This is a genomic window from Roseovarius azorensis, from assembly GCF_900109455.1.
GTDB classification, from domain to species: Bacteria; Pseudomonadota; Alphaproteobacteria; order Rhodobacterales; family Rhodobacteraceae; genus Roseovarius; species Roseovarius azorensis.
In genome coordinates, this window is the sequence record NZ_FOAG01000006.1 from 109,849 (window position 1) to 221,224 (window position 111,376).

At 64.2% G+C, this 111,376-nt stretch carries 109 protein-coding genes, 1 other RNA gene and 1 pseudogene (2 of these 111 running past the window's edge); 62 read left to right on the forward strand and 49 right to left on the reverse strand.

Annotation, left to right across the window (positions count from 1 at the left end; translation table 11 throughout):
• Nucleotides 1-963, forward strand: partial view of a transglycosylase domain-containing protein gene (locus BSG08_RS10635; RefSeq protein ID WP_175544759.1) — the final stretch only. It extends 1,173 nt beyond the left edge of the window; only the last 963 of its 2,136 coding nucleotides appear in the window; its start codon lies beyond the left edge, outside the window; its stop codon occupies nt 961-963.
• Nucleotides 964-1,017: 54 nt separating this feature from the next.
• Here the strand turns inward: BSG08_RS10635 and BSG08_RS10640 are convergent, their stop codons facing one another.
• Nucleotides 1,018-1,623, reverse strand: a complete 606-nt coding sequence (locus tag BSG08_RS10640) for an MlaC/ttg2D family ABC transporter substrate-binding protein (RefSeq protein WP_093036328.1) — start codon at nt 1,621-1,623, stop codon at nt 1,018-1,020.
• Entirely contained in the window at nt 1,613-2,413 is an 801-nt protein-coding gene (locus BSG08_RS10645; RefSeq protein WP_342742604.1) for an MlaA family lipoprotein, read from the reverse strand. The genes BSG08_RS10640 and BSG08_RS10645 overlap by 11 nt, the downstream gene beginning before the upstream one ends.
• A 366-nt stretch (nt 2,414-2,779) precedes the next feature.
• Here BSG08_RS10645 and BSG08_RS10655 point away from each other — a divergent pair, with 366 nt between their 5' ends.
• Genes BSG08_RS10655 through BSG08_RS10670 form a run of 4 tightly spaced genes read left to right on the forward strand, consistent with a single transcriptional unit; the run spans nt 2,780 to nt 5,533 of the window.
• Nucleotides 2,780-3,241: a RidA family protein gene (locus tag BSG08_RS10655; RefSeq protein WP_093036334.1), complete on the forward strand. Its 462-nt coding sequence runs from the start codon at nt 2,780-2,782 to the stop codon at nt 3,239-3,241.
• The gene (locus BSG08_RS10660; protein ID WP_093036337.1) at nt 3,238-4,005 is read left to right on the forward strand and encodes a glycerophosphodiester phosphodiesterase family protein; all 768 of its coding nucleotides are present in this window, start codon (nt 3,238-3,240) and stop codon (nt 4,003-4,005) included. Before BSG08_RS10655 ends, BSG08_RS10660 begins: the two co-directional genes overlap by 4 nt.
• 50 nt (nt 4,006-4,055) lie before the next feature.
• Nucleotides 4,056-5,240, forward strand: a complete 1,185-nt coding sequence (locus BSG08_RS10665) for a GNAT family N-acetyltransferase (RefSeq protein WP_093036340.1) — start codon at nt 4,056-4,058, stop codon at nt 5,238-5,240.
• On the forward strand, nt 5,237-5,533 hold the full coding sequence (locus BSG08_RS10670) for a 4a-hydroxytetrahydrobiopterin dehydratase (RefSeq protein WP_093036343.1): 297 nt from the start codon (nt 5,237-5,239) through the stop codon (nt 5,531-5,533). Before BSG08_RS10665 ends, BSG08_RS10670 begins: the two co-directional genes overlap by 4 nt.
• Before the next feature lie 104 nt (nt 5,534-5,637).
• On the opposite strand, the gene BSG08_RS10675 is transcribed toward BSG08_RS10670, so the two are convergent.
• Complete coding sequence (locus tag BSG08_RS10675) at nt 5,638-6,126, reverse strand: peroxiredoxin (RefSeq protein WP_093036346.1); 489 nt, start codon at nt 6,124-6,126, stop codon at nt 5,638-5,640.
• Nucleotides 6,127-6,210: 84 nt separating this feature from the next.
• Here BSG08_RS10675 and BSG08_RS10680 point away from each other — a divergent pair, with 84 nt between their 5' ends.
• Nucleotides 6,211-7,416, forward strand: a complete 1,206-nt coding sequence (locus tag BSG08_RS10680) for an NAD(P)/FAD-dependent oxidoreductase (protein WP_093036349.1) — start codon at nt 6,211-6,213, stop codon at nt 7,414-7,416.
• Nucleotides 7,413-7,970: a 16S rRNA (guanine(966)-N(2))-methyltransferase RsmD gene (gene rsmD, locus BSG08_RS10685; protein ID WP_093036352.1), complete on the forward strand. Its 558-nt coding sequence runs from the start codon at nt 7,413-7,415 to the stop codon at nt 7,968-7,970. Before BSG08_RS10680 ends, rsmD begins: the two co-directional genes overlap by 4 nt.
• Nucleotides 7,971-8,247: 277 nt before the next feature.
• On the opposite strand, the gene BSG08_RS10690 is transcribed toward rsmD, so the two are convergent.
• Nucleotides 8,248-9,501, reverse strand: coding sequence for an FAD-dependent monooxygenase (locus BSG08_RS10690; protein ID WP_093036354.1), 1,254 nt, complete (start codon nt 9,499-9,501; stop codon nt 8,248-8,250).
• A 52-nt stretch (nt 9,502-9,553) separates the two neighbouring features.
• Between BSG08_RS10690 and BSG08_RS10695 the strand changes: the two genes are divergently transcribed.
• From BSG08_RS10695 to BSG08_RS10710, 4 genes are all read left to right on the forward strand, one after another.
• Complete coding sequence (locus tag BSG08_RS10695; protein WP_093036357.1) at nt 9,554-10,882, forward strand: amidase; 1,329 nt, start codon at nt 9,554-9,556, stop codon at nt 10,880-10,882.
• A gap of 194 nt (nt 10,883-11,076) precedes the next feature.
• Nucleotides 11,077-12,255, forward strand: coding sequence for an aminotransferase class I/II-fold pyridoxal phosphate-dependent enzyme (locus BSG08_RS10700; RefSeq protein WP_093036360.1), 1,179 nt, complete (start codon nt 11,077-11,079; stop codon nt 12,253-12,255).
• Nucleotides 12,256-12,273: 18 nt separating this feature from the next.
• Nucleotides 12,274-15,156: a DNA translocase FtsK gene (locus BSG08_RS10705; protein ID WP_093036363.1), complete on the forward strand. Its 2,883-nt coding sequence runs from the start codon at nt 12,274-12,276 to the stop codon at nt 15,154-15,156.
• Between the two features lie 78 nt (nt 15,157-15,234).
• Nucleotides 15,235-15,840: a LolA family protein gene (locus BSG08_RS10710; protein WP_093036366.1), complete on the forward strand. Its 606-nt coding sequence runs from the start codon at nt 15,235-15,237 to the stop codon at nt 15,838-15,840.
• A 12-nt stretch (nt 15,841-15,852) separates the two neighbouring features.
• On the opposite strand, the gene BSG08_RS10715 is transcribed toward BSG08_RS10710, so the two are convergent.
• Nucleotides 15,853-16,455 (reverse strand): transglycosylase SLT domain-containing protein, encoded by a 603-nt coding sequence (locus BSG08_RS10715; RefSeq protein ID WP_093036369.1) that lies wholly within the window; start codon nt 16,453-16,455, stop codon nt 15,853-15,855.
• A 190-nt stretch (nt 16,456-16,645) separates the two neighbouring features.
• On the opposite strand from BSG08_RS10715, the gene hspQ reads away from it, so the two are divergent.
• On the forward strand, nt 16,646-16,972 hold the full coding sequence (gene hspQ, locus BSG08_RS10720; protein WP_093036372.1) for a heat shock protein HspQ: 327 nt from the start codon (nt 16,646-16,648) through the stop codon (nt 16,970-16,972).
• Nucleotides 16,973-17,041: 69 nt separating this feature from the next.
• On the opposite strand, the gene BSG08_RS10725 is transcribed toward hspQ, so the two are convergent.
• From BSG08_RS10725 to BSG08_RS10735, 3 genes are all read right to left on the reverse strand, one after another.
• Nucleotides 17,042-18,619 (reverse strand): gamma-glutamyltransferase family protein, encoded by a 1,578-nt coding sequence (locus BSG08_RS10725; protein WP_093036374.1) that lies wholly within the window; start codon nt 18,617-18,619, stop codon nt 17,042-17,044.
• Between the two features lie 211 nt (nt 18,620-18,830).
• Entirely contained in the window at nt 18,831-19,373 is a 543-nt protein-coding gene (locus BSG08_RS10730; RefSeq protein ID WP_245770665.1) for an ATP-binding protein, read from the reverse strand.
• The gene (locus BSG08_RS10735) at nt 19,345-19,683 is read right to left on the reverse strand and encodes an STAS domain-containing protein (protein ID WP_093036377.1); all 339 of its coding nucleotides are present in this window, start codon (nt 19,681-19,683) and stop codon (nt 19,345-19,347) included. The genes BSG08_RS10730 and BSG08_RS10735 overlap by 29 nt, the downstream gene beginning before the upstream one ends.
• 95 nt (nt 19,684-19,778) lie before the next feature.
• Between BSG08_RS10735 and BSG08_RS10740 the strand changes: the two genes are divergently transcribed.
• From BSG08_RS10740 to BSG08_RS10780, 9 genes are all read left to right on the forward strand, one after another.
• Complete coding sequence (locus BSG08_RS10740) at nt 19,779-20,951, forward strand: thiolase family protein (RefSeq protein ID WP_093036380.1); 1,173 nt, start codon at nt 19,779-19,781, stop codon at nt 20,949-20,951.
• 74 nt (nt 20,952-21,025) lie between these two features.
• Nucleotides 21,026-21,481 (forward strand): GAF domain-containing protein, encoded by a 456-nt coding sequence (locus BSG08_RS10745; protein ID WP_093036383.1) that lies wholly within the window; start codon nt 21,026-21,028, stop codon nt 21,479-21,481.
• A 151-nt stretch (nt 21,482-21,632) separates the two neighbouring features.
• A complete protein-coding gene (locus tag BSG08_RS10750; protein WP_093036387.1) occupies nt 21,633-22,205 on the forward strand; it encodes a helix-turn-helix domain-containing protein in 573 nt (190 codons plus the stop codon).
• A 98-nt stretch (nt 22,206-22,303) separates the two neighbouring features.
• Nucleotides 22,304-22,675, forward strand: coding sequence for a GFA family protein (locus tag BSG08_RS10755; protein WP_175544760.1), 372 nt, complete (start codon nt 22,304-22,306; stop codon nt 22,673-22,675).
• 11 nt (nt 22,676-22,686) lie between these two features.
• Nucleotides 22,687-25,137, forward strand: a complete 2,451-nt coding sequence (locus tag BSG08_RS10760) for a GcvT family protein (RefSeq protein WP_093036390.1) — start codon at nt 22,687-22,689, stop codon at nt 25,135-25,137.
• A gap of 2 nt (nt 25,138-25,139) precedes the next feature.
• A complete protein-coding gene (locus BSG08_RS10765) occupies nt 25,140-26,204 on the forward strand; it encodes a zinc-binding dehydrogenase (RefSeq protein WP_093036801.1) in 1,065 nt (354 codons plus the stop codon).
• Nucleotides 26,201-27,097, forward strand: coding sequence for a homocysteine S-methyltransferase family protein (locus BSG08_RS10770; RefSeq protein ID WP_093036393.1), 897 nt, complete (start codon nt 26,201-26,203; stop codon nt 27,095-27,097). The genes BSG08_RS10765 and BSG08_RS10770 overlap by 4 nt, the downstream gene beginning before the upstream one ends.
• An 87-nt stretch (nt 27,098-27,184) precedes the next feature.
• Nucleotides 27,185-29,632, forward strand: coding sequence for a GcvT family protein (locus BSG08_RS10775; protein ID WP_093036396.1), 2,448 nt, complete (start codon nt 27,185-27,187; stop codon nt 29,630-29,632).
• A 98-nt stretch (nt 29,633-29,730) separates the two neighbouring features.
• Nucleotides 29,731-30,375 (forward strand): RluA family pseudouridine synthase, encoded by a 645-nt coding sequence (locus BSG08_RS10780; RefSeq protein WP_093036398.1) that lies wholly within the window; start codon nt 29,731-29,733, stop codon nt 30,373-30,375.
• Here BSG08_RS10780 and BSG08_RS10785 read toward each other — a convergent pair.
• From BSG08_RS10785 to BSG08_RS10800, 4 genes are read right to left on the reverse strand one after another with little or no spacing between them, the layout of a single operon-like run.
• Nucleotides 30,372-31,418 (reverse strand): serine/threonine protein kinase, encoded by a 1,047-nt coding sequence (locus BSG08_RS10785; RefSeq protein WP_093036401.1) that lies wholly within the window; start codon nt 31,416-31,418, stop codon nt 30,372-30,374. The two genes, BSG08_RS10780 and BSG08_RS10785, sit on opposite strands and share 4 nt — an antisense overlap.
• Before the next feature lie 44 nt (nt 31,419-31,462).
• On the reverse strand, nt 31,463-32,317 hold the full coding sequence (locus BSG08_RS10790; RefSeq protein ID WP_245770666.1) for an alpha-1,2-fucosyltransferase: 855 nt from the start codon (nt 32,315-32,317) through the stop codon (nt 31,463-31,465).
• Complete coding sequence (locus BSG08_RS10795; RefSeq protein WP_093036403.1) at nt 32,314-33,069, reverse strand: glycosyltransferase family 25 protein; 756 nt, start codon at nt 33,067-33,069, stop codon at nt 32,314-32,316. The genes BSG08_RS10790 and BSG08_RS10795 overlap by 4 nt, the downstream gene beginning before the upstream one ends.
• 5 nt (nt 33,070-33,074) lie before the next feature.
• Nucleotides 33,075-34,517 (reverse strand): aldehyde dehydrogenase family protein, encoded by a 1,443-nt coding sequence (locus BSG08_RS10800; protein ID WP_093036806.1) that lies wholly within the window; start codon nt 34,515-34,517, stop codon nt 33,075-33,077.
• 133 nt (nt 34,518-34,650) lie between these two features.
• Between BSG08_RS10800 and BSG08_RS10805 the strand changes: the two genes are divergently transcribed.
• The gene (locus BSG08_RS10805) at nt 34,651-35,304 is read left to right on the forward strand and encodes a peroxiredoxin (protein WP_093036406.1); all 654 of its coding nucleotides are present in this window, start codon (nt 34,651-34,653) and stop codon (nt 35,302-35,304) included.
• 31 nt (nt 35,305-35,335) lie between these two features.
• On the opposite strand, the gene BSG08_RS10810 is transcribed toward BSG08_RS10805, so the two are convergent.
• Together BSG08_RS10810 and BSG08_RS10815 are read right to left on the reverse strand one after the other, a co-directional pair.
• Nucleotides 35,336-35,947: a methyltransferase gene (locus tag BSG08_RS10810; protein ID WP_093036409.1), complete on the reverse strand. Its 612-nt coding sequence runs from the start codon at nt 35,945-35,947 to the stop codon at nt 35,336-35,338.
• Nucleotides 35,944-36,600, reverse strand: a complete 657-nt coding sequence (locus BSG08_RS10815) for a class I SAM-dependent methyltransferase (RefSeq protein WP_093036412.1) — start codon at nt 36,598-36,600, stop codon at nt 35,944-35,946. The genes BSG08_RS10810 and BSG08_RS10815 overlap by 4 nt, the downstream gene beginning before the upstream one ends.
• A 166-nt stretch (nt 36,601-36,766) precedes the next feature.
• Here BSG08_RS10815 and BSG08_RS10820 point away from each other — a divergent pair, with 166 nt between their 5' ends.
• Nucleotides 36,767-37,801: a succinylglutamate desuccinylase/aspartoacylase family protein gene (locus BSG08_RS10820; RefSeq protein ID WP_093036415.1), complete on the forward strand. Its 1,035-nt coding sequence runs from the start codon at nt 36,767-36,769 to the stop codon at nt 37,799-37,801.
• Nucleotides 37,801-38,514 carry a sulfotransferase family protein gene (locus BSG08_RS10825; RefSeq protein ID WP_093036418.1) on the forward strand — a complete coding sequence of 238 codons (714 nt, stop codon included), beginning with the start codon at nt 37,801-37,803 and terminating at the stop codon, nt 38,512-38,514. Before BSG08_RS10820 ends, BSG08_RS10825 begins: the two co-directional genes overlap by 1 nt.
• On the opposite strand, the gene BSG08_RS10830 is transcribed toward BSG08_RS10825, so the two are convergent.
• From BSG08_RS10830 to BSG08_RS10845, 4 genes are all read right to left on the reverse strand, one after another.
• Nucleotides 38,515-39,198: a hypothetical protein gene (locus BSG08_RS10830; RefSeq protein ID WP_093036421.1), complete on the reverse strand. Its 684-nt coding sequence runs from the start codon at nt 39,196-39,198 to the stop codon at nt 38,515-38,517. It lies immediately after the preceding gene.
• A 111-nt stretch (nt 39,199-39,309) separates the two neighbouring features.
• Nucleotides 39,310-40,029, reverse strand: a complete 720-nt coding sequence (locus tag BSG08_RS10835; RefSeq protein WP_093036424.1) for a hypothetical protein — start codon at nt 40,027-40,029, stop codon at nt 39,310-39,312.
• Nucleotides 40,030-40,137: 108 nt separating this feature from the next.
• Nucleotides 40,138-40,797, reverse strand: a complete 660-nt coding sequence (locus BSG08_RS10840; RefSeq protein ID WP_093036427.1) for a hypothetical protein — start codon at nt 40,795-40,797, stop codon at nt 40,138-40,140.
• Between the two features lie 61 nt (nt 40,798-40,858).
• Nucleotides 40,859-41,692, reverse strand: coding sequence for an LOG family protein (locus tag BSG08_RS10845; protein WP_093036430.1), 834 nt, complete (start codon nt 41,690-41,692; stop codon nt 40,859-40,861).
• 80 nt (nt 41,693-41,772) lie between these two features.
• On the opposite strand from BSG08_RS10845, the gene BSG08_RS10850 reads away from it, so the two are divergent.
• The gene (locus BSG08_RS10850; RefSeq protein ID WP_093036809.1) at nt 41,773-42,687 is read left to right on the forward strand and encodes a serine/threonine dehydratase; all 915 of its coding nucleotides are present in this window, start codon (nt 41,773-41,775) and stop codon (nt 42,685-42,687) included.
• Here the strand turns inward: BSG08_RS10850 and BSG08_RS10855 are convergent.
• Together BSG08_RS10855 and dapE are read right to left on the reverse strand one after the other, a co-directional pair.
• Complete coding sequence (locus BSG08_RS10855; RefSeq protein ID WP_093036433.1) at nt 42,684-43,268, reverse strand: TIGR04282 family arsenosugar biosynthesis glycosyltransferase; 585 nt, start codon at nt 43,266-43,268, stop codon at nt 42,684-42,686. The genes BSG08_RS10850 and BSG08_RS10855 overlap by 4 nt on opposite strands.
• Nucleotides 43,268-44,419: a succinyl-diaminopimelate desuccinylase gene (gene dapE, locus BSG08_RS10860; RefSeq protein ID WP_093036436.1), complete on the reverse strand. Its 1,152-nt coding sequence runs from the start codon at nt 44,417-44,419 to the stop codon at nt 43,268-43,270. Before dapE ends, BSG08_RS10855 begins: the two co-directional genes overlap by 1 nt.
• Before the next feature lie 444 nt (nt 44,420-44,863).
• Between dapE and BSG08_RS10865 the strand changes: the two genes are divergently transcribed.
• Nucleotides 44,864-45,961, forward strand: a complete 1,098-nt coding sequence (locus BSG08_RS10865; RefSeq protein ID WP_093036439.1) for a Hint domain-containing protein — start codon at nt 44,864-44,866, stop codon at nt 45,959-45,961.
• Nucleotides 45,962-46,030: 69 nt separating this feature from the next.
• Here BSG08_RS10865 and BSG08_RS10870 read toward each other — a convergent pair whose 3' ends face one another.
• Nucleotides 46,031-47,677 (reverse strand): tetratricopeptide repeat protein, encoded by a 1,647-nt coding sequence (locus BSG08_RS10870; protein ID WP_093036442.1) that lies wholly within the window; start codon nt 47,675-47,677, stop codon nt 46,031-46,033.
• A gap of 150 nt (nt 47,678-47,827) precedes the next feature.
• A complete protein-coding gene (locus BSG08_RS10875; RefSeq protein ID WP_093036445.1) occupies nt 47,828-48,163 on the reverse strand; it encodes a hypothetical protein in 336 nt (111 codons plus the stop codon).
• 122 nt (nt 48,164-48,285) lie between these two features.
• On the opposite strand from BSG08_RS10875, the gene BSG08_RS10880 reads away from it, so the two are divergent.
• A complete protein-coding gene (locus tag BSG08_RS10880) occupies nt 48,286-48,678 on the forward strand; it encodes a rhodanese-like domain-containing protein (protein ID WP_093036448.1) in 393 nt (130 codons plus the stop codon).
• 90 nt (nt 48,679-48,768) lie between these two features.
• Here BSG08_RS10880 and dapD read toward each other — a convergent pair whose 3' ends face one another.
• On the reverse strand, nt 48,769-49,596 hold the full coding sequence (gene dapD, locus BSG08_RS10885; protein ID WP_093036451.1) for a 2,3,4,5-tetrahydropyridine-2,6-dicarboxylate N-succinyltransferase: 828 nt from the start codon (nt 49,594-49,596) through the stop codon (nt 48,769-48,771).
• A gap of 139 nt (nt 49,597-49,735) precedes the next feature.
• Here dapD and rnr point away from each other — a divergent pair, with 139 nt between their 5' ends.
• From rnr to BSG08_RS10915, 6 genes are all read left to right on the forward strand, one after another.
• Complete coding sequence (gene rnr / locus BSG08_RS10890; protein WP_093036454.1) at nt 49,736-51,991, forward strand: ribonuclease R; 2,256 nt, start codon at nt 49,736-49,738, stop codon at nt 51,989-51,991.
• Nucleotides 51,992-52,157: 166 nt separating this feature from the next.
• Complete coding sequence (locus BSG08_RS10895) at nt 52,158-53,498, forward strand: lytic murein transglycosylase (RefSeq protein WP_093036457.1); 1,341 nt, start codon at nt 52,158-52,160, stop codon at nt 53,496-53,498.
• A gap of 227 nt (nt 53,499-53,725) precedes the next feature.
• Complete coding sequence (locus BSG08_RS10900) at nt 53,726-54,691, forward strand: metal ABC transporter solute-binding protein, Zn/Mn family (protein WP_093036460.1); 966 nt, start codon at nt 53,726-53,728, stop codon at nt 54,689-54,691.
• A gap of 2 nt (nt 54,692-54,693) precedes the next feature.
• Nucleotides 54,694-55,482: a metal ABC transporter ATP-binding protein gene (locus BSG08_RS10905; protein WP_093036462.1), complete on the forward strand. Its 789-nt coding sequence runs from the start codon at nt 54,694-54,696 to the stop codon at nt 55,480-55,482.
• 2 nt (nt 55,483-55,484) lie between these two features.
• A complete protein-coding gene (locus tag BSG08_RS10910; protein WP_093036465.1) occupies nt 55,485-56,684 on the forward strand; it encodes a metal ABC transporter permease in 1,200 nt (399 codons plus the stop codon).
• Nucleotides 56,684-57,619 carry a metal ABC transporter permease gene (locus BSG08_RS10915; RefSeq protein ID WP_093036468.1) on the forward strand — a complete coding sequence of 312 codons (936 nt, stop codon included), beginning with the start codon at nt 56,684-56,686 and terminating at the stop codon, nt 57,617-57,619. The genes BSG08_RS10910 and BSG08_RS10915 overlap by 1 nt, the downstream gene beginning before the upstream one ends.
• A gap of 36 nt (nt 57,620-57,655) precedes the next feature.
• On the opposite strand, the gene BSG08_RS10920 is transcribed toward BSG08_RS10915, so the two are convergent.
• Nucleotides 57,656-58,075 (reverse strand): protein tyrosine phosphatase family protein, encoded by a 420-nt coding sequence (locus tag BSG08_RS10920; protein WP_093036471.1) that lies wholly within the window; start codon nt 58,073-58,075, stop codon nt 57,656-57,658.
• 284 nt (nt 58,076-58,359) lie between these two features.
• Here BSG08_RS10920 and BSG08_RS10930 point away from each other — a divergent pair, with 284 nt between their 5' ends.
• The 3 genes from BSG08_RS10930 to BSG08_RS10940 all read left to right on the forward strand — a co-directional run bounded on the left by BSG08_RS10930 (nt 58,360) and on the right by BSG08_RS10940 (nt 60,863).
• The gene (locus BSG08_RS10930; protein WP_093036477.1) at nt 58,360-58,794 is read left to right on the forward strand and encodes a universal stress protein; all 435 of its coding nucleotides are present in this window, start codon (nt 58,360-58,362) and stop codon (nt 58,792-58,794) included.
• Nucleotides 58,795-58,819: 25 nt separating this feature from the next.
• A complete protein-coding gene (locus BSG08_RS10935) occupies nt 58,820-60,364 on the forward strand; it encodes an alanine/glycine:cation symporter family protein (protein ID WP_093036480.1) in 1,545 nt (514 codons plus the stop codon).
• Nucleotides 60,365-60,575: 211 nt separating this feature from the next.
• Entirely contained in the window at nt 60,576-60,863 is a 288-nt protein-coding gene (locus BSG08_RS10940) for a sll1863 family stress response protein (protein ID WP_093036483.1), read from the forward strand.
• 38 nt (nt 60,864-60,901) lie between these two features.
• Here the strand turns inward: BSG08_RS10940 and BSG08_RS10945 are convergent, their stop codons facing one another.
• The 8 genes from BSG08_RS10945 to BSG08_RS10980 form a co-directional block, all read right to left on the reverse strand.
• Nucleotides 60,902-62,251, reverse strand: coding sequence for an aminotransferase class III-fold pyridoxal phosphate-dependent enzyme (locus BSG08_RS10945; RefSeq protein WP_093036486.1), 1,350 nt, complete (start codon nt 62,249-62,251; stop codon nt 60,902-60,904).
• A gap of 115 nt (nt 62,252-62,366) precedes the next feature.
• Nucleotides 62,367-63,680, reverse strand: coding sequence for a M16 family metallopeptidase (locus tag BSG08_RS10950; protein WP_093036489.1), 1,314 nt, complete (start codon nt 63,678-63,680; stop codon nt 62,367-62,369).
• A complete protein-coding gene (locus BSG08_RS10955) occupies nt 63,677-65,020 on the reverse strand; it encodes a M16 family metallopeptidase (protein ID WP_093036492.1) in 1,344 nt (447 codons plus the stop codon). The genes BSG08_RS10950 and BSG08_RS10955 overlap by 4 nt, the downstream gene beginning before the upstream one ends.
• Before the next feature lie 74 nt (nt 65,021-65,094).
• Nucleotides 65,095-65,622 carry a DUF3035 domain-containing protein gene (locus tag BSG08_RS10960; protein ID WP_093036495.1) on the reverse strand — a complete coding sequence of 176 codons (528 nt, stop codon included), beginning with the start codon at nt 65,620-65,622 and terminating at the stop codon, nt 65,095-65,097.
• Between the two features lie 51 nt (nt 65,623-65,673).
• Entirely contained in the window at nt 65,674-66,144 is a 471-nt protein-coding gene (gene lspA / locus BSG08_RS10965; protein WP_093036498.1) for a signal peptidase II, read from the reverse strand.
• A 7-nt stretch (nt 66,145-66,151) separates the two neighbouring features.
• Nucleotides 66,152-67,741, reverse strand: a complete 1,590-nt coding sequence (purH, locus tag BSG08_RS10970) for a bifunctional phosphoribosylaminoimidazolecarboxamide formyltransferase/IMP cyclohydrolase (RefSeq protein ID WP_093036501.1) — start codon at nt 67,739-67,741, stop codon at nt 66,152-66,154.
• 26 nt (nt 67,742-67,767) lie between these two features.
• Nucleotides 67,768-69,510, reverse strand: coding sequence for a heparinase II/III family protein (locus BSG08_RS10975; protein WP_093036504.1), 1,743 nt, complete (start codon nt 69,508-69,510; stop codon nt 67,768-67,770).
• Between the two features lie 238 nt (nt 69,511-69,748).
• Entirely contained in the window at nt 69,749-71,017 is a 1,269-nt protein-coding gene (locus BSG08_RS10980) for an RsmB/NOP family class I SAM-dependent RNA methyltransferase (protein ID WP_093036507.1), read from the reverse strand.
• Nucleotides 71,018-71,085: 68 nt separating this feature from the next.
• Here BSG08_RS10980 and BSG08_RS10985 point away from each other — a divergent pair, with 68 nt between their 5' ends.
• Nucleotides 71,086-71,277 (forward strand): DUF1674 domain-containing protein, encoded by a 192-nt coding sequence (locus tag BSG08_RS10985; protein WP_093036510.1) that lies wholly within the window; start codon nt 71,086-71,088, stop codon nt 71,275-71,277.
• Nucleotides 71,278-71,299: 22 nt separating this feature from the next.
• Here the strand turns inward: BSG08_RS10985 and BSG08_RS10990 are convergent, their stop codons facing one another.
• Both BSG08_RS10990 and dapB read right to left on the reverse strand, forming a co-directional pair.
• Nucleotides 71,300-71,653 (reverse strand): dihydrodipicolinate reductase, encoded by a 354-nt coding sequence (locus tag BSG08_RS10990; RefSeq protein WP_093036513.1) that lies wholly within the window; start codon nt 71,651-71,653, stop codon nt 71,300-71,302.
• A gap of 57 nt (nt 71,654-71,710) precedes the next feature.
• Nucleotides 71,711-72,529 (reverse strand): 4-hydroxy-tetrahydrodipicolinate reductase, encoded by an 819-nt coding sequence (dapB, locus tag BSG08_RS10995; RefSeq protein ID WP_093036516.1) that lies wholly within the window; start codon nt 72,527-72,529, stop codon nt 71,711-71,713.
• A 169-nt stretch (nt 72,530-72,698) separates the two neighbouring features.
• Here dapB and rbfA point away from each other — a divergent pair, with 169 nt between their 5' ends.
• From rbfA to BSG08_RS11015, 4 genes are read left to right on the forward strand one after another with little or no spacing between them, the layout of a single operon-like run.
• A complete protein-coding gene (gene rbfA, locus BSG08_RS11000) occupies nt 72,699-73,094 on the forward strand; it encodes a 30S ribosome-binding factor RbfA (RefSeq protein WP_093036519.1) in 396 nt (131 codons plus the stop codon).
• Nucleotides 73,081-73,839: a phosphodiester glycosidase family protein gene (locus BSG08_RS11005; RefSeq protein WP_093036522.1), complete on the forward strand. Its 759-nt coding sequence runs from the start codon at nt 73,081-73,083 to the stop codon at nt 73,837-73,839. The genes rbfA and BSG08_RS11005 overlap by 14 nt, the downstream gene beginning before the upstream one ends.
• Before the next feature lie 35 nt (nt 73,840-73,874).
• Nucleotides 73,875-74,780 (forward strand): tRNA pseudouridine(55) synthase TruB, encoded by a 906-nt coding sequence (gene truB / locus BSG08_RS11010; protein WP_093036525.1) that lies wholly within the window; start codon nt 73,875-73,877, stop codon nt 74,778-74,780.
• Entirely contained in the window at nt 74,777-75,343 is a 567-nt protein-coding gene (locus tag BSG08_RS11015; protein WP_093036528.1) for a DUF1643 domain-containing protein, read from the forward strand. The genes truB and BSG08_RS11015 overlap by 4 nt, the downstream gene beginning before the upstream one ends.
• 65 nt (nt 75,344-75,408) lie before the next feature.
• On the opposite strand, the gene BSG08_RS11020 is transcribed toward BSG08_RS11015, so the two are convergent.
• The 8 genes from BSG08_RS11020 to BSG08_RS11055 form a co-directional block, all read right to left on the reverse strand.
• A complete protein-coding gene (locus tag BSG08_RS11020) occupies nt 75,409-76,809 on the reverse strand; it encodes a Do family serine endopeptidase (RefSeq protein ID WP_093036812.1) in 1,401 nt (466 codons plus the stop codon).
• Between the two features lie 202 nt (nt 76,810-77,011).
• Nucleotides 77,012-77,209, reverse strand: coding sequence for a DUF2065 domain-containing protein (locus BSG08_RS11025; protein ID WP_175544761.1), 198 nt, complete (start codon nt 77,207-77,209; stop codon nt 77,012-77,014).
• The gene (gene hflC, locus BSG08_RS11030; protein ID WP_093036531.1) at nt 77,206-78,084 is read right to left on the reverse strand and encodes a protease modulator HflC; all 879 of its coding nucleotides are present in this window, start codon (nt 78,082-78,084) and stop codon (nt 77,206-77,208) included. The genes BSG08_RS11025 and hflC overlap by 4 nt, the downstream gene beginning before the upstream one ends.
• Before the next feature lie 4 nt (nt 78,085-78,088).
• On the reverse strand, nt 78,089-79,237 hold the full coding sequence (hflK, locus tag BSG08_RS11035; RefSeq protein WP_093036534.1) for an FtsH protease activity modulator HflK: 1,149 nt from the start codon (nt 79,235-79,237) through the stop codon (nt 78,089-78,091).
• A gap of 69 nt (nt 79,238-79,306) precedes the next feature.
• Nucleotides 79,307-80,662 carry a glutathione-disulfide reductase gene (gor, locus tag BSG08_RS11040; RefSeq protein WP_093036537.1) on the reverse strand — a complete coding sequence of 452 codons (1,356 nt, stop codon included), beginning with the start codon at nt 80,660-80,662 and terminating at the stop codon, nt 79,307-79,309.
• A 13-nt stretch (nt 80,663-80,675) separates the two neighbouring features.
• Nucleotides 80,676-81,464: a ribose-5-phosphate isomerase RpiA gene (rpiA, locus tag BSG08_RS11045; RefSeq protein ID WP_093036540.1), complete on the reverse strand. Its 789-nt coding sequence runs from the start codon at nt 81,462-81,464 to the stop codon at nt 80,676-80,678.
• Between the two features lie 253 nt (nt 81,465-81,717).
• Nucleotides 81,718-82,092: a DUF995 domain-containing protein gene (locus BSG08_RS11050; protein WP_093036543.1), complete on the reverse strand. Its 375-nt coding sequence runs from the start codon at nt 82,090-82,092 to the stop codon at nt 81,718-81,720.
• On the reverse strand, nt 82,092-82,379 hold the full coding sequence (locus tag BSG08_RS11055) for a hypothetical protein (protein ID WP_093036546.1): 288 nt from the start codon (nt 82,377-82,379) through the stop codon (nt 82,092-82,094). Before BSG08_RS11055 ends, BSG08_RS11050 begins: the two co-directional genes overlap by 1 nt.
• Before the next feature lie 247 nt (nt 82,380-82,626).
• Between BSG08_RS11055 and BSG08_RS11060 the strand changes: the two genes are divergently transcribed.
• Complete coding sequence (locus tag BSG08_RS11060; protein ID WP_093036549.1) at nt 82,627-83,448, forward strand: hypothetical protein; 822 nt, start codon at nt 82,627-82,629, stop codon at nt 83,446-83,448.
• Between the two features lie 55 nt (nt 83,449-83,503).
• Here the strand turns inward: BSG08_RS11060 and ffs are convergent.
• Together ffs and BSG08_RS19910 are read right to left on the reverse strand one after the other, a co-directional pair.
• An RNA gene (gene ffs, locus BSG08_RS11065) (signal recognition particle sRNA small type) lies at nt 83,504-83,600 on the reverse strand.
• Nucleotides 83,601-83,739: 139 nt separating this feature from the next.
• Nucleotides 83,740-85,503: pseudogene (locus tag BSG08_RS19910) on the reverse strand (bifunctional 2',3'-cyclic-nucleotide 2'-phosphodiesterase/3'-nucleotidase); the annotation flags it as partial.
• A 299-nt stretch (nt 85,504-85,802) separates the two neighbouring features.
• On the opposite strand from BSG08_RS19910, the gene nudC reads away from it, so the two are divergent.
• Nucleotides 85,803-86,774, forward strand: coding sequence for an NAD(+) diphosphatase (gene nudC, locus BSG08_RS11075; RefSeq protein WP_093036552.1), 972 nt, complete (start codon nt 85,803-85,805; stop codon nt 86,772-86,774).
• A gap of 51 nt (nt 86,775-86,825) precedes the next feature.
• The gene (locus BSG08_RS11080; protein ID WP_093036555.1) at nt 86,826-87,293 is read left to right on the forward strand and encodes an SRPBCC family protein; all 468 of its coding nucleotides are present in this window, start codon (nt 86,826-86,828) and stop codon (nt 87,291-87,293) included.
• Nucleotides 87,294-87,298: 5 nt separating this feature from the next.
• On the opposite strand, the gene BSG08_RS11085 is transcribed toward BSG08_RS11080, so the two are convergent.
• On the reverse strand, nt 87,299-87,949 hold the full coding sequence (locus BSG08_RS11085; RefSeq protein WP_093036558.1) for a GntR family transcriptional regulator: 651 nt from the start codon (nt 87,947-87,949) through the stop codon (nt 87,299-87,301).
• A gap of 228 nt (nt 87,950-88,177) precedes the next feature.
• Here BSG08_RS11085 and BSG08_RS11090 point away from each other — a divergent pair, with 228 nt between their 5' ends.
• The 3 genes from BSG08_RS11090 to BSG08_RS11100 all read left to right on the forward strand — a co-directional run bounded on the left by BSG08_RS11090 (nt 88,178) and on the right by BSG08_RS11100 (nt 91,607).
• Nucleotides 88,178-89,629 (forward strand): NCS1 family nucleobase:cation symporter-1, encoded by a 1,452-nt coding sequence (locus BSG08_RS11090; protein WP_093036561.1) that lies wholly within the window; start codon nt 88,178-88,180, stop codon nt 89,627-89,629.
• 579 nt (nt 89,630-90,208) lie between these two features.
• The gene (locus BSG08_RS11095) at nt 90,209-91,192 is read left to right on the forward strand and encodes an alpha/beta fold hydrolase (RefSeq protein ID WP_139274559.1); all 984 of its coding nucleotides are present in this window, start codon (nt 90,209-90,211) and stop codon (nt 91,190-91,192) included.
• A gap of 127 nt (nt 91,193-91,319) precedes the next feature.
• Nucleotides 91,320-91,607 carry a hypothetical protein gene (locus BSG08_RS11100; protein ID WP_093036567.1) on the forward strand — a complete coding sequence of 96 codons (288 nt, stop codon included), beginning with the start codon at nt 91,320-91,322 and terminating at the stop codon, nt 91,605-91,607.
• A gap of 139 nt (nt 91,608-91,746) precedes the next feature.
• Here BSG08_RS11100 and BSG08_RS11105 read toward each other — a convergent pair whose 3' ends face one another.
• Entirely contained in the window at nt 91,747-92,589 is an 843-nt protein-coding gene (locus BSG08_RS11105; RefSeq protein ID WP_093036570.1) for a prephenate dehydratase, read from the reverse strand.
• A gap of 119 nt (nt 92,590-92,708) precedes the next feature.
• On the opposite strand from BSG08_RS11105, the gene BSG08_RS11110 reads away from it, so the two are divergent.
• From BSG08_RS11110 to BSG08_RS11130, 5 genes are all read left to right on the forward strand, one after another.
• Entirely contained in the window at nt 92,709-93,761 is a 1,053-nt protein-coding gene (locus BSG08_RS11110; protein ID WP_093036573.1) for a c-type cytochrome, read from the forward strand.
• A gap of 222 nt (nt 93,762-93,983) precedes the next feature.
• Nucleotides 93,984-95,852: an extracellular solute-binding protein gene (locus BSG08_RS11115; protein WP_093036576.1), complete on the forward strand. Its 1,869-nt coding sequence runs from the start codon at nt 93,984-93,986 to the stop codon at nt 95,850-95,852.
• An 18-nt stretch (nt 95,853-95,870) separates the two neighbouring features.
• Entirely contained in the window at nt 95,871-96,965 is a 1,095-nt protein-coding gene (locus BSG08_RS11120) for a microcin C ABC transporter permease YejB (protein WP_093036579.1), read from the forward strand.
• A 7-nt stretch (nt 96,966-96,972) separates the two neighbouring features.
• Nucleotides 96,973-98,079, forward strand: coding sequence for an ABC transporter permease (locus BSG08_RS11125; protein ID WP_093036818.1), 1,107 nt, complete (start codon nt 96,973-96,975; stop codon nt 98,077-98,079).
• Nucleotides 98,076-99,671 (forward strand): ABC transporter ATP-binding protein, encoded by a 1,596-nt coding sequence (locus BSG08_RS11130; protein ID WP_093036582.1) that lies wholly within the window; start codon nt 98,076-98,078, stop codon nt 99,669-99,671. Before BSG08_RS11125 ends, BSG08_RS11130 begins: the two co-directional genes overlap by 4 nt.
• A 4-nt stretch (nt 99,672-99,675) precedes the next feature.
• On the opposite strand, the gene hemN is transcribed toward BSG08_RS11130, so the two are convergent.
• Nucleotides 99,676-101,031: an oxygen-independent coproporphyrinogen III oxidase gene (hemN, locus tag BSG08_RS11135; RefSeq protein ID WP_093036584.1), complete on the reverse strand. Its 1,356-nt coding sequence runs from the start codon at nt 101,029-101,031 to the stop codon at nt 99,676-99,678.
• Nucleotides 101,032-101,103: 72 nt separating this feature from the next.
• On the opposite strand from hemN, the gene fnrL reads away from it, so the two are divergent.
• The gene (gene fnrL / locus BSG08_RS11140) at nt 101,104-101,850 is read left to right on the forward strand and encodes a transcriptional regulator FnrL (protein WP_093036587.1); all 747 of its coding nucleotides are present in this window, start codon (nt 101,104-101,106) and stop codon (nt 101,848-101,850) included.
• A 134-nt stretch (nt 101,851-101,984) separates the two neighbouring features.
• Nucleotides 101,985-102,485, forward strand: coding sequence for a YbbN family protein (locus BSG08_RS11145; protein ID WP_093036590.1), 501 nt, complete (start codon nt 101,985-101,987; stop codon nt 102,483-102,485).
• A gap of 40 nt (nt 102,486-102,525) precedes the next feature.
• On the opposite strand, the gene BSG08_RS11150 is transcribed toward BSG08_RS11145, so the two are convergent.
• A complete protein-coding gene (locus tag BSG08_RS11150) occupies nt 102,526-103,365 on the reverse strand; it encodes a universal stress protein (protein WP_093036593.1) in 840 nt (279 codons plus the stop codon).
• 203 nt (nt 103,366-103,568) lie between these two features.
• Between BSG08_RS11150 and ccoN the strand changes: the two genes are divergently transcribed.
• The 4 genes from ccoN to ccoP are packed head-to-tail and all read left to right on the forward strand — an operon-like array spanning nt 103,569 to nt 106,988.
• The gene (ccoN, locus tag BSG08_RS11155) at nt 103,569-105,173 is read left to right on the forward strand and encodes a cytochrome-c oxidase, cbb3-type subunit I (RefSeq protein ID WP_093036596.1); all 1,605 of its coding nucleotides are present in this window, start codon (nt 103,569-103,571) and stop codon (nt 105,171-105,173) included.
• Nucleotides 105,174-105,186: 13 nt separating this feature from the next.
• Nucleotides 105,187-105,912 (forward strand): cytochrome-c oxidase, cbb3-type subunit II, encoded by a 726-nt coding sequence (gene ccoO, locus BSG08_RS11160; protein ID WP_093036599.1) that lies wholly within the window; start codon nt 105,187-105,189, stop codon nt 105,910-105,912.
• Between the two features lie 11 nt (nt 105,913-105,923).
• Nucleotides 105,924-106,118, forward strand: a complete 195-nt coding sequence (locus tag BSG08_RS11165) for a cbb3-type cytochrome c oxidase subunit 3 (RefSeq protein WP_093036602.1) — start codon at nt 105,924-105,926, stop codon at nt 106,116-106,118.
• Between the two features lie 3 nt (nt 106,119-106,121).
• Nucleotides 106,122-106,988, forward strand: coding sequence for a cytochrome-c oxidase, cbb3-type subunit III (ccoP, locus tag BSG08_RS11170; RefSeq protein WP_093036605.1), 867 nt, complete (start codon nt 106,122-106,124; stop codon nt 106,986-106,988).
• A 94-nt stretch (nt 106,989-107,082) separates the two neighbouring features.
• Here ccoP and BSG08_RS19475 read toward each other — a convergent pair whose 3' ends face one another.
• Nucleotides 107,083-107,250, reverse strand: coding sequence for a hypothetical protein (locus BSG08_RS19475; RefSeq protein WP_175544763.1), 168 nt, complete (start codon nt 107,248-107,250; stop codon nt 107,083-107,085).
• A 102-nt stretch (nt 107,251-107,352) separates the two neighbouring features.
• Here BSG08_RS19475 and BSG08_RS11175 point away from each other — a divergent pair, with 102 nt between their 5' ends.
• From BSG08_RS11175 to BSG08_RS11190, 4 genes are all read left to right on the forward strand, one after another.
• Nucleotides 107,353-108,231, forward strand: a complete 879-nt coding sequence (locus BSG08_RS11175) for a LysR family transcriptional regulator (RefSeq protein ID WP_093036607.1) — start codon at nt 107,353-107,355, stop codon at nt 108,229-108,231.
• Nucleotides 108,232-108,321: 90 nt separating this feature from the next.
• On the forward strand, nt 108,322-109,764 hold the full coding sequence (ccoG, locus tag BSG08_RS11180) for a cytochrome c oxidase accessory protein CcoG (RefSeq protein ID WP_175544764.1): 1,443 nt from the start codon (nt 108,322-108,324) through the stop codon (nt 109,762-109,764).
• The gene (locus BSG08_RS11185; RefSeq protein ID WP_175544765.1) at nt 109,764-110,219 is read left to right on the forward strand and encodes a FixH family protein; all 456 of its coding nucleotides are present in this window, start codon (nt 109,764-109,766) and stop codon (nt 110,217-110,219) included. The genes ccoG and BSG08_RS11185 overlap by 1 nt, the downstream gene beginning before the upstream one ends.
• A 3-nt stretch (nt 110,220-110,222) precedes the next feature.
• Nucleotides 110,223-111,376, forward strand: partial view of a heavy metal translocating P-type ATPase gene (locus BSG08_RS11190; protein WP_093036612.1) — the 5' portion only. Its footprint extends 1,030 nt past the window's final position; only the first 1,154 of its 2,184 coding nucleotides appear in the window; the start codon lies at nt 110,223-110,225; the stop codon falls past the right edge of the window.

Genomic DNA, 111,376 nt, shown 5'->3' on the forward strand with positions numbered 1-111,376 from the left:
GTCGTGATGTCGGCGGATGGGGCGGTGCGGGCCATGGTTGGCGGGCGCGATACGCGCGTCGTGGGGGCTTTCAACCGCGCCACTCAGGCCAGACGGCAGACCGGATCGGCGTTCAAGCCCTTTGTCTATGCCGCGGCGCTGGATCTTGGCCACAGCAGCGATTCGGTCGTGGTGGATGAACCCTATTGCCTGAACATCCCCGGATCGGGGCGCTGGTGCCCGGAAAACTACACCCGCGACTACAAGGGGCGCGTGACCCTGGCACAGGCGCTGGCGCAATCGCTGAATATTCCGGCGGTCAAGGTGTCCGAGACGGTGGGCCGCGACGTGGTGCGCAAGGTCGCCAGCGATTTTGGCATCGAGAGCGATCTGGCTGCCGGACCGGCGCTGGCGCTTGGTGCCTCGGAAAGCACGCTTCTGGAGATGACCGGCGCCTATGCCGGAATTCTCAATGGCGGCTCGTCGGTCACACCCTACGGGCTGGTCGAGTTGAAACTCATGGGTGAGGAAGAGCCGTTGATGGGCAGCGGTGGCGGCATTGGCGAGCGGGTGATCCAGGAGCGTTCGGCGCGCGAGCTGATCTACATGATGAGTCGGGTGCTGGAGAGCGGTACCGGTACGCGCGCCAGACTGCCCGGACGTGAGGCTGCGGGCAAGACCGGCACGACGCAGGCGGCGCGAGATGCGTGGTTCGTCGGCTTCAGCGCGGATTATGTGGCCGGGGTTTGGATGGGCTATGACGACAACACGCCGCTGACCGGAGTAACCGGCGGCGGATTGCCAGCGGAGATCTGGCAGGAAACGATGGTGCGCGTGCATGAGGGGCTGCCCGCCAATCCGCTGCCGATGCTGCGCCCCGCGCCGCGTCCTGAGCCGGTGCAACCCCTGCCGCGGCGCCGTGCGCCGGTGGCCAGCGGTAATCCGATCGAGAATATCCTGCGCGGTCTTTTCGGGATGAACTGAAACGGCGCCCGCAAAAGGGGAACCGTCGCAGAGCCGGGAGTGCGCCAGCAGAGGTCAGCCGGCGCGCTTGAGATCCTCGATCAGGGCGTTGATGTCGCCGTTGCGCCGGTCGAGCATCGCGCCGATCTCGGTGCGTTCGCTGAGCCGCAGGCTGATCCCTTCGATGATCATGTCAAAGAACAGATCCTTGCCCGAGCGGTCGGAGACCAGAAAGCTGACCTCGAACGGCGACTGGCCGCGCAGATAGGCGGTCGATTTCACCTCGTGCCAGGATTTGACCTGCCGCACGGTATTCACCTCGATCCGGCCTCCGACGAATTCATTGAACCGTTTGCCGTATTTGCGTGCGATGTAACCCCTGAATGCGTCGGTAAAGGCGCGCAACTGGGCCGCCGATATGCGGTTGGCATCGGCTCCGAGCGTCGAGCGGGCGATGATGCTGACATCGGCATAACGGCTGAAGATACGCTCGAAATCCGAGATCATGCCAGACAGCGGCTGGCCAGAGGCGATGACGCGGTTGATATCGCTCACGACCTCATCAATGAGCGTGCGGGCGCGCGCGTCGTTCATCGCCAGGGCCGGTGCGGTCAGAAGTGACAGCACAATGGTGGCGGCGCCGGTGGTGAGAAGGTGACGACGGGTCAGGTTACTCGGCATAGGGATCCTCCAGAACCTCTGATGGAGCGGGTGTATCATAGGGATCATCATAGACGCTGCCAGAGGTGCCGCCCAGCTTGAACCGGCGATTTTGCAGGTAGATCGAGCGTGACTGTGCGTAACTGTCTGCGCTCTCGTAGAGAATCTGGTCGATCGTGTCGGAGAATTTTTCGCGGTTCGACAGACCGGATGCGACGCCTGCTGCGGTGCCGATCAGGTTTTCGGGCGAATCAAGAATGTAGGTCAGCGGATTGGTGAAGAGATCCACCGCGAGGCCCCATGTGTCCCGTTCGGTCGAGGGGCCAAGCACCGGCAGTTCGACATAGGCGCCCTCGCGTGCCCCCCAGACATGCAGCGTTTCGCCGAAATCGGTATTGGTGGGTGCGGCCATGCCCATTTCGCTGGCCGGGTCGAAAGTGCCGCCGAGGCCTACGGTGCTGTTAACCACGAATCGCGCGGTGTCCTGAATGGCGCCACGCATGTTGAGTTGCAGCATGTTGTTGATGATATCACTGGGCAGCGAGAGGTTTTGCGAGACGCGCCCGATGACGGTTTCGATATCGTCGGGAATCGCAGCGCTGTAGCCTTTTGCCACAGGCCGGACAAAGGCCCGGTCGAGGCTGCGGTTGAACTGATGCACGTCGCGGTTCGACTGTTCGTAGGGATCGAATATGTCCTGCGTCGGCGCTGACGGGTCGGGCCGCGCACATGCCACAATCACTACCAGCCCCAGCAGAGCTGCGGCGCGTGGTGTATGGCGAAGAAGGGATGCGATTGCAGGCAGCAGCAAGATGAAATCCACTAAATGAAGTGTCCGGAGTGTTACATAATCGATCCGGCGTGCAAACCCAGCATGGCACGACAGGAGTTTATCTGCCTGTGGCAGAATGGCGACACGCTGTCCGTGGCTTTGAAACTCCCTAATCCGCAAGGGGTTTTCTGCAGGATATTGATCCGGGTTGCGCGCGGAAAGGCCGCGATGGTGGCGGTGCTCACGCAGAATTGCGCGCGCGCTACCGGGTGCGGGGTTTCGATTGGATGACAGACGGCTTCCGGCGAGGCGAGGCTGGGACGGAGCGATATGGATTTTCGATTTCCTTCGCTGGCGACAGAGGTTAGCGTCGGCGCGAAGATCCGGAAAACAGGAGATGCGGAAATGAGCCAGTTCGAGAAGAAGCTTGCTGAAATGGGTGTGACCCTGCCTGAGGCCCCTGCGCCTGCGGCTAATTACGTGCCTTATGTTCAGGCGGGCGACATACTCCATGTCTCGGGTCAGATCGCCAAGGACGAGAGTGGTCTGATCACCGGCAAACTGGGTCATGACATGGATGTGGCCGCCGGAGCCGAGGCGGCGAGGGCCTGTGCCATCGCGCTTCTGGCGCAGGTCAAGGCGGCCTGTGGCGGGGATCTGGACCGGCTGGTGCGGGTCGTCAAGCTGACGGGGTTCGTCAACTCGACGGCCGATTTCACCGAGCAGCCGCAGGTGATCAACGGGGCCTCTGATTTCATCGGCGAAGCATTGGGCGAGGCGGGCAGGCATGCGCGCGCTGCGGTCTCGGCTGTCTCCCTGCCGTTTGGTGTTGCGGTCGAGATCGACGGGGTGTTTCAGATCAGATGAGCGCATTGCCGGAAGAGTTCCGCCGGGTGCCGCTGGCGCACCGCGGGCTGCATGACGTGGCCCGGGGGCGACCCGAGAATTCGCGCGCAAGCATCCGCGCGGCGATCGCGGCAGGCTATGGCATCGAGATCGACCTGCAACTCAGCCGTGACGGGCGGGCGATGGTGTTTCACGATTACGATTTGAAGCGGCTGACGATGGAAAAGGGTCCGGTGCGACAGCGCGATGCGGCGGATTTGCGCCGGATCCCGCTCAGGGGTGGCGACGAGGGCATCCCCGAATTTGCGGAGATTCTCACGCTCGTGGCCGGACGGGTGCCGCTGCTGGTGGAACTCAAGGATCAGGAGGGACGGATGGGATCAGGCGACGGCGCGCTGGAGCGTGCCGCCGCCGAGTGCCTGGCAGGCTATGCCGGGCCGGTGGCGGTGATGTCGTTCAACCCGCATATGGTGATACATATGGCGGACCTCGCCCCGGATGTGCCGCGCGGGATCGTGACCTGTGGTTACACGGCGGCGGATTGGCCGCTCTTGCCGTCCGGCATCCGCGACAGGCTGCGCGACATTCCCGATTATGCCGCGAGCGGATCGGTTTTCGTCAGCCATGACATTGCCGATCTGGACCGACCGCGCCTGGCGGAGTTGCGTGCGCAGGGTGCGGCGCTACTGTGCTGGACCGTGCGTTCGGCCCGCGCCGAGGCAAAGGCGCGGCGGGTGGCGGATAACATCACGTTCGAGGGATATCTGCCCGCGATCCCGGCTTGATCCCTGTTGCGACCGGCACAGATAGAGCGCAGGCAGACAGGGCAGAACCGATGACGCAGAGCGCAATCACGATCAGCCTGCACGAGCGCCTGACGGAAATCGGGGCAGAGGCGTGGGATGCCTGCGCCTGTCCCGAGGCAGCGGGCGGCAGGCCAGAGGATCCGTTCACCACCTACCACTTTCTCAAGGCGCTGGAGGACAGCGGATCTGTCGGCGTCGGCAGCGGTTGGGTTCCGCGTTACATGACGGCGCAGGAGGGGACGCAGGTGATCGCCTGCGCGCCGCTCTATCTCAAGTCGCACAGTCAGGGTGAATACATCTTCGATCATAACTGGGCGCATGCCTATGAGCGGGCGGGCGGGCGATATTATCCAAAATTGCAGATCGCGGTGCCCTTCACGCCGGTGACCGGACGGCGGCTGCTGACGCGACCGGGGTATGAGGAAACGGGCCGTGCAGCGCTGGTGGCGGGCGCGGTCGAGGTGGCGGAACGCAGCGGGCTGTCGTCGCTGCACCTCACCTTCTGCTCCGAGGATGAGGCGCGGGCGGCGGCAGCGCTTGGTCTGATGGTGCGACGCACGCAGCAATACCACTGGGTCAATCGCGGCTACCGCGATTTCGAGGGGTTTCTAGCGGATCTGTCATCGCGCAAGCGCAAGGCGATCCGCAAGGAGCGTGCCCGCGCGCAGGGCTTTGGCGGCGAAATCGTGACACTCACCGGCGATCAGATTAGGCCAGAGCACTGGGATGCGATCTGGACCTTCTATCAGGATACCGGCGCACGAAAATGGGGCATGCCCTATCTCACGCGCGGCTTTTTCGTGTGCGCGCACGAAACGTTGCGTGACGACATCCTGCTGGTGCTGGCGATGCGCGACGGGCACCCGGTGGCGGGCGCGATGAACCTGATCGGCGCCTCGGCGCTTTATGGCCGTTACTGGGGATGTATCGAGGAACATCCCTGTCTGCATTTCGAGCTATGCTATTATAAAGCCATAGAGTTTGCGATTGACGAGGGGCTGAGGAGGGTCGAGGCCGGCGCACAGGGTGAACACAAGCTGGCGCGCGGCTATCTTCCGGTGGCCACGCAATCGCTGCACTGGCTACGCGATCCTGGCTTTGCCGAGGCGGTCGCGCATTACCTGGAGGCTGAACGCGCCGCCGTGGATCAGGATATCGAGATCCTCACCGGCTATGGCCCGTTCCGGAAAACCGAGATGGAGGATCACCAATGAGCGAACATCTGAGCGACACTGCCCGGAAAACCACGCTGACGCCTTTGCTGGAGAACGGCTGGAGCCTTGATGAGACGCGCGATGCGATCTGCAAGGAGTTCAGGTTCGGCGATTTCATCGAGGCCTTCGGGTTCATGACCCGCGCGGCGATCTGGGCCGAGAAATGGAACCACCATCCGGAATGGTTCAATGTCTACAACAAGGTTCAGGTCACGCTGACCACGCATGACGTGGGCGGGCTGAGCGCGCTTGACGTAAAGCTGGCCCGCAAGATGGATGGGCTGGCGGGCTGAGGTGCGGTTGGATCTCAGTGTTTGGGGTCGGATGAAATCCGGCATGTTGGCAACTGACCGCAAATGGCCCGGAGCGGTGTCGCCCGTTCCGGGCGCCGGCGTTCTCACATCGCCGCGAGCAGCGCTTCGCCTGCCGTGACTTCGCAGGTGCCGGGGCTTTGCTCGGCGTGAAGCAGTTTGACGGTGCCGTCCTCAACCAGCATGGCGTAGCGTTTGGAACGGCCATAGAGGCCTGCCGGGGGGGCGTCGAAATCCATGCCGATAGTTCTGGTGAAGGCGCTATGCGGGTCCGAAAGCATGGTCAACCCGGCCTCGGCGGCGCCGGTGGCGGCGGCCCATGACTTCATCACGAACGGATCATTGACGCTGATGCAGATGATTTCATCGACGCCTTTGGCGTCGAACTGCGCCTTGGTACGCACGAAACTGGGGACATGGGCGGAAGAACAGGTGGGCGTGTAGGCCCCGGGCACGGCAAAGATCACCACTTTGCGGCCTCTGGTGCGATCGGCGAGGGAAATTTCCTGCGGGCCGCTGTCGCCCAATTGCAGAAACGTTGCGTCAGGGAGTTTGTCGCCTGTTGAAATGGTCATGATCGTTCCTTGTCTGTCAAACGGATTCCGGATGAGTATATAGCGGATCATGTCTGAGTGACCACGGAAATTCGGGAGAGCAGGATGTCGGGAGTTGTGGTGATCGGGGCCGGGCAGGCCGGTGCCTCGCTGGTGGCGAAATTGCGAGCGGAGGGTTACGCAGGCAGCATAACGCTGATCGGCGCAGAGCCGGTGCTGCCCTATCAGCGCCCGCCGCTGTCAAAGAAATACCTGCTGGGAGAGATGGTGCTGGAGCGGCTCTATCTGCGGCCCGAGAGTTTTTATGCCGAAGCGGGCATTGATCTGCGGCTTGGGGTCCGGGTGACAGGTATCGACCGGGCGGTGCAGGAGGTGGTGATGGGCGAGGAGCGGCTGGGGTATCAGCATCTGGTGCTGACGACCGGATCGCTGCCGCGGCGGCTGCCTGCTGCGATTGGCGGCGATCTGGGTGGGGTGCATGTGGTGCGCACGCTGGCAGATGTGGATGCCATGGCGCCGGGATTTGTCGCGGGCGCGCGGGTCCTGATTGTGGGTGGCGGTTATATCGGGCTGGAGGCCGCGGCGGTGGCGGCCTCGCGCGGCATGCAGGTCACGCTGGTCGAGATGGCCGAGCGGATATTGCAGCGCGTGGCGGCGAAAGAGACCTCGGATTATTTCCGTGCGCTGCATGGGCAGCACGGAGTGGATATTCGCGAAGGTGTCGGGCTGGAGCGCTTGTTGGGTGCCGGGCGGGTGAGCGGCGCGCGGCTGACGGATGGCTCCGAGATCGATCTGGACATGGTGATCGTCGGTGTCGGCATCCTGCCGGATACGGCGCTGGCTGAGGCGGCGGGGCTGGAGACCCAGAACGGTATCGTGGTCGATGCGCAGGGCCGCACCAGCGATCCGGCGATCTGGGCTGCGGGTGATTGCGCGTCCTTTCCGCATGGCGATGGGCTGCTGCGGCTGGAGAGCGTGCCGAATGCAATCGACATGGCGGAATGTGTGGCGGGCAACATCATGGGCAAGGGGCAGGAATACGTGCCGCAGCCGTGGTTCTGGTCGGATCAGTATGATGTGAAGTTGCAGATCACCGGGCTGAGCACCGGCTATGACCGGATCGTGACGCGCGACGGTGGTGAGGCGGTGTCGTTCTGGTACTTCAGGGGCGATCAGTTGCTGGCCGTCGACGCGATGAACGATCCGCGCGCCTATATGGTGGGCAAGCGGTTGATTGATGCGGGCAAGAGTGCCGATCCTGCGATTGTTGCGGATGCCGGGGCCGATCTGAAGCCGCTTCTGAAGCCGTGAGGATCATTGGCGGCGCGCATCGTGGGCGGGCGTTGGCCAGCGTCGGCAAGGGGGATGCGGCGGCACATCTGCGCCCGACGAGCGATAGGGTGCGCGAGAGTCTCTTTAACGTGCTGGCCGGGGGTTACGGCGATCCTGTGACGGGCGCGCAAGTGCTGGATGTTTTTGCGGGCACCGGCGCGCTCGGGCTGGAGGCGCTGTCGCGTGGGGCGGCCTCGGTCAGTTTCATCGAGAACGGGCGCAAGGCACTGTCGCTTCTGCGGCAGAATATCGGGCTGTGCCGGGCTGAGGATCAGGTGCGGGTTTTCCCGGTGGATGCGCGCAAGCCGGGGAGGAATTCTGGTGCGCCGCATAGTCTGGTATTCCTCGATCCGCCCTATGGAAAGGGGTTGGGAGAGGAAGCGCTGGCGGCGACGTTGGTCGGGGGGTGGATTGCCGAGGAGGCGCTGATCGTGTGGGAGGAAAGTGCCGCGATCACCCCTCCTGAGGGTTTGCGGTTGATCGAGGAGCGGCGGTATGGCGATACGGTGATACGGTTTCTGGAGCGGGTGTAGGGGCGTGTGTTGAATGCGGTAATTGTTGCTTTGATTAGACGTTAGCCCCGAGCGATGAGCTGCGCGGAGCCCGTCCGCCGGGTGGGCGCAGCAACTTAGTCGGCTGGCACTTTATGCCTGCCAAACCCTTCCGGGTTATCAATGAGTTGAGCCGTTGCAAAAGCACCCGCCCGAGGGGGCGGACGAGCGCTGCGCGGCGGTGCCTGCGGCACCTTGATTCCGCGCATGGGTGCTCGGGGCGAACGTCTGATCAAGGCCAAATACCGCCCTCACACCCTCACCCTCTCATCAACTCCGGCAGATCCCCCGTCAGCCCCGCTGCCTCGCGGATGAAGCCCCGGCGCAAGGCGGGCATATGGCCGAGCGCCCCCATGCCGAGATCACGGGCGGCGCGCAGGAGGGGATTGTCGTTGGAGAAAAGCCGGTTGGTAAGGTCGGTGGCCATGGCGAGTGTCGCGGTGTCAAAACGGCGCCATTGCTGGTAGCGGGAGAGCACATCGGTGGCAGCGATGTCCTCGCCCCGGTGGCTGGCCTCGGTCACCACCTGCGCCAGTGCTGCCACGTCGCGCAGCCCGGCGTTGAGGCCCTGACCTGCAATCGGGTGCATACCATGGGCGGCGTCACCGATGAGGGCGAGGCGGTCGGCTATAAAACTGTTGGCGATGGTGAGATTCAGCGGGTAGGTATAGCGCTTGCCGCGCAGCTTAATCGCGCCCAGAAAATCGCCAAAGCGGGGGCGCAGCACCTCCATGAAGGCGTCGTCAGAAAGGGCGGAGAAACGGGCGGCGGTCTCGTCGGTCTCGGACCAGACGATGGAACTGACATTGCCCGGCAGGGGCAAGATGGCGAGCGGGCCGGGCGGCATGAAGAACTGATGCGCTATGCCGTGATGGGGCCGCTCGTGTTCGATTGCGGCGACAAGCGCGGTCTGGCGATAGCCCCAACCGGTGCGCCGGATGCCCGCGCGTGCCGCCGTACCCGAGGCGCGTCCGTCTGCGCCCACGAGAAGCCGCCCGCGCAACACCTTGCCCGAGGCAAGCGTGATCGTGACGCTCGTGATATCCGCCTCTTGCGCGGTGACCGTATCGCCTGAGACTTGCGTGATCTCTGGCGTCTCTTTCATCGCGTCGATCAGGGCGCGGCGCAGGAATCGATCCTCGAGCATGTGGCCCATCGGCCCTTCCTCGATCTCGGCATGGTCGAAATGCAGGAAGAAGGGCGATGGACCCTGGCCTGCACGCCCGTCCGAGACCTTGATTTCCAGCATCGGCTGGGCGTTCTCCGCCACCCGGTCCCAAATGCGCAGATTGCGCAGGAGCCGCACCGAGGCGAGGGCCAGCGCGTAGGCGCGACCGTCGAAGGCGGCGTTCCTGCGGGTGGGTTCGGGTAGCGCGTCGATCACCGTGCTGGTGAGACCTGCACGTGCCGCGGCAAGGGCGAGGGTGGGGCCGTTGAGGCCACCGCCAATGATCAGGATATCGCTGTCATGCTCCATGCTGTTCAATATGTCGGTGCGCGCGGGATTGTCCATGCGCCGCTCTGCCGCTAGCAATGATTTCTGACAAGTGAGAGGGAGCAGCGCGATGCGGGACTGGCTGAGGATGACGGCGGGCGATCTGGGTCGCGGGATCGGGCGTGGCGAAATCGACCCGGAAGCGCTGACCGAAACCTATCTGGCGGCGATCGACGCGCATCCGCTGCGCGCGCGCATCTATAGCGTGGTGACGCACGAGAGGGCACGGGCCGAGGCGGCGGCGGCGGGTGCGCGGGCGCGGGCGGGGCAGCGGCTGGGACCGCTCGACGGAGTGCCGATCAGCTGGAAAGACCTGTTCGACAGTGCGGGGGTCGCGACCGAGGCGGGATCGGCCCTGCTGAAAGGCCGGGTGCCGGAACACGACGCCGAGGTGCTGCGCAATGCAACCGCCGCCGGGCTGGTGTGTCTGGGCAAGACGCATATGAGCGAACTGGCGTTTTCCGGGCTGGGGCTGAACCCGGTGACGGCGACGCCGCCTTGTGTGAATGACGCAGATGCCGTGCCGGGGGGGTCATCCTCTGGTGCGGCGGCGAGCGTGGCCTTTGGTCTGGCTGCCTGCGGGATCGGGTCGGATACCGGCGGGTCGGTGCGCATTCCCTCGGCGTGGAACGATCTTGTGGGGTTGAAGACCACCGCCGGGCGGGTCTCTTTGCGGGGTGTGGTGCCGCTCTGCGCCAAATTCGACACGGTGGGGCCGCTGGCGCGCTCGGTCGAGGATGCGGCGCTGATGCTGGCAGCGCTGGAGGGAGGCAGAGGGATGGATCTGCGCGGCGCGACGATCCGGGGTTTGCGGTTTGCGGCGCTGCAAACCGTGGTGCTGGACGATATCCGACCCGAGCCGGGCGCGGCCTATGAGGCCGCGGTTGCGCGGTTGCGCGAGGCGGGCGCCGTCGTCGAGGAGATCAAGTCGGAGGAAGTGGCCGAGGCGATGCCGCTGTCGCCCGCGCTGTTCACCGGCGAGGCTTATGGTCTGTGGCGTGATGTGATCGAGGCTGCGCCGGACAAGATGTTCGCCCCCATTCTGGAACGGTTCCGCAGTGGGCGCGAGATCAGTGCAGCCGACTATGTCGCCGCCTGGCGCAGGCTGGAGGAATTGCGCGCGCATTGGGTTGCACGGGTTGCGGGCTATGATGCGGTGCTGATGCCCTCGGCCCCCAATCTGCCCCCGGATCTGGACCGGCTGATGAACGATGCCGACTATTACGTGACCGAGAACCTGCTGACCCTGCGCAACACGCGGGTGGGGAATCTGATGGGTCTCTGCGCGGTGACACTGCCAACGGGAATGCCCGGTTGCGGGATCATGCTCTGCGGTCTGCCGATGCAGGAAGAGCGGCTGCTGAGGGTGGCCGCGGCGGTGGAGTCGGCGCTGATCTGAGGGTGTCAGCGCGCGGGGCGGATGGCGGTTTTTGAGTATTTTCGGAACAGTGAAGGCGGGTGCGGGGCGTGGCGCTGCCAAAAATGCCACAATAGGCCTGTCAAGCCCTTGGTTTTGCTGGACCTGAAGGCAGCGCTTGGGTAGATTTGGCCCAAACGGGGCGAGCATGATCCCGAAAATTGAGGCAGTACCAGATGTTTCCCGAGCGGTTTGCGAACCTACCGGCCTATGCGTTTCCGCGCCTGCGGAGCCTGCTTGACGCCCATGCGCCGGGCGGCGAAGTGGTGCATATGACGATCGGCGAACCGCGCCACGAATTTCCACGCTGGATTGTCGATGTGATCGCGGAATATGCCGACGGGTTCGGGCAATATCCGGTCAACGAGGGCATGCCCTCCCTGCTGGAGGCGGCGGCGGATTGGGTCGGGCGGCGCTATGGTGTGACGCTTGATCCGGGCAACCGCGTGATGGCGCTGAACGGCACGCGCGAAGGGCTTTATAATGCGATGATGGCGCTTTGCCCCGAGAAGAAGCGGGGGCTGAGGCCGGTCGTTCTGCTGCCCAATCCGTTCTATCAGGTCTATATGGTTGCAGCCCTCAGCGTGGCGGCGGAGCCGGTGTTCCTTAACGCGACGCGGCAGACGGGGTATCTGCCTGATTTCGGAGCGGTCAGCGACGAGGTGCTGGACCGGGTGGCGGTGGTCTATCTCTGCTCGCCGTCCAATCCGCAGGGCGCAGTGGCGGACCGGGCCTATTGGGCCGATCTGATCGGGCTAGCGGAGCGCCACGATTTCCGCATCTTCGCCGATGAATGCTATGCCGAGATCTATCGCAACACGCCGCCGGTGGGTATCCTGCAGATGGCGCAGGAGATGGGCGCGGATCCCGAGCGGATCGTGGCGTTTCACAGCCTGTCGAAACGGTCGAACCTGCCGGGGCTGCGCAGCGGTTTTGTCGTGGCGGGACCAAAGAGCATTGCGGCCATGAAGCAGTTGCGCAATTACGCGGGCAGCCCCCTGCCGATGCCCTTGCAGCACGCGGCGGCGCGGCTCTGGGCCGACGAGGCGCATGTGATCGAGAACCGCCGCCTCTATGCCGGGAAATACGCGGTGGCGGATGAGATCATGGGCAATCTGCCGGGCTATCGCAGTCCTGAGGCGGGGTTCTTTCTGTGGCTGCCGGTCGAAGATGGTGAGGCGGCGGCGCTGCGGCTCTGGCAGGAGACCGGCGTGAGGGTGCTGCCCGGAGCCTATCTGGGGCAGGAGGCCGGGGGCGACAATCCCGGCAAGGGTTATATCCGGGTCGCCATGGTGGCCCCGAAGGACGAGATGGCGCGCGGGCTCATGCGCCTGCGCGACTGTCTTTACGGATGAGCGAGGACGAGGGACCAAATGGCATATCAGACGCGCGGACGTGATCCTTTGCTGGACAGCAGAATGGCCGAAGCCATCGAGAAACGCGGCAAGGAACTGCTGGGGCTGGCGCTCATAGTGCTGTCGGCCATGGCGGCGGCCATGGTGCTGTCGTACAGCCCGGACGATCCAAGCTGGATATCTGCCACGGATGCGCCGGTGCAGAACTGGATGGGCCGTATCGGATCTACGGTTGCCGCGCCGCTGTTCATGATCATCGGCTGGGGGTCATGGGGGCTTGCGATCGTGCCCGGCGTCTGGGGGGCGCGGTTCGCGTTGCACCGGGGCGAGGAGCGCGCGGTGGGGCGGCTCATCTTTGCGCCGATATGGCTGGCGGTTCTTGCGCTTTATGCCGCGTCGCTGACACCGGGAGCGGGCTGGGCGGCGACCCATAGTTTCGGGCTGGGCGGGTTGTTTGGCGATACGGTTCTGGGCACGCTGCTGGGGGTGCTGCCGGTCGGCGCGAGTCTTGGGCTCAAGCTCTTGTCGCCGGTTCTGGGTGTGGTGATGCTGGTGCTTGGCGTCTTTGTGCTGGGCTTTACCCGGTTGGAACTGCGCCGGATCGGGAGGTTTCTGCTGGTCGGGATGATCCTGACCTATGCCGCGACGCGGACGCTGCTGGGTATCGGCGCGGGGGGGGCTGCGCGGGCTGGTCAGGTGATGCAGGCGCGGCTGGCCGACCGGCGGGAGCGCCGGGCGGAGGCGGTCGAGATCAGGCGTGCAGAGCCGGTGTTGCGAGGCGCGCGGGTGCGCCGGTCTGTTGACGCGCCGCAGGTGGACGAGGATCGCACGCCCCCGATGCGGGAGAAGCCGGGCGGATTGCTGGCGCGAATGCCGATGTTGATTCGCAAACCCGACCGGATGCCCGAGCCGGAACTGGTTGAAACCGCCGCATATCAAGGCATGGCCGAGATCCCCGGCGATGACCGTATCCGGGCGAAGATTTCCAATGTGATCCGCGCGCGGCGGCTAAACCCTGACACGGAGGTCAGCGCCGTTGCGCCCCTGACCAAGGGGAGGGGGCGCGGGCCCGATCCGCTGATCCTGAAAGCCGCGCCGCGCCATGGTCTGCCGCCTGAGCCGCCGCTGACCGCGCGCCATGCGGCGGCGGCGTCTGCGCCGATGCGGAACGCGGTCATCGAGGCGGACGATGACGGATATGACCCCGATGCGGAAGACGACTACGATTTGGACTATGCGCCGCAGCCCTTGGCAGGTGCTGCGCGCATCCCTCTGGCCGAGCCGCGCAATCTGGTGCAGACCGGCCCCCGCAAACCCGCGCAACCCTCGGCGCGCGCGATGGCCGAGGTGCAGCCGACGCTGCAATTCGATGAGCCGTCGCAGCCGAAGTATGAATTGCCGCCGCTCAGCCTGTTGTCGGACCCGGCCCGGATCGAGCGGTATCATCTGAGCAATGACGCGCTGGAGGAGAATGCGCGTATGCTGGAGAGTGTTCTTGATGATTACGGTGTCAAGGGCGAGATCGTGAGCGTGCGCCCCGGACCCGTGGTCACGATGTACGAGTTGGAGCCCGCGCCGGGTCTGAAAGCGAGCCGGGTCATCGGTCTTGCCGACGATATCGCACGGTCAATGTCGGCGCTCAGTGCGCGGGTGTCGACGGTGCCGGGGCGGTCGGTGATCGGGATCGAATTGCCCAATGACAACCGCGAGATGGTTGGCTTTCGCGAGATCTTGTCGAGCCGCGCCTATGGCGACGGCAATCAGCGCCTGCCGCTGGCGCTTGGCAAGGATATCGCCGGGGATCCGGTGGTGGCCAATCTGGCCAAGATGCCGCATTTGCTGATTGCAGGGACGACCGGGTCGGGCAAGTCGGTGGCGATCAACACGATGATCCTGAGCCTGCTTTACAAGCTGACGCCCGAGGATTGCCGGATGATCATGATTGACCCCAAGATGCTCGAATTGAGCGTCTATGACGGTATTCCGCATCTGATGAGCCCGGTGGTGACCGATCCGAAGAAGGCCGTGGTCGCGCTCAAATGGGTGGTGGCCGAGATGGAGGACCGCTATCGCAAGATGTCCAAGATGGGCGTGCGGAATATCGACGGCTATAACGGGCGCGTCGAGGATGCGCTGTCGAAGGGCGAGATGTTCAGCCGCACGGTGCAGACGGGATTCGACGACGAGACCGGCGAGCCGGTGTTCGAGACAGAGGAATTCGCGCCCGAGAAGATGCCCTATATCGTGGTGATCGTCGATGAGATGGCGGATCTGATGATGGTGGCAGGCAAGGAGATCGAGGCCTGCATCCAGCGTCTGGCGCAGATGGCGCGGGCGTCCGGCATTCATCTCATCATGGCCACGCAGCGCCCGTCGGTGGATGTGATCACCGGCACGATCAAGGCCAATTTCCCGACTCGGATTTCGTTTCAGGTGACCTCGAAGATCGACAGCCGCACCATTCTGGGGGAAATGGGGGCCGAGCAGCTGTTGGGCATGGGTGACATGCTCTACATGGCGGGGGGTGGCAAGATCATCCGCTGTCATGGGCCTTTCGTCAGCGATGAAGAGGTCGAGGAGGTGGTCAATCACCTCAAGGCCTATGGGCCGCCCGAATATCTGGGCAGCGTGTTGCAGGGCCCCGACGAGGATAGGGCCGACAGCATCGACGCGGTGCTCGGTCTGGGCGGCGGTAATTCCGATGGCGAGGACGCTCTTTACGATCAGGCGGTCGCGATCGTGATCAAGGATCGCAAGTGCTCGACCTCCTATATCCAGCGCAAACTGGCCATCGGCTATAACAAGGCCGCGCGGCTTGTCGAGCAGATGGAGGACGAGGGTGTGGTCAGCGGCGCCAACCATGTCGGCAAGCGCGAGGTTCTGGTGCCCGAGCCGCAATAGGCGGCGAGGTGCCAGGGCGTGAAAATTTTTGCACCCCGCAGAGGTGAAATGCCCGGCGGGGCATCATACATAGGCATCATGAAACAGATGCGATTCCTGATGGTGCCCGCCCTATGGCTGGCGATGAGCCTGCCAGCGGCGGCGGAAAAGCTGTCACTGCGCGAGATTTCCACCTATCTCAACAGTCTGGGCACCGCGCGAGCGCAGTTTACCCAGATCAACGAGGATGGCACGATCAGCACCGGCCAAATCCTGATCCGGCGTCCCGGTCGGGTGCGGTTCGAGTATGATCCGCCCGAGGCAGCGCTGGTTGTGGCTGACGGGGCGACGCTGGGCATCATCGATCCGCGCTCGAATGATGGGCCGCAGGGCTATCCGCTGAACCGCACGCCGCTCAGTATAATTCTGGCGCGCAATGTGGATCTGACGCGGGCGCGGATGGTCACCGGCCATGTCAGCGACGGAACCAGCACCACGGTCCGGGCGCAGGATCCGGACAATCCCGACTATGGCAGCATTGACCTGGTGTTCACCGCTAATCCGGTCGAATTGCGGCAATGGGTGATCAATGACAGTGGTGGCAGTCGAACCACGGTGGTGCTGGGAGAATTGCAGACCGGAGTTCAGCTTGCGGATGAGAATTTCGTCATTCCCGGTCGGGACAGGATGCGGATCGACCGCTAGGGGCGCCGGTCTTCAGACCAAGCCGCGCCCCTGCCGACACTGACTCAGCTGTGCGTGATAGACCTGCGCGCGAATATCCGCGTCATTCGCGACGCGCAGCAGCCACGGCTTGCCATTGTGGCTGCCGCGAGCAAAGCCGGTGCGCCCCTCGTGATAAGCAAGATACTGGTTGCGCGCGTCGTTCAGCGGGATCGCAAGCCGCTCGCTGGATTTGGCCATATACCAGCCGATGAAATCCGCAGCGTCATGGATATCGGTGCGCCGCGCGCCACGGCGGCCGGTATCGGCGCGATACTCGTCCCATGTGCCATCGAGCGCCTGGCTATAGCCAAGGGCCGAGCTCTGCCGGCCCATCGGGATCACCCCGAGCGTGAAGCGGTAGGGGGTGCGTGCATCGCTGATGAATCGGCTTTCATGATAGATCGTCGCCATCTGCACATGTGCGGGTACGCCCCAGCGGCGTTCCGATGCGGCGAAGGCGCGCCCGTATTCGGGTCGTTCGCGCAGGATTTCGCAGGCGTTTTCAAGGTTGCGCGGTGCCGTGCCATAGCCGGAGCCGCCTCCGCAGGAGGCCAGCAACAACAACAGCATGAATGCGCGAAGAGTTCTGCTCATCTGCCTCTCGCTTTCTTTTTTTTGCACAAGTGTAATGGAAACCACCCGGAGGGGAAATCACGAATTTATCAGTGTCGCCCGGTTTTCGCTGTCGAGGTTGGGTTCACAGACTGTTTCCCGCATCATTGCTCCGAGGATTGGACAAACAGCCCTTGAAACGGTAAATATGTGTGGTAGGGGCTAGTGCGAAATGATCAAGACGCGTGCAAAATATTACCTGGGGCAAGTGGTCCGTCACAAGAAACATCCCTTTCGGGGGGTGATCTTTGACGTCGATCCGCAATTTTCCAATACCGAGGAATGGTATGCCTCGATCCCCGAGGATAGCCGTCCATCCCGGGAGCAGCCGTTCTATCACCTTCTGGCCGAGAACGAGCAGAGCTATTACGTGGCCTATGTCAGCGAGCAGAACCTTGTCGCCGATTATTCCGGAGAGCCGGTGGATCACCCGGATATCCCGGATCTCTTCGGGCCCTTCGAGGACGGGCACTATCCGCTGCATTTTCAGCTGAATTGAAGAACAGATGAATTTGCACCCACCCTGCGTGCGACCTGCCGCTGGGGTGGGTGTCAACCTGCCAACCCCTCAGTAACCCAAGGCGCAACCATCCTTGCGCGGATCGCTGCCGCCCTCCAGCACGCCGTCCTCGTGAATCAGGATCGCCTGCGCACCGCCGATGGCCTCGGGCGGGGTGATCACCTGATGCCCCAGATCGGCGAGACGCTGCGCCACCTCCGGCGCATAGCCGCGTTCCAGCTTGAGTCCGGCCGGATCGGCAAAGGCGCGTGGCGCGTCGACGGCCGATTGCGGATCCATCCCGAAATCGCGCAGGTTCGAGACCATTCGTGCATGGCCGGTCGATTGATACGAGCCACCCATTACGCCAAAGGGCATGGTCACCCGGTCTCGTTCGGTCAGCATGCCAGGGATGATCGTGTGCATGGGACGTTTGCCGCCCGCCAGCTCGTTGGGGTGTCCCTCTTCAAGGGTAAAGCCAGCGCCGCGGTTCTGCAGCAGCACGCCGAACTTCTCCGACGCGATGCCTGAGCCGAAACCGTGGAAGATCGAATAGATCAGCGAGACCGCCATGCGGTCGCGGTCCACCACGGTGATGTAGATCGTGTCGCGATGCACAGCTTCGGTCAGCGGTTTCGCGGCGGGCATGGCGCGTTTGGGGTCGATCAGCGCGGCAAGGCGCGCCGCCGTCTCGGGGGATAGCATGTAGTCGAGTTTGGTCGTGTGATCGGGATCGGCGATGAAGCGGTTGCGTGCATCATAGGCCAGTTTTGTGGCCTCGGCCTCGATATGGGTGCGTTCTGCGCCAAAGGGCTCCATGCCCGCGATGTCGAAATGCTTGAGGATATTCAGCAGCAGGATCGCCGTGGCCCCCTGACCGTTGGGCGGATGCTCGACCAGATTGGTACCCTTGTAGTCGCCGCTCACGGGCGTGGTGTAATCGCAGCGCTGGGCGGCGAAATCCTCTGCGCTGTGAGCGCCGCCCGTTGCGTTGAGCGCGGCCAGCATATCCTCGGCCACCTCCCCTTCGTAGAATGCCGCACGGCCGTCGCGGGCGATGCGGCGCAGCACCTCGGCCTGACCGGGGGCGCGAAAGATCTGCCCTGCTCTGGGCGGCGCGCCCGTGGGCATGAAATGGGCGATGCCATGGCCCTGAAGCGCCTTGCCCGCAGTCGGCCAGTCAAAGGCCACGCGGGGTGCGACCGGCACGCCCTCTTCGGCATAGCGGATCGCCGGGGCGAGCAGCGCGTCGAGGCCAAGTTTTCCGTGATCCGCGCTGAGTTGGCAAAAGGCGTCGATCGCACCGGGAATGGTTACCGCATGGGCGCTGTGCAATGGCACGGTGTCATGTCCCGCGACGCGCAGCGCGGCGGCCGAGGCGGCGGCGGGCGCGCGGCCCGAGCCGTTGAGCGCGTGGATGGTCTGGTCGCGGGGCCGGTTGAACAGCACAAAGCAATCGCCGCCGATCCCGGTCATCTGCGGCTCGCAGATACCCAGTAGAACGGCCCCGGCAATCGCCGCATCCATCGCATTGCCGCCGCGTTCGAGAATGTCGATGGCGGTTTTGGCGGCCAGCGGGTGCGAAGTGGCGCACATGCCATTGCTGGCAAAGGTGGCCGAACGACCGGGCAGGTGGAAATCACGCATGTCGGGTTCCTTGTGTCATCAATCGGGATGACACTAGGGGTTGCGTGGGGATTTGCCAATCGGGGGATGCGAGCAATCAAGAACCTCGGTGCCGCGCATTGGGTGGGGGCTAATTCACGCGACACCGAGGGAAGCCATATGCAGCTACGGGATCATGGATTGCACTGGTCTGCGGCGGCAGTTTGATCGGATTGCGGTGAGATTAGGGCGGTCACACGTCATGGTTGTTTTTCCGAGCATCAAACGTGAATTCGAGTGTCAGGATGTTTTCATCGCCGGTTCGCGCGTAGCAAAGCCCGTCGGTCAGGTGGCGAATCAGGAACCAGCCAAATCCGCCCTCTGGCAGGGTGTCGCGCGCCACATCGGGATCGGGCGGATCGTCATCGGGCAGCGCCATGTCTGGCAGTGGCGTGCCCCGGTCGCGCAGGGTGCAGCGCAGCCGGTCGCGAGTCAGGACCACTGCCAGCCGGATTTCACCCGGCCGATCCGGGGCGTAGGCATGTTCGACGATATTGTTCAGGGCTTCGGCCAGCGCCAGTTCGACAGTGCTCAGAAGATCCGGCGGCATTTTTCGCGCGGCAAGGCATGTGCGCAGGTTGGCCAGGGCCGCGCGCACCGCCATTTCCGTGGCGGCGAGGCTGAGGGTGAAATCCGGCGGTCGCATCCGTGATGTTACCGTGATCATTCCCGTGACATGGCGGGATTGCACCGCATGGCGTTGCCGGTCACCCGGTGGCGCGCGGTGCGAGGGCACGGATATCCTCGTGAATGACAAAAACCCTGTCCATTCGGGTCAGCCGGAACACCCTTGCCACGTCTGGCGTCAGTCCCGCCAGATCGAGATGCCGGTCGCCCCCCATCTGTGTCTTCGCGGCGACGATGGCCCCGAGGCCGCTGGAATCCACGAAGGTGACATTGCTCAGGTCCAGCACCACATGCGCCGGACCCTCTGCGGTGGCCGCGCGCATCGCATCCTTGAACCGGACGGCGGCGGCGGCGTCGATACGCGGCTGACTGACGGTGATTATGTGCATGTCATGATGCGTTGCAGAATGCAGGTCCATGGTCCCTCCGGCCGGATACGTAGTAATACAGGCAAGGCTAGACGTGATTCCTTACCATTCGGTATGCAGCAACAGGTTCTGGAGGAGGCAAGGCGATGAGAGAGGTGGTTATAGCCGGGGCGGCACGCACCCCGATGGGCGGCTTTCAGGGTGATTTCGACGGCGTTCCAGCGGCGGAACTGGGCGGGGCCGCGATTCGCGCGGCGCTGGCGGATGCGCGCGCGACCACGGTGGACGAGGTGCTGATGGGCTGTGTGCTGCCCGCAGGTCAGGGGCAGGCTCCGGCGCGGCAGGCCGGGTTCCTCGGCGGGCTGGGCGAGGAGGTGCCCGCCACCACGCTCAACAAGATGTGCGGGTCGGGTATGAAGGCGGCGATGATGGGCTATGACCAGATTGCGCTGGGCCATGCGGAGACGATGATTGCGGGCGGCATGGAATCGATGTCGAACGCGCCTTACCTTCTGCCCAAGATGCGCGGCGGCGCGCGGCTGGGGCATGCGCAGGTGGTCGATCACATGTTCCTCGACGGGCTGGAGGATGCCTATGACAAGGGCCGCCTGATGGGCACCTTTGCCGAGGACTGCGCCGAGAAGTTCCAGTTTACTCGGCAGGCGCAGGATGACTATGCGCTCGGCTCGCTTGAGGGCGCGCTCGAGGCGCAGCGGTCTGGCGCTTTCGAGGGCGAGATCACGCCGGTCACGATCCGTACCCGCAAGGGCGAGGTGACGGTCAGCACAGATGAACAGCCCGCCAAGGCGCGACCCGAGAAGATCCCGCAACTGAAACCCGCCTTTCGCGAGGGCGGCACGGTGACGGCGGCCAATTCATCTTCGATCAGCGATGGCGCGGCGGCGCTCGTGCTGGCCTCGCGTGCAGCAGCCGAGACGCAGGGCCTCAATGTCCGCGCCCGGATCATGGGGCATGCCAGCCACGCGCAGGCGCCTGGCTGGTTTACCACGGCCCCGGTTCCCGCCGCGCAAAAGCTGCTGACACGGCTGGGTTGGGACATCGGCGATGTCGATCTCTGGGAGGTGAACGAAGCCTTTGCCGTGGTGCCCATGGCCTTCATGCACGAGATGGGCCTGCCGCGCGACAAGGTGAACGTGAATGGTGGCGCTTGTGCGCTGGGTCATCCTATCGGGGCCTCGGGTGCGCGGATCATGGTCACGCTGTTGAACGCTCTGGAAAAGCGGGGTCTCAGACGCGGTGTCGCCGCCATTTGCATTGGCGGTGGCGAGGGGACGGCGATTGCGATAGAGCGGGTTTGATTTCATCTGGCTGAAAATACCTCGGGGGTGCGGGGGCTGGCCCCCGCTTTGCCGCCCGTCACGCAGGAGCGCCCATGCGGATTGATTACGACGCCATTTCCGGGACCATCGCCGCGCTGACGGCGGGTGAGACCGATACGGTCGCTCTCATGGCCACGGTGGTTTGCGAGTTGCACCATGCCGACGACCGGTTTGACTGGACCGGGTTTTACCGCGTAACCGGGCCGGAAATGCTCAAGATCGGCCCCTATCAAGGTGGGCACGGGTGTCTGACGATCCCGTTCGCGCGCGGCGTCTGCGGAGCGGCGGCGCGCACCGGCGAGGTACAGCTGGTTGACGATGTCGAGGCATTTCCGGGACATATCGCCTGCGCCGCATCCACCCGGTCCGAGATCGTTCTGCCGGTATGGAACGGGGCGGGCGCCTTGCTGGGGGTTCTGGATATCGACAGCGATCAACCCGCCGCCTTTACCGAAGAAGATGCCGCGAGGCTGGCGGTGATTCTCGCGCAGGTTTTCGGGCGGCTCTGAAACGCGCGGCGCAGCACCCGGTCGGGGCGGCGGGATTTGGGTATTTGAGCCAGGAAGAAGCTGTAGCTGCGCGTGAAATTAGAGTTGATTTTTTCACTGAATTGCTGGAACGTGAAATTCTGATAATTTTTTTCATGGAAGCCGAGTCGGAATGGAACAATCCCGGATCACATCCGCGCGGACGCTTGGGGCTGACCTGCGCGCCCTGCGCAAGGCGCGGGGGCTGACGCTTGCCGGACTTGCGGCACGGTTGGGCCGGTCGGTGGGCTGGCTCAGCCAGGTCGAGCGCGATCTGTCGGAGCCGTCGATCAGCGATCTGCGGCAGGTGGCCGAGGTTCTGGGCGTGCCGATGTCACTGCTCTTTGGCCATGCGAGCGCGCCGGCTGAGGAACAGGGCTATGTGGTGCGTGCCGGGGCGCGGCGACCGATGGGATCGGGCGAGGAAGGGTTGATCGAGGAACTTCTGTCGCCCGACCTGACCGATGATTTCGAGGTGATTCATTCCACGTTTCGCCCCCGCTCGAAGATGCAGCGCCCGGCGCAGCGTCCGACGCAGGAGGTGGGCTATATCCTGTCCGGGCGTCTTGATCTGACGATCGGGGGGCGGCGATTCACCGTGGGTCCGGGTGACAGTTTCCGCTTTCGCGGCGAACCCTATGCCTGGGCCAATCCCTATGACACCCCCTGCGTGGCGATCTGGGTGATCGCTCCGCCGGTCTATTGAGAGGGCGATTCCCGATATCTGGCCGAAGCGGGGGATGGCCGCCCCAGTCGTGATCCATGGTGCGGCATTGGCAGCGCCGAAAAACTGCGGAGGGAATCATGCACAAAGGTTCGTGTCTGTGTGGAGACGTGACATTCATCGTGAGCGCACCGCCTGAGGGGGCGAGCGTGTGCCATTGCGGGCAGTGCCGCAGGCAATCGGGGCACCTGTGGGCCTCGGCCTATGTATCGGAGGAGGCGATCGAGGTGCAGGGACCGGTTGCCTGGTATGAGGCGAGCGCGATGGCTAGGCGCGGCTTTTGTCCGCGTTGCGGTTCGTTCCTGTTTTGGAAGGCGCATGACGAGAACACGATGAGTTTCGCGCTGGGGGCACTGGATCTACCCACCGGACTGAAGCTCGAAAAGCATATCTTCGTCGCGGACAAGGGCGATTACTACGACATCGCGGACGGCGTGCCGCAGACGGATTGAGGGAGAAGGCAATGGCGGAGTTTCCAACCACGGCGCGGGTGGTGATCATCGGGGGCGGGGTCGTGGGTGCGTCCTGTCTCTATCATCTGGCCAAGGCGGGATGGTCCGATTGCGTGCTGCTGGAGAAGAACGAGTTGACAGCGGGGAGCACGTGGCATGCGGCAGGCAATGTGCCGACGTTTTCGACCTCATGGTCGGTGATGAACATGCAGCGCTATTCTACGGAACTCTACGCGCGGTTGGGGGGCGAGGTGGATTATCCGATGAATTATCATCAGACCGGGTCGATCCGCCTGGCGCATTCGCGCGAACGCATGCAGGAGTTCGGGCGCGCACGCGGGATGGGCAAGTATCAGGGGATGGATCTGGAGATCCTCGGGCTGGGCGACATTCGGGCACGCTATCCGTTCCTTGAGACGCATGATCTGGTGGGCGCGCTCTATGATCCGAACGACGGCGATATCGACCCAGCGCAGGTAACGCAGGCGCTGGCCAAGGGTGCGCGGGACATGGGGGCGACGATCCTGCGATTTACCCCTGCCACCGGCGTGCGGCGTGAGAATGGGGAATGGATCGTCGAGACCGAGAAGGGTGCAATTCGCTGTGAATACGTGGTCAATGCTGCCGGATATTATGCACAGCGCGTGGGTGAATGGTTCAAGCCCTATGGTGGTCGCACTGTGCCGATGATGGTAATGAGCCATCAATACCTTCTGTCCGAGGAAATCCCCGAGATAGAGGCGTGGACGCGCGAGGCGGGCCACAAGCTGCCGCTTCTGCGCGATGTGGACGTCTCCTATTACCTGCGGCAGGAGAAGCATGGCTTCAACCTCGGCCCCTACGAGCCGCGTTGTCGCGCCCATTGGGTCGACCCGAGCGACCCGATGCCCGACGATTTCAGCTTTCAACTCTGGCAGGAGGATATCGACCGCATCGAGGAGATCGTCACCGACGCCATGGAACGGGTGCCTCTGCTGGGCACTGCGGGGATCAGCAAGGTCATCAATGGCCCGATTCCCTATGCGCCGGACGGGATGCCGCTGCTTGGCCCGATGCCCGGCGTGCCGAATGCCTTCGAGGCCTGTGTGTTCACCTTCGGCATTGCGCAGGGCGGCGGCGCGGGCAAGGTGCTGGCGGAATGGGTGACGGAGGGGGCGACGGAATGGGACATGTGGGCCTGCGATCCGCGCCGCTATACAAATTACACCGATCACGAGTATTGCGTCGCCAAGGGGATGGAGGTCTATGGCCACGAATACGCCATGCATTTTCCCTGGCATAGCTGGCCTGCGGGGCGCAACAGGAAGCTGTCACCGCTGCATGACCGCATCAAGGCGCTGGGCGGGGTGATGGGTGCCTATAACGGCTGGGAGCGGGCCAACTGGTTCGCGCAGCCGGGTGACGACACCTCGGAAGAGGCCACCCAGACCTGGGACCGCGCGGGGCCGTGGGAGTCGCGCATCCGGGAGGAATGCGAGGCGGTGCGCGAGCATTGCGGCGTGCTCGACCTGCCTGGGTTCTCGCGATTCAAGGTGCAGGGGCCGGGGGCTGATGACTGGCTGCGCGGGCTGGCCACGGGGGCCTTGCCCAAGGTGGGTCGCGTGGGGCTGGTGTATTTCGCCGATGAGCGGGGCCGCATCGTCACCGAGATGTCGGTGACGCGCGAGGCAGAGGATCTCTTTGTGCTGGTCACCGCCGCAACAGCGCAATGGCACGACCGCGAGTGGCTGGAACGGCACATGCCCGAGGGGGCGGGTTTCACGCTGGACGACTGGACCGACAGGATGTCGACCCTGATCGTCACCGGCCCCGCGTCGCGCGATCTGCTCCGGCCGCTCACCGATGCCGACCTGAGCCTGCCCTGGCTCAGCTTTCAGGAGACGGCGGTGGCGGGACGGTGGGCCGCCTTGTTGCGGGTCTCCTTCGCGGGGGAACTCGGCTGGGAAATCCATGCGGAAAACGCCGATATCCCGGCCATTTACGAGGCCGTCCTCGACGCCGGGGCCAAGCCTTTCGGCATGTGGGCGCTCAACTCCCTGCGCATCGAGAAGGGCTATCGCGCGTGGAAGGGGGACCTCTCGACCGATTACTCGCTGCTCGAGGGCGGGCTGGAGCGGTTCGTGAAATTCGACAAGCCGCAGAATTTCCCCGGCAAGGCGGCGCTAATGGCCGAGAAGCAAAGGGGCGTGAAGAAGCGGTTTGTGACCCTCATCGTGGCGGCGGATGCGGCGGATGCGCCCTATATGTCGACGCTCTGGCACGAGGGACAGATCGTGGGCGAGACGACGAGTGGTGCCTGGGGCTACCGGGTGAATGCCTCGGTAGCGCTCGGGATGCTGCGTGCCGATCTGGCGGTTCCGGGCACGAAGCTGGAGGTGGAGATCTACGGCGAACGGTTCCCGGCCACGGTGCAGCCCGACGCGCCGCTCTGGGATCCGGCAAACGCGAGGCTGCGTGCGTGACCCTGCCCGCCACCATGCGCGGCGTCACCCTCACCCGCCACGGCGGGCCCGAGGCGCTGGCGTGGCGCGAGGATATCCCCGTGCCGCGCCCCGGGCCGGGCGAGGTGCTGCTGCGCGTGCGGGCGGCGGGTGTTAACAACACCGATATCAACACGCGCGAGGGCTGGTATGCGGCGGAGGTGACGGGGGCTACGGGCGAGACCGACGCGGGCGTCGAGGTCGGGGGCTGGTCCGGGGCGTTGCGCTTTCCGTTGATCCAGGGCGGCGATCTCTGCGGCGAGGTGGTGGCGCAGGGGCCGGGCGTCACCGCCCCGGCCCTCGGGGCGCGCGTCACCTGCCCCATCAACATCCCCCGCCCGACGGACGAGAACCCGGTGGCCTTCGTCGCCCTCGGCTCGGAGATCGACGGGGCGTTTGCCGAATATTGCCTGATGCGGGCGGACGACCTGCATGACATATCGGGCGCGCCGCTGTCGGACGTTGAGGTCGCCGCCATGCCCTGCGCCTTCGGCACCGCACTCGGGCTTTTGGACCGGGCCGGGGTAAAGGCGGGGCAGGAGGTGCTGATTACCGGGGCGTCGGGCAATGTCGGCCTCGCAGCGGTGCAGCTTGCCGCGCGGATGGGCGCGCGGGTGACGGGCATCGCCGCGCCCTCCAAGGCCGAGACCGTGCGCGAAGACGGCGCGACGGAGGTGATCGCCCGAGACGCCTCTTTGCCCGAGAACCGCTTTCACGCGGTGATCGACCTTGTTGGCGGCCCCGCCTTTGCATCGCTCATCGGCGCGTTGCGTCCCGGCGGGCATTATGCCGTGGCGGGCGCCATTGCAGGGCCTATGGTCACAGCCGATCTGCGGCGCATCTACCTGCGCGACATCACGCTGCACGGTTGCACTTTTCAGTCGCCAGAAGTCTTTGCCCGTCTGATGGAGATGCTCCGCGCCGGCCGCTTGCGCCCCCGTATCGCCGCCACCTACCCACTGCATGAGATCGCCCGGGCCCAAGCGGATTTCCAGACGAAGGTCCATGCCGGGAAACTGGTGCTTTTGCCGCCGGAGGTCGAAGAATGACCGAAATCACATTGCTCGATGGTTCCATCGGGCAGGAATTGGTGAAACGTTCGGGCGACAGGGCGACGCCGCTCTGGTCGACGCAGGTGATGATCGACCATCCCGAGATCGTGCGCGAGGTTCATGACGCCTATTTTGCAGTCGGCGCGACGGTGGCCTCGACCAATACCTATGCGGTGCTGCGCGACCGGCTGTTGCGGGTGGAATTGCAGCACGAGGTGGCGCGGCTCACCGATGTGGCGGTGCGCGCGGCGGTGGCGGCGCGCGATGCGCATGGGTCGGGTCGGGTGGCGGGCGCGATCGGGCCGCTGGTGCAGTCCTATCGCCCCGACCTCTGCCCGCCTGCCATCAAGGCGGCGGCGCTCTATGCCGAGAATGTGGCGCTGCTCAAGGACCGGGTGGATCTGATCCTGCTGGAAACCATGGCCTCGGTCGATCAGGCGCGCGGAGGGCTCATGGCGGCCAAGGCCAGCGGGTTGCCGGTCTGGCTGGGCGTGACGGTGATGGACGAGGACGGCACGCGGCTGCGCTCGGGCGAGGGGTTGGGCGATCTGGCTGGGCTGGTGGTCGAATTTGCGCCCGAGGCGGTGCTGATCAACTGCACGCGGCCTGAATCCGTGGCGGCGGGGCTGGAGATCGTCCGGCATTTCGGTCGTCCCTTCGGGGCCTATGCCAACGGCTTCAGTTGCATCAGCGCCGGGTTCCTGACCACGGCGCCCACGGTCGATGCGTTGGAGCAACGAACCGATTTGACTCCCGCCGCCTATGCGGAGTTTGTCATGGGCTGGGTGGATCAGGGGGCCAGCATTGTTGGCGGTTGTTGCGAGGTGGGGCCGGATCACATCGCGGAACTGGCGCGGCGGCTGTGTGCGGCGGGGCATGAGATTGTCTGAGGTCTTCATCTGGCCGGAAATACCTCGGGGGTGTGGGGGCAGCGCCCCCACCCTCGCCACTTTCATCATCGTTTCATGGGGTTATGAATGACCAATCTTCCAACTCGGGCCCGTGTGGTCATCATCGGCGGTGGCGTCGTGGGCTGTTCTGTCGCCTATCATCTGACCAAGCTGGGCTGGACCGATGTGGTCCTCTTGGAGCGCAAGCAGCTCACCTCGGGCACCACATGGCATGCGGCGGGGCTGATTGGACAGTTGCGCGCCAGTGCCAACATGACGCGGCTCGCACGCTATTCGGCGGAGCTTTACATGGGGCTGGAAGAGGAAACCGGGATTGCTACGGGAATGCGGCAGGTGGGATCGGTCTCGGTCGCACTGACGGGGGAGCGGCTGGAGGAACTCAATCGCAATGCCGCCATGGCCCGCGCCTTTGGCGTGCCGGTGGAGGAGATGAACACGGCAGAGATCAAGGAGCGGTATCCTCATATCAACCTTGAGGGCGTCACGGGCGGTGTCTGGCTGCCCACGGACGGGCAGGCGGATCCGGCGAATATTGCGCTGGCGCTGGCCAAAGGGGCGCGCAACCGGGGCGCACGGGTGCAGGAGCGGGTCAGGGTCACGGGCATCGCGCGGACGGGCCGTCGCGTGACAGGCGTGGACTGGCGGGCCGAGGATGGCGGTGCGGGCCACATCGCTTGCGAGATGATCGTCAACTGCGCGGGCATGTGGGGGCATGAGGTGGGGCGGATGGCAGGCACCAATGTGCCGCTGCATGCCTGTGAGCACTTCTATATCGTGTCCGAGCCGATTGCCGACCTCACGCAACTGCCCGTCCTGCGGGTGCCCGATGAATGCGCCTATTATAAGGAGGACGCGGGTAAGATCATGCTGGGCGCGTTCGAACCGGTTTCAAAACCCTGGGGGATGAACGGCATTCCCGAGAGTTTCGAATTCGATCAGCTGCCCGAGGATTTCGACCATTTCGAGCCGATCCTGGAGGCGGCGGTGAACCGCATGCCGATGCTGGCGGAGGCGGGGATTCATACGTTCTTCAACGGACCCGAGAGTTTCACGCCGGATGATGCCTATCATCTGGGGCTGTGTCCCGAGATGGACAATGTCTGGGTGGCGGCGGGGTTCAACTCGATCGGCATTCAGAGTGCCGGGGGGGCGGGCCATGCACTGTCGCTCTGGATGGATCAGGGTCAGAGGCCGTTTGATCTGGGCGATGTGGATGTGGCGCGGATGCAGCCCTTTCAGGGCAATAAGCATTATCTGTTCGAACGCTCCAAGGAGACATTGGGCCTGCTTTATGCCGATCACTACCCCTACCGACAGAAGGCCACGGCGCGCGGTGTGCGGCGAACGCCGTTTCATGCGCAATTGCTGGCCCAAGGTGCTGTCATGGGGGAACTGGCGGGTTGGGAGAGGGCGAACTGGTACGCCGAGGCCGGGCAGGAGCGGGAGTATCGCTATTCGTGGAAGCGGCAGAACTGGTTTGACAATGCCGCAGCGGAACATCGGGCCATTCGCGGCGAGGTGGGCCTCTATGACATGTCGAGTTTCGGCAAGCTGCGGGTCGAGGGGCGGGACGCCGAGGTGTTCCTGAACAATGTTTGTGGCGCGGAGATGTCGGTGCCCGTGGGGCGGATCGTCTATACGCAATTTCTGAATGAGCGCGGCGGAATTGAGGCGGATGTGACGGTGACGCGGCTTGCCGAGACCGCATATCTGGTTGTCACACCCGCGGCGACGCGCCTGGCGGATGAGATATGGCTGCGGCGGCATGTAGGGGATCTGAGCGTTGTCATCACCGATGTGACGGCGGGTGAGGGGATTCTGGCGATAATGGGACCGAACGCGCGCGATCTGATGCGGGCGGTGTCGCCCGGCGATTTCTCGAACGCGGCGCATCCCTTTGGCCATGCGCGGCAGATCGAGATCGGCATGGGGATCGCGCGAGCGCACCGGGTGTCCTATGTAGGTGAACTGGGCTGGGAGATCTATGTGAGTGCCGATATGTGCGGTCATGTGTTCGAGGTGCTGCATGAGGCGGGCGCGGATCATGGCATCCGGCTCTGCGGGATGCATGCCATGGACAGTTGCCGGATCGAAAAGGCATTCCGGCATTTCGGCCATGACATCACCTGCGAGGATCATGTGCTGGAGGCAGGTCTGGGGTTTGCCGTCGGGATGGGCAAGGCGGCGTTCATCGGGCGGGACGCGGTGATGCGCAAGAAGGATGAGGGCCTCGAGCGGCGGTTGGTGCAGTTTCGCCTGACCGACCCCGAGCCGATGCTCTATCACAACGAGCCGTTGCTCAGGGATGGCGAGATCGTGGGCTATCTGAGTTCAGGGGCTTACGGGCATCATCTGGGGGGCGCGATCGGGCTGGGCTATGTGCCATGCAAGGGCGAGAGTACCGAGCAGGTGTTGGCGTCTTCCTATGAGGTGGATGTGGCGGGGCGCCGGGTGAAGGCGGAGGCGTCGTTGCGCCCCATGTATGATCCCAAGTCGGAGCGCATGAAGGCGTGAGACGGAGTGGGGGGCCAGCCCCCCACGCCCCCCGAGGTATTTCGGGCCAGATCAAAGCGGGAGTGGTGTCTTTGCGGAGGCTCGTGTAAGGCGCGGGCATGTCCGATTACGACCCGCCCACCGATCCCCTTGAGGTGCTGCATGACGATCACGAGATCGTTGTGGTGAACAAGCCTGCCGGTCTGCTGAGCGTGCCGGGCAAGGGCGAGCATCTGACGGACTGTCTGATGGCGCGGGTCAGGGATGTGTTTCCCACGGCGCTTCTGGTGCATCGGCTGGACCGGGATACGTCGGGGGTGGTGATCTTTGCGCTGACGCCCCACGCGCAGCGGCATCTGGGGCTGCAGTTCGAAAAGCGGCAGGCGCGCAAGAGCTATGTGGCGCGGGTCTGGGGGCGGCTGGAACCGAAAGAGGGCGTGGTTGATCTCCCGCTCGTGGTGGACTGGCCCAACCGGCCCTTGCAGAAGGTCTGCCATGAGAGCGGGCGCGCGGCGCTGACCGAATGGCGGGTGATCAGGCAGGAGGCGAATGAGACGCGGGTTCGGTTGAGTCCCATGACGGGGCGCAGCCATCAGCTCCGGGTGCATATGCTGGCCCTGGGTCATCCGATTCTGGGCGATCCGCTCTATGCGTCGGGAGAGGCGCGCGCCCATCCGCGGCTGATGCTGCATTCCGAGGAGTTACGCCTGCGTCATCCCGACGGGGGTGCGGGGGTGAAGTTTCGTGCCGGGGTGCCGTTCTAGCGCCGCATCACCCGGTCAGTGAGGTTGAGGCGCGCGGCGAGGATCGGCTGCAATACCTCTGCGAGGTCGGGTTCGCGCCGCATCATCTCCTGCACTTCGCTGAGCCTGTTGGCCGCCACCAGGCTGAGCGCGTCCATGCGCAGGCTGCCATCGGGGTGACGGGGCAGGTGGGTGACCGGCTGGATCAGGTCCGGCGCGGGATCGGTGACGAGGCGGGCAAGCGCGCCCGCGTCGAGTGTCGTTTCGACAAAGGCATAGAGACCGACGCCACGGGCGGGCAGCGCATAGGTGCAGAGTGCGAGATCATGCACCTGCGGATGCGCCATGAGCGCTGCACGCAGGGCGGGGCCGTCCCGTTCCGCCCGGTCCTCGGTGCCCTCGCCATCGGACCAGTTCATGAGGCGGCGGGTGACGAAATTGTAGGCGCGCTTGCCGGTGGCCATCCACAGCCGCGCGGGCAGCGATTTCTGCGCCAGCAGGCGGAGTTCCGAGGCGGTCAGCAGATGCGGCGCATAGGCGCGCTTTTGCTTCAGCAGGTGGCGCAGATCCTCGCGCGCCATGAGCCGGAAGACGAGGCCGCGGCGGCGATGGGTGGAGGCGAGCTGAAAGTCGATCACCGCCGCGCGCCCCTCTGGCGTCATCAGCCAGTTCTGCGGCTTGGCGATGTCGTTATGGGTGACGCCCGCGCGGCGCATTTCACGCAGCAGGCGCTTGGCGTCCTTGTACCATGCGGGGTCGGCAGGTCTGGCCAGATGCAGCGGCGTGCCGCTGGTCCAGCTGCGCAGGAGGCCGGTGCGGTCGGCGCGGATGAGGATCGGGCAGCCCTCGATCCCCTGAACCGCGCGCAGCCCCCGGATTTCCTTGCGCGCCAGCCACCAGGCCAGCGGCCGGGCATAGCCGGGCACGCCATCGAGCCTGCGCAACACGACCGGGATATCGGGATAGCCTTCGAGATGCCCCGAGATCGTTTCGGAGAACACATCGCGCTTGTGTACGGTTTCGGGCACAAAGGCGGCGCGGGCAGGATCGGGGGTGTCGGTCATGGCGCGGGTGTAGAGGGTTTTGGGCGCGGGGGGAAGATCGGGCGTCAGAGGCGGTTCCAGCCCTCGGGGATCAGATCGGGATTCGAGAGTCTGGGCGTGCCGAACCAGTTTTTCGGCGCGATCACCCGCTTGTCAGGACCGGGATTGAGCCACGCCCCCCACCATGAAAAGGTGGAGTTGGCGATCACGTGATGCGCGCAGCGGGACATGAGGTGCAGATCGAACGGGCCGCGCGCCTCGTCGTTGATGTCCACCACGACCTGTTCCTGTCCGAGGGCGAGGTTATCGCGTGCCCAGTCGGGATCGTTTGAGAAGATGAAGCAGGTCAGCGGTTGGCCAAGGTCGTACGCCAGCGTGGCAATCGCCTGCTGGTAGTATTCGGGCGGGCAGGCGACATAGCTGCCCGATGCCAGATAATCGCCGCGCCGGACATGAACCGAAACCGGGCAGGCGGCGTCGGCGATGCGCGCGGCCATGTTGGCATTGGCCGGGTCGAGCGGTGTGGTGAAGGTGAGATCCCTGCGCAAGCGCTCGAGGATGGGGGCAAAATAGTGCTCGGATTGCCAGTAGCCGTGCAGATAAGTGTTTCTGGGCAGGTCGAAGAAAGCGGGATCGAAGCCGAGGAACCTCTCGCGCCGAAAGCGCGGGTTGCGGCCAAAAAGCCGCCAGAGGCCATAACGCAGCAGCCCGTCGGATTTGGCGGGGGGCAGGGGCGGCTCTTCGGTGAAGCGCGTGCATTTGAAATGGCCGAAACAGTTGGCCCTGCCGCCACCCACGTAGCGGGTATCGAGTTGCAGTGCCACGCCAAGATGATCGGCAAGCGCACGACCTGCGGCATATTGAAAGAGCTGATTGCCCGCCCCTCCGAAAAGCCGCGAGATGATCCGCGCCTGGGTCACGAAAAACCACTCCCGGGTTGCGCTGCACTGCGCTTTGAAAACTTCATTACGCGTCGTCGGTAGAAGCTGCGCGCAACTTCGCGAAACAGGCGTTGTCGGAGCGTCCTGGGGCGACCTTGAATGGTTGAACCCTCAAGCTGATCCGAGATGGTGCGAACGCCGGCGGGATAGATGACGCCCGGACGCAACCGGGTGTGCCAGTGACTTTGCACGAATGTATCGACGGGGCGATCGAAAACGTCGGACAGATGCAACAGATGCCGCGCGGCCTTCTGGCTTACAAGCTGGGTTGAGGCGCGCAGCGGCGTCACCACGGGTATGCTCAACATGCTCCCGGCGCGTGTGTCGATAAGGTTTCCCCTCTGGTGTGGCATCCGGTTCTGAAGCTGGATATAGCCGAGAGCGGCTATATGGGTCACGGCCAAGGACAAGGCGTGGCCAAAAATCTCGGTATCGAGCGCAACGTCGTCTTCGAGGATCAACCCGTAATCCAGATTGCGGCGCACGATCTCGGCCCAGATCTGGCGGTGGCTGAGAAAACAGCCGATCTCGCCAGCCCTGAGCGAAAAGGGGTAGGCAGGCGCGAAGAGGTCCGCGCCGACCGTCACGGCAAGGTCGGTAGAGGACATGGCGGCACCATCGACGGCCGACCATATCTCGCCTGCCAGCCCGCAGGCCGCGAGAAGGGCGTGCGCATTGTCGCGCCGTGCTGTGGCACGCGCAAGATGCAGGACAAAGGCGTGCCCGTCCATTGTCCTCAGGCGTCCGGTGTCCAGCCCGAGACGGCCTTGACCTCGAGAAAATCCTCGATGCCCCATTTGCCGCCCTCGCGGCCGTGGCCGGATTGTTTCATCCCGCCAAAGGGCGAGCCCGCAGAGCGCGATTTGCCGTTCATTTCCACCATGCCCGAACGCAGCGCGCGCGCAAGGCGGTTGGCGCGGGCCGGGTCGCCGGTCTGAACATAGTTGGTCAGGCCATATGGCGTGTCATTGGCGATGGCGATGCCCTCTTCTTCGGTGTCGAAGGGGATGATCGAGAGCACGGGGCCAAAGATTTCCTCGCGAGCGATAGTCATGTCGTTGTTCACGTCGGCAAAGACCGTGGGTTTGACAAAAAATCCCCGGTTGAGGCCATCGGGCCGCCCTGTGCCGCCAGCGACGAGACGCGCGCCCTCGTCGATGCCTTGACGGATGAGATCCTGAATCTTGTTGAATTGCGTCTCGTTGACAACAGGGCCGATATGGCGGCCTGACTCGGACGAGGGGCCGACCTTGATCGACCGCGCCACTTCGGCGGCCTCTTCGACGGCACGGTCATAGCGCCCGCGTTCTACCAGCATCCGGGTGGGGGCGTTGCAGGACTGACCGGTGTTGTTCATGCAATGCAGCACGCCGCGCTTGACCGCCTTTTCATCGGCATCGGCAAAGATGAGGTTCGCGCCCTTGCCGCCCAGTTCCAGGCTGACGCGCTTGAGCGTGTCGGCGGCGGATTTCGAGATCAGTCTGCCCGCCCGGCTGGAGCCGGTAAAGCTGATCATGTCCACATCGGGATGCGCGGTCAGTTGGCTGCCGACGCCCGCGCCATCGCCGTTGACGAGGTTGAATACGCCCTTGGGCAAACCCGCCGCGTCGACAATCTCGGCAAAGATAAGCGCGTTGAGCGGTGATTCCTCGGAGGGTTTGAGGATCATTGTGCAGCCCGCCACCAGCCCGGCGATCACCTTGAGCGTGACCTGATTCATCGGCCAGTTCCAGGGCGTTATCATGCCCACGACGCCAACGGCCTCGTGGATGATCCGGTCATTCGGGGCATGGTCGCCAAGGGGTTCATCGAAAGGGAAGTCACGCGCGGCCCGGATGAAATTCGAGATATGCCAGGTGCCTGCGCCGACCTGTTGTTCGCGCGACATGTCGATGGGGGCGCCCATCTCGAGGCTGATCGCCTGTGCCAGATCTTCGGTGCGGGTCTTGTAGACCTCTAGAATTTTCTCGGCAAAGGCGATACGCTCGGCAGGTGGCGTCGTCATCCATGCCGGGAATGCGGCGCGGGCGGCGGCGACGGCGGCGTCGGTATCGGCCTGTCCACCAAGCGAAATGATCGCGCAGGGTTCTTCGGTCGAGGGGTTTATAACGACGTGGTCGTTGGCCGTAGAGGGCTTGACCCAAGCGCCGTTGATGTAGAACTGACGTTTCCCGATCATGGTGTTGACCTCCTGCAATTTGGCGGCACTGTGTCAGGGGTGATGGCGACCTGCAAGGTTGGAAATCGAGAGATGATGGAAGATTTGATCAGATTACTGCCGGTGGATGAACAATGCGACAAAGGAGACTGACATGGGCCTGCGTATCAATGACATGGTTCCCGATCTGAAGGTCGAGACCGATATGGGGACATTTTCGCTGCATGACTGGATCGGGGACAGCTGGGCGATCCTGTTCTCGCATCCCAAGGATTTCACGCCCGTCTGCACCACTGAATTCGGGGCGGTGGCGCGGCTGGAGGGAGAGTGGGAGAAACGCGGCTGCAAGGTGATCGGCGTTTCGGTGGACGGAATCGAGGATCACAAGAAGTGGAAGGCCGATATCGAAAAGGTAGGCGGTGTGGCGCCTGAGTTTCCGATCATCGCCGATGATGGGCTGGCTGTCTCAAAGGCCTTTGACATGCTGCCCGCAGAGGCCTACCTGCCCGACGGGCGCACGCCCGCCGACAGCGCCACGGTGCGTTCGGTCTTTATCATCGGGCCGGACAAGCAGCTCAAGCTCAGCATGACCTATCCGATGACGGTGGGTCGCAATTTCGCCGAGGTTCTGCGCGCGCTCGATGCGTTGCAGACAACGGTGCGGCATGGCGTGGCGACGCCCGCGGACTGGACCGTGGGGCAGGATGTGATCATCCCCGCGACGGTCAACGATGCCGATGCGACTGCGAAATTCGGCAAGTTTGAGAAGGTGCTACCCTATCTGCGCAGGACTAGCCTGCCGGGGTAGGAAGGGGTTGGAGGCCGGGGTGAACCCCGGCCTACGGGATGTGCGTGGCACGTCGGAAAACCGCCATCTGGCTAGCCCCGCCGAAGGTGGGATGCGTGCCGCCTATGTCATGGCAACTGACGTCATAGCCATGGCGCACGGCAATGCCTGTGGCCCATCGGGCAAATCTGTCGCGTCCCCATTCAAAGTGATGTCCCGGATGGCGATAGCGGTGCGCGGGTACGCCCAGCACCGGGTTGAAATCGGCGTTGGGCGTGGTGATGATCGCGTGGGCGGGCAGCATGTCGGCGAAGAGCGCGTGTTCCAGCCGGTTGAGATCGGCGGGTCGCAGATGTTCGATGGTCTCCACGAGGCAGGCGCAATCGTAGCCGCGCAGCTTGGGGTGTGCGGCAGTTATCGAGGCATGGGCCAGTTGCACCTTGCCTCGGACGTCTCGCGGCAGCGCCCCAAGGCGGGCTTGCAGCGTGCTGAGCGATGCAAGGTCGATGTCCAGCCCGGTCAGGCGGGTGATCCGTGGTAGGGGCGCCAGCCGCAGGATCAGGTCGCCATCGCCGCAGCCCAGATCGAGCAGGGTTCGTGCGCCGGTCTGTGTGATGGCCCGGATCACGGCCTCCAGCCGGTCGCGATGCAGGGGCGTGGTCATGCGGCGGGCTTCTGCATCAGGACCACATCGTTGGCCGGTATGGTGCAGGACCAGCCGTGCGCCTGTGCGATCTGCCTGAATGTCCCGGCGCGGTAGAACACCACATGCGTAGGATCCTTGCGGTAATGCCAGGCTCCGAAACGCGAGTCCTCGGTCTGAAAGCAGGTCATCACCGCCAGCCACCCACCGTGATTGAGCATTGCGCCCAGCCGGTCGAATTCGTCGGCGGGGTGGTGAAAATGCTCTGCTGTCTCGGTGCAGGTGATGAAGTCGTAGCGGTTCGTCAGTGGTGCGGGATCGGGATGAAAGAACGGATCATAGAGCGCCATGCGATAGCCTGCCTCGGTCAGCATGGCGGCAAGAGCGGGGCCGGGGCCACAGCCATAATCCAGTCCGCGCATCCCGGCCGTCAGCAGCGGCAGCAGTGGATCGGCGAGCCGTGACAGGAACCGGCGGTAGCCCGGATCGTGGATCTGGTTCTCGTGATGCAGGTAATGGGCGTGTTCCTGGGCCTTGTCGGGAAAATGCGCGGGATCGAGGCCCGTCGCCTCACAGCGGTCGCAGCGCCAATAGGCGCGCCCGTCGAACCGTCCGAAATGACGGGGACCCGCGGCGCGGCAGACCGGGCAGGCGGGGGCTGTGGTGGACGTCATGCGGGTGAGGTTTAAAGCATTTCCGGGGAATTGCCAGATGGGACGGCGCTCTTGGGACGAGAGGTCATTCGGTCACGCAGGATGATGACAGGCAGGAACCGGGCCGGCATGGACAGGCGCGCGGATATTGCCTAAGCCTGTGGGCGTGAGGCAGAGCGAGGACGCAATGAACCGGCGCAAACCCTTTGAGATCAATGGCGGGGCGGTGATGCCGGGGACGCGGGCGCGGGTGGATATCCCGGTCAGTACGTTGTCCAATCACACGCCGGTCAACCTGTCGGTCGAGGTGCTGCACGGGCGGCGACCGGGTCCTGTGCTGTTCGTGTCGGCGGCGATCCACGGGGACGAGGTGATCGGGGTCGAGATCATGCGCCGCCTGTTGCGTGCCGCCCCGCTCAGGACCATGGCGGGCACGTTGCTGGCGGTCCCCATCGTCAACACTTTCGGGTTTCTTGGTCATTCACGCTATCTGCCTGACCGGCGCGATCTGAATCGGGTGTTTCCGGGGGTGAGCGAGGGGTCGATGGCCTCGCAACTGGCGCATATCTTCATGACGCAGGTTGTGGCACGGGCCGATGTCGGGGTCGATCTGCATTCGGCGGCGATCCATCGCACCAACCTGCCGCAGATCCGCCTGACGCCGGGCAATGCGCGACTGGAGGAGTTGGGCAGGGCGTTCGGCGCGCCGGTGATGATGGAGTCAAAGCTGCGCGAGGGGTCATTGCGCATGGCGGCCGAGACGGCGGGGGTGGATGTGCTGCTCTATGAGGGCGGTGAGGGGTTGCGGTTCGACGAATTTGCGGTGCGCGCCGGGGTGAGCGGTATCCTGCGGGTCATGCACCATCTGAAGATGATCGGCGGCAAGGGGGTGCCGAAGGCGCATGGCGTGCCGGTGCGCGCCGCGCGCTCGACTTGGTACCGGGCGCCGCGCGGAGGGCTGTTCCGGGGGTATCTGGCGCTTGGCGATGCGGTGCAACCGGGCACGGTGCTGGGTGCGGTGGCCAATGCCTTTGGCGATGTCGAGACCGAACTGGTAGCCGATGTGACCGGCATCATCATCGGGCGCAGCAATCTGCCAGTGGTCTATGAGGGGGATGCGCTGTTTCATGTGGCCGAGACCGCCCGCGCCGAGGCGGCGGCAGAGGGGATCAGCGCGCATCTCGAGGCCGCGCCGCTCTTTGACGAGGACGAGATCATCTGATGGCAGAACCAAGACGCACAATCGATATCAACGACATCGCGTTCGGAATCATCCACACGCGGATGAGGCTGCATTTCATGGCCACCCCCAAGGGTGACCGAAGCGCGGTCAAATATTTTGTAATCGGCCATCCAAGAACCGGCACCACAACGATGCACAAGCTGTTTGAGGCCAACGGGATCAACAGTTTTCACGATTCGCGCGACTGGCAGACCGGCAGATACGACGCGTTCTCGGATTTCGGGCAAGTGCGACCTGTCGCGGCCTATGACCGGGTCTATCCCAATGCGCGGTTCATCCTGAATTTCAGACCACTGCGTCATTATCTCAACAGCATCGCCACACATCATCAAAAGGTATTCAGCGTGCAGAATTTCATTAATGAAGCCCTGCGGCGGGCTGACTATTTCGCATGGGCGCTGGAGTATTTCCGAGGGCGGGACAATTTCATCGCAGTGAATATCGAAGCGCCGGGAGCTGTTGCCGCAGTGGCGGATTTTTGCGGCTTTGCCGTGAAAGAACCGCCCGGCGGCGCGGTCAACAATGTCTCGAACCGGCCCAGATTCGCGCAGAACGCCGCCAATATCCAGGCCGCGCTGGAGGCGCTGGATATCGTCGAAGAGGCCGGGCGCGGTGTGCTGGTCTCGAAGTTGCACGGCACGCGGCAGGACACGCTGCGGGCCGCGCGCGATACGCTGCGGGTGGTGGAGTGATCAGGTCACCTGAGCGGCGTTGCGGGGCCGCAAAAAGATCGACAGCGTCAGCAGGCTGAAGACAAGCTCGTAGGTTTCCCATTTGGTCATCAGCGGCACCGCCATGATCACGATGGTAGCGACAAGACCGAGGATCATGTGACGGGTATCGGCGACCGGAATCGCCAGGCGATCCGCCAGTTGACGCAGCCGCGCCACGCGGGTGTAGAGCAGCGGCAGGACCAGCAGGTAGAGCAGGATCACCACCGACAGCCCGCCGCCGAACACGGTCTTGACCAGCTTGACATCGCCGATCACCAGGTTGTGCAGATTGGTTTCCTGCTGGGCGTTGTTTTCGAGAAAGAACTCGCTGGCCTCCCAGTTGAACAGGCGGTAGCCCCAGGAGATTTCCTCGCCCGCGCCGAAAATGAAGAGAAGGCCGTAGAATCCGGTAATCAGCGCCGCCGCCTTGCCACGCCGCGCCCAAAGCACGCCAGCATTGCGCAGGAGCACCAGCGCCGACAGCAACAGGCAGACCGCCGTTCCCCATTCGACCGGCCCATCCTCGATGGCAAATCCGGTGCGGAATTCCTCGTGCAGGCCAATGACGTAATAGGCGATGGTGAAGATCAGGCTGGCATAGGCCAGACCGAAAAGCACGACATCGGCATGGCTGAGATTGGAGCGTTCGTTGAGGCGGAGCATGTCTTGGGCCTTTGGCAGATCAGGGTGATGGCACGCGGTTACAGCATGTGCGCGGTTACAGCATGTGCGCGGGTGCATCAAGCGGGTGCGGTTTCATGCGTTCTGCCGAGGTCACCTTTGGGGAGCATGCGCGGGTTGACGTTCTGATTTCGACCTCGCGTGACGGGCGCGTCCGAAGACATGGGCGTTCTGCGGGTAGAGAAAGATCGACAGCGCGACGAGGCTGAAGATGAACTCGTAGACCTCCCATTTGCGTTGCAGGTCGACCAGCGCGATCACCCCCGAGGCCAGCAGCACCAGAACGGCATGGCGGTAGCCCGCGACGGGAATGGCCCAGTGGTCGGCGGTCTTTGCAACGGCGGGCATACGTTTGTAGATCAGAGTCAGCCCCACCAGCCAGAGCAGAAGCACCAGTGTCAGGATATTGCCGAACAGCACTTTGACCAGCTTTACCTCGCCGATCTTGAGATTATGCAGGTTGGTTTCCTCGCGGTGGCTGTTTTCGGTAAAGAATTCGCCGGCTTCCCAGCCGACGATGCGCTGCCCCCAGGAGATTTCCTCGCCTGAGGCAAAGAAGAAGAGAAGCGCACCAAGCGCCATGATGGCCATTGCCGGTTTGCGCCCTGCACGGGCAAATCTGGCCGCATGTCGGGCTAGCACCAGGAAGGAAATGAAAAGAAGGATTGCTGTCGCCCATTCGGCGGGGCCGTCCTCGATCGCATAGACCGTATGGAAAAAATCCGTGCGCAGGAAATGAAAGATGACAAGCGCGGTGATGTTAGCTGCGACGAGCGGCAGCAGAACACGGTCAAGAGGGGCATTGGCGGGCATTGGAGGGATCGGGCCTTTACGAAACTGTTACTTCAATTTCATTGTTATGTCACAAATACCCCTCTGGCCAGTGCCGGAACGCGGGCCTTCCCGAATGTGATCGTGGTCTCAGCGGGTCTTGCAGCGGTTCACCGGCAGCAGAAAGATCGACGTGGTGATGATTGCGAAAATCAGCTCGTAGACCTCCCATTTGCGGGGCACGTCGACCGCAGCGATGACCAGACTTGCAAGAAGCGCGAGCGCGGCATGGCGTAGCCCCGGCACGGGCACGGCAAGGGCATCTGCCAGACGTCGGATCAATGCGACGCGCGGATATGCAAGTGGCAGCACCACGAGATAGAGCAGCAGGACGGTGGTTAAAATGCTGCCGAAGAGAGTCCGGGCGAGCCGATGGTCGCCCACCATCAGATTGTGGAGGTTTGTCTCGCCCTGATAGTTGTTTTCAGCAAAGAAATCGCTGGCCTCCCAACCGAATATGCGCTGCCCCCAGGAGATTTCCTCGCCCGCCGCAAAAAAGAACAGCAGCGCATATAGTGCGGTCAGCCCAGTGGCCAGCCAGAGACCGCGCTGGCGCAGACTGAGCGCATTGCGGAAAAGCACGATGCTGGCCACCAGCAAAAACAGAGCCGTACCGTTTTCCACCAACCGGTCCTCGGCAGCGAAGGTGAGATGGAAATAATCCGGTGCCGTGACCGCGATGATCACGCTGGCGATCAATGTCACGGCGATCAGGGCCATGAGCAGGCGATCAATGGTCTGGATGGTCATCGTGTATGTTCCGTGCCTCTGGGCGGGTATCCTCATCCGATAGGCGAGGCGGTGTCGGGCATCAACCCATATCGGTGGTTTGGTTTCCGGGCCAGTTGTTGATGATCTCCATTGCCTCATCGGCGGTTTCGACAAAGCGGAAGAGGTCGAGATCCTCGTCGCTGATCGTGCCGGACTGGGCCAGCGCGTCCCAGTTTATGATCGAGCGCCAGAACGATTCTCCGAAGAGCAGGAACGGCACGCGCGCCATGCGATCGGTCTGGATTAGGGTAAGAGCCTCGAATGTCTCGTCCAGTGTGCCAAAGCCGCCGGGAAAGACGCAGACCGCGCGGGCGCGCATCAGGAAATGCATCTTGCGAATGGCGAAATAGTGAAAGTTGAAGCACAGGCCGGGTGTCACGTATTCGTTCGGGGCCTGCTCATGCGGCAGCACGATGTTGAACCCGATCGAGGCTCCGCCTGCATCTGCCGCCCCGCGGTTGCCTGCTTCCATCACGCCGGGGCCGCCGCCGGTGGCCACGACGAATTCGCGCCCGTAGGTGGCCATGGATTTTTCGGTTATCAGGCGGGCGAATTTGCGCGCCTCGTCGTAATAGCGCGACAGGTCAGCCAGTGTCCCGGTGCGCGCCGTGTCCTTCTGGGACGGTTCGGGAATGCGCGAGCCGCCAAAGAGGACGACGGTGCTCTTTATGCCGCGCTCGTTCAGGATCATCTCGGGTTTCAGGAGTTCCAGTTGCAGGCGCACCGGACGCAGCTCATCCCGGCAGAGAAAATCCGGATCGGCAAAGGCCAGACGGTAGGCGGGTGCACGGGTCTGGGCGGTGTCGGGCACCTGTTCGGCGGTGGAGCGGTCCGAACCGGCATCGCGGAATTGGCTGAGGCGGTCGTCTTTCATCGGAGGCGATCCTTGCTTGGGTCTTTCTTCTCAGGAGTATAGGGTTTGCCGGATCAATGGAAGGCACAGAGGTGTGGCGGATGGGCTGGAAGCAGTTGATTGCAGAGGCGGGCACGCGGATCGCGCCCTATGTGCGGCGCACGCCGGTCGTGATGGCGATGTTTGACGGGCATTGGGTGGCGCTCAAGCTTGAGCAGATGCAGCATACCGGCAGCTTCAAGGCGCGGGGCGCGTTCAATACGCTGTTGCAGGCGGATGTACCCGAGGCCGGGATCGTGGCCGCGTCGGGGGGCAATCACGGGGCGGCGGTGGCCTATGCGGCGGCACGGTTGGGGCACAAGGCGCGAATCTATGTGCCGCAGATTGCCGGCCCGTCCAAGATCGAGCTCATTCGCGCGCAGGGCGCCGTTCTGCAGGTGGTGTCGGGGGCCTATGCCGACGCGGCGGACCGTGCGCGCGACTGGCGGGTCGCGACGGGGGCAATGGAGGTGCATCCCTATGATGCCGGGGCGACGGTTGCCGGACAGGGCACGGTCATGGCCGAATGGGAGGATCAGGGATATGACGCCGACACGGTGCTGATCGCCGTGGGCGGCGGCGGCCTGATTGCGGGGGCGCTTGCGTGGCTTGCTGGGCGTCGCCGGGTGGTCGCGGTGGAGCCCGAAACTTCCTGTGCGCTGCACGCCGCCTTGCAGGGGGGTGCGCCGGTCGATGTCAAGGTGTCCGGCGTGGCCGCCAATGCGCTGGGTGCGCGGCGGATCGGCGGCATCTGTTTCGATCTGGCGCGGGCGCAGGGAATCGAGAGCGTGCTGGTGAGCGATGCCGCGATCCTGGAAGCGCAGGCGGTTCTGTGGCGCGAGACGCGGCAGTTGGTGGAACCGGCGGGGGCAGCGGCGCTTGCCGCGCTCTTGTCGGGGGCCTATCGACCGGCAAAGGGCGAGCGGGTGGCGGTGCTTGTCTGCGGCGGTAATATCACGCCCGATCCCCTGACCTAGCGTGACGGGTGAGGCAGATCGGCGGCGGTGTCGACGTCGCTCAGCCTGTCGGTCAACGCAACGCGCAGCCCGCCGAGGCTGGCTATGGTGTCGCTCAAAGCGTGTTCGCCGGACCAGCGCACGCCTTCAAAGAGCGAGGCCGGAACAGCGCGGTTGCGCTTCATGCCGATGAGCCAATAGCCGCCATCATGGGCCGGGCCAAAGACCGCATCATGCGCTCCGAGCGCAACGAAGGCGCGGGCGATATGGGCGGGCGTGATGTCCGGAACATCCGCTCCGATGATGCAGACGAGGCCGGGTGGCAGGCCCCGCAGTAGTCGGCCCATCCGATCCCCGAGATTGCCCGGCCCCTGTGCCACGCGGGGCAGGCGGGCGGGCCAGACGCGGCTCTGGCGTCCCTCGCGGTCGGGGCTGACGGCAAGGATGATCTGCCAGCGCGAATCGTCGAGGCGGCGCAGCAGGCGCGCTACCTGATGACGGAACCACCACGCCGCGGGAACCATCCCGATCTCGCGACCGAGCCGTGTCTTGACCCGGCCGGGGCGCGGTTCCTTGACCATGACGACAAGCGTGCGGCGCATCAGGCGAAATAGTCGCGCAGGATGCGGGCATAGATCGCCTTGAGTTGGTGGATCTGGGTGATCTCGACCCGCTCGTCGACCTGGTGCATGGTTTGTCCCACAAGGCCGAATTCCACCACCGGGCAGATATCCTTGACAAAGCGTGCATCCGAGGTGCCGCCGGTGGTGGACAACGCGGGTGTGATACCTGTCTCGGCCTCGACCGCGCGCGCCACGAGATCCGAAAGCGGCCCCGGCGGGGTGAGAAAGCTCTCGCCCGAGACCTTGACCGACATCTCGCCGGTGATACCGTATTCTCCGGCCACGCAATCCAGTTCGTCCTGCATCCAGTTGATCAGCCCGGCGCTGTCATGGGCGTCGTTGAAGCGTATGTTGACGGTGGCGCGACACTGGGCGGGGATCACGTTGGTGGCCGGATTGCCGGTGTCGATGGTCACTACGGCCAGCGTCGAGGGATCGAAATGCGCGGTGCCTTCGTCAAGGCGATGCGAGGCGAGCCGGTCCATCAGCCGCGCCATTGCGGGCAGCGGGTTGCGGGCGCGGTGCGGATAGGCGGAATGGCCCTGCACGCCGGTCAGAGTGAACCACGCCGAGAGCGAACCTCGCCGCCCGATCTTGATCATCTCGCCCAGATGTTCGGGGCAGGTCGGCTCGCCCACGAGACAGGCAGTCATCGTTTCGCCTTGCGCGCGCATCCAGTCAAGGATCGCTATGGTGCCGTCGACCGCGTCGCCCTCTTCGTCGCCTGTGATGGTCAGGATCACGGCGCCATCGGGCGGCGTCGCCGTCACGAAATCCACCGCGGCGGCGACAAAGGCTGCGACGCCCGATTTCATGTCCGTTGCTCCGCGTCCATAGAGCCAGCCGTTCTTTTCAACCGCGCCAAAGGGCGGCACGCTCCAGACGGATGCGTCGCCTGTTGGTACCACGTCGGTATGGCCGTTGAAGCCGAAGCTGCGCGCAGCCCCTCGCGCTCCCCAGCGTGCAAAGAGATTGGCAATCCCGTTGCGATCCACCCGTGTGCAGGAGAATCCGGCCTCGCTCAGCACGCGTTCCAGCAGCTGCAATGCGCCGCCCTCTTCAGGCGTGACCGAGGCGCAGCGAACGAGGTCGGCTGTCAGTCGGGCAGGGTCGATAGGGGTCTGTGGCATGCGGGCCTGTCCTGTCATTCGGGTCTGTGCGCGGCCTAACCCGGATCGTTGCCGAGCGCAAATGGCAACAGGTTCGGGGCAAATATCTGAAAGCGTTAATAAACCTTAACAGGAGTCGGATAATTTGCTAAAGCCGAGATGATAATAAACACCCGAGGCAGGGTAAACCAGAGCAGGGCCACAAGATCCGCAAGGGACGCATCGGCCCGGATATCGGGATGCTACGCGCGTATCGAATGCGCGCTTGGGCCGGTCGCGCGAATGCATGGTTGCACTGCCTCCGGCAGAGATTCGGGGCAGTCATGGTTGCAGGTTCTGAACTTACGGCAGGTCGGAATTCCTTGGCGAGGTGGGTGACCGGGGCCGGTTACGGCCCGACCGCGCACCGGATGTGCAGGTATGGTGAAGCATGCCCGCCGATGATCCGGGGGTGCGCCACCTGAGATGGGCTGGATCGGAATATTGGAACAGGCGGGCGGGCGGTTCGAGCCGGAAGGGCTGGGCGCGGATCGCCCGGTCGGGCCGGACAGGCCACTGGAGGCGGGGATCGCCCTGATGCCGCGCGGCACTTTGATGCTGGAGGCGCGGTTGTCGCAGGAGGACCGGCCGCAGACGCTGCTGGCCTTTGGCCAGCGCCTTCCCTGGGTCGAGGAGGTTTCGATCCGGGCTTTGCCCGGGGGTGGGATCGTTCTGGTTCTCACACAGGCGGGGGACATGCGCCATGTCACGCTGCCTTATCAACCCGATGACCGGACGGATATCATCCGCCTGAGTTTCTGCTGGGATGCGCCCGCGCAATGGGGACGGCTGGTGTTGGAGCGGCCCGAGACGGACCACGTGCATTGCGTCACCCTGCCGATGCCCCGCCCGCTGCCGGTGCCCATGATGCAGGCGATGCTGACCGATCCGCAACAGCGCGAGATGGACCGAGAGGTGATCTTTGTCGCGCTGTCCTCAAAGGTCGAGCCGGTAGGCCCGTTGCCAGGTCTTTGTGTCAACGCGCCGGTTCTTACACCTCGCGGCTATGTGCCGATCAGCCGGATCCGGCGTGGCGATCAGGTCGAGACCGACGGTGCGGAGCCCGTGCCGGTTTTGCGGGCGATTGCGCGACGAGTGCCCGGATATGGCAGTTTCCGCCCCGTGCGGTTGCGCGCACCTTATTTCGGGTTGCGGCAGGATATCGTCGTCAGCCCGCAGCAGCGGCTGGTGATCCGGGGATCGGAGGTCGAGTATCTCTTTGGCTCCGAGGCGGTGCTGGTCCCGGCGCGCCATCTGGTCAACGGACTCTCGGCGCAATTGGCGGATGCCCCGCCGGTGGTCACCTATCACCACTTGCTCTTGCCGGGGCATGAAGAGATCATCGCCGCAGGCACCCGCACCGAGAGTCTTTATGTCGGACGGCTGCGCCGCAACCGCGACCTTCTGGCAGCAAGCTGGCTGGCCGGTTTCGACCGCGCGCGCCTGCCCGAACACCCAAGGCCGGTCTGGCCGGTGCTGAGGCCCTATGAGGCGATCACGCTGGCGATGAATCGGGCGGCTTGAGGGGGAAGGATCGAGTTGCGGCAAAGCTGCTGTCTGAACCGGAATCAGATTGAAAGACCGACTTTCAGGCTACTGGGCCGCCAGTTGTTTTTGGCGGCAATAGCAGGACGCTCGCACCGGCACTTCCGCGCGTGCGGACGCCTTGTCCAGTTGCAGTTTGATATGAGCGGCTTCGGTGGTTTCACCGCGCCGGGTCAGACATTCGTAAAGACCGTGGAGGCTCCAGACGTTGCTCGGATGCTGGCATGCCCGGCTCAGGGTTGCGTCGAGACCCAAGTCGGCGCGGTAGACTGCCTCTGCCTCTTCGATCCTGCCTTGTTCCAATAGCAGCGCGCCGAGAGCGTGCCGGGTTGGCTGCATCCAACCCCACGGTTCGTCGTAGGGCAGGTTGTCGTCAAACTCGACCGCCTTGTGCAGATGGGCAAAGGCGGTTTCGTGCTCGCCCTTGTGATAAGCCAGTTCCCCAAGCATCATCTGTTCAGCGACCTTCAGAATGTCGCGGCAGGTGTTGTTGAAGAGCATGCGGCTTTCGGGAACGCGGTCTAGTGCGTCGTAGAATGCGTCCTTCTCGGCTTCGGCCTCAGCAATCCGTTGCTGGTTCGCCAGCGCTACGGTGCGGGCATAGCGCATCATGGCAAGAGTCACGCTAAAAAGCTTTTCGTCTGCGGGCAGTTCCTGATCCAGAATATCCTGCCAATGCCCGAAGCGGATCAGGACGTGCTGTTTTATCGGTATGAATCCTTCGAACCAGTCTGCCATAGGTCGGAGTGTCTCTGACGGCAGCGTCGATATGAGTTCATCCGCCGCCTCCAGCGCGGTCGTGGGCTGACCCAGGAACATCGCGCCGTAGATTTTGAAGTGATAGTTGTGACAACGGTAGATGGAGTAGAAATTGTCAGCGCCCTCGCGCCTGAGAAATTTCCGATCCGCCACGATCGCCGCTTCGTTGCGCAAGACGACATTCATGTAATCGCCACAGAGTACGTCCACATGGGTCGGCATGTGCAGGAGGTGGCCTGCATCGGGGACCAGTGTACTGAGCGCATCGCCGTGGCGAAGTGCCCGTTGGGGATGCGGCGACATCTCCATCAGGTGGATATACATGTGCAGAAGCCCGGCGTGCTGCCAGGCTCCCGGTAGGGTTTCGAACGCCTTGTCGAGAACTGCGATGGCTTCCAACGTGTTCGCGCCTTTTGCAGGCTGGCCGTTAGGCAGATCCCAAAGCTGCCATGGCGTTCGATTCATGATTGACTCGGCGAATATCGCGCAGACATCCAGATCATCGCTGAACTCTGCGTAGACCTTGCGCATCGCGTTGGCAAAGGCGTTGTTCCAAGGGCTGAAGTCGTCGACATCCGATGAGGCGGGATAGCGTGCGGGCAACGTCTCAATCAGCGCGCGCTCGAATGGTGTAAGTTGATCCAGTATTCCCCGTGCCGCGTGGATCGAGGACTGTGCGACCTTGATGCAGTCAGGTTTTTCGTCCTCGTCGAACGTCTCCCACGGCTTGTTGTAGTTGGGGCCGATGCAATAAGCGATGCCCCAATGAGCCATCGCACATTCCGCGTCAGCGACCAGCACTTTTCGAAAACACGCTATCGCCTCTTCGTGGTTGTAGGCGTAGGTCCATGCCAGACCACGGTCGAACCATTTTTGGGCTTCTTTTGACGAGGTCGAAACCGCACGAGAGTACGACCCGAGGTCATAGTATTCCATTCCACAGGCCCCCAACGATCTTGCCGGCAGAATAGATCAAAAACGTCTTTGTCGATAGTTCTTCAATTCTGACGCGGGCTCTCAGAGATTCCGGATCGAACATTGGACTGACGGTGGCGACAGATACACTCGCCAAAAATCACCCCGACCTCAATCGAAGAATGGCGTCACCTGTGCCACTATGACGGCGTTCTCCTCCAGCGCCCGCTGCATGAGCGCGCGTTCTTCCTCCGGGATGTCGTCGCCTTCTGCCTCGCGTTCTGCAAGTGTGCCGTAGCCGGTGACGTCGAGTGGCGCGGTGTCGGCCTGCTTGAGGATCGCCACGGTTTCGCGCACTGCTTCGGCCTCGTCCACGCCCGAGGCATAGATCAAGAGCGCCGCTCCCGTCGCCTTGGCGGGCAGGCCGTCGCCGTATTTGCGCCCTACCTCGACCAGCAGGGTATAGACCTGCTGGCGGTTGGGTTTCCTCTGCTCCTGATCCGCCATGGTCCGGCCCTCCGTCGGTCGCAGCCCTGCGGCAAGGCGCGTGCGAAGTCAAGCGGGACAAGGGTTTTCATCAGCCTCGCGCGGCGTTAGCCTGCGGATCAGAGTAGCATGGGAATGGGCGGATGAAACGGATCAAGGACATGGTGGCCGAGGCGAATGCGGTGGTGGACCACGCCCCGGCGGAGGAAATGCTAAACCTTCTGGGGACCGAGGGGGTGACCTTTGTCGATCTGCGCGATCCGCGCGAACTGGAGCGAGACGGGATGATCCCCGGTGCGTTTCACTGCCCGCGCGGGATGCTGGAATTCTGGATCGACCCCGAGTCGCCGTATGCCAAGCCGCAGTTCCAGAGTGGCAACCGCTTTGTGTTCTACTGTGCCTCGGGCTGGCGCTCGGCCCTGTCGGCGCGCACCGCGCAGGAGATGGGGCTGGAGAACGTGAGCCATATCAGTGACGGTTTCAAGGGCTGGCAGGCGGCAGGTGGCGCGGTGGGGGAGAGGCCGAATAAAGGCTGAGCGCCAACCCCGGCGAGCGGTCAGCGAGGGGCCGGCCCCTCGCGCTCCCCGAGGTATTTGCGCCAAGAAGAAGTGCAGGCGCGGCGGAGGTCAGTCGCGCAAGAGTTCGTTGATGCCGGTCTTGGAGCGGGTTTGCTCGTCCACCCGTTTCACGATCACCGCGCAGTAGAGGTTGACGTTGTTCTTCGAGGGCATCGAACCTGCCACCACGACCGAATAGGGCGGCACCTCGCCATACATGACCTCGCCGGTTTCGCGATCGACGATCTTGGTGGATTTGCCGATGAAAACACCCATCCCCAGCACCGAGCCCTCACGGACGATGCAGCCTTCGACCACCTCTGAGCGCGCGCCGATGAAACAGTTGTCCTCGATGATCGTGGGGCCTGCCTGCATCGGTTCCAGAACGCCACCGATGCCGACGCCGCCTGAGAGATGCACGTTCTTGCCGATCTGCGCGCAGGAACCTACGGTGGCCCAGGTATCGACCATGGTGCCGCTATCGACATAGGCACCGAGATTGACAAAGCTTGGCATCAGGACCACCCCCGGCGCAATATAGGCCGATTTGCGGACCACGCAGTTCGGCACGGCGCGGAATCCGGCGGCGCGCCACTGGTTGTCGCCCCAGCCCTTGAACTTGCTGTCTACCTTGTCCCACCATCCACCGCCCTGCGCGCCGCCCGGATGAATTTCCATATCCTTGATACGAAAGCCCAGGAGCACCGCCTTCTTGGCCCATTGGTTGACGTGCCAGTCGCCATTATCATGCCGCTCGGCGACGCGCAGCGCGCCGCTGTCCAGCGCGTTCAGGGTGTCCTCGATGGCCTCGCGGGTCTCGCCCCCGGTCATCGGGGTGATGGTGTCGCGCGCCTCCCAGGCGGTGTTGATGGCAGTTTCCAGTGCAGCATGTGACATGGGCGTTTCCTCGGTTTGCTGTCTCGTGGTTGACCTTGCCTATATGCGCAAGGGGGGACGGGATCAATGCGACCGCTTGCGGGGGATCGGCGACCTTTTCGCGGATGACGGCGCTCTGACTTCGTGCTAGGGGCGGGGCATGAGCCAGATGCCCAGCAAGGACGAGATTCTCGAATGGATCTCTGACCACCCGACACTCACCTCGAAGCGCGATATAGCCAAGGCCTTTGGCATCAGGGGGGCTGCGCGGATCGACCTCAAGCGTGTCCTCAAGGAGCTGGAGGACGAGGGTCATCTGGAAAAGCGCAAGAAGACCTATCGCGATCCCGATCGCCTGCCGCCCGTAAGTGTGCTGCAGGTGTCCGGCCAGACGCCGGATGGCGAATTGCTGGCCAAGCCGCTGGAATGGCAGGGCGAAGGGGTGGAGCCGGTGGTGCTGGTGATTCCGCGCGCGTCCGATCCGGCGATGGGCGAGGGCGACCGCATCCTTGCTCGGCTGACCGAGGTAAGGGGCGAGGCGCATCATTACGAGGCGCGGCTGATCAGGCGGATAGGCACCAATCCGCGCAAGGTGTTGGGCGTCTTCCGCAAGGGGGCCGAGGGCGGGCGCATTCTGCCGATCGACAAGGGCGACGGCAAGGAGTGGGTGGTGGCCGCCGACGCAACCGGTGGTGCCAGGGATGGCGAGTTGGTCGAGGCCGAACAGGCGGGACCCGCGGGCCGAATGGGCCTGCCGCGCGCGCGGGTGCTGGAGCGGCTGGGCGATCCGTCGGCACCCAAGGCGGTGTCGCTGATTGCCATTCATCAGCATGGCATCCCGGATGAGTTTCCCGACGAGGTGATTGCCGAAGCCGATACGATGAAACCCGCGGGATTGAAGGGGCGTGAGGATCTGCGCGATCTGCCGCTGATCACGATTGATCCCTGGGATGCGCGCGATCATGACGATGCGGTCTGGGCGCATGCCGATGACGACCCCAGGAATGTGGGGGGGCATGTGATCTGGGTGGCGATCGCCGATGTTGCGCATTACGTTCGCCCCGGCTCCGCGCTGGATCGCGAGGCGCGCAGGCGTGGCAATTCCAGCTATTTCCCCGACCGCGTGGTGCCGATGCTGCCGGATCGTCTGTCGGGCGACCTGTGTTCGCTGCATGAGGGCGTGCCGCGCGCCTGTATAGCGGTCAGGATGCAGATTGATGCCCATGGGGCCAAGATCGGGCATCGGTTCGTGCGCGGGCTGATGCGATCTGCCGCGACGCTGACCTATCAGCAGGTGCAGCAGGCGATGGACGGCGCGCCGGACGACAAATGCGCGCCACTCATGGAAGAGGTGATCCGTCCACTTTATACCGTGCATGACGCATTGCAGGAGGCGCGGCGGCGGCGTCAACCGCTCGATCTCGACCTGCCTGAACGCAAGGTGGTGCTGAGCGATGCGGGTAAAGTCCTGTCGGTCAGTTTCGCCGAGCGGCTGGAGGCGCACAAGCTGATCGAGGAATGCATGGTAATGGCCAATGTTGCTGCTGCCGAGACGCTGATCGCGCGCAAGTCGGCGCTGCTGTTCCGGGTGCATGAAGAGCCTGCGCCCGAGAAGCTGGAGACGCTGCGCGACGTGGCCGAGGCGGCAGGGCTGGTTCTGGCCAAGGGGCAGGTTCTGAAAACGGCGCATCTCAATGCGCTCTTGCATGCCGCGCGTGACACTGATCATTCCGAGGTCATCAACATGTCCACCCTGCGTGCCATGACGCAGGCCTATTATGCGCCGCAGAATTTCGGGCATTTCGGTCTGGCATTGCAGGCCTATGCGCATTTCACCTCGCCGATCCGGCGGTATTCGGACCTGGTGGTGCATCGGGCGCTGATCTCGGTGCATGGCTGGGGCGATGACGGGCTGAGCCATGAGGAGGAAGCACGGCTGGACGTGACCGCGCAGCATATTTCCGAGACCGAGCGCCGCTCGATGATGGCCGAGCGCGACACCAATGATCGCTATCTGGCGGCGTTCCTGTCGGAGCGGCTGGGCGAGGAGTTCAGTGGCCGGATCAGCGGGGTGGCCAAGTTCGGGGTGTTCGTCAGGCTGGACGAGACCGGCGCGGACGGGTTGATCCCCGTGCGATCGCTGGGGCGCGAGTTCTTTCACTTCGACCGCGATGCGGGCACGCTGATGGGATCGGATACGGGACTGACCATCGGGCTGGGGCAGAGAGTGACGGTAAAGCTGTCGGAGGCTGCGCCGGTGACGGGCGGTATCGCGCTGGAACTGGTGAGCCTTGAGGGTGAGACGATGCCGAAAGGGCCGCGTGCGGCGCGCGGCAAGCCGCCCCGGCGCAAGCTGGGGGTGGCGAAACGCAAGGCGGCCTCGGTCAAGCGCAAGACGGAGCGGGGGCGACGCTAGGTGTGCAATTTCAGAAGGCTGTTCAGTCGGATCGGGGTTAGGTTGCCGTCACCAGACGCCCGCCCCGGATCGGCAAGAGCACGCGCAACTGTGCCGAGTTTGCTTTTGATTCGGTGAGAACCGGGCTATGATCGGAGCAGAGCCACACCGTAGAAGGGGCCGGGCAATGCAGGCATGTTTTCTTGGGTTTATCAGTGTTTTCATTGGGCTGAGCGCCACCATGGCGGCGGCAGTAGAGGTTTCGCCACGTCCGCAGATGCGGCCCGGTTCGGGGTTGATCACCGCCGCCACGGTGGTGTCGAGCGATGTTCCGGTCCGGAATCTGCGCCCGCAGATACGGCCCGAGAGAGGCGGCGATGCGGTGCTTGTGTCTGCGTCGACTGATGCCGGTTTTGACCGCTGGGTTGCAGGGTTTCGTGGGCGGGCGCTGAGTCAGGGGATCAGTGCACAGGTGTTTGACCGGGCGTTTCGCGGGGTCACCTTCAACCCGGAGATTGTCGCCAGGGATCGCAACCAGTCCGAATTCAAGCGCGAAATCTGGGACTATCTGGACAGCGCGGTGTCGCCTGTGCGGGTGAAGAACGGGCAGGAGGCGCTGCGCCGTCATCGCCGCGTGCTGGAACGCATAGAGGCCCATTACGGGGTCGAGAAAGAGATCGTGACGGCGGTCTGGGGGATGGAGAGCACCTATGGCGAGCGCCTGGGCGATCTGCCGCTGATCCAGTCCCTCGCGACGTTGGCTTATGACGGCAGACGCGGAAAATTCTTTGAAAGTCAATTGGTTGGGGCGCTACAGATCCTGCAATCCGGTGACGTGACGCCGGAGAGGATGAAAGGATCCTGGGCCGGGGCGATGGGGCATACGCAGTTCATCCCAACCTCTTATCTGGCCTATGCGGTGGATTTCACCGGCGATGGCAAGCGCGATATCTGGTCAGAGGATCCCACGGACGCGCTGGCGTCGACGGCGGCCTATCTCAAAAGGTTCGGCTGGACCAAGGGGCAACCCTGGGGAGTCGAGGTGAGATTGCCGCGTGGGTTCAGTGCCGGGGCGGCTGATCGCAACAAGATGAAGATGCCCTCGCAGTGGGCAGCACAAGGGGTTGTGGGGTTAAACGGTCGTGCGGTGCCGGATCATGGGCGGGCGTCGATCCTGCTGCCGGCTGGATTGCAGGGGCCGGCCTTCATGATTTTCGACAATTTCGCGGTGATCGAGAAATACAACCGCGCCACCTCTTATGTCATGGGCGTGGGTCATCTGGCGGACCGGATCGGTGGCGGACCGGAGATTCAGGCGAGTTGGCCGCGGGGATACAACCCTCTGACTTTCGAAGAGAAAATGGAGATGCAGCGGCGTTTGCAGAGCAAGGGTTACGGTATCGAGAAGATCGACGGGATCATCGGGCCGAATACCGTCAAGGCGATCCGCGCGTTTCAGCAAGCGGTCGGGGTGACGCCGGACGGCGTGCCGTCAAAGGAATTTCTGGCGCTGCTGAAGCGGTCCTGAACGGGGCGCGCGCGTGCAGGGTGATCATCCTGCACGCGGGTTTTATACACAATTCCAAGAGGGCTGTCCGAGGGGGAGCGGAGGGGTCGAGTGACCGCCGCGCGATGTCGGCGATGCGTCTGTCTATCCTCCATATGGTATTGAATTTGCGAATGAGTTGCAAGCGACTTGACTTAGTTGCGAATAACTCTCATATTCACTCCCGGAGATGAAACGAGAGGGATGTGATGCTGATCAACCGCCGCGATGTCATGGGTCTTGCCGCCGGAGCCGCCGTCTGGGCGGGAGGGGGCGCAGGGGCGCAGGAGGCGCGACTGACGGTCGTGGCGACCACCGGCATGATCGCCGATGCGGCGCGTGTGGTGGGTGGCGATCTGGTGGAGGTGCGCGCGCTGATGGGGCCCGGCATCGACCCGCATTCCTATCGGCAGACGCGCAGCGATATCGCGGCTCTCACCCGGGCCGATCTGGTGCTGTGGCACGGGCTGTATCTTGAGGCGCAGATGGAGGATTTCATGCACAAGCTGGGCGCGCGGTCACCGGTGGTGGCGGTGGGCGAGGCGGTGCCGGAGTCGGAACTGATCGACCATGAGGATTACGAGGGCCGGTTCGATCCGCATGTCTGGATGGTGCCGGAGTTGTGGCTGTCCGTGGTGGACCGGATTGCCGATGCGCTGAGCGCCGCGCGCCCCGAAGGTGCAGAGGGTTTTGTCGCCCGCGCCGATGCCTACAAGGCGCAGCTGGGGCGGCTGGAAACATATGCGCGTGGCGTGCTGGCAAGCGTGCCCGCGCCTGCCCGCGTGCTGGTCACGGCACATGATGCGTTCAGCTATTTCGGGCGCGCCTATGATTTCGAGGTCGAGGGGATTCAGGGGATTTCCACCGAGAGCGAGGCCGGGCTGGCGCGGATCGGGGAACTGGTCGAAATGCTGGTCGCGCGGGGCATCGGCGCGGTCTTTGTCGAGAGCACGGTATCGGATCGCAATGTGCGCGCGCTGATCGAGGGTGCGGCGGCGCGGGGGCATGTGGTGCAGGTGGGCGGCGAGCTCTTTTCGGACGCGATGGGCGTGCCGGGCACTTATGAGGGGACCTATCTGGGCATGATCGACCATAACGTGACCACGATCGCGCGTGCGCTTGGCGGTGTGGCGCCCGAGCGCGGCATGGATGCGCGCCTGGCGGCGGGGAGTTGAGCATGGGGCTGGAACTCGTCGGCAGCGAAACCATTGCGGATGCGTCGGAAAGCCCGCTCAGCATAAGCGGGCTGACCGTGTCCTATGGCGAGAAACCGGCGGTGTTTTCGGTCGATGTGAGTTTTCAGCCCGGTCAGATGACGGCGATCGTTGGCCCCAACGGGGCGGGAAAATCGACGCTGTTGAAGGCGGCGCTGGGGATCATCCGACCGCTTTCCGGGCGGGTGACAAGCTATGGCCGCCCCCTCGACGAAATGCGGGCGCGCATCGCCTATGTACCGCAGCGGGCGAGCGTGGACTGGGATTTCCCGGCGCGGGTGCTCGATGTGGTGATGATGGGGCTTTACCGCGAACTGGGCCTGCTGGGCCGGATGCGCGGGCAGCACCGCGCGCGGGCGATGGCCTGTCTGGCGCGTGTCGGCATGGAAGGCTTTGCCAACCGGCAGATCGGTCAGCTTTCGGGCGGGCAGCAGCAGCGGGTCTTTCTGGCGCGTGCGCTGGCGCAGGGGGCCGATCTCTATCTGCTGGACGAGCCGTTTGCCGGGGTCGATGCGGCGACGGAAAAGGCGATCATCAACGTCCTGAAAGATCTCAACGCGCAGGGTAGGACGGTGATTGCCGTGCATCATGACCTGGCCACGGTGCCCGAGTATTTCGACCGGCTGTTCCTGATCAATACCACGGCGATTGCCGAGGGGCCGATGGCCGAGGTGTTCACACCCGCGAATCTGCAGGTCGCCTATGGCGGGCGGCTGGCGCTGGCGCAACTGGGCAGCGCGGCGGCGGGGTGATCATGCTCTGGGAGGCGCTGAGCCTGCAACTGGGCTATAATGCCACGCTGGTGACGCTGGGCGCGATGATGCTGGGTGTCGCCGCGGGGTCCACCGGCACATTTCTTTATCTGAGCAAACGGGCGTTGGTCAGCGACGCGATCAGCCATGCGACATTGCCCGGCGTGGTGCTGGCGTTCATGGCGATGGTGGCGCTGGGCGGTGACGGGCGGTTTCTGCCGGGGCTGATGCTGGGATCGGCGGTTTCGGCGGGGGCGGGACTGCTTGCCGTCACATGGATGGCGGCGCGCACGCGGCTGGCGGAGGATGCGGCGATCGGGGCCGTGCTGTCGGTCTTTTTCGGCTTTGGCGTGGTGCTGCTGACGGTGGTGCAGGTGATGAGCGCCGGACGGCAGGCCGGGCTGGAGACGTTCCTGCTGGGCGCCACGGCGGGGATGCTGTGGGGCGAGGCGGTGGTGATCGCGCTGGGCGGGGCGCTGGTGCTGGGGCTGGTGGTGCTGCTGCGGCGGCCGATGGCGCTGGTGGCGTTCGATCCGGGTTATGCGGCGGGGCAGGGGATGCGCCTGCGCACGGTGGAGCTGGCGATGATGGGGCTCGCGCTGGCGATCACGGTGGTCGGGTTGAAGATCGTCGGGCTGGTGCTGATCGTGGCATTGCTCATCATCCCGCCGGTGGCGGCGCGGTTCTGGTCCGAGCGGGTTGGCGTGGTGGTGGCGATTGCCGGGTTTTTCGGCGGGATCGCGGGCTATGCCGGGGCCGCGATTTCGGCCACGGCGCCCGCCTTGCCGACCGGGCCGATCATCGTTCTGATGGCCTTTGCGCTGTTTCTTCTGTCGCTCCTGCTGGCGCCGGGGCGGGGGGTGCTGGCGGCGACGCTGCGGCATCTGCGGTTTCAGCGGCGGGTGCATCTGCGGCAGGGATTGCTGGCGCTGGCCGGGGGGCAGCCGGTTTATGAGCCGCTGACCCTGCGGCTGATGCGCCGGGCGGGACTGGTGCGCGCCGATGGCGTGGCGACCGAAACCGGCCGGGCGATGGCGGCGCGCGCGCGGCTGGACGAGCGGCGCTGGCAGATGCTGCGCAGCGATCCGGCGTTCGAGGCGGCGGCGGCGCGATATGACGGGTTGACGCCGCTGGAAGAGGTGCTGACCGCCGATCAGATCGCCGCGCTGGATCGCGGGCTGGGACCGGAGGGGATCGTGTGATGGGACAGGATTTCGTCATGCTGTCGCTGCCGCCGCTGGTGATCGGCATCTGCGCGGCGGTGGCCTGTGCGCTGCCGGGGAATTTCCTGCTGCTCAGGCGGCAGGCACTGATCGGCGATGCGATCAGCCATGTGGTGCTGCCGGGGATCGTGGTGGGATTCCTGGTGACGGGCGTGGTGGCGACCTGGCCGATGATGCTGGGCGCGGCGGCGGCGGCGCTGCTGGCGGTGGTGCTGATCGAGACGATCCGGCGGCTGGGGCGGATCGAGCCGGGGGCGGCGATGGGGGTGGTGTTCACCGCGATGTTCGCGGGAGGCGTGCTGTTGCTGGAACAGAGCGCCGCCTCGGGGGTGCACCTGGATGTGCAGCATGCGCTTTATGGCAATCTCGAAAGCCTGATCTGGCTGGATGGCTGGGGCTGGGGGGCGCTGATGGATGCGGAGGCGCTGCGCGGATTGCCGCCGGAACTGCCGCGCATCGGGGGGGTGATGCTGGGCGTCATCGCGCTGACGGCGGTGATGTGGCGGGCGCTGGTCATTTCGACCTTTGACGAGGGATTCGCGCGCACGCTGGGCCTGCCGACCGGCGCAATCGGTCTGGGACTGGTGGCGGTGGCGGCGGTGGCGGCGGTGGCGGCGTTCGACGCTGTCGGCTCGATCATCGTGATCGCGATGTTCATCTGTCCGCCCGCCGCCGCCCGGCTGATGACCAACCGGATGGGCTGGCAGGTGGCGTGGAGCGTGGTCTTTGCCTGCCTGTCGGCGGTTCTGGGCTATGTGTTGGCGGGGTATGGGCCGCTCTGGCTGGGCTATCAGAATGCGCTGAGTGCGGCGGGGATGATCGCCACGGTGTCGGGGGCGATCCTGGGGCTGGCGGCGCTGTTCGGACCCTGCCGGCATCGCGGTGGCGCGCCGGTGGAGAACGGCGCGATCTGAGTATTTGAGGAACGATGAACGCAGCGCGCCGGGCGGTTATCGGGACCGGTCGAGTTGTGCGATGAGGCCGGACATGTCGTAGCCTGCAGCGGCGGCGGCTCTGACGATCTCTTCGCCGGTCCGCTCGCCGTAGCTGGTCAGACTCCAGAGCATCGTGCAGCGGGTGCCGCTGCGGCAATAGGCGAGGATCGGTTTGGGCAATTCGTCGAGGGCGGTGCGGAATGCCGCTGCGTCGGCGGGTGTCACCTGACCCGAGACGATCGGCACGGAGCGCACCTGTAGTCCCGCAGCCTGCGCCGCCGCCGCCACATCGTCATAGGCGCATTGGCCGGGTTCTTCGTCATCGGGGCGGTTACACAGGACCGAGCGGAACCCGGCGGCGGCGATGGCGGGGATGTCGGCGCAGTCGATCTGCGGGGATACGGTGAAATCGTGGGTGATCTGGCGCAGGTCCATCGGGCCCTCCCTGGCGGTTCTGGCCATCATATGCGTAAAACCGCTGCCGAGTTCAATGGCTGCCCTCGACATCGCCGGTGCAGCGGCAGAGATGCGCGCGGCAAGGAACGGTCCTGCGATCACGGCAGATTTTTGCAGGATTGGTCAAACCTGGCGCGATTTTGACGCGATCGGCGCGTGAAATCATGGATTCCGGTACAAACGAAAAGAAAACTTTTGGTAGAGTGCGCCATCGGATCCCGCAAAGAGGGTCCGGATAACCAAACAACGAGGGAGATCCTGTCATGTCTGGAAAATTCGTCGTCGGTTACGACGGCAGCGTTTCGGCGCGGCGTGCGCTGGAATTCGCGGTCGAGCGTGCCCGCGCACAGGGCGGCAGCATCGTGCTGACGCATGTGCTGGAGTGGTCGCCGTATTCGTTCCTCACACCCAATGAACTGGAAGAGCGTCACCTGCGCCGCCGCGAAGAGATGGAGCGCGCTGAGAAAGCGATCATGCACCCGGTGGTGGCGGAACTCAAGGATTCTGGCGTGCCGGTGGAAACCGCGATCCGCTATGGCAACACCGCCGATCAGCTGGGCAAGGTCGCCCGGGAGATGAATGCGGTGCAGATCGTGATCGGGCGCGACGGGCAATCGGAGATCGGCGCGCGAATCTTCGGCTCGGTCGCGGTGGCGCTGGTTCAGACCTCGCCGGTCGCCTGCACCATCGTACCGTGAACATGACAGAACAGGGATGACACAGATGTATAACAAGAGTTTTCCCGCGGTGATGACCGCGGCGGGGCTGGCGCTGGCCGGTGTCCCGGCACATGCGCAGTCGGTTGACGAGACCGTCAACCAGATATTCGCAGACTCGACCGGCTGGTTCGTGAACCTGATATTCGCCAACTTTCCCGGCACGAGTTTTCCGTGGATCGTGGCCTGGCTGGTGATCGGGGCGACGGTGTTCACGATCTATTTCGGCTTTATCCAGTTCCGGGCGGTGGGCCATTCCATCGCGCTGGTGAAGGGCGATTATTCCGATCCCAACGATGCCGGTGAGGTCAGCCACTTTCAGGCGCTGGCAACCGCGCTTTCGGGCACGGTGGGTCTGGGCAATATCGCTGGCGTGGCCGTCGCGGTCAGCATCGGTGGACCGGGGGCGACGTTCTGGATGATCCTTGCGGGTCTGATGGGCATGGCGTCGAAGTTCACCGAATGCACGCTGGGCGTCAAATACCGCAACGAATACGAGGACGGGCGCGTCTCGGGCGGGCCGATGTACTATCTCTCAAAGGGTTTTGCCGAACGCGGGCTGCCGGGTGGCAGGATCCTGGCGGTGCTGTTCTCGATCTTCTGCATCCTGGGTGCGTTGGGCGGCGGCAACATGTTCCAGGCCAACCAGGCGCATCAGCAGATCACCGGCGTGGTGGGGCAGTATCCGGGCTGGATCACCGGCCTGGTCTTTGCCGGGCTGGTCTTTGCCGTGATCGTGGGCGGGATCAAATCCATCGCACGGGTGACGGAAAAGATCGTGCCGTTCATGGGCCTTCTCTATGTCGGCACCGCGCTGGTCATCATCGCGATGAACTATCACCTCATCGGCTGGGCCTTTGGCCAGATATTTGCCGGTGCCTTTACCGGGCTGGGTGTGGCTGGCGGCATGGTCGGCGCGCTCATTCAGGGGTTCAAGCGGGCGGCGTTCTCGAACGAGGCGGGCGTGGGTTCCGCCGCGATCGCGCATTCCGCGGTGCGCACCAAGGAACCGATCACTGAAGGCGTCGTCTCGCTGCTTGAGCCGTTCATCGACACGGTGGTGATCTGCACGATGACCGCGCTGGTGATCATCATCACGCAGCAACTGGTGACCGATCCGCAAACCGGTCTCTACCTGCTGAACGAGGCGGGTAACGGTGTGCAGACGGTGGGCGGCACCTCGGGCGTGGGCCTGACCTCGGCTGCCTTTGGCAGCGCCATTGGCTGGTTCCCCTATGTGCTGGCCATCGCGGTGATCCTGTTCGCGTTCTCGACCATGATCACCTGGTCCTATTACGGGCTCAAGGCATGGACCTATCTGTTCGGCGAGGGTGACACCAAGGAACTGGTGTTCAAGCTGATCTTCTGCGTCTTCGTGGTGATCGGCGCGGCGGCAAGCCTTGGCCCGGTGATCGACTTTTCCGACGCAGCGATCTTTGCGATGGCGGTTGTGAACATCATCGGCCTCTATTTCCTGATGCCGGTCGTCAAGCGTGAGCTGGACAGCTACATGAGCCGACTGAAATCGGGCGAGATCAAGAAGTTCGAGTGAGTTCGTTCCGAGCAACGGAAAGAGGGCCGGGGCGCAGTTTGTGCCCCGGCCTTGTGCATTTCTTCATGGCTGCGCGGAGATGTCACGACCGGCATGTCTGTCAGGACCACTCTGCGTCGGCGGGGTTTGGCCGCCGGGCTTGATTGCGGGCGCAATGGGGCACATTCTTGGAGAGGTGATACAAATCTCATTGCAGAAAGGGGTTGATACCATGGATGACAAACAGGTCTATCAACAGAAGCTGGAAGCCAAGCTGAAGGAATGGCGTGCGGATATCGACAAGTTGCAGGCCAAGGTCGATGGCGCGCAGGCGGATGCCAGGCTGAAATATCGCGAACAGCTGGAAGATCTGGAAGAACGCCGCAAGGAGATCGAGGCGCAGTTGCACAAGCTGCGTGATGCGCAATCCGCGGCGTGGAGCGACATTCGCGCGGGCGCGGACAAGGCGTGGGAGAGCATGTCCAAGGCGATGCAGGACGCCTGGGGGCGGTTCGGGTAGGCGTCAGGGCGCGCAGGTGGGTGCGCGCCCCGTGGAATTCAGGCCGCCGCAAAGCCTGCGTCGAGCGCGGTGAGGATCACGTTGACCTCATCCTCGGAGATGGTCAGCGGCGGCGACATCAGGATGTTGTGGGCGCCGAGGCGCACCATTGCCCCTGCCTCATAGGTGGCCTGATGGATGCGTTTCATGCTGGCCGCGTCCATCGGCGTCTTGTGTGCCTTGTCGCTGACGATCTCGATGCCGGTCATCAGGCCATGCCCGCCGCGCACATCGCCGATGATGTCGTGTTTGCGCGCAAGTTTCAGAACGCCCTCGTATAGCTGCGTGCCGCGTGCCGCCGCGTTGGTTCTGGTGTCCAGCCGCAGCGTTTCCGACAGGCAGGCCACCACCGCCGCCGCGCCGACGGGATGGGCGGAATAGGTGTAGCCGGTCCAGATGCTGCCCTCGGGGCCGGCGGATTCGAACACCTCGGCCACCTTGTCGCCGACCAGAACCCCGCCCACCGGGAAATAGCCCGAGGTGATGCCCTTGGCGATGGTCATGAGGTCGGGTTGCACCCCCCAATGACGCGCGCCGGACCAGTCGCCGGTGCGCCCGAAGCCGGTGATCACCTCGTCCGAGATCATGAGGATCCCGTAACGGTCGCAGATCGCGCGCATGTGTTTCATGAAGCTGGCGTCGGGGACGATCACGCCGCCCGCACCCTGGATCGGCTCCATGATGAAGGCGGCGATGGTCGAGGGATCCTGAAACTCGATCTCGTCCACCATGGCGGTGGCGATCTTTTCGGCCAGTTTCGCCGGGTCGGTTTCATCGAACGGGTTGCGATAGGTATAAGGGCTGGGCAGGTGGAAACAGCCGGGCAGCATCGGTTCATAGCCGATGCGGAAGCGGTTGTTGCCGTTGACCGATGCGCCGCCCCAATGGGTGCCGTGATAGCCTTTCTTGAGGCTGAGGAACTTGGTGCGCGTGGGTTCGCCGCGCAGGCGGTGATATTGCCGGGCCATGCGCAGGGCGGTATCGACGCTGTCGGAGCCGCCGGAGGTGAAGAACACGCGGGTCATGCCGTCCTGGGCGAAGAAGTCCTGCACGGCGTAGGACGCCTCGATCGCCGCCGGATTGGTGCTGCCGGCGAAGGCCGAGTAATAGGGCAGTTGCCAGAGCTGATCGGCGATCGCCTGTTTGATCGCGTCGTTGGAATAGCCAAGGTTGACGCACCAGAGGCCGCCCACGGCATCGACCGGGTTGTGCCCGTCGATATCGGTGATGCGCACGCCCTCGGCCCCCTTGATGATCTTTGGGGTGTTGGTTTGTGCCTCGCCGGGATGGCCCATCGGGTGCCACAGGTGGCGGGCGTTCATTTCACGCAGGAAGTTGTCGTCTTTCATGGGGGTGCTCCGGCAGGGGTGGAATTTGATCAAATTCTGCCACCGGCGCGGGGGAGTGTCCAGAGGGATGTGTGGGGCCGGGGTGAACCCCGGCCTACGTGACGGCGGATCTGTGTCAGTTCACCGTGCTTTCCAGCCCCTCGGGTTGGCCCACGACCACGAAGGTCAGCGCGTCGGGGTCGAGCCGTTCGCGCGCGACGCGGGTGATGTCGTCGAGGGTGACGGCGTTCACCATGTCGTTGCGGTTGGCGATGTAATCGGTCGGCAGGCCCTGCATCTGCATGCCCACGGCGATCGAGGCGATGGGGCCGTTGCCCTCGAATTGCAGGGGATAGGCGCCGGTGAGATAGGTCTTGGCGTTCTGCAATTCCTCCTGGGTCACACCCTCGTTGCGGATGCGTTCCCATTCGGCGCGGATCACGGCGATGGCTTCGGCCACGCGATCATTGGCCGAGGCGACAGAGCCCATCCACAGCTTGGCCGCGTCCTTGTCGGCGAGATAGGAATAGACGCCGTAGGTCAGGCCGCGTTTCTCGCGCACCTCGGTCATCAGGCGGCTTTCGAAGCCGCCGCCGCCGAGGATGTGGTTGAGGATATAGGCGGCGAAGAAATCCGGGTGGTCCCGGTCGATGCCGGGCTGGGCAAAGGCGACGATGGATTGCGGCGTGGCGAAATCGACCACCTGCACCCCGCCGGGCAGGTTCAGATCGGCCGGGCCGGGCAGGGGCGCGCCGGTCTCGGGCAGGTCGCCAAGCAGGTGATCGAGCAGCGTGGCCAGTTCCGCCTCGGTGATGTCGCCTACGGCGCTGATATAGAGCCGGTCGCGGGTCAACCCCGCCGCATGGGCGGCCACGATATCCTCGCGGGTCAGCGCCGTGACGCTCTCGACCGTGCCGTCGAGCGAGGTGGCATAGGGGTGATCGCCAAAGACGAGCCTGTCGAAGGAGCGACCGACGATATCGCGCGGGTTGGTTTCGGACGAGCGGATGCTCGAGATGATCTGGCCTCGGACACGTTCTATGGCGTCGGGGTCGAAACGCGGCTGTAGCAGGCTGGCGCGCAGCAGGTCCACCGCCTGATCGCGGTTTTCGGTCAGGAAACGGGCCGAGACGCTGATCTGATCGTCGCTGAGCGAATAGCTGAAATTGGCGGCCAGCGATTCGGTGGCGCGGGCAAAGGCGCGGGCATCCATGTCGGAGGCGCCCTCTTCGAGCAGGGCGACCATCAGGTTCGTCGCGCCGCGCTTGCCGGGCGCATCGAGCGAGCCACCGCCGCGAAAGCGTAGTTCGAGCGCCACGAAGGGGATCGAATGATCCTCGACCAGCCAGGCGCTGAGTCCGCCGGGGGTGGTCATCTCCTTGATGTCGACACCCGCGCGGGCGGGCAGGGCAGCGAAGAGGATGAAGAGACTGAGCAGGATACGGATCATTGGGTGATCTCCGGGGCCATGAGCCAGCCGGTGACCGATTTCTTGCGGTCGAACACGCGGCGGGCGGCGGCCATGATGTCATCGGCCGTGGTGGATTGCAGAATGTCGGGCCAGGCCTGCACATCCGCGACCGTGAGGCCCTGGGTCAGGGCGCGGCCATAGCGGTTGGCCAGTCCGCCTGCATCGTCGCGGGCATAGATATCCGAGGCGCGGACCTGCATCTTGATGCGGTCGAGTTGTTCGGGATCGACCCCGGTTTCGAGAAAGCTGGTGAGCACGTCGTCCATCGCCGCCTCGGCCTCTTGCAGGGTGACGCCTGCGGCGGGCACGACGACGAGATCGAATGTGGTGTCATCGAGCGACATGTCGGAATACCATGCCCCGACCTGCACCGCGATCTGCGTGTCGAATTGCAGTTTCTCGGCCATGAAAGAGGTCTGTCCGCCGCCGAGAATCTCGGCGAGAAGCGTCAGTGCTGCCGCCTCTTGCTGCGCGCCGCTGTCGCGTTCGGGCGCGAGGTAGGAGCGGCTGACATAGGGTTGCGAGACGCGGGCGTCGCGAAAGGTGATGCGGCGTTCGGCCATCTGCGGCGGCTCTTGCGGGCGGATGCGCTCGGGCAGGTCTGGATTGGCGGGGATCGGGCCGTAATACCTCTCGGCCAGCACGCGCACCTCGTCGGGCGTCACGTCGCCCGCGACGATCAGGATCGCGTTGTTGGGCGCATAGAAGGTGCGGTAATAGTCGAGCGCGTCGTCGAGATCGAGCGCCTCCATCTCGTGTCGCCAGCCGATGATCGGGATGCCGTAGCGGTGGTTGAAATACTGCATCGCGCTTTTTTGTTCGCGAAACAGCGCGGCAGGGCTGTTTTCAACGCGCTGGTTGCGTTCCTCGATGATCACGTCGCGTTCGGTCAGGATGTCGGCCTCGTCGAGTTGCAGGTTGGTCATGCGGTCGGATTCCATGCGCATCACCAGATCCAGCCGGTCGGCGGCGATGCGCTGGAAATAGGCGGTGTAATCGTAGCTGGTAAAGGCGTTGTCAGAGCCGCCATTGCGCGCGACCGTGGCGGAAAATTCGCCCGGCGCCAGCGTTTCGGTGCCCTTGAACAGCAGGTGTTCCAGAAAATGCGCGACGCCGGAGACGCCCGGTTTCTCATCCGCCGAGCCGGCGCGATACCAGACCATCTGGGTGACGACCGGGGCGCGGTGATCCTCGATCACCACCACTTCGAGCCCGTTGTCGAGGGTGAAGGTCGAGACCTGATCGGTTGTCGATGCCTGTGCCATGCCCGCGCCGAGCGGGGCGAGGATCAGCAGCAGGCAGGCAGGCAATAGGCGCATATCCGGTCTCCGGTGCTGTGGGTGTCTGACCGTATAGATACGCCCCTGCGCCCCGGATTCAAGCGACAGGTCCGTTACCGGGGCGGTGGCGGGCTGGCCGGGGTGAGCACGCCGCGCTTGCGCAGCCGCTCTTCTTCGGCATAGGCGTCAAGCCATTCGCGGCGGTAGGCCTGCACGTAATCGTCGCCGGGCAGGATGCGCAGGATATTGACGTTGCCGTAATTCCTGCGCACATCCCTGTCCTCTGCGGCGAGGGTCTGCCGGATGTTCGGTGTCGCGCCATAGCGATTGGCATGGTTGACCAGAGCACCATTCGCGGCTGAGGGTGCGACTGCGCCGAGGGCGGCAGGATTGCCGCCAAGCGCCGCCACGCCATCGGCCAGCGGGTTCTGATCCGTCAGGTTCGCGGCCCCCGGCGTGGGTTGCGGCAGGGTGGCGTAATCTTCGGGTGTCTGGAGCGGCTTTCCGGGAAGGATCGAGAATTCGTCCGGGCCGTTGCCGGTATTGCGCAGCCGCGTCAGGGTCACGTCATCGCGCCCGGAACAACCGGCCACAATGGCCGCCGCCAGTAGGGTCAGAACGGTTTTACGCGGCATCATCATCGCCACTCTCCTGCAACTTTCAATGTGCTTTACCGCATTCGCGGGCCAAGGTCACGAGGGCTTTTTGCCTGCGGGCAGCAGAACCATGCCGAAGGCTCCGGCAAAGACCGCGATATCGGCGATGTTGAAGGCATAGGGGTTGTCGATCCCGCAGCAGGACATGTTCAGGAAATCCGCGACCGCGCCATAGATCAGCCGGTCGATCACATTCCCGAGTGCGCCGCCCGCCAGCAGACCCGCCGCAACCTGATGCAGCCGCGTGCCGGGTTCGCGATGCACCCACCAGAGCACCGCGCCGACAATCACCAGCGCCACGGCGATGAGGATCCATCGGGTTGCCGCCGCCTCGCCGCCCAGCAGGCCGAAATTGATCCCGTCATTCCACGCCATGCGCAGGTTGAGAAAGGGCGGCAGGACGTCGATCCGACCGAGGCTGCGCAGGTCCATGGTATGAACCACGATGTATTTCGTCGCCTGATCGAGCAGAAAGATCCAGAAGGCGGTCCAGAGTGTCAGTCTCATGTGCGTCTCAGTGCCGGAAATGGCGCATGCCGGTCAGCACCATGGCGAGTCCTGCGGCGTCGGCGGCTGCGATCACCTCGTCGTCGCGCATCGAGCCGCCGGGCTGGATCACCGCCGTCGCCCCGGCCTCGGCCGCCGTCATCAGCCCGTCGGCAAAGGGAAAGAACGCATCCGAGGCGACCACGCTGCCCTGCGTGAGCGGTGCGGACAGGCCGAGCGTCTCTGCCATGTCCTGCGCCTTGCGGGCGGCGATGCGGCAGCTGTCGACCCGGCTCATCTGGCCAGCGCCCACGCCCACCGTGGCGCCGTCGCGGGCATAGACGATGGCGTTCGACTTGACGTGTTTCGCCACCTTCCATGCAAAGAGCATGTCGGAGAGTTCGCGATCCGTCGGCGCGCGTTTCGTCACCACGCGCAGAGCCTCTGCCGTGATGCGGCCATTGTCCTTGTCCTGCACCAGATAGCCGCCCGAGACCTGCCGGATCACCCGTCCGGTCGCCGCCGGGTCGGCCAGCCGCTCGGTCAGGAGCAGGCGCAGGTTCTTCTTTCCGGCAAAGATTTCCATGGCGGCGTCATCCGCGCCGGGCGCGATCACCACCTCTGTAAAGATCTGGCTGATCTCTTGGGCGGTGGCGGCGTCGAGCGGCTGGTTGAGCGCGATGATGCCGCCGAAGGCCGAGGTGCGGTCGCAGTCGAAGGCGTTTTTATACGCTTCAAGCAGGGTCGCGCCGCGCGCCACGCCGCAGGGGTTGGCGTGTTTGATGATCGCGCAGGCGGGGCCGTTCCCGGGGGCGAATTCGCTGACCAGCTCGAATGCCGCGTCGGTGTCGTTGATGTTGTTGTAGCTCAGTTCCTTGCCCTGCACCTGACGGGCGGTGGCGACGCCGGGGCGGTGCGTGCCGTCGGTGTAGAAGGCCGCCGTCTGATGCGGGTTCTCGCCATAGCGCAGCGTTTGCGCGAGGGTTCCGGCAAAGGCGTGGCGGCGTGGGGCGGGATCGCCGATGGCCTCCGCCAGCCATGTGGACACGGCGGCGTCATAGGCGGCGGTGCGGGCATAGGCGCGCTGCGCCAGCTTGCGGCGGAATCTGGGGCAGGTGGCGCCGTCATGCTGGTCCATGTCGCCCAGCAGTTTATCGTAATCCCCGACATCCACCACCACGGTGACATGGGCGTGGTTCTTGGCCGCGGCGCGGATCATCGCCGGACCGCCGATGTCGATATTCTCGACGCAGGTTTCATAATCGGCGCCGCGCGCCACGGTTTCCTCGAACGGGTAGAGGTTGACGACCAGCAGGTCGATGGGGCCAATCCCGTGTTCGGCCATCGCCGCCACGTGCGCGGGATTGTCGCGCAGCGCCAGAAGCCCGCCGTGCACCATCGGGTGCAGCGTCTTGACGCGGCCGTCCATCATTTCGGGAAAGCCCGTGATCTCGGCCACATCGCGTACATCGAGGCCCGCATCGCGCAGCGCGCGGGCGGTGCCGCCGGTCGAGAGCAGTTCGACCCCGCGCGCGGCGAGGGCGCGCCCAAGATCAATGAGGCCGGTCTTGTCGGAAACGGAGAGCAGGGCGCGTGTGACGGGCGCGAAATCGGCCATGGGCATGTGATCCTGTATCGGTCTGTTCAGTCGTCGGTCGCGGGCTCGGGCACGTCCTCGATCAGATCGCGGATCCCGATGGGGGTATCCTGTGCCTTGGCCAGCGACCATCTGACATGGGTTGCATAGGCCGTCGCGCGGCCCGACAGGACGATCTGTTCGGCCGCGCGCGGTTTGAGCCGCGTTTTTTCAAGATAGACGCTGGGTTGCAAGGACAAAGCGGCGCGTCCGTCGCTGCGGAACACCCAGATTTCGCCGCTGCGCAGCGCCAGCGAGATTGCGGTGCCGCCCAGATCGACCGAGGCGTCGATATCGGGGTGCAGGTGAAAGCGGATGTCGAAGGGCACGCCGTGCAGGCGGGTGGCGTCGAGCGCCAGATCGAATCGGCGTTTGTCGGCCTCTTCGATGGCGATCAGCATATCCTCGCCCGCAAGGCCCCGCCCGTCAAAGGTCAGATCGAGCCGCCGGATATGGGTCAGGCCATGGGCGGCGACATAGCCGTTCTGAGCGCCTTCGAACCGCAGCCCGTCGGGGGCGCGCGAGAGGCTTACGGGCACATGGCTTGGGGCCTCGCTCAGCCAGTCGCCATGGGCGGTGTCATTGCTGAGCCGGGCGCTTGACTGGCTGGCCAGCACCAGCGTGGAATGCGATGGCGTGGCGCGGCCCGCGCGCCGCCATTCGGTGCCGAAACTGGCCCCCGAGCCACAGCTCACGATCAGCGGGCGGCGGCCCGAGGTCAGTTCGAATGCCAGCGTCGAGGCATGCGCCCCCCCCGAGGCCGGGCCGACGGGCGGAGCGGCGGCGTCGATGATCACGCTGGTGCGTCCCGCGCCCAGCCGGGCATAGCCCATGGCCAGCCCCTGCGCGTGGCGGGTCTTGACGCCGCTTGTGGCGAGTGCGGCATCAAGCCGCCCCTCCAGCCCGCGCCCGCCGCCATGGAACCGCGCGAGCCCGCCATCGGCGTGCCGCAGCAGGCGCAGGGTGGGGGCGATGCGTTCTATCGCGCGCCAATGGGCGTCGTCGGCGGAATGCCCGGCTTCGCTCAGCGTGAGGGCTGTCCAGGTGAGCAGGGTGAAGACATCGAGCAGTTCCTCGGGGTTGCGGGTGGGCAGGCCGCCCTGCGCGTCGATCCGGGCATCGCATTCGCGCGCCAGCGCGGTGCGCGCGGGCGCGAGGTGGCGTTCCATCCCTTCCAGCGCCAGGCCCGCGTAGATCAGCCCCGTCAGCGCCTCGAATCGTGGCAGTCCGGGGCTGGTCGCGTGCCAGCGCCGGGCGAGGAAGGCGGTTTGTTGCGCCAGCGAGCGAAACAGCGGGCGCGAGGCTTCGGACGGCTGGCCGCGCAGCAGGAACATCGCCTGGCTGATCCAGCGGATCAGGCGTCGCCCGGTCAGATCGGGGGTCCAGCCGGGGCCGGTGCCGTTGCCGTAGCGGTCGATCCAGTTCCAGAGCCATTCCTGCGCGCGGGCGCGGGCCGGGCCATCGCCGACAGCAACCAGATCGTCGAGCCAGCCAAAGCCGTGCATCTCGGCGGCAAAGGCGGCGTCGGGCGGATCGAGTTCCCAGATCGGCGTGTCGGGGGCCTGCACCAGATGCCCGGCAAAGACGAAGTTGCCGGCGCAGAGCTGGCGGCCACGCGCCAGATAGCCGATGCTGCGCGGTTCGGGTTGCGAGATCAGGGCGGTGGCCGGACGGCTGAGCGCGGCGCGGCGCGCGGCCAGCCGGTTCATCAGGCGCGCCCAGCGCGTTGACAGGGGTTCGGAATGCGACATGTGCCTCTGGACGCTTCTGGCGGCGCTGATGGGGGCACTATAGCCGCGCGGTCCGGCCAAGTCACCGCCTGATTGACCGCCGGTGTCCGGATTGCCGGGTTGGCCGGTTTCATCCCTGTGTCATCCTGGGGAAAGGCCCGAGGGTCTCCTGATGCAGGATCGGGTCCGGCAGAAGATCCGCCGGTCAAGCCGGAGGATGACGGGAAACGGCGGGGGATGACGGGCGCGGCTGTCGGCCTCAGCGGCGCAGGCAGGCGATGTAGAATCCGTCCATGCCGCCCAGATCGGGCCAGAAGTCGGGGCGCAGGCGCAGGCCGCCCTCTTCGGTGATCCACGCGGGGTCGATGCCGGGGCGATCGAGCGCCGCGCGGTCGGGGGTGAGGCCTGGATGGCGCTGCATCGCCTCTTCGATCTGGCATTCCCCCTCGTCGGGCAGGAGCGAGCAGGTGCAATAGACCAGTCGCCCGCCGGGTTTCAGCAGTGTCAGCGCATGGTCGATCATCGCCGCCTGCAGCGCGATCAGCGCGCCGAAGTCGGACCCGTCCCTGGCGTGCGGCAGGTCGGGGTGACGGCGGATCGTGCCGGTGGCCGAACAGGGCGCATCGAGCAGGATGGCGTCATAGGGTCCGCCACGGTGGTCGAGCGCGTCGCCGACAAGGCAGGTGGCGGTGAGCTGCGTGCGGGCGAGATTCTCGGTGACGCGCGCCATGCGCCGGGCGGAGAGGTCGAGGGCGGTCACATCCGCCCCGGCATGGGCCAGTTGCAGCGTCTTGCCGCCGGGGGCCGCGCAGAGATCGAGGATATGTTCACCCGGCAAGGGGGCCAGCACCTGCACGGGCAGGGCGGCGGCGGCGTCCTGCACCCACCAGTCGCCGCTGGCATAGCCCGGCAGGGCAGAGATCTGGCCGGGGTCGCCCAGCCGGACAGAGCCGGTGGGCAGGACGATGCCACCCAGCCGTTCGGCCCAGCCCTCGGGATCGGATTTGATCGTCAGATCCAGCGGCGCGCCCGCGAAATGCGCGCGCTCCATCGCGGCGACGGCGGCCTTGCCCCAGGCCTCGGTGAGCGGGCCACGCAGCCATGCGGGCAGGCCGGGCACGCGCAGGTCGTTCCAGGATCGGGGGGCGTCCTCGGCCATCTTGCGCAGGACGGCGTTGACCAGCCCCTTGAGGCTGCCAAAGCGGGGGTGGCGGGCGATGATCCCGACGGCCTCGTTGACCACACCGTGCGGATCGCCGCCCTGCGCCAGTTCCACCGTGCCCGCGCGCAGGATGTTGAACACCGGCAGCGGCGGCGGTTTGCGCAGGTGCCGCGACAGGAGGCGGTCTGCGCGCGCCAGCCCGCGCAGCGTATCGGTGGCCAGCCGCTGTGCGCGGGCGCGGTCGGGGGGCGACAGGGCATCCAGAGCGCCGCCCGCGATGAGATCGGACAGGAGGCGGCTCTCGCCCAATACCTGGTCGAGCAAATGCACGGCGGCGGCGCGGGCGGTGGGGGCGCTCTTTTTCATCGGGTTGTCCTTGGCGGCGGGCTGGAGGCGGGATATATCAGCGGGGTCAGCACAAGGAAAGCCCGGCCATGAGCACCGATGACACGCCCGAGACCAGGGATCTGCCGCCAGCAGCCCTGCGCGCGCTGGCCGAGGCCGAAGAGCGGCGCAAGGCCGCCGAGGCGCTGGATCTGCCCCGGGAACTGGGCGGGCGGCGCGAGGGGCTGGAGCCGGTCCGCTATGGCGACTGGGAGAAAAAGGGGCTGGCGGTCGATTTCTGAGCGGGATTGCGGGCGCGGTCTGTCAGCGCAGCTGCAAGTCCGCGAATTGCCCTTGTCCCTGATCGGAAATGAAGCGCAGCGTGCTGCCCTGCACCCGGACCGCCTGGCAGTTGGGTCCGAGATCCATCTGGCCCCAATAGAGATCGCGACAGAAATATCCGCCGTTCCAGCGCCATGCGCCGGTCACGTCGCGGCCAAAGGCGCGCCCCTTGATCCGGCCGTCGGGGGTCACGTTGAGGGTGATGCCAAAGCGGGTGAGATCGCGCCCCTCGATCAACGAGACGAATCTGTCACGCTCGGTGATCTGGGCAAAGCCTTCGGCAAAGGCCGGGTTGCCAAGGGCAAGGGACAGGACGAGGGCCAGGATCGCGCGCATCGGACATACCTGTTTTCAGGGTTATGTACCGGTCTACGCGCGGCGGGGGCAATCGGATCAGTTTTCGCCGAGGCCAAGAACGTCGATCATGTCATAGCTGCCGGGTTTGCGGCCCAGCCCCCAGAGGGCGGCGCGCAGCGCGCCACGGGCAAAGATCGCGCGGTCGGTGGCGATGTGGCGCAGCACGATGCGTTCACCGGCGGCGGCGAAGATGACGTCATGCTCGCCCACGATGTCGCCGCCTCTGATGGCCGAGAACCCGATATGGCCGCGTTCGCGTTTGCCGGTGATCCCGTCGCGGCCACGGTCGCTGACGTTTTCCAGCGCCACGCCGCGCCCTTCGGCGGCGGCCTCGCCCAGCATCAGCGCGGTGCCCGAGGGCGCATCGACTTTCTGGTTGTGGTGCGCCTCGACGATCTCGATATCGAAATCTTCGTCGAGAGCGGCGGCCACCCGTTTCGTCAGTTGCGTCAGAAGATTGACCCCGAGGCTCATGTTGCCGGCGCGTACGATCACCGCATGGCGCGCCGCGGCCTCCAGTTTCTTGAGGTCTGCCGCATTGAACCCGGTGGTGCCGATCACATGCACGACGCGCGCCTGTGCCGCGAGCGTGGCGAATTCCAGCGTGGCGGCGGGCGCGGTAAAGTCGATCACCACCTGCGCGCGGGCAATCACCTCGAGCGGGTCGTCGGTCACGGTCACGCCGATTTCCGCGCCGCCCATGGCGGTGCCGAGATCCTGCCCGGTCCAGGGATGGCCGGGCCGTTCCAGCGCGCCGATGAGCCGGGCGCGGGGGCTGTCCTGAACCGTGCGGGCCAGCATCCGGCCCATCCGGCCCGAGGCCCCGGTGATCACGATACCCGGCAGATCGGTCATGGCGACGGCTCCTGTCCTGATTGCGCTTTTGCATAGCGCGCGACAGGCGGGGCGGCAAGGGGGCGGGCGGGGCGCTATGAGGTGCCGGTGCGATGGGTATTTGAGCCAAGAAGAAACGCGGTGGATTTCCCTGCTTGGAAATGCGGGGCCAAGCGATTAGATGCGGGGTATGGCAAAGAACAGCTTTCATGACGGGCCAGGACCGTCGCAGCGGCAGTTGCGCGTGGGCGAGCTCATCCGGCGCACCCTGTCGGAGGTGCTGATGCGCGGCGATATCCATGATCCCGACCTCAACCGCATCTCGGTGACGGTGGGCGAGGTGCGCACCTCGCCGGATCTCAAGATCGCCACCGCCTATGTGATGCCGCTGGGCGGCGAGGGGCGCGAGGACCTGATTGCGCTGCTGGCGCGCAACAAGCATGAACTGCGGCGGATCATCGGCAAGAAGGTGGGGTTGAAATACGCCCCCGATCTGCGGTTCCGGCTGGATGAGACCTTTGACCAGATGGACGAGGCAAGGCGTCTTTTCGCGCAGGACAAGGTGCGCCGGGATGTGGAAAGCTAGGGTGGCGCTGACGCTGATCGCGCTGGCATGGGCCGGGGCGGTGCAGGCGGCGGAGTGTCGCGTCGAACGATTCGACGGCGCGGGCTATACGGTCTGCGAGGTCGATCTGGTGCGGGGGGATGTGCGGCTTTTTCTCAACGATCCGGGCAGCGGCGCGCCGCTGGGCAGTTTCGTGGCCATCGAGCGGCTGTTGCAGGCTGAAGGCAAGGTGCTGGCCTTTGCCATGAATGCCGGCATGTATCATGCGGATCGCAGCCCGGTGGGTTTATATGTCGAGAACGGGCGCGAGGTGGCACCGCTGGTCACGCGGGCGGGGCCGGGAAATTTCGGGCTGCTGCCCAACGGCGTCTTTTGCCTGCGCGAGGGCCGCGCCGATGTGATCGAGGCCCGGCGATTTGCCGAGGAAGGGCCAGACTGTAACGCCGCCAGCCAATCGGGGCCGATGCTGGTGATCGACGGTGAATTGCACCCGCGTTTCATCGAGGACAGCGACAGCCGCCATATCCGCAATGGTGTGGGCACCTCGGCGGACGGGCGGCGCGCGTGGTTCGTGATCTCGGATCGGGCGGTGAATTTTCATACGTTCGGGCGGGTGTTTCGCGATCACCTGAAGGTGCCGCAAGCGCTGTATTTCGATGGCAAGATCTCGAAGCTGCATGCGCCGCGTCTGGGGCGGTCGGATCTGGGATTTGCCATGGGGCCGATGGTGGGCGCGGTGATTGACGCTGACGCCGCCGTGGATTAGGCCCTGCCGTCTGACAGGGGATTCATGGGGCGGGCATGGCACGCAAACGCAAGGGGCGCGATATTTCGGGGTGGCTGGTGGTGGACAAGCCCGCCGGCGTCACCTCGACCGCCGTGGTGAACAAGGTGAAATGGGCGCTGCAGGCGCAGAAGGCGGGCCATGCGGGCACGCTCGATCCCGAGGCGACGGGGGTGCTGGCGGTGGCGCTTGGCGAGGCCACGAAAACCGTGCCCTATATCACCGATGCGTTGAAGGCCTATGAGTTCTGCGTGCGTCTCGGGCAGGCCACCAATACGGACGACATCGAAGGCGAGGTGGTGGCGCAGAGCGACGCACGCCCCACCGATGACGAGATCAAGGCGGCGCTCGGGCGTTTTGTCGGAGACATAATGCAGGTGCCGCCGAAATTCTCGGCCGTCAAGATCGACGGGCAGCGCGCCTATGCCCTGGCGCGCGAGGGCGAGGAATTCGAGGTCGCCGCGCGTCCGCTGTGGGTGGAAGAACTGATCATGGCAGGGCGGCCCGATGCCGATCACGTGGTGCTGGAAATGACCTGCGGCAAGGGCGGCTATGTGCGCGCGATCGCACGCGATCTGGGGGAGGTTCTGGGCTGTCATGGTCATGTGGCGTGGTTGCGGCGGATCTGGTCTGGGCCGTTCGAGGCGCAGGATGGGTTGAGCCTGGACGAGATCGACAGGCTGGCGCACGATCCGGCGCTGGACGCATATCTGCGTCCGCTCGAAGAGGGGCTGGCCGATCTGCCGATGGTGACCGCGACCCCCGAGGGCGCGGCGCGGCTGAGGAACGGCAATCCGGGGATGGTGATCGCGCGGGAGGTTGAGTATGGCGAGGAATGCTGGGCCTCCTTTGAGGGGCGCGCGGTGGCGGTGGGGCGCTACAAGGCGGGGGAATTGCATCCCTCGCGGGTTTTCAACACATGACTGTCGGGGCGCCGGATGATCTGCATGATCCGGGTGGCAAGGTGCGGCTGCGCTTGCCTGACGGGGTGATCGGCGGTGCCGGTTATTCGCCTTGCGGACGCTACCGGCAGATGCTCAGCCGAGACTGGACGCCCGAGGGGGCCCATCCGCGCACGGTGCTTTTCGTTGGCATGAACCCGTCGGTGGCCAGTGCCGAGGTGTCCGATCCGACCTGTCACCGCGAGCTTGTCTTTGCCCGCGACTGGGGGTTTACCCGCTACCTCAAGGGTAATGTGCTGGACTGGCGGGCGACCTCGCCCAGGGATCTGCCCGCCGATCCGGCAGAGGCGTGCAGCCCGGCGAATATTCCGGCGCTGGTGGCGATGGCCGGGGAGTCGGAGATGGTCGTGCTGGCCTATGGCAGGCTGCATGCGCGCTACTCTGGCGTGGTGCAGGCGGCGTTGCGGGCGATTGCGGCGACGGGGCGGCCGCTCAGGTGTCTTGGGCTGAACAAGGACGGATCGGCCAAGCATCCGCTCTATCTGCGCAGGGATACGGGTCTGATGGATTTTCCGGGGCTGTGATGCGTGGCCCTGCATGAAAAGGGGCGCTCGTGCGGAGCGCCCCCTGGGTCTGGCGACAGCGGGTGTTATTCCTCGATGCCGAGCGCCACGAATCGCGGCTCGCCGGCGCGGCGCACCAGAAGCAGCAGAGATTTGCGCCCGGCTTCGCGGGCTTCGGCGATTCGGTCGTCGAGATCGCTGATCGCGGCCACCTTCTGCTGACCGGCCTCGGTGATCAGATCGCCTGCGCGCAGTCCTTTCTCATAGGCTTCGGACAGGTTGTCGACATCGGTCACGACCAGTCCGCTTGCGTTGCTGTCCAGTTCGAGCTGCGCGCGCAGTTCGTCGTTGAGCGGGCTGAGCGTCAGGCCGAGCATGGTTTTCTCGGCAGGTTCCTGGCTCTCGCCGCCCGGTTGGGCGACGGGAATGGCGGCCTCGGCATCTTCGCGGCGGCCAAGGGTGATCTTGAGCGTGGTGGTCTTGCCGTCGCGGAACACCAGGACGCGCACCGCCTTGCCGACCTCGGTATTGCCGACCTGACGCACCAGGCTGCGGGTGTCGGCCACATCCTTGCCATCGAAGGACAGGATCACGTCACCGGCCAGCATGCCGGCATCGGCGGCGGGGCCTTCGGGGACGTCGGTCACCAGTGCGCCGGCGGCTTTTTCCAGCCCCATCGCCTCGGCCACGTCATCGGTCACGTCCTGAATACGCACGCCGAGCCAGCCGCGGCGGGTTTCGCCGAATTCCTGTAGCTGATCGACCACGCGCTTGACGACGTTGGAGGCCATCGAGAACCCGATGCCGATCGATCCGCCTGTGGGGCTGAGGATTGCGGTGTTCACGCCCACGACCTCGCCGTCGAGGTTGAAGAGCGGGCCGCCGGAGTTGCCGCGGTTGATCGCGGCGTCGGTCTGGATGTAATCGTCATAGGTGCCCGAAAGGGCGCGGTTGCGCGCCGACACGATCCCGGCGGAGAGCGAAAAGCCCTGGCCCAGCGGGTTGCCCATAGCCAGCACCCAATCGCCGACGCGCGCGGTATCGCTGTCGCCAAAGCTGACGAAGGGCAGCGGTTTGTCGGCCTTGACCTTCAGGAGCGCGATGTCGGTCTTGGGGTCGGTGCCGATCACCTCGGCGGGCAGGGTTTCGCCCGAGAAGAATTCGATCACGATCTCATCGGCGCTTTCGATCACGTGGTTGTTGGTCACGACAAAACCGTCCTCGGAGATGACGAACCCGGAACCGAGTGCCGAGGAGCGGCGCGGGCGATCGCCCTCGCCCTGACGGTTGCGGAACTGTTCAAAGAAGTCCTCGAACGGCGAGCCCTCGGGCACGATGGGCGAGGGTCCGGTGCCCTGGGCCACCACCGTCGAAGTGGTGATGTTCACCACCGCCGGGCTGATCTTTTGCGCCAGATCGGCAAAGCTGTCGGGCCGCGCCTGCGCTGCAATCGCCTGCGCCAGCATCAGCGCCAGAACGAGAGTCATCAGCGCGAGCTGGCGCAGGGGCCTGGTGTCCTTCAGGGTTGTGGAAATTGTTGGGAGTGTCACGCCAATATCTCCTTTGGTCTGTGTCATTCGGCGGCGATGGTTCCGGCCACCCCTTGCCGCTCAATGTAGGGGGTCTGGGCGGGATCGCAAAGTCCGCGACATCGTGTCACGCGCATGTGAACCTTTTGTCGCGGCGAAATCAAGCGCCGAGGGACTTGGCCATCCAGACCAGCGCCAGTCCGATGACGAGCGCGAGCATGCCGGCAATGCGCCGCGCCTCGGGCGGCAGGGCCGCGAGCGCCAGCAGCATCCGGTCGATAAGCGAAGGGGCCAGCGCATAGACCAGCCCCTCGACAATCAGCACCAGCCCAAGGGCCAGAAGCGCGGTTTCGATCATTGCGATGCGGTTCCCGACCGCAGATAATCGAAAAACTCGCTGTCCGGTGTCATCACCATCGAGGAATTACCGCCCTGCAACGCCTTTTCATAGGCTTCCAGCGAGCGGTAGAAGGCAAAGAATTCCGGGTTCGCGCCAAAGGCATTGGCGAAGATGGCGTTGCGTTCGGCATCGGCCTCGCCGCGCACGACCTGGGCCTGCCGCTCGGCATCCGAGAGCGTTTCCGTCACCGTCCGGTCGGCAAGGGCGCGCACGCGCTGCGCGGCTTCGTTACCGCGGGCGATCTCGTCGGCGGCTTCGCGCTCACGTTCGGCGCGCATCCGGGCGAATGTCGCCTCGAGGTTCTGATCGGGCAGGTTGGTCTGCTTGAGACGCACATCGACGACATCGAGACCAAGGCCCTGGGCGCTTTGCTGTGACTGTCGCTGGATGCGGCGCATCAACTCGCGGCGATCCTCCGAAAGGATCGTGTCCGACGTGACCTGATCGGCACCCAGAACCTCTCGGATCTGGGCGTTGAGGATCGACGACAGCCGGTCCTCGGCCACGCGAATCCCGCCCACGCCAACGGCCTGACGGAACTGCACCACGTCACGGATCCGGTAGCGGGCAAAGGCATCGACCACGAGGCGGCGGTCGTCCGAGGGCGTTACCTCGATGGTCTCGGTATCCAGCGACAGGATGCGGTCGTCATAGCGCACGACCTCCTGGATGAAGGGGATCTTGAACGACAGGCCGGGGTTTTCCTTGACGGCCTTGATCTGGCCGAATTGCAGCACCAGCGCCTTTTCGCGTTCATCCACGACAAAGATCGAGGACAGGCCCAGGAACAGGATCACGACCAGAAAGGGAATGATGAATTTTGTCTTGCCCATGGTCTCAGTTCCCCTCGCTGGTCGTGTTGCGGCGCAGTTCGTTCAGCGGCAGGTAGGGTACGACATTGCTGCCGCCCTCGGTGCCGACAACGGAACTGTCCAGAATGGTCTTGTCGATACCGCCCAGAACCCGCTCCATCGTTTCGATATAGAGACGTTTGCGCGTCACATCCGGCGCTTTTGCATATTCCGTCAGAACCGAGGTGAAGCGGCTGGCGTCACCCTGTGCCTCGTTCACCACACGGGCGCGGTAGCCTTCCGAGTCTTCGAGTATCTGTGCTGCCTGACCGCGGGCCTCGGCAAGGACGCGGTTGGCATAGGCATCCGCCTGGCGTTGCAGCCGGTCGCGTTCCTGTTCGGCAGCCTGCACCTCGCGAAAGCTGTCGATAACCTCGAGCGGCGGATCCGCCTTGTCGAGGTTGACCCGGACGATGCGGATGCCGCTGTCGTATTCGTCGAGCGTGGCCTGCACGTTCTGCATCGCGGTATCGGCGATGATGCCACGATCCCGGTTGAGGATCGGCGACAGGTTCGAGGCGGCGATGATCTCGCGCATGACCGACTCTGACACCGCCTGAACGGTCAATTGCGGATCGCGGATGTTGAACAGCACTTTCGCAGGGTCGGAAATGTTCCAAACGACCTGAAAGCCGATGTCCACGATATTGGCATCAGTGGTCAACATCAGCCCCTCTTCGCGGCCGCCGACACGTCTGCCGATGTCTTCCGTGCGTTCCGAGGTCACATTGACCACTTCGGCGGTGACCACCGGCCAGGGGGCAAAATTGAGGCCGGGATTGCCGGTCTTGTAATATTCGCCCAGGAAAAGCTCGACCGATTGTTCCTCGGGTTTGACCGTGTAGAGGCTGGCAAAGACCCAGAGCGCCACGGCGCCAAGCGCCGCAAGGCCGATCGTGCCCTTGCCGAACTGCGGACCTTCGCCGCCGCCGCCCGGCCCGCCGCGATTGCCGCCGCCGCGCCCGCCCATCAGCACGCGCAGCCGGTCCTGCCCCCGGCGCACCAGTTCGTCGATCTCGGGCAACTGAGGTCCGTTTTCGGGGGGGCGCCTGCCGCCGCCGGTGTTGCGGCCACGGTCATCTCCGCCCCCGCCCGAATTGCCGCCGCCCCATGGGCCGCCAGAGTTTCCAGCCATACGTCTCTCTTCCCTTGTTGTTCCGTCCGTGACGGACCTGATCAATACCTGTGCAGTTATGCCGGAAAATCAAGCCGTTCGGACAGGGGTTTTCATTGTTACGATCTCTTCCGACATGGTCGGATGCACCGCGACCGTGCGGTCGAAATCCTCTTTGGTGGCACCCATCCTGACCGCGATGCCGGCCAGTTGGATCATTTCGCCCGCGCCGGGGGCCACGATATGACAGCCCAGCACCTTGCGGGTTTTCCGGCTGACGATCAGCTTCATCAGAGCCCGGTCGGGGCGACCGGCAAAGGCGCTGTGCATCGGGCGAAAGGAGGTGGCATAAACCTCGATCGGTTCCTGCTCGCGGGCGTCCTCCTCGCTCAGCCCGACGGTGCCCATTTCGGGTTGGGTGAAGATCGCGGTCGGGATCAGATCGTGATCGACCGGGGTGGGGTTGCCCTTGAACACGGTTTCGACAAAGGCCATGCCCTCGCGGATCGCAACCGGGGTGAGGTTGACCCGGTCGGTCACATCTCCGATGGCGTAGACGGACGGCACGCCGGTCTGGCTGTAGCTGTCCACCACGATCTCGCCCCTGCGGCCCATGACCACGCCCGCCGATTCGAGGCCCATGTCCCCGGTGTTGGGCGCGCGTCCGGTGGCGAACATCACCTGTTCGAATATCGCCTCGCTGCCGTTGGTGGCCTTGACCCGATAGCCGCCGGGGGCCTTTTCCATCGACAGGATATTGGTGCCCAGATGCAGATTGATGCCTGACTGGATCATCTCGTCCGACACAAGGCCGCGCGCCTCATCGTCAAAGCCGCGCAGGATCTGCGCGCCGCGGTAATATTGCGTCACCTGCACGCCGAGGCCGTTGAGGATACAGGCGAATTCGCAGGCGATATAGCCGCCGCCGATGATCAGGATTGATTTGGGCAGCTTTTCGAGATGGAAGATGTCGTTGCTGGTGATGCCATGTTCTGCTCCCGGCAGATCGGGTTTCACGGGGCGCCCGCCGGTGGCGATGAGGATATGCTTGGCGTTCTTGCGTGTGCCGTCCGCCAGTTCCACCGTATGCGGATCCGCCAGCCGCGCGCGGGCATCGAATGTGACGACGCCGTTGTTGCCGAGCACGCCGCGATAGACGTCTTCGAGCCGGTCGAGTTCGGTGTGCAGTTTCGTTCTGAACGCGGCCCAGTCAAAGCCGCCCGCATGCACGGTCCAGCCATAGGCCTGCGCGTCGGCCATCGCGCTGCGATACTCGGAGGCGAATACCATCAGTTTCTTGGGCACGCAGCCGCGGATCACGCAGGTGCCGCCATATCGGTCCTCTTCGGCGAGCGCCACGCGCGCGCCGCCCTGCGCCGCCACCCGCGCCGCGCGCACCCCGCCAGAGCCGCCGCCGATCACAAATAGGTCGTAGTCGAATGTCATGCCTGTTGCTGCCTCAGTCGTTCAGATCGGTGAAGAGATTGTCGGTTTCGATGAAGTCGAGCCGGTCGTTTTCGACCGTGCCTTCGTTGATGTTGCGGGTCTCGACACGCCCGTCGCCATGCCCCACGATCACCACATCGCAGATGTCGAGGAAAAGCCCGTTCTCGACCAGACCCGGAATCTGGTTGAGCGCCATCGACAACCGGTGGGCGTTGCCAATTCGCTGGAGATGCAGATCGAGGATGTAATTGCCCTCGTCGGTCAGGAACGGCCGCCCGCCATTCATTCTGAGCTTCGCGTCGCGGCCCAGGACATCCATGTTGATCAGCAGTTCCTCGAGCAGCGACTTCGTGGTCTGCCAGCCAAAGGGTATGATCTCGACCGGCAGGGGGAAGGCGCCCAGCGTCTCGACCTCCTTGCCGGCGTCGGCGATCACGATCATCTGGTCGCTGGCGGTGGCCACGATCTTTTCCTGCAGCAATGCGCCGCCGCCGCCCTTGATGAGGTTGAGATTGCCGTCGAATTCATCCGCGCCGTCGATGGTCAGGTCGAGCCATTTCGCCTCGTCGAGGCTGATCACCTCGATCCCGACCTCGCGTGCCAGATCGGCGGTGCGTGTCGAGGTCGGCACGCCCTTGATGCGCAGCCCGTCGTCGCGCACCAGTTCGCCCAGGCAGCGCACCATCCAGGCGGCGGTCGAGCCGGTGCCGAGGCCCACGCGCATCCCGTCCTCGACAAAATCCACGGACCGCCGCGCGGCGACGAACTTGGCCTTGTCGATGGGCGACAGTTCTCCGGTCATGACAGCGACTCCCTGCATGGTTGGCAGGGGTTATAAGAGAGTTGTCGGGCGGGTGCGAGGGCGAATTGCCGGAGTCTTGCGCATGCCGGTCCTGCGGATGCGGTCAAGACGTCCGGCGGGGGGCAGCGCCAGCGTTACAGTCTTTTCTGCAAGGAGGCGAACGCCGACCCATCGGCGAGTGTGGCTGACATGGCCGCGATGAAGCCGACCACAAGGGCGATGCCTTTCATTGGCGCACTCTTCTGAAAGCGGGTCAGCGAAGGTAGGCGGGCCAGTACCGGGCGGAACGGTCGTGCCAGTATCGGTATCCGTCACCGTCCCGGTAGAAGGTGTAACAGGTCCTGCGGCCGGTGCCCGAGTTTTTCGTGCACAGCACGCCGTTATTGGCGATCTGCCAGGTGCCCCGCGCGCTCATGCTGCTGTCGTCATACCGATAGGTGCCGTCTTTCGAGAACATGAAGATTCCGACACCCTGCCCCCATTCGCGACCGACGAAGATGTCGCGCACCTGATCCGCCGTCAGGCGGTTGGTGTTGTCGGCTGCGGTGGTCTGACCGGCCATGAGGCTGAGCAGCGCTACGGCGGCCAGCGCCGCGATCATTGATCTGCGCATCGTCATCGTCCGCATCAGAGCGAACCCTTGAGCCGGTCGAGGATTTTCAGGGAGTCCCGCATGGCGTCGGGGTCGTTCTGCTGGTGTGCCTTTTCGTGCATTGCCCGGCCCTCTTCGAACTGTCGTTCAAGGTCGGCCTTCTTGTCTGCGGGCAGCGAGGCGGCGGCCAGCCTGGCCGCGACTTCCGGGTATTCCGCAGTACCCCGGCAGGCGAGCGCACCTGACGCCGTTGCCATCGTAAAGAGAAGCCCGCCCAGGAGAAGAGCGGCGGGTCGCAGGGAATTCCTGTATTTATTGGTCATGGTTGCCTCCGGTTTTCGTAAGGATTGCCGATGCCGTCCGCCCCCGGATACGCGAGGGCAGGCGACCACCGCTTGTGCGAGGGGTCGCCCGGTCATTTTTTATGATCGGTCCACATCGGGTGTCACCGGCAAAGCCGGAAAACTTGGAAAAGCGGAAAACGGTGAGAATATGTGACCATTCTCAATGGCTTGATCGGATATCCCGATCTGGCTAGACAAAAGCAGGAAAGCCGCGCGGGAGGACAACGTGAGGGAGAGTGTTGCTGACTTCGTTGAATGGTGGAGGCTGTTCGATGCGCTATGCACCGAACGCGGCCATGTTGATAACGGCCAGCTCGCCAGCGAATACTGTAATCTTACCAGGAAGCAGGCGAATGGCGCTTATGAAGCCGCGCTCAAGAGCCTGAACAACTGGCGGCAGGGGCTGCACACTCCCAGCCGCCGCAACTTTCGCATCCTGACCTTGTTGCTGCGCGTCGAGGACATGGCCGGGGTGCTGCCGCACTGGAACCTGCTTTATGAAGAGGCCCAGCGGCGCAAGCCGCCCTCTGAGCCGGAGAATGGCGAGCAGCGCGAGTCTCTGAGCGCGGCCCCGATTCAGCCTGCCGGTGCAGGTCTTTCCGTCGGTCGGCAGATCGCGGCGGCGGTTGCGCTTGTGGCGCTGGGGGCTGGCGGAGGCGCAATCGTCACCCTGAACATGGTTCAGCCTCGGGGTGTGGCCGCCGTTGCCGTGGCTGGACCGGGGCCAGACACCGGCGCGCCAATCATCGACATGACCGGCCAGCGCATTCCCTACCGCGAGCATACTGTTGTCAAGACAGGGCAATCCGTGGTGATCCACGGCGAGCGCAGTCTGTGCGGCGAGCAGCCGCCCCCTTGGGAAGCCGTCGCGCACAACCTTCCCTCGCTTGCCATCGGGGTCTGGTCGGACGGAGGTGTCGGCTTTCGCATCAGCAATTCGTGCGGCGGGCCGACGCCGGCAAGGGCCGTGGTGTTCACCGCCACCAGGTCCGGCGAGGAGCAATTTTACCTCTACGCCGATCCGGTCACGATCCGCGTGGAAGAATAGAGCGCCCCCGCACGGGGAGTTGTCGCCGGGGTCAGTTTGATTTCGAGGGGATTGGGGTGAGAGGCTGGACAACGACCCAAGCGAGGCTCGTTACGGCTGCTTCCTTCCGGACCTGACCGGGTTGGCGAGGTGCCTGCCCGCGCCAACCTCTCGGGACGGGATATAGGTCTCTGTGGCGGGATTCGCAAGGGCGTGTGGCGGAGGCTGGCGTTGCGCCGCTGTCACGACCGGCAGCGTCAGGCGCAGGCGGGCAAAGCCCGTGGCGCTGTCGCCGAGGTCGGTGGCGCCGAGTGCCGCGATCTCTTGAGGATAGGCGCGCAGGCCGGGGCCTGTCTCGACCTCGACGGTAGTCGGAGCCATGGGTGCAAAGCGCCATGTGGCGCGAGCGCTTGGTGTGACCGTTCCAAGGCGCGCCACATGATCGGCGACAAGATCGCGGATCGGGCGGGGATTGCCGTGGATGAGCGCGGTTCCGGCCAGCGGGGGAAATGGTCCGCCGCCCCAGGCGCGGTAGCTGTTGGAGGCGATCACGAAGCGGTCGGAACCGGCCACGGGCTGACCGGCGTGGCAAAGGTCGCCGATGCGCCGGGCGGTCGGATGCAAGATCTGGCCGGTGTGGCTGTAGCGTGGCGGTTGCGTCAGGTCGATGCTGTAGCTGAGCCCGTCGATCACGTCGAAATCGTGCCCCGGCACGCCGGGATCGAGGAGCGTCTGACCGGGCGCGCCGGGGGTGATGCGATGAAAGCAGATTGCCGCGCGCTCAAGCCAGTCGCGCAGTTCTGCGCCGGTAACGAGCAGGCCGCAGAGCGTGTTCGGAAAGCCGTAGAGATCGGCGATGTTGCGCAGGCGCAGGGGGCCTGCGGGAATGTCGGTGTAATGCGCGGGCCCGCCGCGACCGCCGGTCCTGAACGGAGCCGAGGCCGACAGGACCGGCAGGCCGGCGTGGGGGGTATCGGCGAGCGCCTCTGTGAGGGCGGCGCGCTGGGCGTCGTTCACAAGCTGCGTCGCCGGGTCGTTGCGCAAAAGCGCGAGGTAGCTGTGCAGAGGGGCAGCACCATGGCCCAGAGGCCGGTTCGTCAGGCGCAGGGTATGGGCGTGGGCGGGTGTGAGCGCGCGGCAGAGGCGCGGGCAGGGTTCTGCCCCGGCGGCGGTCAGCAGGCTGGCGCGATGATCTCTGACCCGCCATTTTCCAGCGGTCCGCGTGAGCGTCAGGTCGAGTTGGCCAAGGTGTGATCCGGCGAAACCCGCCATGAGGCAGGGGGTGCCGTGGAGCGTGGCGCGCGCGTTGTCGGCCCCCGGCGTGGCGGTGTGATCGGCGCCGGGAAAGCGCTTGTGGCTGTGCCCCGCGAGGATCGCGTCGATGCCGGGCAGGCGGGCAAGCGCCCGCGCCGCGTTCTCCATCATCGGGCGATCCGGGCCGGGATCAATGCCGGTATGGGCCATCAGGATCACGATATCGGCCCCTCCGGCACGGATCACCGGCAGCCATGCGCGCGCGGTCTCGACCATGTCGCGGGCGGTCAGGCGGTCGCAGAGATGGGCGTGATCCCATGTCGTGATCTGCGGCGGCAGGAGGCCGAGCAGGCCGATGCGCAGGCTGTGCCAGTGACCGTCGGTATCGCGCATCCGGCGCGGCAGGATCAGGTAGGGGGGCAGCAGGGTCTGATCCTGAACCGGGGTCGCGCCGGGCTGCGTTACCGCATTGGCGCAGGTCAGGGGAAAGCGCGCCTGTCCGAGCGTCTTGCGCAGCCAGTCGAGGCCGAAGTTGAATTCGTGATTGCCAAGGGTCGCTGCGTCATAGCCCATGAGGTTCATCGCGTGCAGCACCGGGTGCCGGCCGCGCCAGCCCCGACCGGGCTGTGCGGTCAGGTCGCTGAGCGGCGTGCCCTGCAGGAAATCGCCGTTGTCGAGCAGCAGGCAGTTCCCAGCCCCCGCCGCGGCGCGGGCCTCAGCCGCGCGCGTCGCAAGCCGTGCCAGCCCATAGGGCCGGTCGCCTGTGTTGGTGTAATAGTCGAAGGGCAGGATATGGCCGTGTACATCCGTGGTCTGGAGCACGCGCAGCCGTATTGTTGCAGGGGGTATCGGCTCGGGGGCGGAGGGATCGGGGAACTCGGTCAATTCTGCAACGTCCGCTGGCCTGGGATATCTGTCCAGGTTGGTTGGAAGAGGTCACCCGATCCACATGCTACTGTCACAGCCGCCTTGCCGCGCGGGCGAAGGTGGCATAGCCGCAGCGGGGGATCAACACACCATAAGTTGTACCGCGCGAATTTTTTGCAGCTTTGTTGTGCTGTGCCCTTGTCTTGTGCGGGCTGCCGGTATGTGTAGAGAAAGAGACGAAACGGGGGCGTGGGATGCGGCAGGCGGAAGAGGTGACATTCGGCGGATCGGGGCTGGACCGGGCGGACGATCTGCGTGGTGACGAGGCGGCGATCGCGGCGGCGGCGGCTGCCGGGCGGGCGCAGGCGCTGGTGCTGTGGCGCGGCAAGCCGCTGGTGGCGGGCGGCACCTTTGACCGGCTGATCCGGCTGGCCCCCGATCATCCGGTGCTGGCGCGCTATCACGTGCCGCCGATCCTGCTGGGGCGCGATGAAAACGGCGATCTCATACTCGCGCATGACATTTCCGCCTGGGTGCCGCCGGGGCTTGAGCCTGATCAACTGGACACGTTTCTGGATGCCTCCGAGCAGGTGCATCCCGATCTGCCGGAGGGCGCTGTCTTTGCCGAGTTGCGCCGGGTGATGACCCATCTGGATGCACGCGACGCGGAACTGGCGGCGACCGCCAAGGCGATTCTGGGCTGGCATGTCACGCATCGCCATTGCGCACGCTGCGGCAAGGAGAGCCGGATGATCCGCGCCGGTTGGCAGCGCAGTTGCAATCACTGCGGCGGCCAGCATTTCCCGCGCACCGATCCGGTGGTGATCATGCTCATCACGCGGGGCAATGCCGTGCTGATGGGGCGCTCTCCGGGCTGGCCCGAGGGGATGTATTCGCTGCTGGCGGGGTTCATCGAGCCGGGCGAGACCGTCGAGGCCGCCGTGCGCCGGGAAGTCTGGGAAGAGGCGGGCATAAGGGTGGGCGAGGTCGATTTCCTGGCCAGTCAGCCCTGGCCGTTTCCGGCATCTCTGATGCTGGGCTGTCGCGGTGCGGCACTGAACACGGAGATCACGATTGATCCGAAGGAGATCGAGGATGCCCGCTGGATGAGCCGCGAGGAGATATTGCAGACCTTCGCCGGGGAGCATCCCGAGATCCTGCCCGCGCGCAAGGGGGCGATCGCGCATTTCCTGCTCAGAATGTGGCTTGCCGATCGTCTGGATTGACGCGACAGTGACCGCGAACGGGACATAGCGAGGCGCAGGGAACATCCTGAAATGCGATTCACCAGCAAGGCGGACATCGAGGCGCCCATCGACCATGTCTTTGCCCGGATTACCGATTTTCAGACCCTTGAGCGGGCGGCGCTGCGTCGGGGGGCGGAGGTCCGGCGCAACGACGAGCGCGCGTCGCCCGGTGTCGGCATGGGCTGGCATGCCAGTTTCATGTTGCGGGGCAAGCGGCGCGAGATTGAAACGGAGCTGACCGAATACAACCCGCCGAGCGGCGTCACCGTCCTGGCCCGTTCGACCTTGCTGAGTGGGCGGATGGATGTCGATCTGGTGGCGTTGTCGCCTGGGCGCACGCGGATGACGGTCGATCTGGCGGTGACGCCAAAGACCCTCGCGGCGCGCCTGATGGTGCAGTCGCTGAAACTGGCGAGGGCCAATCTGGCCAACCGGTTCAGATCGCGGGTGGCGGGGTATGCGGTGGATCTGGAAGAACGGTTCAGGCGCGGCGCCTGAACGGATCAGACCAGGACGCCCCACCACCTGAGCGTATTGCGCAGGTGATTCCGGATTTCGGCAAATGCGCGGTTCGTATCGCGCGCCTCGATCGCGGCGATGATGGCGAGATGTTCGTTCATCGCCGGGACGATGCGGTCCGGCACGAAGGGTCGTGTATTCTGGATGACAGCGATCCGGTCGCGATTTTCGGCGTAGAGCCGTCTGGCGAGCCCTGACCCGAGTCCGGTCGCCAATGCGTCGTGCAGCGAAAGGTCGGTCCGGACCGCGCGGCGGGACAGGTCGGCGGTCAGTTTCGCCTGCGCCTCGTCGCGCAGGCGCTCGTGCTCTTGCCGAAGCGCCGCAATAGGGATTTCGCCGCCCCGTTCGATCAGCAGGCGGGTCCCTTCGCAGTCGAACATCGCGCGCAGTTCCAGACAGTCGCGGGTGGTCTCGGGACCGGCATCCATGATCATGATGCCGCGCTTTGGCAGAACGCTGAGCAATCCGCCCGCCTCGGCGCGTTTCACCGCGTCGCGCACCGCCGCAATTGGCAGGCCCAACTGTTCGACCAGAACCGGCATCGACAGGAACGCGCCGCTGGCCAGCCGCCCGTCGCGCAGCCGGGAAAGCAGCGCCTGATAGGCGCGCTCGGTCAGAAGATCGGGCGCGGTCATCTGTTCCCTGCGTCTTTCAGGAACGTTCCGGGCCATCATCAATCGACAGGCTGACCGCCGGAAAATCGGGCATCTTGCATTTCCTGAAGGTCCTTTCTCAAATCCCGCATTATCAGAATCTGAAATAGCATCTAACATTTTACATACAATAGCAGGAACTCCGGAATTCAGAACCAACACAACCAATATGTCCGGATCGGCAAGATCCGACTCATCAGGGAGAAATTCATGCAAGGTTTGATTATCGAAAAAGACGGTGTGCCGATCCGCAGCCATGGCTCGCAGCCCGGCGATGACACGCTCAGCCCTGTCACCAGAGAAGAAAAATCCTGGGGATGGTTTGCCATCTTCAACGTCTGGGCGAACGACATTCAGTCGCTGTTTGGCTATTCGCTGGTTGCGTCGCTGTTCATTTCCTATGGCGTCAGCGGCTGGACAGCCTTTGCCGCGCTGATCGTCGCGGGTCTGTTCGTCATGGTGCTGGTCAACCTGTCGGGTGCCGCCGGTGAGCGCTATGGCATACCCTATCCCGTGCTTGCGCGGGCCAGCATGGGCACGGCGGGCGCAAGGCTGCCCGCCGTGTTGCGCGCGACGGTGGCGGTGTTCTGGTACGGGGTGCAGGTCTATTTCGCCTCGACCGCGCTGTCGCTTCTGATCCGGTCGGTGACGGGCGCCACGGGCGGGGCCGAGGTGCTGGGTCTGACGGGGATCGACTGGCTGTCCTTTGTTCTGGTGTGGGTCTTTCACATCGTCATCTTCTGGCGCGGCATGAGCTGGGTCGAGACGTTTCTGAACATCGCGGGGCCGTTCGTCTATGTGGTGATGATCGGTCTCGTTGCCGTGCTCTGGGTCAAGTCCGAGGGTCAGCTTTTGTCGCAGGCGCGCACGATCTTTGCCAATCCGGAGGGCACATGGTCTACTGAAATCGCGGGCTTTGTTGCGATCATCGGCACGATGGTGGCCTATTTCGCCGCTGTCATGATCAATTTCAGCGACTTTTCCCGCTATGCGCGGGACAAGAAGGCGATGATACGCGGCAACCTTGCGGGTCTGCCGTTCAACATGATCCTGTTCTCGGCGCTGGCGCTTCTGACGACGGCGGGGGCGGCGGTGGTCTATGGCGAGGCGATCATCAACCCGACCGAGATCGTCGCGCGGACCGACAGCGTGCTGCTGGGCGTGATCGCGGCCATCACATTCTTTGCCGCGACGGTAGGCATCAACCTGGTGGCCAATTTCATTCCGGCCGTGAACGGCATTGCCAACCTTGCGCCGTCCAAGATCGGGTTTCGCAAGGCAGGGCTGATCACGTCGTTCTTTGCGCTGATCATCGGTGGACTGTGGACCAGCTTTATCAGCCAGTTCGGTATCAGCGGATTTGTGAACACGCTGGGCGCGACGCTGGCCCCGCTCTACGGGATCATGATCGCGGATTATTACCTGCTGCGCAAAGAGGTGCTGAACCGGGACGATCTCTACAACATGCAGGGCGGCACCTATCACTATCGCAACGGCTGGAACGACAATGCGCTGGTGGCGTTCGGCATCGCGGCGGTGTTCTCGGTCGCGACGGTCTGGGTGCCGGCCCTGAGCCAGCTGTCGGGCTATGCCTGGGTGATCGGCGCGGTGCTGGGGGGGGTGATCTATTTCCAGCGGTGCAGGCAGTCCCACGTCGTATGACCGCCCGCGAAACGGCATGACCAGAAACGCAGAACCCGGCAATCGCCGGGTTCAGGCTGTTGGCAAGGTCGGGACCAATGAATTCGGGCAAGATGTGCTGGAGGGTTCGGCGTTGGGGGCAGGGAGGCCTCAGGCGGCGGGTTTGTGGCGCATCGGCCCCGCCGGGAGTGGCAGGCGGTTATGACCCCTCCCCGGTGACATGTCATATATGACACGTCATGGCGGTCAGGTGGCAAGGGTCGGCGCGAAAGGTCCGGTCAGACGACGCCGGAGGTTCCGGGGTCCGAAGGGGGCGGCAGGACACAAGCGGCTGAGTTCCGGCGCACCGGCCCCGCCGGAAGTGGCGGGGGCGTTGTGACCACATTCGGATGACATGTCATGGTATCTGCGCCGCAGACCTGCGGCCTGAAATATCCACGAGGTCGCAAGCGCCCGGAGCCCGGAAATGTGTTATGCTCGGCCTGATCTGACAACGGGTGGGGAAAGCGCATTACGCAGTCACGAGTTAGATTTTGCAGGAGTTTCGATGGAACCCGCATCGCCTATTGCGTGACGGGGCAGGGTGCGCCGGTGTTGTTGATGCCCAGTTGGTTGTCGAATCTCGACTATCAGTGGCAGAGCACGGCGTGGCGTCCATGGCTCGAGTTTCTGTGGGACCGGAACCATCTGATCCGGTACGATCCGCGTGGCTGCGGACTGTCGGACCGGGATATCGACGACCTCTCGTTCGACAGCTGGGTGCGCGATGTGGATGCCGTGCTGGATGCTGCGGGTCTTGACCGGGTCTCGCTGATCGGCATTTGCCAGGGTGGGGCCGTTGCCATCCGCTATGCCGCCTCGCGCCCGGACCGGGTGGATCGTCTGGTCCTGTATGGCACCTATGCGCGAGGCCGGAACCGCCGCGACGATGTGCCCCTGGAGCCTGAAAAGGCCAAGGTCATGCTGGAGATGCTGGAACTGGGATGGGCCGACGAGGACAGCGCGTTCATGCGTTCCTTTGCCACGCAGTTTCAGCCGGATGGCACGCTGGAGCATCTGCGGACGTGGTGCAAGCTGCAACGCCAGGCGGCATCGGCAAGCAGCGCCGTCGCCCTGACCAGGATCATGTTCGATATAAACGTGATGGAGGATGCGCGTAAAATCCGTTGCCCGACGCTGGTTGCCCATGTCCGGGAGGATGCCGTGGTGCCATTGGAGGAGGGGCGCATTCTCGCGAGGGAAATACCTGGTGCGAGTTTTCTGACATTTGACAGCCGCAATCACTTCATGCTTCCGAAGGAACCGGCCTGGGCCGAACTGGTCGATGCGCTCGACTCTTTCCTGCCCGGCCTGCGCGAAAGCGATGAACTGGCCGCGGTTCTGAGCATGCGCGAGCAACAAGTTCTGCGCGCGGTTGCGGAAGGGCTGGACAACCGCGAGATCGGCACGGCGCTCGACATCAGCGAGAAGACGGTGCGCAATCATGTGTCGGGCATCCTGTCGAAACTTGGTGTTCCGACGCGCGCCAAGGCGATCGTCCGGGCGATTCGTGCCGGGCTGGGACCGGGCGAAGCCGGTCGGTGAGCGGGGCAAATGTCCCGGCGCCGACGTCGAAATCCCTTGGGAAATCCCACCGAGCGGGACAACCGCATCATGTGGCGTGGCGTGAAGGCGCGTAACCTCGATCTGTTCCGATCAGGGGAGAAGCGCCATGTTCGCCGAGATGATCCGCACCTGTGCCGCGTCGATTGCCGTGCTCGTATCCATGGCGTGTGGCGGTCATGCCGAAACAGAGGTGCCGATGCCGCTGTCGGTCGACGATCTGAAGCAGACATATCTTGACTGCGAGCGGCGCGCGCTTGCCGGGCGGATTGCAACCGACGAGATCATGCCGTGCTCGGTCGTCTACGAGGAACTCAAGCGCCGGGGTTTTGACGGCAACTGGGTCAAGCTGTGGCACTGGTCGCAGCGCGCGCTTGGCCAGGGTCAGGACGCATGAATTGCGCCCCTTGAGTGTTGCGGCAATCGGAAACCATCGCACCCGGGGCAGCGGATCGGATCCGGTGGCGGGTGGCCTGGGGTGAAAGATCCCCGCCTGCGCGGGGATGACGGGCGCGAGGGGGGCGGGGTGGCCGGCCCTAGCTGCCCTCGTGTCGCCGCGGGTCGGCGGGGTAGACGCCGAGGATGGTGACATCGGAGGTGAAGTAATCCAGCTCGTCCAGCGCGCGGGCCACTGGGGGATCCTCGGGGTGGCCCTCGATATCGGCATAGAACTGGGTCGCGGTGAACGAACCGCCGACCATGTAGCTCTCGAGTTTGGTCATGTTCACCCCGTTGGTGGCAAAGCCGCCCATCGCCTTGTAGAGCGCGGCGGGGATATTGCGCACCTGAAACACGAAGGTGGTCATCATGCCGTCACCGCCCCTGCGCGCGAAATCGGGTTCGCGCGCCATGACCAGAAACCGGGTGGTGTTGGTGCTCTGGTCCTCGATATGCCGTGCGAGCACGTCGAGGCCGTAGATCTCGCCCGCAAGCTCGCTGGCCAGCGCCGCGATTTCGGGCCGACCGGCCTCGGCGACATGTCGGGCCGATCCGGCGGTGTCGGCGCCGGTGATCCGGCGGATGCCGTGGCGCTCCAGAAAGGCGCGGCACTGACCCAGAAGCATGGTGTGGCTCATCGCGCTCTCGACCTGGTCGAGGCGCACACCGGGCAGGGCCAGAAGGTTGATGTGCACACGCACGAAGGCCTCTGCCACGATATGCAGTCCGGATTCGGGCAAGAGGTGGTGAATATCGGCGACCCGCCCGAAGGTCGAGTTCTCGACCGGCAGCATGGCAAGATCAGCCTCGCCTTCGCGCACCGCTGCAATCGCATCCTCGAAGGTGCGGCAGGGCAGGGGTTCCATCGCGGGATATGTCTCGCGGCAGGCCTGGTGCGAGTAGGCGCCAAGCTCTCCCTGAAAGGCGATGTGGTTGGTCATCCGCATTTTTCCGTGTTCTTGGCCCGGTCGGGCGTTTGGTCGCGGAAACTACACCTTGCGCGTCAGTAGGGGAAGCGGATAGATACGCGGCCAACAATGGATCAAATGGAAACGGGCCAATGTTCGACACAATGACACTGACAAAGACCGCTGGCGCCCTGTGCGGCGCCCTGCTGATCTTTCTTCTCGGCAATTGGGCGGCGGAGACGATCTATTCGACAGGTGGCGGTCATGGTGAGGATCACGCGCAGGGTTACGTGATCGACACCGGCGCGGGCGATACCGAAGAAGAGGTCGCCGATGAGGGGCCGAGTCTGGCGGAACTGATGGCCGCCGCGGATCCGGCGAATGGCGAAAGCGTGTTTCGCAACTGTGCTGCCTGTCACGCGGTCGCGGATGGCGAGAACAAGGCCGGGCCGCATCTCTACGGTGTGGTTGGCCGGGCTGTCGGGTCGGTTGACGGGTTTGGCTATTCCGGTGCGCTGACCGAGGTGGCCGAGGTCTGGACGCCGGTGGAACTGAATGCGTTTCTTGAAAATCCGCGTGGCTATGCACCGGGCACGTCGATGGGCTATGCCGGGCTGCGCAAGGCTGAGGATCGCGCCGACCTGATCGCCTATCTCGATCAGACCGACGGCACGACCTTTGAAATGCCGGTGGATGAGGCGGCGGCCGAAGAGCCTGCGGCGGAGGAAGGTGCGACCGAGGAAGGCGCTGCGGAAGAGGGTGCGACCGAGGAGGACGCTGCCGAAGAGGGTGCGACCGAGGAAGGCGCTGCGGAAGAGGGTGCGACCGAGGAGCCCACAACGGAACAGGCAGCGACGGAAGAGTCCGGCGCATCGGATTTTGCCGCTCTGGTTGCCGCTGCCGATCTCGGCGAGGGCGAGAGGATTTTCCGCCGCTGTGCCGCCTGTCACGCGGTCGCGGATGGCGAGAACAAGGCCGGGCCTCATCTCTTTGCCGTGGTCGGCCGTGATATCGCCAGCGTCGAGGGGTTCAACTATTCCGACGCGCTCAAGGGGCTGGACGGTGAATGGACGCCGGAAAAGCTAAGCGCATGGCTGGAGAAACCGAGCGAGTTTGCGCCGGGCAACCGCATGGGATTCCCCGGCCTCAAGGACGAGCAGGACCGCGCCAATCTGATCGGCTATCTGCAAAGCGTCGGCAACTGAGATTGACGATTTCGTGAACATGGCCGCTGCCCGGTGCGGGTGGCGGCCTTTTTCATGGGTGCGCCGGATGATCGCGCTTGAACAAGGCGTCCCCCCTCCTTAGCTTGCCAAGAACAGAAAAAGCGCCAGATAAGGCAGCGGCAGGAGGATGATAGCATGACCGGACACCAATGCCCGGCTGACGCCCGGGTTGCCTGGAAAGTTGCGCCATGGCGCGCGCTCATGGCCCTTGCGGGCCTGTCGATTGCGGCACTCATGGCGCAGGCGGTGTGGGCCGGGGAAAAGATCATCACCTCGCATGGCTATTCGTTCTATGGCGATCTGAAATATCCCGCCGATTACGAGCATTTCGATTACGTGAACCCGGATGCGCCCAAGGGTGGCGAGATCGCGCTGTATGCGCCCGGTACGTTCGACTCGATGAACCCCTATTCGCGCAAGGGCCGCGCCGGGCGGCTGTCGTGGATGGTCTACGAGAGCCTCCTGGGCGGATCGGAGGCCACCGGCGAGCCGCTGCCGGGGGATCGCTATAACGAGGGTTATGGCCTGCTGGCCGAACGGCTGGAATATGACGAGGGCAAGACCTGGGTGATTTTTCACATGCGGCCCGAGGCACGGTTTGCCGATGGCACGCCGGTCACGGCGCATGACGTGGTGTTCTCGCACGACCTGTTTCTGGAACAGGGGCTGAAATCCTATGCCGATGCGGTCAAGCGCCGGGTGCTGAGCGCCGAGGCGCTGGACGATCACCGGGTGAAATTCACCTTTGCCGAGGGCATCTCGCGCCGGTCGCTGATTGATCAGGTGGGGGGCACGCCGGTGTTTCCGCGCAAGTGGTATGAGGATACCGGCGCGCGGCTGGATGAGCCGCGGCTGGAGGCGGCGCCGGGGTCCGGCCCCTATCAGGTCAAGAGCTATGACGTGAACCGCAACATCGTCTATGAGCGCAACCCCGATTACTGGGGCTGGCATCTGCCGATCAACAAGGGGCGGCATAATTTCGACCGTATAAGGATAGAGTATTTCGCCGATGACAACGCCGCGTTCGAGGCGTTCAAGGCGGGCATCTACACGTTCCGGCCCGAGGGCAATTCCAAGACCTGGGCGACCGGATACGATTTCCCGGCGATGCAGAAGGGGCATGTGGTCAAGGCCGAACTGCCCGACGGATTGCCGCCGACGCCTTCGGGGTTCGTCTTCAACCTTGGCCGCGAGAAGTTGCAGGACAAGCGGGTTCGACAGGCGATTGCGCTGGGGTTCAATTTCGAGTGGACCAATGCGTCGCTGCAATACGGTCTCTTCCGGCAGCGCCATTCCTTTGTGCAGGATACGCCGCTTGAGGCCAAGGGCGTGCCGGAGGGGGCGGAACTGGAACTGCTGAAATCGCTGGGCGATCTGGTGCCCGAGGAGATGCTGACCGCGCCTGCGGTGATGGCGCACGAATCCGACGGTTCGCGGCTCAATGACCGGCGCAATCTGCGGGCGGCGATGAAACTGCTGGACGAGGCGGGCTGGGCCGTGGGCGGCGACGGCAAACGGCGCAATGCGGCAGGCGAGGTGCTCAGGATCGAGATCCCGATTTCCGCCTCTGGATCTGCCACCATGTCGGCGGTCGTCGAGAGTTTCGTGAGCAATCTGCAACTGATGGGGATCGACGCGAAATTCGACAAGATCGACGCTGCGCAATATACCGCGCGCGAGCGGGACCGCGACTATGACATGATATTTGACAGCTATGTCGCGTTCCTTGAGGCGGGCACCGGGCTGCATCAGCGTTATGGCAGCAAGGAGGCCGCGTTCAGCCTGTTCAACCCCGCCGGGCTGGCAAGCCCGATGGTGGATGCGATCATCGACCGCGCCCTCGAGTCGGGCAGCAAGGAAGAGCAGGACGTGGCGCTGACGGCACTGGACCGGGCGCTGCGCTATGAATTCTTCATGGTGCCGACATGGTATCTGGACCAGAGCTGGGTCGCCTATTGGGATATGTTCGACTATCCCCGGCCGCTGCCGCCCTATGCCACCGGAGTGCTGGATTTCTGGTGGTATGACGCGGAAAAGGCCGAGGCGCTCAAGGCTGCGGGCGCGCTGTGATCCGGGGGAACGTCTGAGATGGGCGCCTATATCCTGCGGCGGCTGTTGCTGATCGTGCCCACGCTCTTCGGGATTATGGTCATCAATTTCGCGCTGGTGCAATTCGTGCCCGGCGGGCCGGTCGAACAGATGATCGCCAACATGCAGGGGCAGGGCAATGTGTTCGAGAGCTTTTCCGGCGCAGGGTCCGATACCGGGCAGGAGATGGTGGGCACGGCGGGCGGTAACGATCAATACCTCGGCGCGCGGGGCCTGCCGCCGGAGTTGATCAAGGAACTGGAGGAACAGTTCGGTCTCGACAAGCCCCCGGTCGAGCGGTTCTTCAACATGATGTGGAACTACATGCGCTTCGATTTCGGCGAGAGTTATTTCCGCAAGATCGAGGTGCTGGATCTGGTGCTGGAAAAAATGCCGGTTTCGATCACGCTGGGCCTGTGGTCGACGCTGATCGCCTATATCGTGTCGATCCCGCTGGGGGTGGCCAAGGCGGTGCGGGACGGCACGAGGTTCGACACATGGACCAGCGGCGTGATCATCGTGGCCTATGCGATCCCGGCGTTTCTGTTTGCGATCATGCTGCTGGTTCTGTTCGCGGGGGGCAGTTATTTCCAGATATTCCCGCTGCGCGGCCTGACCTCGGACAATTTCGATCAGCTGAGCCTCGTGGGCAAGATCGGCGATTATCTCTGGCATATCGCGTTGCCGGTCATCGCCTCGACCATCTCGGCCTTTGCGACGCTGACGCTGCTGACCAAGAACAGTTTTCTCGACGAGATCAAGAAGCACTACGTGATGACCGCGCGGGCCAAGGGGTTGAGCGAGCGCCGCGTGCTCTACGGGCATGTGTTCCGCAACGCGATGCTCATTGTGATCGCGGGGTTCCCGGCGGTGTTCATCGGGGTGTTCTTTGGCGGCTCGGTTCTGATCGAGACGATCTTCAGTCTCGATGGGCTGGGGCGCCTGGGATTCGAGGCGGCGGTGGGGCGCGATTACCCGGTGATGTTCGGCACGCTGTTTCTGTTTGGCCTGATCGGTCTGGTGGTCGGCATCCTGAGCGACCTCATGTATGTGCTGGTCGATCCGCGCATCGACTTTGAAAAGCGGGAGGGCTGAGGCTGTGATCCGCCTGTCGCCGCTCAATCAGCGCCGCTGGCGCAATTTCCGGCGCAACCGGCGGGCGTTCTGGTCGCTGGTGATTTTTTCGGTGATCTTCACCATCACGCTGTTTGCCGAGTTCGTGGCCAATGACAAGCCGATCCTGGTGCAGTATCGCGGCGACTATTACATGCCGATTTTCCGGTTCTATCCCGAGACCGCGTTCGGCGGGGATTTCGAGACCGAGGCGATCTATCGCGATCCCGAGGTGCAATGCCTGATCGCGTCGGGGGGATTGGACATCTGTTTCGACGATCCCGAGGGCGTTATCGCGGATGCCGCAGACGGCGTGGTCGGGGGCGAGGTGATCGAGAAGGGCTGGGCGATCTGGCCGCCCATCCCCTACAGCTACAACACCACGGTGGACCGGCCCGGCGCCGCCCCGCTGCCGCCCAACGGGCAGAACCTGCTGGGCACGGATGATACCAAGCGCGACGTGCTGGCGCGGGTGATCTACGGGTTCCGTCTGTCGGTGATGTTCACGCTGATCGTGACGCTATTGTCGTCGGTCATCGGGATATTCGCGGGGGCGGTGCAGGGCTATTTCGGTGGACGCACGGATTTGATCTTTCAGCGGATCATCGAGATATGGTCATCGACCCCGCAGCTATATGTCATCATCATCCTTTTCGCGATCCTGCCGCGAAGTTTCTGGCTGTTGGTGGTGATCACAGTCCTGTTCGGCTGGATGGCGCTGGTTGGTGTGGTGCGGGCGGAGTTCCTGCGCGCGCGCAATCTGGAGTATGTGCGCGCCGCCAAGGCGCTAGGGGTCAGCAATCTGACGATCATGTTCCGCCATATGCTGCCCAATGCGATGGTGGCGACGCTGACCATGCTGCCGTTCGTGATCACCGGGACGATCTCGCTGCTGGCGGGGCTGGATTTTCTGGGTTTCGGGTTGCCGTCCTCTGCCCCTTCGCTGGGCGAGTTGACGTTGCAGGCCAAGCAGAACCTGCAGGCGCCGTGGCTGGCGTTCACGGCGTTCTTTGCCTTTGCGATCATGCTGTCGCTCCTGGTGTTCATCTTCGAGGGTGTGCGCGACGCCTTTGATCCGAGAAAGACCTTTCAATGAGTGTCCTGGAGGTCAGGGATCTGCGGGTGAGTTTCCGGCAGGACGGGCAGTTGATCCCGGCGGTCAGGGGGGTGTCGTTCGGCCTCGACCGGGGTGAGACGGTGGCGCTGGTGGGCGAATCCGGTTCGGGTAAATCGGTGACGGCGCTGTCAACGGTGTCGCTGCTGGGGGCGTCGGCGGAGGTCAGCGGCTCTGTCCTCTATGACGGGCAGGAGATGATCTGCGCGGATGACCGGCGGTTGCGCAGGGTGCGCGGCAACGACATCAGTTTCATCTTTCAGGAGCCGATGACCAGTCTCAACCCGCTGCATACGCTGGAAAAGCAGTTGCGCGAGAGCCTTGAGCTGCATCAGGGGCTGACCGGGGACGCGGCGCGGGCGCGGATCGTGGACCTGCTGGAGCGGGTTGGCATCCGCGAGGCGGCAAGCCGTCTGGGGGCCTTTCCGCATCAGTTGTCGGGCGGGCAGCGGCAGCGGGTGATGATCGCCATGGCGCTGGCCAACAAGCCCGATATCCTGATCGCGGACGAGCCGACGACGGCGCTCGACGTGACCATTCAGGCGCAGATCCTGGAACTGTTGGCAGAGTTGAAGCGCGAAGAGGGGATGGGCCTGTTGTTCATCACGCATGATCTGGGGATCGTGCAGCGCATCGCCGACAGGGTCTGCGTGATGAAGGATGGCGAGATTGTCGAGAGCGGGCCGGTGGCGGAGGTGTTTGCGGCGCCCCGGCACGACTATACCCGCAAGTTGCTTGGGGCGCGGGCCGTGGGCGTGCCCGCACCCGTGCCCGACGGCGGCGAGGTGGTGGCCGAGACCGAGGATCTGCGCGTGTGGTTCCCGATCCAGAAAGGGTTTCTCAAGCGCACGGTGGGTCACGTCAAGGCGGTCAATGCCGCCACCCTGCGCGTGCGTGCGGGCGAGACGCTGGGGATCGTGGGCGAATCCGGGTCGGGCAAGACCACGCTGGCGCTGGCGATCATGCGGCTGATCGCGTCGGAGGGGAAGATCAGGTTTGGCGGCGAGGATGTAAACCGCTGGTCCACCCGCGAGTTGCGCAGGCACCGGGCGGATATGCAGATCGTGTTTCAGGATCCGTTCGGCAGCCTGAGCCCGCGCATGACGGCCGCGCAGATCATCGCCGAGGGGCTGGGCGTGCATGGCAATCCGGGCGGGCGGCCCGAGCGCGACCTTGTGGCCGAGGTGATGGATGAGGTGGGGCTGAACCCCGCCATGATGGACCGCTATCCGCATGAGTTTTCGGGCGGTCAGCGGCAGCGGATCGCCATTGCCCGCGCCATGATCCTGCGGCCGAAACTGGTGGTGCTGGACGAGCCGACATCGGCGCTCGACATGACGGTGCAGGTGCAGATCGTCGATCTGCTGCGCGATCTGCAGGTGAAATACGGGCTGGCCTATCTGTTCATCAGCCATGACCTGCATGTGGTGCGCGCGATGAGCCACCGGGTGATCGTGATGAAGGACGGCGATGTGGTCGAGGCGGGCGAGGCCGGAGCGCTGTTTTCCGCGCCGCAGACGGACTATGCGCGCACCCTTCTGGCGGCGGCGCTGGAGGGGCGGGTGGGGGCATAGGGGCTCAGATCGCCGAACTGTGCCCGTTCTCGTCCATCTCGTAGGCGTCGAACTGACGCGCGATCATGCGGGTCAGGGGGCGTGCCTCGGGCGGGATGGCAAGGCCGCTTTCGTCAAGGCGCAGGTGTCCCGGATAGGCCTGATCGGCCTCTGACAGCATCTGTTTGAGGGCATCGGCGGTGATGGCGTGGTCGCGTATGATCTCTGCTGCATCAATGCGGAAATCACACATCAGCGCCTCGATCAGGCGGGCGCGCAGCCTGTCCTCGGGTGAAAATACATGCCCCCGCGCCGTGGAAAACCGCCCCTCGCGGATGGCGCCGGTATGCGCGCCGGTGGCGGGCGCGTTCTGCGCATAGCCCTGCGGAAAGCGCGAAATGGATGATGCGCCCACGCCGATCAGCACCTCGGCGGTGTCGTCGGTATAGCCTTGGAAGTTGCGGCGCAGGCGCCCCGCCTTTTGCGCGACACTCAGGCCGTCGGAAGGGGTGGCGAAATGGTCGATGCCGATTTCCTGATAGCCGTCCCAGAGAAACAGGCGACGGGCGGTCTCGAAGAGGTCAAGTCGTTCCTGCGGGGTGGGCAGGGCATCCGAGGGGATCAATTGCTGGCGCTTGGCCATCCATGGGACATGGGCATAGCCATAGAGCGCCACGCGATCCGGGCTGAGCGACAGGAGTTTCTGCACGCTTTCGGTGATGCGCGCCCCGGTCTGGTGCGGCAGGCCATAGAGGATGTCGGCATTGAGGCTGACCACGCCGCGCGCGCGAATCTCGTCCGCCGCCTGGCGGGTGATGTCATAGCTTTGCAGGCGTCCGATGCTTTTCTGGATCTCGTCGTCGAAATCCTGCACGCCGATCGAGGCGCGGTTCATGCCGGCGGCGGCCAGCGCGTCGAGGCGGGGGCCGTCGATTTCGTTCGGGTCGATCTCGACCGAGAATTCGGTCGCATCCGTAAAGGGTGCGATATTGCGGATTGCGCCGGCCAGTTCGTCGATCATGCCGGGCTGCAGGAGCGTCGGCGTGCCGCCGCCCCAATGCAGCCGCGAGAGCCGCACGCCGCGCGGCAGAAGCGCGCCCAGCATGGCAATCTCTGCCTTGAGCGTTTCGAGATAGGCGGTCACCGGCGCATCGGTCTGGGTGCCCTGCGTGCGGCAGGCGCAGAACCAGCAGAGGCGGCGGCAGAAGGGGACATGCACATAGAGGGATATCCGTGCGTTCTCTGGAATCGCCCTGACCCAGCTGCTAAAATGATCTGGCCCCACCGAGCGGTTGAAATGCGGTGCGGTGGGGTAGCTGGTGTAGCGCGGCACCTTGGCGTCAAAAAGGCCGAGTTTTCCCAGTTGAGTTTGCGTTTTCATGTGCCAAGGATTATGCAGGACCCGAGTTGTAATCCTTGACGCAGATCAATTCACGGGAAAAATGACAGTTTGATGCTGAAGGAACTTGCCAGTGCTGCCCCTCGCGATTGTGAGGATTGCCCGATCCGGCACCGCGCCGTTTGTGCGCGGTGTGAAAGCGATGAACTGGAGCGGCTGGATCAGATAAAGTATTACCGTTCTTTCGAGGCGGGCCAGACGCTGATCTGGTCCGGCGACAAGATGGATTTCGTGGGGTCGGTCGTGTCGGGCATCGCCACGCTCACGCAGACCATGGAGGACGGGCGCACGCAGATGGTGGGCCTGCTGCTGCCCAGCGATTTCGTGGGTCGTCCGGGGCGTGACAGCGCCGCCTATGACGTGGTGGCGGTCAGCGATATCGTGATGTGCTGTTTTCGCAAGAAGCCGTTTGAAGACATGATGGCGCGCACGCCGCATATTGCGCAGCGCCTGCTGGAAATGACCCTCGATGAGCTGGACGCGGCGCGCGAATGGATGCTGGTTCTGGGGCGCAAGACGGCGCGCGAGAAGATCGCCTCGCTCATCGCGATCATTGCGCGGCGTGATGCGGTGCTGAACACCGCGGGGATGCAGGGCCCGCTGGTATTCGATCTGCCGCTGACGCGGGAAGCGATGGCCGATTATCTGGGCCTGACGCTGGAGACAGTGAGCCGTCAGGTCTCGGCGCTCCGGCGGGATGGGGTCATAATGCTGGAAGGCAAGCGCCGGGTGACGGTGCCCGATTTCAACCGCCTTCTCGAAGAGGCGGGCGATGACAGCGATGGCGGGCTGTTGGTCTGACCTGCCGTATTCGCGGGCGGAATATGACACACTCGTTACCGCCGCGTGAGCGTAAAGTGAGTCGATATCTGTTCTTGTCTGCGCGCGACATCACTACTCTTGCTTCAGGACTGGCTGAAATCTGGAGCATCACGATGACCAAGACCCAATCTCGCGCGCGCACCCGAAAAGCCGGCAATTCAAAAGCCCCCGCCGCAGAACCGGCTACGCCCGAAATGACGCGGCGTCGGCTGCTGGGGCGTTTGGGCTACGGGGCGCTGGGGGTTGCCGCCTTTGGTGGGGCCGGCATCTGGGGCACCCGGCATGTGCAGGCGATCAATGCCGAACATGACCTGAGCCGTGTGGGACAGGGCGTGCCCACGGTCGTTCAGATACATGACCCGCAATGTCCGGTCTGCATGGCGCTGCAAAAACAGACCCGCAAGGCGCTGCGCGGGATCGACGAACAGGATCTTCTCTATCTTATCGCGAGCATACGCACGGCCGAGGGCAGCGCCTTTGCGGGCAGGTTCGGCGTGCCGCATGTGACACTGCTGCTGTTTGACGGGCAGGGAGAGTTGCGTCAGACCCTGCGCGGGCCGCAAGAGGCCGAACATCTGCGCCCGATATTCGAGTCGCTGGGCCGCCGGGGTTAGCGGCGACCATGCAAGGCTTGGCGAGGTTCAATCGGCGCGCTCAATGTGCCATCAGGACCGGCACCCTGGCCTGTTCGAGCATATAGCGCGTGGCCCCGCCAAAAATCGCCTCGCGGAACCGCGAATGGCCATAGGCCCCCATCACCACCATATCGGCGGCCATGTCGCCCGCGTGCCGCAAGAGCACGTCCGATACACGCGGCAGGGTCTTTGACAGGACGTCGATCTCGACCTTGACCCCGTGCCGCGCCAGATATTGCGACAAGAGCCCGCCGGGATCGGATCGGTTGGGGCCGTGGGTTGGCGGGTCGATCACCACGACATGCACCTCGTCCGCCGATTCGAGCAATGGCATCGCGGCGCGGACCGCGCCGAGGGCTTCGCTGCTTTCATTCCAGCCGATCATGATTCGGGCCGGACGCGGAACCGGCGCGCCGCCGGCGGGAACGACCAGGACCGCGGTGCGCCCCTCGAAGAGCGCTGCCTCGATGACCGGCTCAAGCTCGGCTCCGCGCCCCTCGCCATAGGGTTGCGGCAGGATGACCATATCGGAAAACCGGGCCCGGACCGCGACATGCCGCCCCAGATCCGCGAGCTGCGCGACGCCGCCCTCGACACCCCAGCGCAGGGAGGTGCCGCCGAGGATTGCGCGCGCCCTGGTCTCGATCTTTTCGGCCTCCTGTTGTGCGCGGGTGATGGTTTCCTGAAGAACAATCGCGCTGGCCCCGGCGTAGTAATAGCCTGACTGGCTCCGGTCCACGCCGAGGCAGAGCACGTCGAGATGGGCGTCATTGATGCTGGCGGCCTCGATGGCATGAGCCAGCGTTTGCTCAATGAGCGCTTCGTCGGTGAGTACGGAAAACAGGCTTCGGTATGTCATGTCGCATTCCTTTCTTTAGCTGCCTATAGCATCACCGTATTACGCGGGCGGCATTTCATGCCTTGATGCCGATCAAGTAAAGCTCTGGCTCGTCTTGATGCAGATCAAGGATAGTTGAATCCGTTCCCACCATTACGGCTACAGTCTGAACGCGCCCGCGCGGGACTGTTCGAATCGCGCGGAAAGAGACAAAGGGACGTAACATGACGAATTATATCAAATTGATCGCGCTAGGTCTGGTCACGCTTTTTGCACTGATCGCGGCCAATTACGCGCGCGATCTGGCCTATCTGGTCAATGCGCTGACGGTGGCGCTGGTGGCTGGCGGGCTGTTTCTGTGGGTGCTGCGCCATACCGATGAACCCGTCGAAAAGGTGGATCTGTCAGGGGAATACATGGATGGCGTGGTGCGTGCCGGGGTCGTTGCAACCGCGTTCTGGGGGGTTGTCGGCTTTCTGGTGGGGACGTTCATTGCCTTTCAGCTTGCCTATCCGGCGCTCAATTTCGAATGGGCGCAGGGCTATGCCAATTTCGGGCGGTTGCGTCCGCTGCATACGAGCGCGGTGATCTTTGCGTTTGGCGGCAACGCGCTGATTGCGACGTCCTTTTATGTGGTGCAACGCACCTCTGCGGCGCGACTCTGGGGTGGGAATCTCGCGTGGTTCGTGTTCTGGGGCTATCAGCTGGTGATCGTGCTGGCAGCCACCGGCTATTTGCTGGGGGCCACGCAATCCAAGGAATATGCCGAGCCGGAATGGTATGTGGACTGGTGGCTGACGGTCGTGTGGCTGGCCTATCTGGCGGTGTTCCTGGGCACCATCGTCAAGCGCCGCGAGCCGCATATCTACGTGGCCAACTGGTTTTACCTGTCGTTCATCATCACCGTGGCCATGCTGCATGTGGTGAACAACCTGAGCATTCCGGTGTCGATCTTTGGTTCGAAATCGGTGCAGGTGTTCTCGGGCGTGCAGGATGCGATGGTGCAGTGGTGGTATGGCCATAACGCCGTGGGCTTTTTCCTGACCGCAGGGTTTCTGGGCATGATGTATTATTTCGTGCCGAAGCAGGCGGAGCGCCCGGTTTACAGCTACAAACTCAGCATCATCCACTTCTGGGCGCTGATCTTTCTCTATATCTGGGCTGGTCCGCATCACCTGCACTATACGGCGCTGCCGGACTGGGCCTCGACCCTTGGCATGGTGTTCTCGATCATTCTGTGGATGCCGTCCTGGGGCGGGATGATCAACGGTCTGATGACGCTCTCGGGAGCATGGGACAAGCTGCGCACCGATCCGATCATCCGCATGATGGTGATCTCGATCGGGTTTTACGGCATGTCCACATTCGAGGGGCCGATGATGTCGATCCGGGCGGTCAATTCGCTATCGCATTACACCGACTGGACCATCGGGCATGTGCATTCGGGGGCTCTGGGGTGGAACGGGATGATCACCTTTGGCGCGCTCTATTTCCTGGTGCCGAAGTTGTGGAACCGTGAACGGCTCTATAGCCTCAACCTCGTGAGCTGGCACTTCTGGCTGGCGACCATCGGTATCATTCTCTACGCCGCCTCGATGTGGGTGACCGGCATCATGGAGGGCCTGATGTGGCGCGAGGTGGATGCCAACGGCTTTCTCGTGAACTCGTTTGCCGATACCGTGGCCGCCAAGTTTCCGATGTATGTGGTGCGCGGTCTGGGTGGGGTGCTGTTCCTCGCCGGTGCGGTGATCATGTGCTACAACCTCTGGATGACTGTAAGGCGTTCGCCGGCCGTTGCCGCCGCGAACAGCGCAGTCCCGGCTGAATAAGAGGGACGCAGAGATGGCAATTCTGGACAAACACGCAATCCTGGAAAAGAACGTCACGCTTCTGGCGATCTTTGCCTTTCTCGTGGTCACCATCGGGGGGATCGTGCAGATCGCCCCGCTGTTCTGGCTGGAAAACACTATCGAGGATGTCGAGGGCATGCGCCCCTATTCCCCTCTCGAACTGGCGGGGCGGGATATCTATGTCCGCGAGGGCTGTTACGTCTGTCACAGCCAGATGATCCGCCCGATGCGGGACGAGGTCGAGCGCTATGGCCATTATTCACTGGCGGCGGAGTCGAAATATGACCATCCGTTCCAGTGGGGATCGAAACGCACCGGGCCTGATCTGGCCCGCGTCGGCGGTCGCTATTCGGATGACTGGCATGTGGACCACCTGCGCGATCCGCAGTCGGTCGTGCCGGAATCGGTGATGCCGAAATACGGCTTTCTCGAAAACCGGATGCTGGACGGCAAGTATGTTGTCGACCTGATGAAAACCCACCGACTGATCGGCGTGCCCTATACCGACGAGATGATCGAGAACGCACAGGCCGATTTCAAGGTGCAGATCGACCCGTTCGGCGATACCGACGGTCTGCTGGAGCGCTATCCGGGGGCGCAGGTGCGCAATTTCGACGGTCAGCCGGGGATATCGGAGACCGACGCGCTGATCGCTTACATGCAGATGCTGGGCACGCTGGTCGATTTCTCGACCTTCACGCCGGTCGCAAACCGTTAGGAGGCACGGAGATGGAAACCTATTCGCTGCTGCGTGAGTTCGCCGATAGCTGGATGTTGCTTTTCCTGTTCCTGTTCTTTGTCGGTGTGGTGCTCTGGGTGTTCCGCCCCGGCGCGACCAAGACCTACGAGGATCCGTCGAACATCCCATTCCGGCACGAAGACAAACCGGCACCGGCGCGTGATGCCGACGCCAAGGAGGCGTGAGACATGGCCAAGAAACCAATCAGCAAACAGGAACCGGATACCACCGGCCACGAGTGGGACGGCATACAGGAATACAACAACCCTTTGCCGCGCTGGTGGTTGTGGACCTTCTACGCCACCATTGTCTGGGGTCTGTGGTATGTGATCGCCTACCCGGCCTGGCCGCTGATCAATCAGGCGACGGCGGGTTACAAGGGCTGGTCGACGCGCGCCAATGTCGCGGTTGAACTGGCTGAGGCCGAGGCGGCGAATGCCGGGATCAACGCGAAGCTGGTTGCGGCCGAACTGAGCGAGGTGTCGGCTGACCCGGAACTGCAGGGCTATGCGACATCGGCGGGTGCCGCGGTTTTCAGGACCTCGTGCGCGCAGTGCCATGGGTCGGGTGCCGCCGGTGTTCAGGCCTCGGGCTATCCCAACCTGCTGGACAATGACTGGCTCTGGGGGGGCACCATCGAGGATATCCACGCCACGATTGCCCATGGCATCCGCAATGAGGATGATCCGGATGCGCGCTATTCCGAAATGCCCGCATTTGGCGAAATTCTCGAAAGCGCCGAAATTGACCAGGTGGTCAACTACGTGATGTCGCTCTCGGGCGAGCCGCAGGATCCGGCATTGGTGGCCGCAGGCGAGACCGTCTACATGGACAATTGCGCCGCCTGTCATGGCGAAGAGGCGCAGGGTGACATTTCTCAGGGTGCGCCGAACCTTGCGGATGCGATCTGGCTTTATGGCGGGGATTACGACACGATCAGGGAGACCGTCACCTATTCCCGTTACGGTGTGATGCCGTCCTGGGCAGGTCGTCTGAGCGAGGCCGAGCTGCGCGCCGTCGCGGTTTATGTTCACCAACTGGGCGGGGGCGAATAGGTCCCGCAGGAATACCCCGGACCGTGCCTGACAGCATGGCCCGGGGTTGGCATGCGCCTTGCCGCGGTGGTCGAAGAGCGCGCGGGGCGGCGATTCAGTCGCGGCGGCGCGCTATGAGATGCGCCTCGAGTTCGGCACCCGAACGGGCGTCGAACCGTTCTGCCGGGGGCCAGTGGGCCCGACCGTAGTGGTGGCGGCGATGGGTGTCGCCAGTGTCGATACGGGTTGCGGTCCTGAAAGTATCGGCGAAAATATTGAACATGGTATGATCCTTTTGTCTGCGGTGTTTCTGTGTTCAATATGGACAACCAGCGTATTTTACGCGAGTCTGGAAAAATTCCGACTTGTAAGGTAGTCTAACATCATGGACTGGCTTTCATTGCCTCCGCTGACCGCTCTGCGTGCCTTTGCCGCTCTGGCCGAGACCGGCGGCACGGTGGCGGCAGGGGCGCGGCTGAATGTGAGCCATGCCGCCGTGAGCCAGCAGATAAAGCAGTTGGAATCGCATCTGGGCGTGGCGCTGGTCGATCGCTCGGGGCGACAGTTGCGGTTGACGGCAGAGGGGCAGGATCTGGCGGATGCGCTGACGCTGGGGTTCGGGGCGATTGCGCGGGCGGTAGAGACGCTGACCGGGGCGGATGCCGACCGGGCGCTGCAGATCTCGGCCACGCCGGGTTTCGCGGCGCAATGGCTGATGCCGCGGCTGAGCGATTTCCGGCAGGCGCATCCGCAGATCGACATCATGATCGACCCCACCCCGAGGATCGTCTCGCTGGAGCCGGGCGGCATCGACATCGCGATACGCTATGGCACCGGGCATTGGCCGGGGCTTGAGGCGGAGTTGCTGTTCTGCTCGCCGCTGGTGGCGGTGGCCGCTCCGCGACTGGTCGAGGGGGTGCGGGTCGAGACGCCCGCCGATCTGGCGGAATTGCCGTGGTTGCAGGAATTCGGAACCAACGAGGCGAGCGACTGGCTGCGTCGTCGCGGGGTGACCAGAGAGCGGGTCGCCGGTCTGGTGCAGGTGCCCGGGAATCTGTTGCTGGATGGGTTGCGCGACGGTCAGGGGGTGGCCGTCACCCTTCATGACTGGGTGCGGCAGGATATCGCGGCGGGGCGGCTGCGGCTCTTGTTTGAAGAACCGGGGGATGCGGGCTATTATATCGTCACGCGCCCCGGCGTGCTGCGGGGGGTTGCCAAGGCCTTTGTGAGCTGGTTGAGGCGGCAGGCGGTGCCGGTCAAATAGATCGGTTTGGGATTCAGAATTTGATACAGGTCAAAGCTGCCCGAGTCGCACCCTGCCACAAGAGGGTCAGCACATCCCTGAACCCGGAGTATGTCCGTGGCCGACTCTCAGCCAACCGCACCTCAGTCCCTCTATGCCGCGCGTGAGCCGGTTTTTCCCAAGCGGGTGTATGGCAAGTTCCGCAATCTGAAATGGGTGATCATGATCGTCACCCTTGGCATCTATTATGTCATGCCCTGGATTCGCTGGGACCGGGGCCCGAGCCTGCCGGATCAGGCGGTGCTGCTCGACCTGGCGAACCGTCGGTTCTTTTTCTTCTGGATCGAGATCTGGCCGCATGAATTCTATTTCGTGGCCGGTCTGCTGGTGATGGCGGGACTGGGGCTGTTCCTGTTCACCTCCGCCCTGGGGCGCGTCTGGTGTGGTTATGCCTGCCCGCAGACGGTCTGGACCGATCTCTTCATCCTTGTGGAACGCTGGATCGAGGGGGACCGCAACGCCCGGCTGCGCCTGCACCGGCAGAAGAAGTGGGATCTGCGCAAGGCGCGGCTGCGGCTGACGAAATGGATTACATGGCTGTTGATCGCGGTCGCAACCGGGGGGGCCTGGGTGTTCTATTTCACCGATGCGCCGACGCTTCTTGTCGATCTCGTTACGCTCAATGCCCATCCCATTGCCTATACGACGATTGCGGTGCTGACCGGCACGACCTTTTTCTTTGGCGGTTTTGCGCGCGAGCAGATCTGTATCTACGCCTGCCCCTGGCCGCGCATTCAGGCGGCGATGATGGACGAGGATACGCTGACCGTCGGCTACCGCGAATGGCGCGGCGAGCCGCGCAAGAATTCCGAGGCGGTCAAGGCGGGGGCGGAGCAGGGCGATTGCATCGACTGCATGGCCTGCGTCAATGTCTGCCCGGTGGGGATCGACATCCGCGATGGTCAGCAGTTGGAGTGCATCACCTGCGCGCTTTGTATCGACGCCTGTGACGATATCATGGCCAGGATCGGCAAGCCGCGCGGATTGATCGACTACATGGCGCTGACCGACGAGGTGTCGGAGCGCGCGGGCAGCGCGCCCAAGCCGATCATCAAACACGTGCTGCGCCCGCGAACCATCCTCTACACCGCGCTCTGGTCACTGGTGGGTCTTGGGTTGATATTCGCGCTGTTCATCCGTTCGGATATCGACCTGACGGTCGCGCCGGTGCGCAACCCGACCTATGTGATGCTGTCGGATGGCGCGATCCGCAACACTTATGAGGTGCGCATCCGCAACATGCATCACGAAGAGCGGACGTTCGAGATCACCGTCAAGGGCGACCCGGCGATCCGCCTGGAACTGGAGGGCTCGACCGATGCCAGGGTTAGCGTGCCCGCCGACGAGATGCTCCTGCAACGGGTCTATCTGGTGGCCCCGTCGGGAACTGCGGCGGCGCGAATGGATCGCACCGACGCGCGGCTGTGGATCGAGGACATGGTGAATGGCGAGCGTGCCTACAGGGATACGGTATTCAACGGAAAGGCAGAGTGATGAGCGAAGGAAAACTGACAGGGCGGCATGTTTTGCTGATCTTCGTGACCGCCTTTGGTGTGATCATTTCGGTCAATCTGCTGTTGGCCTATTCTGCCGTCAGCACCTTTCCGGGGCTGGAGGTCAGGAATTCCTATGTCGCCAGCCAGGAATTCGACGAACGCAAGGCGGCGCAGGAGGCGCTGGGCTGGACGGTGAGCGCGGATCACGCGGATGGCGTTCTGATGCTCAGCATCACGAATGAGAGCGGCCAGCCTGTCGAGGTCGCGCAGCTTGAGGCGACGGTGGGGCGCGCGACGCATGTGTTCGACGACCAGACGCCGGAATTCCGGTTCGACGGGCGCGCCCATGTCGCGCCGGTCGATCTGGGCGACGGCAACTGGAACATCCGCATGACGGCGCGGGCCGCCGATGGCACGCTCTTTCAGCAGCGCGTCGTGCTGCACAAGGACTAGATCATGACCGCCACGATGCGCCCCGCGCCTTCGGCCTGTCCTGCCTGCGCCGCCGCCCCGGCGGCGGAGGCCCTGGCTACCCGCGCCCTGTTGCCCGCGCAGATCGCGCTGTCGCTGCCGACGATCCATTGCGCGGCCTGCATTTCCAAAATCGAACGGGCGCTCAGTGCCCATCCGCAGGTCACCTCGGCACGTGTCAACCTGACGCTCAAACGTGCCAGTATTGATGCCGCACCAGAGGTGACGGCGGAAGAGATGCGCGCGCTGGTCGAGGGGCTGGGCTATGAGGCGCACGAGCTGGACGCGGGCACGCTCAATGCCACGGCCAATGACAGGGCGGGGCGCGACCTGTTGATGCGGCTGGCGGTGTCGGGCTTTGCCAGCATGAATGTCATGCTCCTGTCGGTTTCGGTCTGGTCGGGGGCCGAGGATGCGACGCGGGACATGTTCCACTGGATTTCCGCTGCGATCGCCCTGCCGGCGATTGCCTTTTCCGGCGTGCCGTTCTTTCGAAATGCCTGGGCCGCGCTGCGCAACCGGCGGCTCAACATGGATGTGCCGATCGTGCTGGCCATCGTGCTGGCGATTGTCACCTCGCTGTGGGAAACCATGCTGTCGGGGCATCATGCCTATTTCGATGCGGCCATGGCGCTCACGTTTTTTCTGCTGGCGGGGCGGTATCTCGATCACCGCACGCGGGCGATTGCGCGCTCTGCGGCAGAGGAGTTGACCGCGCTCGAGGTGCCGCGTGCGATCCGGCTGCGGGACGGGGCCGAGGAGCAGGTCAACGTCGCGCAACTGGCGGTAGGCGATCTCATCCTTGTGCGTCCCGGAGGGCGGATGCCGGTGGATGGGGTGGTGGTCAGCGGCACGTCGGAAATCGACCGCTCTCTTCTGACGGGCGAGACGCTGCCGGTCTTTGCGGGCGAAGGGCAGGCGGTCAGCGCCGGTGAGGTCAACCTGACCGGGCCGCTCACGATACGGGCAACGGCGGTCGGGGCGGAGACCTCGTTGCACCGGATGGTCGATCTGGTGGCCATCGCGGAATCGGGGCGTTCGCGCTACACCTCTCTGGCGGATGGTGCGGCCAAGCTTTATGCGCCGGGGGTGCATATCCTTGCGGCGCTCAGTTTCGCGGGCTGGTATGTCTTTACCTG

Coding starts and splice junctions, on each gene's coding strand:
- BSG08_RS10680 (WP_093036349.1), top strand. CDS start 6,211: ATGTCGGGAGTTGTGGTGATCGGGGCCGGGCAGGCCGGTGCCTCGCTG.
- fnrL (WP_093036587.1), top strand. CDS start 101,104: ATGCTGAAGGAACTTGCCAGTGCTGCCCCTCGCGATTGTGAGGATTGC.
- BSG08_RS10690 (WP_093036354.1), bottom strand. CDS start 9,501: ATGGACAATCCCGCGCGCACCGACATATTGAACAGCATGGAGCATGAC.
- BSG08_RS11145 (WP_093036590.1), top strand. CDS start 101,985: ATGACCAAGACCCAATCTCGCGCGCGCACCCGAAAAGCCGGCAATTCA.
- BSG08_RS11085 (WP_093036558.1), bottom strand. CDS start 87,949: ATGACCGCGCCCGATCTTCTGACCGAGCGCGCCTATCAGGCGCTGCTT.
- BSG08_RS10960 (WP_093036495.1), bottom strand. CDS start 65,622: ATGATGATGCCGCGTAAAACCGTTCTGACCCTACTGGCGGCGGCCATT.
- BSG08_RS10760 (WP_093036390.1), top strand. CDS start 22,687: ATGGCGGAGTTTCCAACCACGGCGCGGGTGGTGATCATCGGGGGCGGG.
- BSG08_RS10830 (WP_093036421.1), bottom strand. CDS start 39,198: ATGCTCCGCCTCAACGAACGCTCCAATCTCAGCCATGCCGATGTCGTG.
- dapD (WP_093036451.1), bottom strand. CDS start 49,596: ATGTCACATGCTGCACTGGAAACTGCCATCAACACCGCCTGGGAGGCG.
- BSG08_RS10880 (WP_093036448.1), top strand. CDS start 48,286: ATGAAACGGATCAAGGACATGGTGGCCGAGGCGAATGCGGTGGTGGAC.
- BSG08_RS10780 (WP_093036398.1), top strand. CDS start 29,731: ATGTCCGATTACGACCCGCCCACCGATCCCCTTGAGGTGCTGCATGAC.
- BSG08_RS11185 (WP_175544765.1), top strand. CDS start 109,764: ATGAGCGAAGGAAAACTGACAGGGCGGCATGTTTTGCTGATCTTCGTG.
- BSG08_RS10695 (WP_093036357.1), top strand. CDS start 9,554: ATGCGGGACTGGCTGAGGATGACGGCGGGCGATCTGGGTCGCGGGATC.
- BSG08_RS10815 (WP_093036412.1), bottom strand. CDS start 36,600: ATGACGTCCACCACAGCCCCCGCCTGCCCGGTCTGCCGCGCCGCGGGT.
- ccoO (WP_093036599.1), top strand. CDS start 105,187: ATGGCAATTCTGGACAAACACGCAATCCTGGAAAAGAACGTCACGCTT.
- BSG08_RS10660 (WP_093036337.1), top strand. CDS start 3,238: ATGAGCGCATTGCCGGAAGAGTTCCGCCGGGTGCCGCTGGCGCACCGC.
- BSG08_RS11055 (WP_093036546.1), bottom strand. CDS start 82,379: ATGACCAATAAATACAGGAATTCCCTGCGACCCGCCGCTCTTCTCCTG.
- BSG08_RS11050 (WP_093036543.1), bottom strand. CDS start 82,092: ATGCGGACGATGACGATGCGCAGATCAATGATCGCGGCGCTGGCCGCC.
- BSG08_RS10980 (WP_093036507.1), bottom strand. CDS start 71,017: ATGAAAAAGAGCGCCCCCACCGCCCGCGCCGCCGCCGTGCATTTGCTC.
- rnr (WP_093036454.1), top strand. CDS start 49,736: ATGAGCCAGATGCCCAGCAAGGACGAGATTCTCGAATGGATCTCTGAC.
- BSG08_RS11090 (WP_093036561.1), top strand. CDS start 88,178: ATGCAAGGTTTGATTATCGAAAAAGACGGTGTGCCGATCCGCAGCCAT.
- BSG08_RS10975 (WP_093036504.1), bottom strand. CDS start 69,510: ATGTCGCATTCCGAACCCCTGTCAACGCGCTGGGCGCGCCTGATGAAC.
- BSG08_RS10945 (WP_093036486.1), bottom strand. CDS start 62,251: ATGAAAGACGACAACTTCCTGCGTGAAATGAACGCCCGCCACCTGTGG.
- BSG08_RS10985 (WP_093036510.1), top strand. CDS start 71,086: ATGAGCACCGATGACACGCCCGAGACCAGGGATCTGCCGCCAGCAGCC.
- ccoP (WP_093036605.1), top strand. CDS start 106,122: ATGGCCAAGAAACCAATCAGCAAACAGGAACCGGATACCACCGGCCAC.
- BSG08_RS10950 (WP_093036489.1), bottom strand. CDS start 63,680: ATGATCCGTATCCTGCTCAGTCTCTTCATCCTCTTCGCTGCCCTGCCC.
- BSG08_RS10895 (WP_093036457.1), top strand. CDS start 52,158: ATGCAGGCATGTTTTCTTGGGTTTATCAGTGTTTTCATTGGGCTGAGC.
- BSG08_RS10700 (WP_093036360.1), top strand. CDS start 11,077: ATGTTTCCCGAGCGGTTTGCGAACCTACCGGCCTATGCGTTTCCGCGC.
- hspQ (WP_093036372.1), top strand. CDS start 16,646: ATGATCAAGACGCGTGCAAAATATTACCTGGGGCAAGTGGTCCGTCAC.
- BSG08_RS10850 (WP_093036809.1), top strand. CDS start 41,773: ATGGGCTGGAAGCAGTTGATTGCAGAGGCGGGCACGCGGATCGCGCCC.
- BSG08_RS10735 (WP_093036377.1), bottom strand. CDS start 19,683: ATGGACCTGCATTCTGCAACGCATCATGACATGCACATAATCACCGTC.
- BSG08_RS11020 (WP_093036812.1), bottom strand. CDS start 76,809: ATGACTCTCGTTCTGGCGCTGATGCTGGCGCAGGCGATTGCAGCGCAG.
- BSG08_RS10865 (WP_093036439.1), top strand. CDS start 44,864: ATGGGCTGGATCGGAATATTGGAACAGGCGGGCGGGCGGTTCGAGCCG.
- BSG08_RS11120 (WP_093036579.1), top strand. CDS start 95,871: ATGGGCGCCTATATCCTGCGGCGGCTGTTGCTGATCGTGCCCACGCTC.
- BSG08_RS11115 (WP_093036576.1), top strand. CDS start 93,984: ATGGCCCTTGCGGGCCTGTCGATTGCGGCACTCATGGCGCAGGCGGTG.
- BSG08_RS19475 (WP_175544763.1), bottom strand. CDS start 107,250: ATGTTCAATATTTTCGCCGATACTTTCAGGACCGCAACCCGTATCGAC.
- BSG08_RS11165 (WP_093036602.1), top strand. CDS start 105,924: ATGGAAACCTATTCGCTGCTGCGTGAGTTCGCCGATAGCTGGATGTTG.
- BSG08_RS10835 (WP_093036424.1), bottom strand. CDS start 40,029: ATGCCCGCCAATGCCCCTCTTGACCGTGTTCTGCTGCCGCTCGTCGCA.
- BSG08_RS10785 (WP_093036401.1), bottom strand. CDS start 31,418: ATGACCGACACCCCCGATCCTGCCCGCGCCGCCTTTGTGCCCGAAACC.
- BSG08_RS10825 (WP_093036418.1), top strand. CDS start 37,801: ATGGCAGAACCAAGACGCACAATCGATATCAACGACATCGCGTTCGGA.
- BSG08_RS10930 (WP_093036477.1), top strand. CDS start 58,360: ATGTCTGGAAAATTCGTCGTCGGTTACGACGGCAGCGTTTCGGCGCGG.
- BSG08_RS10910 (WP_093036465.1), top strand. CDS start 55,485: ATGCTCTGGGAGGCGCTGAGCCTGCAACTGGGCTATAATGCCACGCTG.
- BSG08_RS10755 (WP_175544760.1), top strand. CDS start 22,304: ATGCACAAAGGTTCGTGTCTGTGTGGAGACGTGACATTCATCGTGAGC.
- BSG08_RS10920 (WP_093036471.1), bottom strand. CDS start 58,075: ATGGACCTGCGCCAGATCACCCACGATTTCACCGTATCCCCGCAGATC.
- BSG08_RS10740 (WP_093036380.1), top strand. CDS start 19,779: ATGAGAGAGGTGGTTATAGCCGGGGCGGCACGCACCCCGATGGGCGGC.
- BSG08_RS10820 (WP_093036415.1), top strand. CDS start 36,767: ATGAACCGGCGCAAACCCTTTGAGATCAATGGCGGGGCGGTGATGCCG.
- gor (WP_093036537.1), bottom strand. CDS start 80,662: ATGACATTCGACTACGACCTATTTGTGATCGGCGGCGGCTCTGGCGGG.
- BSG08_RS10855 (WP_093036433.1), bottom strand. CDS start 43,268: ATGCGCCGCACGCTTGTCGTCATGGTCAAGGAACCGCGCCCCGGCCGG.
- BSG08_RS11015 (WP_093036528.1), top strand. CDS start 74,777: ATGACTGTCGGGGCGCCGGATGATCTGCATGATCCGGGTGGCAAGGTG.
- BSG08_RS10655 (WP_093036334.1), top strand. CDS start 2,780: ATGAGCCAGTTCGAGAAGAAGCTTGCTGAAATGGGTGTGACCCTGCCT.
- BSG08_RS10805 (WP_093036406.1), top strand. CDS start 34,651: ATGGGCCTGCGTATCAATGACATGGTTCCCGATCTGAAGGTCGAGACC.
- BSG08_RS10900 (WP_093036460.1), top strand. CDS start 53,726: ATGCTGATCAACCGCCGCGATGTCATGGGTCTTGCCGCCGGAGCCGCC.
- BSG08_RS10800 (WP_093036806.1), bottom strand. CDS start 34,517: ATGATCGGGAAACGTCAGTTCTACATCAACGGCGCTTGGGTCAAGCCC.
- BSG08_RS10905 (WP_093036462.1), top strand. CDS start 54,694: ATGGGGCTGGAACTCGTCGGCAGCGAAACCATTGCGGATGCGTCGGAA.
- BSG08_RS10875 (WP_093036445.1), bottom strand. CDS start 48,163: ATGGCGGATCAGGAGCAGAGGAAACCCAACCGCCAGCAGGTCTATACC.
- BSG08_RS11005 (WP_093036522.1), top strand. CDS start 73,081: ATGTGGAAAGCTAGGGTGGCGCTGACGCTGATCGCGCTGGCATGGGCC.
- rbfA (WP_093036519.1), top strand. CDS start 72,699: ATGGCAAAGAACAGCTTTCATGACGGGCCAGGACCGTCGCAGCGGCAG.
- BSG08_RS10670 (WP_093036343.1), top strand. CDS start 5,237: ATGAGCGAACATCTGAGCGACACTGCCCGGAAAACCACGCTGACGCCT.
- BSG08_RS11095 (WP_139274559.1), top strand. CDS start 90,209: ATGCCCAGTTGGTTGTCGAATCTCGACTATCAGTGGCAGAGCACGGCG.
- truB (WP_093036525.1), top strand. CDS start 73,875: ATGGCACGCAAACGCAAGGGGCGCGATATTTCGGGGTGGCTGGTGGTG.
- BSG08_RS10725 (WP_093036374.1), bottom strand. CDS start 18,619: ATGCGTGATTTCCACCTGCCCGGTCGTTCGGCCACCTTTGCCAGCAAT.
- BSG08_RS10840 (WP_093036427.1), bottom strand. CDS start 40,797: ATGACCATCCAGACCATTGATCGCCTGCTCATGGCCCTGATCGCCGTG.
- BSG08_RS10640 (WP_093036328.1), bottom strand. CDS start 1,623: ATGCCGAGTAACCTGACCCGTCGTCACCTTCTCACCACCGGCGCCGCC.
- BSG08_RS10675 (WP_093036346.1), bottom strand. CDS start 6,126: ATGACCATTTCAACAGGCGACAAACTCCCTGACGCAACGTTTCTGCAA.
- BSG08_RS11080 (WP_093036555.1), top strand. CDS start 86,826: ATGCGATTCACCAGCAAGGCGGACATCGAGGCGCCCATCGACCATGTC.
- ccoG (WP_175544764.1), top strand. CDS start 108,322: ATGTCCGTGGCCGACTCTCAGCCAACCGCACCTCAGTCCCTCTATGCC.
- rpiA (WP_093036540.1), bottom strand. CDS start 81,464: ATGACCGGAGAACTGTCGCCCATCGACAAGGCCAAGTTCGTCGCCGCG.
- BSG08_RS10795 (WP_093036403.1), bottom strand. CDS start 33,069: ATGGACGGGCACGCCTTTGTCCTGCATCTTGCGCGTGCCACAGCACGG.
- BSG08_RS10955 (WP_093036492.1), bottom strand. CDS start 65,020: ATGCGCCTATTGCCTGCCTGCCTGCTGCTGATCCTCGCCCCGCTCGGC.
- hemN (WP_093036584.1), bottom strand. CDS start 101,031: ATGAAAACGCAAACTCAACTGGGAAAACTCGGCCTTTTTGACGCCAAG.
- BSG08_RS10940 (WP_093036483.1), top strand. CDS start 60,576: ATGGATGACAAACAGGTCTATCAACAGAAGCTGGAAGCCAAGCTGAAG.
- hflC (WP_093036531.1), bottom strand. CDS start 78,084: ATGGGCAAGACAAAATTCATCATTCCCTTTCTGGTCGTGATCCTGTTC.
- BSG08_RS10915 (WP_093036468.1), top strand. CDS start 56,684: ATGGGACAGGATTTCGTCATGCTGTCGCTGCCGCCGCTGGTGATCGGC.
- BSG08_RS10845 (WP_093036430.1), bottom strand. CDS start 41,692: ATGAAAGACGACCGCCTCAGCCAATTCCGCGATGCCGGTTCGGACCGC.
- BSG08_RS11025 (WP_175544761.1), bottom strand. CDS start 77,209: ATGATCGAAACCGCGCTTCTGGCCCTTGGGCTGGTGCTGATTGTCGAG.
- BSG08_RS11150 (WP_093036593.1), bottom strand. CDS start 103,365: ATGACATACCGAAGCCTGTTTTCCGTACTCACCGACGAAGCGCTCATT.
- BSG08_RS11130 (WP_093036582.1), top strand. CDS start 98,076: ATGAGTGTCCTGGAGGTCAGGGATCTGCGGGTGAGTTTCCGGCAGGAC.
- BSG08_RS10810 (WP_093036409.1), bottom strand. CDS start 35,947: ATGACCACGCCCCTGCATCGCGACCGGCTGGAGGCCGTGATCCGGGCC.
- ccoN (WP_093036596.1), top strand. CDS start 103,569: ATGACGAATTATATCAAATTGATCGCGCTAGGTCTGGTCACGCTTTTT.
- BSG08_RS10870 (WP_093036442.1), bottom strand. CDS start 47,677: ATGGAATACTATGACCTCGGGTCGTACTCTCGTGCGGTTTCGACCTCG.
- BSG08_RS10775 (WP_093036396.1), top strand. CDS start 27,185: ATGACCAATCTTCCAACTCGGGCCCGTGTGGTCATCATCGGCGGTGGC.
- BSG08_RS10750 (WP_093036387.1), top strand. CDS start 21,633: ATGGAACAATCCCGGATCACATCCGCGCGGACGCTTGGGGCTGACCTG.
- dapE (WP_093036436.1), bottom strand. CDS start 44,419: ATGCCACAGACCCCTATCGACCCTGCCCGACTGACAGCCGACCTCGTT.
- BSG08_RS11105 (WP_093036570.1), bottom strand. CDS start 92,589: ATGACCAACCACATCGCCTTTCAGGGAGAGCTTGGCGCCTACTCGCAC.
- purH (WP_093036501.1), bottom strand. CDS start 67,741: ATGGCCGATTTCGCGCCCGTCACACGCGCCCTGCTCTCCGTTTCCGAC.
- hflK (WP_093036534.1), bottom strand. CDS start 79,237: ATGGCTGGAAACTCTGGCGGCCCATGGGGCGGCGGCAATTCGGGCGGG.
- BSG08_RS10710 (WP_093036366.1), top strand. CDS start 15,235: ATGAAACAGATGCGATTCCTGATGGTGCCCGCCCTATGGCTGGCGATG.
- dapB (WP_093036516.1), bottom strand. CDS start 72,529: ATGACCGATCTGCCGGGTATCGTGATCACCGGGGCCTCGGGCCGGATG.
- BSG08_RS10770 (WP_093036393.1), top strand. CDS start 26,201: ATGACCGAAATCACATTGCTCGATGGTTCCATCGGGCAGGAATTGGTG.
- BSG08_RS10745 (WP_093036383.1), top strand. CDS start 21,026: ATGCGGATTGATTACGACGCCATTTCCGGGACCATCGCCGCGCTGACG.
- BSG08_RS11110 (WP_093036573.1), top strand. CDS start 92,709: ATGTTCGACACAATGACACTGACAAAGACCGCTGGCGCCCTGTGCGGC.
- BSG08_RS10715 (WP_093036369.1), bottom strand. CDS start 16,455: ATGAGCAGAACTCTTCGCGCATTCATGCTGTTGTTGTTGCTGGCCTCC.
- BSG08_RS10990 (WP_093036513.1), bottom strand. CDS start 71,653: ATGCGCGCGATCCTGGCCCTCGTCCTGTCCCTTGCCCTTGGCAACCCG.
- lspA (WP_093036498.1), bottom strand. CDS start 66,144: ATGAGACTGACACTCTGGACCGCCTTCTGGATCTTTCTGCTCGATCAG.
- BSG08_RS11100 (WP_093036567.1), top strand. CDS start 91,320: ATGTTCGCCGAGATGATCCGCACCTGTGCCGCGTCGATTGCCGTGCTC.
- nudC (WP_093036552.1), top strand. CDS start 85,803: ATGCGGCAGGCGGAAGAGGTGACATTCGGCGGATCGGGGCTGGACCGG.
- BSG08_RS11175 (WP_093036607.1), top strand. CDS start 107,353: ATGGACTGGCTTTCATTGCCTCCGCTGACCGCTCTGCGTGCCTTTGCC.
- BSG08_RS10705 (WP_093036363.1), top strand. CDS start 12,274: ATGGCATATCAGACGCGCGGACGTGATCCTTTGCTGGACAGCAGAATG.
- BSG08_RS10935 (WP_093036480.1), top strand. CDS start 58,820: ATGTATAACAAGAGTTTTCCCGCGGTGATGACCGCGGCGGGGCTGGCG.
- BSG08_RS10665 (WP_093036340.1), top strand. CDS start 4,056: ATGACGCAGAGCGCAATCACGATCAGCCTGCACGAGCGCCTGACGGAA.